We start from the raw sequence: 115,343 nt of genomic DNA on the forward strand, positions 1-115,343 counted from the left end.
AAGATGGTGCATTCGGGAGGATTACTCGCCGAAGGCTTGCCCTTAAGGGCCGCTGCTGAAGCAGCGTTATCCGCCCTGGTGCTGGCTGAGAAATTAACTTTCTCTGTCACACCGTCATTGCTAGTGACGCGGGGGAAATGGTGCATCCGGGAGGATTCGAACCTCCGACCGCTCGGTTCGTAGCCGAGTACTCTATCCAGCTGAGCTACGGATGCAAAATGGCGGTGAGGCGGGGATTCGAACCCCGGATGCAGCTTTTGACCGCATACTCCCTTAGCAGGGGAGCGCCTTCAGCCTCTCGGCCACCTCACCACACACGCCTCTTGCGAGTGCTTCAAGTTACTCGTTAGAGCTTCTCGCCGCTGCGTGGCGCACATATTACTTTCTGGGACTTATAAGTCAAACAATTTTTCCCGACTCGCTATCGATTGCACAAATCACATTCGATTCGCGTAATTTGGAGACAAAAAGAGTGTTTTATCAACAGGCAAACGGCAGCAAACACACAGAATCATCGTGCGGTTCGCGGCAATAAAGGGAGTCATTGGCGTTCGGAAGGAAAAGCGGGAGAAAAGCTGCGCCTCGCTGTGGTTAAGCGAGACGCGATGTCTTTAGAAATTCGTTTGTTGGGATTTTTCAGCCTGGATACGCTGGTAGATCTCTTCGCGGTGCACAGAGACTTCTTTAGGGGCGTTAACACCAATACGGACCTGGTTGCCTTTGACCCCAAGTACAGTCACGGTCACCTCATCCCCAATCATAAGGGTCTCACCAACTCGACGAGTCAGAATTAACATTCTTTGCTCCTTGAAAGATTAAAAGAGTCGGGTCTCTCTGTATCCCGGCATTATCCATCATATAACGCGAAAACGTAAGCGATGACAAATACATAAAATGTACGCCGTCACAGCATTACACTCTGTTATATCTAAGTTTAGCCGATCAACTCAACTTCAACCTGACTTTATCATTATTGATAGTGTGTAAATGTGAGTACGCCATAACCGATATCGGTTATGGCGCCATGACACTTTTAGTTATTTTCAGAGTTTTGCCGTCACCCAGGCTTCAACGCCGGCCAGCGCGCCCGGCAGAGCCGCCGCGTCTGTGCCACCGGCCTGAGCCATGTCGGGACGACCTCCCCCTTTGCCGCCAACCTGCTGCGCAACCATCCCCACAAGCTCCCCGGCCTTAACGCGGTCGGTAACATCTTTGGAGACACCAGCAATCAGAGACACTTTCCCTTCTGCCACAGTAGCCAGAACAATCACGGCTGAGCCGAGCTGGTTTTTCAGGTCATCGACCATGGTACGCAACATCTTAGGTTCAACGTTGCTCAGCTCGCTTACCAGTAATTTAACGCCTTTTACTTCAACCGCTTTGCTGGAGAGGTTTGCACTCTCCTGCGAAGCCTGCTGTTCTTTCAGCTGTTGCAGCTCTTTCTCCAGTTGGCGGGTGCGCTCCAGGACCGAACGCACTTTCTCGTTCAGGTTTTGGCTGTCGCCCTTCAACAGTTGAGCAATATCATGCAGCTGGTCGCTCTGCGCATGGAGATTAGCCAGTGCGCCTTCGCCGGTTACCGCTTCAATACGGCGAACGCCTGCCGCAGTGCCAGACTCAGCAACGATGCGGAACAGGCCGATATCACCGGTACGAGAAGCATGGGTGCCGCCGCACAGTTCGGTAGAGAAATCGCCCATGCTCAACACACGAACATGGTCGTCATATTTCTCGCCAAACAGCGCCATAGCGCCTTTTGCTTTCGCCGCTTCGAGATCCATTACGTTGGTTTCGATAGGCAGGTTACGGCGAATCTGTGCGTTGACGATATCTTCAACGGCGCGAATTTCAGCGGGCTTCATTCCCTCAAAGTGAGAGAAGTCGAAGCGCAGGCCTTTGTCGTTAACCAGTGAGCCTTTCTGAGCAACATGAGTGCCCAGAACTTCACGCAGCGCGGCGTGCAGCAGGTGCGTTGCGGAGTGATTCAGGCGGATACGGGCACGGCGGGCTTCGTCAACTTTAGCCTCTACGCTGTCGCCCACTTTCAGCACGCCGGAAACCAGCTTGCCGAGGTGACCAATCGCCTGGCCGTATTTTTGAGTATCCTCAACCGCGAAGTCGACGCCGGAACCTTTTACAGTGCCTTTATCGCCAACCTGGCCGCCGGACTCGCCGTAGAACGGCGTTTCGTTCAGTACGACAACGGCTTCCTGACCGGCGGTGATTTGCTCAACGGATTTACCGTCAACGAACAGCGCGGTGACTTTGGCGTTAAGATCGAGGCTATCGTAGCCTTTAAATTCAGAAGCAGAGTCTACGCGGATCATGCTGTTGTAGTCCGCGCCAAAGCCGCTGGACTCGCGCGCGCGGCGGCGCTGCTCTTCCATAGCGACTTCAAAACCAGCTTCGTCAACTTTGATATTGCGCTCGCGGCAAACGTCAGCGGTTAAGTCCACCGGGAAACCATAGGTGTCGTACAGGCGGAAGGCAGTTTCGCCGTCCAGCGTGTCGCCCTTCAGTTTTGCCAGTTCGTCATCCAGCAGCGCAAGACCACGCTCGAGGGTACGGGCGAACTGCTCTTCTTCGGTTTTCAGAACCTGCTCAACCAGCGCCTGCTGTTTTGCCAGCTCTTCACCCGCAGAACCCATGACCTGAATCAGAGGGCCAACCAGCTTATAGAAGAAGGTATCTTTCGCGCCCAGCATGTTGCCATGGCGAATTGCGCGACGAATGATACGGCGCAATACGTAGCCACGGTTTTCGTTAGACGGCGTAACGCCGTCGGCAATCAGAAACGCGCAGGAGCGGATGTGGTCGGCGATAACGCGCAGAGACTTGTTCGACAAATCGGTCGCACCGGTCACTTTTGCTACGGACTCGATAAGCGTTTTGAACAGGTCAATGTCGTAGTTGGAGTTAACGTGCTGCAACACGGCGGCAATACGCTCCAGCCCCATCCCGGTATCTACGGATGGTTTTGGCAGCGGCAGCATAGTGCCGTCAACCTGACGGTTGAACTGCATGAATACGATGTTCCAGATCTCAATATAGCGGTCGCCGTCTTCTTCAGGGCTTCCCGGAGGGCCGCCCCAGATGTGATCGCCATGGTCGAAGAAAATCTCGGTACACGGACCACAAGGGCCGGTGTCACCCATCTGCCAGAAGTTGTCTGATGCGTACGCTGCACCTTTATTATCGCCAATGCGAATAATGCGCTCGCGCGGGACGCCAACTTCTTTTTCCCAGATTTCATAGGCTTCGTCATCGGTTTCGTAGACGGTCACCCACAGGCGATCTTTCGGCAGATTAAACCAGTTTTCCCCGGTCAGTAATTCCCAGGCAAAATTAATCGCATCGTGTTTGAAGTAGTCGCCGAAGCTGAAGTTGCCCAGCATTTCGAAGAAAGTATGGTGACGCGCGGTGTAACCGACGTTTTCCAGATCGTTATGCTTACCACCGGCGCGAACACAACGCTGAGACGTAGTGGCGCGGGAATAATTACGCTTGTCGAGACCCAGGAAAACATCCTTGAACTGGTTCATCCCGGCGTTGGTAAACAGCAAAGTCGGATCGTTATTCGGAACCAGGGAGCTGCTCGCTACAACCTGGTGGCCTTTACTTTGGAAAAAATCGAGAAACGCCTGACGGATCTCAGCGGTGCTCTTGCTCATAATTATCCTGAAATCAAGCTAACGAAGAGTTGTAAAGCTGCCATGACAGCCGTAATGCAGGCCGTTCAGTGCAGCTTACCTGGAAAAAAGTGGGAATAAGATAAGTTTTCTGGCGAGGGAAGTAAAATCCAGTGTTGCCCTAATCAGCAAAATTTCGCCAGATCTCCTGAATGTCTTCCATAAAGAAGCCACGATAGAGCAGAAAACGCTGTACTTTAGCTCTGGCCTGCCACTCCGTTGGCAGCGGAGAGCCAAACTTACGTTCGGCTATATCGCGCGCCAGCGGCAGCCAGTCAATTTCACACGCCATCATCGCCGCTTCGCCCGTTGCTCTGTCGATCCCCTTTTGCTTCAGCTCCTGGCGGATACGCTGAGGTCCGTAACCTTTACGGCCACGGCTGGCAATAAACCGTGACGCAAACTGCGCATCGTCCAGCCAGCGGTGCTCATAGCACCAGGCAATGACCTTCTCGATATCTTCCTGCGAAACTTCAGGCTCGTCCTCACGGGCGAACTTTGCCGCAAAAGCCGAAGGCGTGGTGAGTTTGCGGCGCAGTTCATGCTCGCTATGATCGCGCATGGCAAGTATGCGGGTGGCCTTATCGAGAAGGCGGGCGAAAGGGCTGCGGCGAGGAGAGGAAGTATTATCAGGCATAGGGCAACATGGCAGAGATTAGCGTCAGAAAGCATAAAGGGCTGCGGTAGCAGCCCTTTGTGTTATTTAGAAGTCTTCGTTGGTTTCGACCGCGTTTGCGTCATGGTCATCCACCGTGAAGTCCGGCGTTCCGTCCTGATTATTCAGCAACGTTTCGCGCAGTTTCTTCTCAATTTCTTCCGCCATCGGCTTGTTCTCTTTCAGGAAGTTGCTGGCATTTGCCTTACCCTGACCGATTTTTTCGCCGTTATAGCTGTACCATGCACCTGCTTTTTCAATCAGCTTGTGCTTCACGCCAAGATCAACCAGCTCGCCGTAGAAGTTAATGCCTTCGCCGTAGAGGATCTGGAATTCAGCCTGTTTAAACGGTGCGGCGATTTTGTTTTTCACCACTTTAACGCGGGTTTCGCTGCCGATGACATTATCGCCATCTTTCACCGCGCCGATGCGACGGATATCAAGACGCACAGAGGCGTAGAATTTCAGCGCGTTACCGCCGGTCGTGGTTTCCGGGTTACCGAACATCACGCCAATTTTCATACGAATCTGGTTGATGAAGATAAGCAGCGTATTGGACTGCTTCAGGTTACCCGCCAGCTTACGCATTGCCTGGCTCATCATACGTGCCGCGAGGCCCATGTGAGAGTCACCAATTTCACCTTCGATTTCCGCTTTTGGCGTCAGCGCCGCAACGGAGTCAACGATAATAACGTCAACCGCACCGGAGCGGGCCAGCGCGTCACAGATTTCCAGAGCCTGTTCGCCGGTATCCGGCTGGGAGCAGAGCAGGTTGTCGATATCAACGCCCAGCTTTTTGGCATACACCGGGTCCAGAGCGTGCTCTGCGTCGATAAACGCACAGGTTTTCCCGCTGCGCTGTGCGGCGGCAATAACCTGCAGAGTCAGGGTCGTTTTACCTGAGGATTCCGGCCCGTAGATTTCTACGATACGGCCCATTGGCAGGCCGCCCGCGCCCAGAGCAATGTCCAGAGAAAGGGAGCCGGTAGAGATCGTTTCTACGTCCATAGAACGGTCTTCACCCAGACGCATGATGGAGCCTTTACCAAATTGTTTTTCAATTTGGCCAAGTGCTGCCGCTAACGCCTTCTGTTTGTTTTCGTCGATAGCCATTTCTACTCCTGTCATGCAGAGTGATGCGATAAGTCGCAACGCCGCGTTCTCAATTCTGTTTTGTTGAGGCAATTATACTGTATGGTCATACAGTATCAAGTTTATTTTTTAGAAAATCGTCCCACAGGATCTGCAAGGCGAATTCCGTTGCCTGCCGACGCACCGCTTCGCGGTCGCCGTCAAAGCGCTGCACCTTCGCTATGGTTGCTCCCTGCCTGCTGGCAAAGCCAAACCACACGGTGCCCACCGGTTTTTCTTCACTGCCGCCGTCCGGCCCGGCAATACCGCTGACGGAAACGGCATAATCAGCCTGCGCTGCCGCGAGCACGCCCTGCGCCATCTCGCGAACCACTCCTTCACTGACGGCTCCATAAGCTTCCAGCGTCTGGGGGCTTACGCCTATCAGCTGCTGTTTAGCTTCATTGCTATAGGTGACAAAACCGCGTTCAAACCAGGCCGAACTGCCCGGCACGTCGGTAATCACTTTAGCTATCCAACCGCCGGTGCAGGATTCTGCGGTGGTGAGCGTAGCGCCAAGCTGCCCGAGAGCTTTCCCTACCTGTTTACTTAGCTCAAACAATGCGCTGTCTGTCATGCTGGCTCCGATTGTAGACACATCATCAGACAACACGATAGCACTTTACGGGCTTTGCGGGGGATTACATCAGGATACGCGAGAGGGATTCCATAAATGAAACGGCCAGCAGGCGCTGGCCGAAAAACGCGGTTACTTCATGCTGTTGGCAAGCGTGTCAACGTTGTGCTTAAACGCCTTTTCGTAACTGCTTGCCGGGCCATTCGGGCCGGAAAGCGCTTCCGGGTAAAGCTCGCCGCCGGGTTTAGCCCCCGTGGCGCTGGCAATTTGTTTGACCAGGCGCGGGTCGGTCTGATTTTCAATGAAGTAGGTAGAAATATGTTCTTCTTTCAGTTGCTTAATCAAAGAAGCGACGTCGCTGGCGCTCGCCTGAGCCTCGGTTGAGAAGCCAACAGGCGCAAGGAAGCTGACGCCATAAGCCTGCCCGAAGTAACCAAATGCATCATGGCTGGTCAGCACTTTACGGTGAGATTGTGGAATACCGGCAAAGCGTTTTTTCGCCCAGCTATCCAGCTCTTTGAGACGCCCGGCATAACTGTCGCCGCTTTTGCGCAAAGCAGCAGCATCTTCCGGGTCAGCGGCAATCAATGCAGCCGCGATGTTTTCAGCGTAAACCGCGCCGTTTGCCGCGCTGTTCCAGGCGTGCGGATCGGTAATTGATTTACCGTCCTCTTCCATGCTGCGGGTATTGATTCCCTCAGAAGCAACGATAACTTTGCCTTTATAGCCGGATGCCGTCACCAGGCGGTCCATCCACCCTTCCATTCCCAGCCCGCTAACGATAACGACATCGGCGTTCCGCAGCGCCACGCTGTCTTTTGGTGAAGGCTCGAAGCTGTGCGGGTCGCCGTCCGGCCCTACCAGACTGGTGACTTTTACATGCTCACCGCCAACCTGTTTTGCCATATCCGCCAGCACGGTGAAACTTGCCACCACATTCAGCGTTTTTGCCGCAGCCATCTGGCTGGAAAGCGCCATAGCCAGCGCGATACCAATCCCTAAACGTTTCATTTAACCCCCTTTATGATTGCCAATTTCCTACGCAGCAGGCTCCCTGCAAGCACGCTGCGCGGTCCGAAAAGTATTGAGATAAAGAATGCGACGCTGGCGGTAAGCACGATCGCCGGGCCTGCCGGCAGCGAGGCATAAAATGACCACACCAGCCCCAGCCAGGCGCAGAGCAAACCGCACACCACAGCCAGACCAATCGATCCCGGCAGCGTCTTCGCCCAGCAGCGAGCCGCGATGGCGGGCAGCATCATCAGGCCGACGGACATTAAAGTGCCGAGGATTTGGAATCCCGCCACCAGATTGAGCACCAGTAGCGCAAGAAAAGTGCCGTGGATAAGCGAAGGCAGCCGCCTGTTATTGACCTGCAAAAAGCTGCGGTCGAACGACTCCAGCACCAGCCCACGATAAAGAAACGCGAGCGCGACCAGCGTAACGCTGGCTATCAGGCCGACAAACTTCGTCGCCTCTCCATCCACCGCCAGTATCGAGCCAAACAGCAGATGCAGCAGGTCGACGCTGGAGCCGCGTAGCGAGATAAGCGTGACGCCAAGCGCCAGCGAGCCAAGATAAAAGCCCGCGAAGCTGGCATCTTCTTTAAGCGGCGTACGCGAGCTGACCCAGCCGGAAAGCAAGGCAACCAGCACCCCGGCAACAAAGCCGCCGACGCCCATCGCCACTAAAGACATGCCCGCAACCAGGTAGCCAACCGCGACGCCGGGCAAAATGGCGTGTGAGAGCGCATCGCCCACCAGGCTCATACGGCGCAACAGCAAGAATATGCCCAGCGGAACGGTGCTAAGAGAGAGCGACAGGCAGGCAACCAGCGCGCGTCGCATAAAGCCATAGGCGACGAACGGTTCAATAAAAATGTGATAAATCATGCGGTCTGCACCAGGCGCGGGCGAATGGAAGCGTACTGAGCCAGCGCCTCAGCGGCGTTGCCCCATTGATAACCGTCTGCGGTAAGCAGCAGTACGTCAGGGAAATGGCGGCGCACCAGCTCATTGTCGTGCAGCACGCAGATAAGCGTTTGCCCGTCGTGATGCATCTGGCACATCAGCTCCATCAGGAATTCGCTGGTCTGGGCATCCACGCCGGTAAAGGGTTCATCCAGCAGGATCAGAGGGGCATCCTGCATCAACAGGCGAGCGAACAGCATGCGCTGAAACTGACCGCCGGAAAGCACTTCAATAGGGCGCTGATAAAGTTCGCTTAACCCAACGCGCTCAATAGCCTCCATCACGCGTTCTCGATGCCTGCGGTTCAGCCCGGAAAAGAGGCCACGGCCGGGCCAGCTGCCCATACACACCACATCGTAAACCGTGACGGGAAACTGCCTGTCCATTTCCCCCAGTTGAGGTAACCAGGCGATACGCGGCCGAAAGCCGTCCTGAAACTTAACGCTACCGGAGACGGGCGGCAGCAGTCCGGCCAGCGTTTTCAGCAGCGTGGACTTGCCGCAGCCGTTGGCGCCGATCACCGCGGTCATGCTGCCGCGCTGAAAAGTGCCGTTAACAGAGGAGACCACCACGTTGCCATGGTAGCCCAGCTCAAGGTCTTTCAATTCGATCATGGCAGGATAATCGCCCAGTGAATGGCGCCCCACAGGCCGAGGATCAGCAGCGCTACCAGCGCTAAGCGCAATACTCCGGAGAGACTCAATAATGAAGAGGGAGCAACAGCAGACATACCAACACCCAAAAATGATTTGTTATAACATAACATAAATCAGTGCAAGCAGGATGTAAATTGCCAATGCTGAACTCGGGGTAAACAAAGCTTCAACCGGGAGAAAGAAAACGCGAAGGGAAGAGATAAAAAGGCCCGCCTGGGAAGAGGCGAGCCGGAGTGATTATTTGACTCGAGCCAGCGCCACGGACTGCCCCAGTTGCCAAACCGCCATGGCGTAATGGGTGCTGTGGTTATAGCGGGTAATTGCGTAGAAATTTGGCAGGCCGTACCAATACTGGTAGCGATCGCCCATATCCAGACGCAGCAGGCTAACTTCCTGATGATTCCCCAGCGAGCCTTGCGGGCTTAAGCCGGACTGCGCAAGCGCAGAGACGGAATATTTAGTATTAAAGCCGTTTGCCAGCCCCGGCACCTGCCCGTTAGCCGGAACGGCGACCATATCGCCCTTTTCCCAACCGTGCGCTTTGAAGTAGTTGGCCACGCTACCGATGGCGTCTTCAGGATCCCACAGGTTAACGTGTCCGTCGCCGTTGAAGTCCACCGCATACTCTTTAAACGAGGAAGGCATAAACTGGCCGTAGCCCATTGCTCCGGCGAAGGAGCCTTTAAGCGCCAGCGGATCGTCGCCTTCGTTACGCGCCATCAGCAGGAAGGTTTCCAGCTCACCGGCAAAATACTGAGCGCGACGCGGGTAGGCAAAGGCCAACGTAGCAAGAGCATCAACAATGCGGGTTTTACCCATTACGCGGCCCCAGCGGGTCTCAACGCCGATAATGCCAACAATGATTTCAGGAGGCACGCCGTAAACTTGATAAGCGCGGTTCAGCGCTGACTCGTACTGGTTCCAGAACTTCACGCCGTTTTGCACGTTATCCGGGGTGATAAATTTAGCCCGATAGCGCAGCCAGGCACCATTTGGGCCAGCCGGAGGCGCGGTGGTCGGCGCCTGCTGATCCATCAGACGCAGCACATAGTCCAGCCGCTTAGCCTGGGACAGCACCTCGTGCAGCTGACGCCTGTCGAACCCGTGCTTATTCACCATTTTCTCGATGAATTTCTCCGCTTCCGGGTTGTTGGCAAAGTCGCCGGTTTGCATAAACACGTCATGCTGCGGCTGCAACAGGAAACCGCCTGACGGAGTGCCGCTAGTTTGCTGCTGCGTGCTCTCTTTTGGTTTGCTGCTACAGGCCGAAAGTAGAACCAGGATCGGAAGAAGTGCTGCGGCTGAATAACGCATCTGATGGGCTGTCCCTGTGAATGTTCGCGAAAGTTTCGCAATAATGGTAATCCATAATTGCCCATCTGAGTAAGTCTCTATTCACCCTTCCGCCGTTAAAACAGCACCGGGAGGCCAAGCGCGCGCTTCACTTCATCTGCCGTTTGCTGGGTAACCGCCCGCGCCTTTTCGCTCCCGGCTTTAAGGATTTCGCTAAGGTAGGCTTTATCTTCGATAAAACGGAGCCGTTTTTCACGGATGGGAGCCAGCAAAGCTTGCAGACAAATTTCTAGCTCATTTTTACACTGTCGGTCGCCCAGGCCGCCGCGCTGGTAGTGCTCCTTCATGGCCGCCACTTTATCTTTGTCTTCGTGGAAAGCATCCAGATAAGTGAATACCACGTTGCCGTCAATTTTGCCGGGATCGCTGACCCGAAGGTGTTCCGGGTCGGTGAACATCGCGCTTACGGCCTGGTGGATCTGCTCCTCGCTGGCGGAAAGCGTTAGCGTATTACCCAACGACTTCGACATTTTGGCATTGCCGTCAACGCCCGGCAGGCGGCTTACCTGGCCGAGCAGTGCTTTACAGCTGTGCAGAATAGGTTCGCCAGCGAGGCTATTCATCTTGTGCACAATTTCATTGGTCTGTTCAATCATCGGTAGCTGATCGTCACCAACCGGCACCAGGCCCGCTTTGAATGCGGTGATATCCGCTGCCTGGCTTATCGGGTATACCAGAAAACCGGCGGGCAAAGAGCGGGCGAATCCCTTTTGAGCAATTTCGCTTTTTACCGTCGGGTTGCGCTCCACGCGGGCCACGGTAACGATGTTCATATACAGCATGGTGAGTTCGGCAAGCGCGGGCAAAGAAGATTGCAGGCAGATAGTCGTTTTTGCAGGATCGATGCCTACAGCCAGATAATCCGCCATCACTTCAAAAATATTCCCGGCAACTTTTTCCGGCCTGCTGCCGTTATCGGTTAGCCCCTGAAGGTCAGCCACCAGGATGTATTGCTGGTGTTCATGCTGAAGCTGAACGCGCTGGCGCAGCGAGCCGACGTAATGCCCTAAGTGCAGCTGGCCTGTTGGGCGGTCGCCGGTAAGAATGGTTTGCTGTGCTGAGTTTGAAAAGGTCATGGATGCCTCCTGAGGCTGATAAATCTTGCCGGAGGGCGAACCTGTAAAACGAAATAGCCGCCTTCCGGCGGCTATTAGAAAGATGTAAACGAAATCTTGCCGCCTCTAAAGAGACAGCCACCAACGCTTAATGCTAATCATCAGGGGGGTGTATTTTTCGTTCATTGCTCTACCCTATCACATCTCACCGCGATTTCCGTAGCGGGATTTAAAAGTTTATAATTTACCCATCGTTCGCAAGATCCCCTCGCGACGTACAGATAAAAGGGAAATTTGGGAATTTATGGTTGTTATGAATGATCCTTCGCCGGGCGTACTGTCGGTCTTTGATTTTGACGGCACTTTGACCCATAGCGACAGCTTCGTCCCGTTCCTGCGGTTTGCCTTTGGCCGTAAAACCTTTGCGCGCAAGATGATGCGTATGGTGCTGCCGACGCTGAAGTGCCTGCGCCGGAAGCTCACCCGGGATGAATTAAAAGAGGTGCTAATCAGTACCTTTTTAACCGGCGTAAATGAGCAGTGGGTCAAAGATAAAGCCGAAGCTTTCTGCGCGAAAAACTTTGAAAGAATGATGCGCCCGCGCGGGCTAATGGCGGTAGCCTCCGAGCTGCGTTCCGGCGCGGAAGTGACGCTGTGCTCTGCTTCCCCGGCTATAGTTTTGCGCCCTTTCTCAGACCGGCTTGGCGTTAAGCTTATCGGTACTCAGCTTGAAGTAGTTGACGGCGTCTTAACTGGCCGAATTAACGGCCACAACTGCCGCTGCGACCAAAAAATTCAGCGCCTTGAACAGGTCTATGGCCCGCTGAATCAGCTTCATCTGCGGGCCTGGGGTGATTCACGCGGCGACTATGAATTACTTACCGCGGCAAGAGATTACCACTGGAGGCATTTCCACCGCTCCTGGTCCCGCCGCAGCTCGCCTATCGAGAGATTACGCCTGGACCGCCATAGCTAGGTGATAATCCGGGATGCCTTCGCCCGAAGGCATCCTTAGCGGGATTAATGTTTACTGCCGCTGGACTCCACTTTTGCGGGGAACATCACGCTCAGCACAATTCCAACCGCCAGCACGCCCAGCACTACATACAGGCTTGCGGCGGCAGAAATGCTGTAACCGTGGTGCCAGATATGGTCGCTGGCGTTAAGGCCTAGTTTGGCCGCAATAAAGAACAGCAGCACTATTACCGCCTTTTCCAGATGCACCAGATACTGTTTTAGCGCTTCGAGTACGAAGTAGAGAGTACGAAGGCCGAGGATGGCAAACATCATCGCACTATAGACAATCAGCGGCTCGCGGCTGACGGCAATAATCGCCGGCACGGAGTCAAAGGCAAACATAACGTCCGACAGCTCAACTACCGCCACGCACAGCATCAGCGGCGTTGCGTACAGAGCCGCTTTCTTCACCCGCCCAACGGTTATCGCGTGGTTTTCCGGCTTCTCAAGCTCCCGATCCACTTCCTTCTGGTTCAGCAGAAATGCGCGCCCGGCAAGCTTTGGCCAGATAGGGAAAAAGCGTTTTACCATGCGGTAGGCCAGATGCTGAGAATAGTCTTCAACTTCTTCATCGTCGCCATCCCCTTTCAGCATCATGACCGCCGTCCAGGCCACCACCAGGGCAAACACAATTTCGACATAAGGACCGAGCGCCAGCAGGCCGGTGCCAATCGCGACAAAAATGCCCCTGAAGACAATCGCACCAATCACGCCCCAGTAAAGCACGCGATGCCGGTAGCGGTCCGGAATGCCGAACCAGGCAAAAATCGCCATCATCACGAACAGGTTATCGACCGACAACACCTTCTCAAGCGCGTAGCCGGTAATAAACAGGCTGGCCACTTCTGCCCCGTGATGAACATAAAGAAATGCGGCAAATAGCATGGCTATCGCCACCCAGAATACCGACCACGATGCGGCGCTTTTCAGCGAAATCGGTTTATCTTTGCGATGCATGAAGAGGTCAATGAAAATGGCACCGACCGACAGCGCAAGAAATACCGCCACCGTTTCGGTCGGGAACCCAATATGTGTAGAAGCCATGTTTTATCCTTCAGGAATGACTGGAGCGGCCCCAGCACATCTGAGAACCGCTCCGCTCCATTCAGGATAAGTCCTTCGGGAAAAAATGGTATATTTTTTCTGGCATTGGCGAATAAAGCAGCGCCTGGCTCACCTGTTTATTTCTGATAATTAATCACCAGATGGCTGTTGTCGTCTTTATCGTTCAGCGCACAGCCGGTAGCCTTATCGGCCGCGTTAAACGAAATCACCGGGCCGGGACGCATATCTTTTGGGCCCTGCTCGCGGCTGTGGTGGAAGTGCCCGCCGCCGCCCCAGACCAGCGTTTTGCGGGCGCCAATCGCGCGTTCTTCTTTTTCCGCAGCGGCATTCCACGCAATATTCAGCGCCAGCCGCTTGTTCATATATTTGATGGCTTCCATCGGCGTTTTAGGTGCCGCACCGGGGATATGGCGATCGATACCGGCTACGGCAATCCCAGCCTTATGCGCCTCATAAAGCGCACCAGCGACTTTATCCACCCAGGCTTCTCCATGTTTCGACCAGGCATTCATAATGAAGTTTTTAATCGCCTCTTTGCCACCGGCGAGCGCCTCGCGGAACAGCGCATTTTCGCTGTATTTCACAAACTCAACGGCAAGTAAATCCACCCCGGCCTTTTTCAACTCGGGGATAGCCTGCCCGACAAAATCGGGAATGAAGTGCTGGCCGTGTACGTCACCAAGATAGGCAAGTTTATTATCACGAAACAGGTTTGCCAGCGCCTGAACGGGGTCGCTCTTCGGCGGCTTGATGACGATATCGGGATGGATTCTTGCGCTCCCGCTTACCGCTACGGGCTGAACGCGGTTTGCCTGACCCACTGCAGAAAACATACTCATCTCCACTATTACGATGTTTTCTGATTAGTGGAGAGCCAAAAATTCAGTTCCTGCGGGAGCGGCAAAAAATATGTTTCTAAACGCAACGCCGTTGGCTGCATGAACCGATGCTGTCGCCTGCTGTTTTCCTGCCCCGGATAGTCCGTTATCATGGGCTATCTGCGGAGCCATTACCCGCTGCGGTTACCCGGTATTAGTGAGAGATAATGAGAACCAGAACCGTCACTAACAACTTAAAATTCAACGAAATGGATATCATCACCCGATGAGCACAAGCGAAACCTTCGACGCCCACACTCCTATGATGCAGCAGTACCTGCGTCTCAAATCCGAGCATCGTGACATTCTGCTGTTCTACCGCATGGGTGACTTTTACGAGCTGTTTTATGACGACGCCAAACGTGCGTCGCAGCTGCTGGATATCTCCCTGACCAAGCGCGGCGCATCGGCCGGGGAACCTATCCCGATGGCGGGCGTTCCGCATCATGCCGTCGAAAACTATCTGGCAAAATTGGTGAACCTCGGCGAATCGGTAGCTATTTGCGAGCAAGTTGGCGACCCGGCGACCAGCAAAGGTCCGGTCGAACGTAAAGTGGTGCGTATTGTCACCCCCGGCACCATCAGCGATGAAGCCCTGCTTCAGGAGCGCCAGGATAACCTGCTGGCGGCCATCTGGCAGGACAGCAAAGGCTTCGGCTATGCCACGCTGGACATCAGCTCCGGCCGCTTCCGCCTGACCGAGCCGGAAGACCGCGAAACCATGGCCGCTGAATTACAGCGCACCAATCCTGCGGAACTGCTTTATGCGGAAGATTTTGCCGAGATGAGCCTGATTGAGGGCCGCCGCGGCCTGCGTCGTCGTCCGCTCTGGGAGTTCGAAATTGAAACCGCGCGCCAGCAGATGAACCTGCAATTCGGCACCCGCGACCTGACCGGTTTCGGCGTCGAAAACGCCCATCATGCGCTTTGCGCCGCCGGCTGCCTGCTGCAATATGTTAAAGATACTCAGCGCACTTCCCTGCCGCACATTCGCTCCGTCACCATGGACAGGCAGCAGGACAGCATCATTATGGATGCCGCCACGCGCCGCAATCTGGAGATAACCCAGAACCTGTCCGGAGGCATCGAAAACACGCTGGCGTCGGTGCTGGACTGTACCGTAACGCCGATGGGCAGCCGGATGCTAAAACGCTGGCTGCATATGCCGGTGCGCAACGTTGACGTACTGACCAAGCGCCAGCAAACCATTGCCGCCCTCCAGGAACGTACCGCCGAGGTTCAGCCGACGCTGCGCCAGGTGGGCGATCTGGAACGTATTCTGGCTCGTCTTGCCCTGCGCACCGCGCGCCCGCGTGACCTGGCTCGTATGCGCTACGCTTTCCAGCAGCTTCCGTCTCTGAGAGAAATGCTCGCCGACGTCGACACCGATTATGTGCAGACGCTGCGCGAGCAAATGGGTGAGTTCACCGAACTACGCGAGCTGCTTGAGCGAGCCGTTATCGAGGCTCCGCCTGTTCTGGTGCGTGACGGCGGCGTTATCGCCCCCGGCTACAATGAAGAGCTGGACGAGTGGCGAGCTTTAGCCGACGGCGCGACGGACTACCTCGACCGCCTGGAGATCCGCGAACGCGAGCGTCTGGGTCTCGATACTTTGAAAGTCGGGTTTAACGCCGTCCACGGCTACTACATTCAGGTCAGCCGCGGCCAAAGCCACCTGGTGCCGATCAACTACGTTCGCCGCCAGACGCTAAAAAACGCCGAGCGCTATATCATCCCCGAGCTGAAAGAGTATGAAGACAAAGTTCTGACCTCTAAAGGCAAGGCGCTGGCGCTGGAGAAGCAGCTTTACGACCAGCTGTTCGATTTGCTGCTGCCGCACCTGGAAGCCCTGCAAAAAAGCGCAACCGCGCTGGCGGAGCTGGACGTGCTGGTGAACCTTTCCGAGCGCGCTTACACCCTGAACTACACCTGCCCGACGCTGACCGACAAGCCGGGTATCAAACTGGTTGGCGGCCGCCATCCGGTGGTGGAACAGGTGCTTAGCGAACCCTTTATCGCCAACCCGCTGAGCCTTTCGCCGCAGCGCAGAATGCTGATTATCACCGGCCCGAATATGGGCGGTAAAAGTACCTATATGCGCCAGACAGCTCTGATAGCCCTGCTGGCATACATCGGTAGCTTTGTCCCGGCACAGCAGGCGGAAATCGGCCCGATTGACCGCATCTTCACCCGTGTGGGCGCGGCGGATGACCTGGCTTCCGGCCGCTCCACCTTTATGGTCGAAATGACCGAAACTGCCAATATTCTGCATAACGCCACCGAGCACAGCCTGGTGCTGATGGACGAGATTGGCCGCGGGACATCGACCTATGACGGCCTGTCGCTGGCCTGGGCCTGCGCCGAAAGCCTGGCGAACCGCATCAAAGCGCTGACGTTGTTTGCCACGCACTACTTCGAGCTGACCACTCTGCCGGAGAAAATGGAAGGCGTGGCGAACGTGCATCTTGATGCCGTTGAGCATGGCGATACTATTGCCTTTATGCACAGCGTTCAGGACGGTGCTGCAAGCAAAAGCTACGGCCTTGCCGTTGCCGCGCTGGCCGGTGTACCGAAGGATGTTATTAAGCGTGCGCGCCAGAAGCTGCGTGAACTGGAAAGTATTTCAGGTAATGCCGCAGCAAGCCAGGTAGACGGCACCCAAATGTCGCTGCTGACGGTACCGGAGGAGACATCGCCTGCGGTGGAGGCTCTTGAAAATCTGGACCCGGACTCGCTTTCTCCGCGCCAGGCGCTGGAGTGGATTTATCGGCTGAAAAATCTGGTGTAGATATTTTTCCCCTCAGTCCAAAAACGAGAGGGGAAAAGTGCAGACATAAAAAAAGCGGTGATTTTCATCACCGCTTTTTATTTGAACTGTCGATTATTCGCGGAACAGCGCTTCGAGGTTCAGCCCCTGAGTCTGCAGGATCTCACGCAGACGGCGCAGGCCTTCAACCTGAATCTGACGAACACGTTCACGAGTCAGGCCAATTTCACGACCCACATCTTCCAGTGTTGCAGCTTCATAACCCAGCAGACCGAAACGACGAGCCAGCACTTCACGCTGCTTAGCGTTCAGTTCAAACAGCCACTTCACGATGCTCTGTTTCATATCATCGTCTTGCGTGGTGTCTTCCGGACCGTTGTCTTTCTCATCCGCCAGAATTATCCAGCAGCGCTTTCCAGAGTCACCGCCCAGAGGGGTGTCTACCGAGGTAATACGCTCGTTGAGGCGCAGCATACGGCTAACGTCATCAACCGGTTTATCCAGCTGCTCGGCAATCTCTTCTGCACTTGGCTCATGATCGAGCTTGTGTGAGAGTTCGCGAGCGGTACGCAGATAAACGTTCAGTTCTTTCACAATGTGAATCGGCAGGCGGATCGTACGGGTTTGGTTCATGATTGCCCGTTCGATGGTCTGACGAATCCACCATGTCGCATAAGTTGAGAAACGGAATCCACGTTCCGGATCGAACTTCTCAACCGCACGGATAAGCCCCAGATTGCCCTCTTCAATCAGGTCCAGCAAGGCCAGACCACGATTGCTGTAACGACGAGCAATTTTCACCACCAGACGCAGGTTGCTTTCAATCATGCGGCGGCGGGAGGCAACATCACCGCGCAGTGCGCGGCGTGCAAAATAAACTTCTTCTTCGGCTGTTAATAATGGAGAGTAACCGATCTCTCCAAGATAAAGCTGAGTCGCATCAAGTACACGCTGGGTAGCGCCCTGTGACAACAGCTCCTCTTCGGCAATGTCGTTATCACTGGGTTCCTCTTCTACAAGGGCTTTTTCGTCAAAAGCCTCAACTCCGTTCTCATCATATTCCGCGTCTTCGTTTAACTCGTTAACTTTCAGCGTATTCTGACTCATAAGGTGGCTCCTACCCGTGATCCCTGGGCAATACACTCCGTAGAGTATGTTGCCGGTTTATCGCTGCGGTAAATAACGCAGCGGGTTTACGGATTTCCCCTTGTAACGAATTTCAAAATGCAAACGTGTAGAACTGGTTCCGGTGCTACCCATGGTAGCTATTTTTTGCCCCGCCTTAACTTCTTCTTGTTCCCGGACCAGCATTGTATCGTTATGGGCGTAGGCACTCAGGTAATCATCGTTATGTTTTATGATGATTAGATTACCGTAACCGCGCAGCGCGTTACCGGCATACACCACGCGCCCTGAAGCGGTCGCAATGATAGCCTGTCCTTTACTGCCCGCTATATCGATGCCCTTGTTGCCTCCTTCGGTGGCAGCAAAGTTTTCGATAATTTTGCCCTCTGTCGGCCAGCGCCAGGTAGAGATAGGCGAGCTGTTAGAGGTACTGCTAGCGGTGGGTTCGGTAGAGCTAACCACGGGTGCCGTTACCGGTGCTGTGACAACTGTCGCAGCTGGCTTATTGCCTGGTAACATTTTGGTATCACTCTGTTCACCTGAATCTTCAGAATACGTAATTGTTGGTTTAGAAGCAACCACCGTGGTTGAGTTTTGTGCAGATGGCGTCGTCACGCCCTGGGCGCGCGCATCGGCCGCGGTAACCGCATTACCGCCGGTGATTGGCGTGCCGGAAGCATTGCCAACTTGCAGGGTTTGCCCGACCTCCAGTCCGTACGGTGCCGCTACGTTGTTGCGCTGCGCCAGATCGCGGAAGTCGTTGCCCGTAATCCACGCAATATAGAACAGCGTATCGCCGCGCTTAACGGTATAGGTGCTGCCGCCGGCATAGCTGCCTTTCGGAATGTTCCCATACTGGCGATTGTACACAATGCGGCCATTTTCCGTGTGCACAGGCTCAGAAACGACGGCCTGGCGCTGGGGCTGATGAACGGGCTGTATTTGCGGAGCCTGCTGGATCTGAGGGGCCTGAACCGGAGCCGACATTGTTGGTGGCTTAGTCACCAGCAGGCTGCCGCTCGAAGAGCCGGATGCATTGCCGTTGCCGCCGACGGAACTGATCGGTGCCTGGGTGTTATTATTGCCTGAACAGCCAGCCAGCCAAAGACCGGCGAACGTTAGCATCGCCGCCCGGCGTAAAGTGAAAGTTGGGCTTCCCGCGCTCATTTATCCCCCAAATGATAACAACCAGATATTCATGAAAACACTATAGAAAGCAGCGCCTAACCGCGCCTGCTTTTGCCGAGTCCGGCTACGTTACGCCGAATTCCTGCCAAAAAAACCGGATATTTCCGGGTTATGCCAGCTCGCCGCGCACTAAGGGCACAAAACGAACGGCTTCTACAGTGTCGATAGAAAATTCATTCCCGTGGCGGCGAATCCGCTTCAACAGCTGATTCTCGTCGCCCACGGGTAAAACCAAAATCCCGCCGTCTTTTAGCTGAGACAGCAGGGCCGAAGGAACTTCCGGCGGTGCCGCCGTCACAATGATAGCGTCAAACGGAGCTTTCGCCTGCCAGCCCTGCCAGCCATCGCCGTGACGGGTAGAAATATTGTGCAAGTCGAGCTGCTTCAGGCGACGCCGGGCGTGCCATTGCAGCCCCTTTATACGCTCAACCGAACAGACATGCGCAACCAGATGCGCCAGAATCGCGGTCTGGTAGCCGGAGCCGGTGCCAATCTCCAGCACTTTCGAGTCCGGCTTTAGCGCCAGCAGCTCGGTCATCCTCGCCACCATATAAGGCTGCGAGATAGTCTGGCCAGAGCCAATCGGTAACGCGGTATTTTCCCAGGCTTTGTGTTCAAACGCTTCATCGACAAATTTCTCGCGCGGTACCTGCGCGATAGCCTCAAGAACATTTTCGTCCTTGATGCCCTGGACACGTAATTGATCGAGAAGGGTTTGTACGCGTCTGCTTACCATTGCGCCTCAACTCCGGCTTTCGCCAGCCAGTGGCCTACGACTTCCTGGGCGCTATGGGCGGTTAAATCAACGTGCAGCGGCGTGATCGAAACATAGCCTTCATCTACCGCGGCAAAATCGGTATCCGGCGCGGCATCGAGTTTTTCACCCGGCGGCCCAATCCAGTAGAGCGTATTACCGCGTGGATCTTCCTGAGGAATAACCTGGTCTGACGGATGGCGGCTGCCGCAGCGGGTAACGCGGATACCTTTGATTTCATCGAGCGGTAAATCAGGCACGTTGATATTGAGAATACGGCCGGTGCGCAAGGGTTCACGCGCCAGCGCCCGCAGAATAGTGCAGGTAACCGCCGCAGCCGTTTCATAATGTTCGTGGCCGTTAAGCGACACGGCAAGGGCGGGGAAGCCTAAATGCCGCCCTTCCATCGCCGCCGCAACGGTGCCGGAATAAATGACGTCATCCCCAAGATTGGGGCCCGCGTTAATGCCCGACACCACGATATCCGGGCGCGGGTGCATAAGCGCGTTAACGCCCAGATAGACACAGTCCGTCGGCGTGCCCATCTGAACCGAAATATCCCCGTTAGCGAGGGTAAAAGTCCTGAGCGATGACTCAAGCGTGAGCGAGTTTGATGCGCCGCTACGGTTTCTGTCCGGCGCGACAACCTGCACCTCGGCAAATTCTCGCAGCGCTTTAGCCAGCGTCTGGATCCCAGGCGCATAGACTCCGTCATCGTTACTCAGCAATATTCGCATAATCACCCGATGTGTTCATGAGTTCCCTGACAACGCTGGTGGCGAAGCTGCCGGCCGGGAGCCAGAAGTTCAGCTCAACGGTCACATCATCCCACCAGTTCCAGCTTAATTCTTTTGCCTGCACCAGCATGGCGCGGCGTGCAGCTTCAACGCGTTCGCGGTTCAACAAGCCGAGCAAAACGCCCTCTTCCGCCACGCATTGCTGCTCAAATTCCAGCGCGGCATTCTTCGTGCCCCACTCGCCGTCGCCCGGCAGCGGCGCGGTTATCAGCAGTTCGCCGTCGTCCACACGCTGTTGCAAGGTCGGGAGTTCTTCCGGGGTCGCAACAAACCAGCTGCCGCGTCCTGCCAATTGTAGCGCATCGCCATCAACAACTTGATTAAAGTCTGGTTTTTTCAGGCGCTGGCTAACAATCTGATTAAACAACGCGCTGCGGGCCGCCGACAACCAAAAACTGCGTTTATTTCTGTCGCGCAGCGGCGCATTGCTTTCCGCCCAGCGCCTCGCCTGATGCAGGTTATTACCGCCGATGCCAAAACGCTGGCTGCCGAAATAGTTCGGGACGCCCAGCTTAGCAATCGCCTGCAGGCGCTGTTCCATTTCATTACGATCGCTAACCTCACGCAGCACCAGGGTAAAGCGATTTCCCTGAAGCGCGCCTAAACGCAGCTTGCGGCGATGGCGGGCAAACTCCAGCACTTTGCAGCCTTCCAGCTCAAAGGCGCTCATGTCCGGCATCTCTTTGCCCGGCAGCCGCACGCAGAACCACTGTTCGGTCACGGCATGCTTATCTTTTTGCCCGGCAAAACTGACTTCACGGGCGTGAACCTTGAGGAACTTTGCCAGCGCATCGGCAACGGACCGGGTATTGCAGCCGGTTTTCAGGATGCGCAGCAGCAGGTGCTCGCCTTCGCCGTCCGGGCCGAAGCCGAGGTCTTCAATAACGACGAAATCTTCCGGACTGGCTTTAATCACGCCGGTGCCCTGCGGCTTACCGTGCAGCCACGTCAGGTTTTGCATATCCATTACTTGCCAGCCTTATGCAGCAGCGCTACCGCTTCACAGGCAATACCTTCCCCGCGCCCGGTAAAACCAAGTTTTTCGGTGGTGGTCGCTTTGACGTTAACATCGTCCATATGACAGCCGAGATCTTCGGCGATAAACACGCGCATCTGAGGGATGTGCGGTGCCATTTTCGGCGCCTGAGCAATAATAGTGACGTCAACGTTGCCCAAGGTGAAGCCCTTAGCCTGAATACGGCGCCACGCCTCACGCAGCAGCTCGCGGCTATCGGCACCTTTAAACGCCGGGTCGGTGTCCGGGAATAACTTGCCGATATCCCCCAGCGCGGCCGCGCCAAGAAGCGCATCGGTCAATGCGTGCAAAGCGACATCGCCGTCGGAGTGGGCCAGCAGCCCTTTTTCAAACGGGACACGAACGCCGCCAATAATAATCGGGCCAACGCCGCCAAAAGCATGAACATCAAAACCGTGTCCGATACGCATTATAAATTCTCCGTTTGGGTTAACCGCGTAAGATAGAAAGCCGCCAGCGCAAGATCCTCAGGGCGAGTCACCTTGATATTATCAGCACGGGCGCTAATCAATGCCGGATGGAAGCCACAATATTCCAGCGCCGAGGCTTCATCGGTTATGGTTGCGCCTTCATCCAGGGCGCGCAGCAGGCAGCTGCGCAGAAGTTCGAGCGGGAAAAGCTGCGGCGTCAGGGCGTGCCAGAGGTCTTCTCTGTCCACCGTGTGGGCGATTAACGCTTTGCCGGGCTCGCCACGTTTCATGGTATCCCGCACGGGGGCGGCAAGAATACCGCCGACTTTACTGGTGGCGGTGATAGACAGCAGATTTTCCAAATCGTCCTGATGCAGGCACGGGCGGGCGGCGTCATGCACCAGCACCCATTCAGCATTTCCAGCGGCCTGTAAACCGGCCAGCACGGAGTCCGCTCGCTGGCCGCCGCCGGTAACAACCCTGACGCGCGGATGTGCCGCAAGCGGCAGGGAAGAAAAGTGGGTGTCGTTGGGGCTAATGGCGACGATAACCTGGCCAACGCGCGGGTGGGCCATCAGGCTGGCTACCGCGTGTTCAAGAATCGTTTTATCGCCGATATGTAGATACTGCTTAGGACATTCCGTTTGCATGCGGCTGCCGATACCGGCCGCCGGTACCACGGCAATTACGTCCGGGGAGGAGTCTGCCATGTCTTTCACTTATTCTGAGTTATCGATTATTTTGCCCGGCGCCGCTGTTGTTGCCGCTGGCCGCGCGTTTGGAGGCATCAGGCACCAGGCGGTAGAAAGTCTCTCCCGGCTTGGTCATGCTGAGTTCATTACGAGCGCGCTCTTCAATCGCTTCCTGGCCGCCGTTGAGGTCGTCAATTTCGGCAAAAAGCTGATCGTTTCGAGATTTTAATTTGGCATTGGTTGCCTGCTGCGCAGCGACATCTTCGCTGACGCGCGTGTAATCGTGTACGCCGTTTTTTCCGAACCACAGCGAATACTGGAGCCAGACCAGCAAGGCCAGCAACAGCAGCGTTAGTTTACCCATCCAGCCCCCTGAAAAACGGCACAATCATCCCACAACTTTTTCTTTGACTCCACTGCGGCAAGCAACCCTGCCCGCCAAACCGCGGCAGAATTTACCACATAACGAGAACGCATGCGCGATTGCAGCAAGTTTAGCTTAACGTTGACCATAAATAGTCTGTTACGGTTTGACGCAGTTCTGCACGGCTATCCCATCAGCCACATGAACAGAACGCCGAACATCAGCGCCACGCAGAGCAGCGTGGCAAAGCAGCTGAACAACAGCTTGCCGCGCAGCAGGGAATGTACTGCTATCCCAACGACGACGGCTACCGGCATCAGCGCCAGGAAAAACGGCCAGGTGTAGAGGAAGAAGAAAAGCGTGTTGGGGCCATACACCAGAAAGGGAATACCTAGCGCCAGCAGCCACGACAAAAAGCCGATGAACGCCCCGGGGAGTGACCAGGTTGTTTCCTCGACCGTCGGGCTGGTTTCAGCCTGAGAAATAACGATATTCGTGCCGTTGCGCATAACTGATTTCATAACCCTGATGGCCGGAAGCGTTATGCCTCCGGGCGTCTTCAGCAATTGATGATATCGTCGCGACGCAGCAGGTCTAATATTTGGGCCACTAAATTTGTTACTAATTGTTCGCCATCTAAGTGAATTTCAGCCGCCACCGGCGCCTCATACGCCGAGTCAATGCCGGTAAAATTCTTCAGTTCACCGGCTCGAGCCTTCTTGTAGAGGCCCTTCGGATCGCGGGTTTCACAAATCTCCAGAGGCGTATCCACAAACACTTCGTAAAAGCGCCCTTCCCCTACCCGCTCCCTCACCATTTGGCGCTCAGCGCGGTGCGGAGAGATAAACGCACTCAGCACCAGCAGCCCAGCGTCAACCATCAGGCCGGCGACTTCGCCAACCCGGCGAATATTCTCTTTGCGGTCTTCATCGCTAAAACCCAGGTCGCTGCATAACCCGTGACGCACATTGTCGCCATCAAGTAGATAAGTGCTGACGCCAAGCTGATGCAGCGCCTGTTCCAGCGCGCCGGCCACGGTTGATTTCCCCGAGCCGGACAGGCCGGTAAACCACAGCACCGCCCCGCGGTGCTGATTCAGAGCTTCACGCTGCTCGCGGGTTACCGGGTGCGCATGCCAGACCACGTTTTCATCATGGTCGGCCATTATTTGCCTCCCAGCAGATCGCGCGCGCCCCAGTGCGGGAAGTGGCGGCGAACCAGAGCGTTAAGTTCAATTTCAAACGCGCTGTAAGCCGAAGGCTCCTGATAAACGTCTTCCTGTGGCTCACGCACCATACCGGCTCCCACGGTCACGTTGCTCAGGCGGTCAATGAAGATAAGCCCGCCGGTCACCGGGTTAGCCTGGTATTTGTCGAGCACCAGAGGCTCGTCGAAAGTCAGGTCAACAAGTCCGATGCCGTTTAGCGGCAGGCTTTCCACCACGCGCTGGGTAAGGGAGTTGATTTCAACCTGATAGTGAATATTGTCGACGCGAGCGCGGGTTTTCTTCCCGGCGATTTTAATGTCGAAGCTTTGGCCCGGCACCAGCGGCTGTTCCGCCATCCATACCACGTCAACTTTAGCGCTTTGCACCGCAACCAGCGGTTCGGCTACGTCGACTACCAGGTCGCCACGGCTGATATCGATTTCATCTTTCAGCACCAGGGTAATGGCTTCTCCGGCGCTGGCTTGTTGCAAATCTCCATCAAAAGTAACGATTCTCGCCACCGCAGATTCCACGCCTGACGGCAGGACTTTAACCCGCTGCCCCACGCTGACCGTGCCGGAGGCTAAAGTGCCCGCATAGCCACGGAAGTCCAGATTAGGGCGGTTAACATATTGCACCGGGAAGCGCATCGGCTGCTGCTCCACGCCGCGAATAATTTCTACCGTCTCCAGCACTTGCAGCAGCGTCGGGCCGGTATACCACGGCATCTGGCTGCTCGAGCTTGCAACGTTATCCCCTTCCAGGGCCGAAAGCGGCACAAAGCGGATATCAAGATCGGCAGGCAACTGCTGGGCGAAGGTGAGGTAATCCTGTTTGATCTGCTCGAAGGTCTGCTCGCTGAAAGCAACCAGATCCATTTTATTGATAGCCACCACCAGATGTTTGATCCCCAGCAGCGTCGAGATAAAACTGTGGCGACGGGTTTGATCCAATACGCCTTTACGGGCATCGATCAGCAGGATCGCCAACTCACAGGTGGACGCTCCGGTCGCCATATTACGGGTGTACTGCTCGTGCCCCGGCGTATCGGCGATGATGAATTTGCGCTTTTCAGTGGAGAAATAGCGGTAGGCGACATCGATGGTTATGCCCTGCTCGCGCTCGGCCTGAAGGCCGTCCACCAGCAAAGCCAGATCGAGCTTTTCGCCCTGCGTCCCGTGGCGCTTGCTGTCGGTATGCAAGGAAGAGAGCTGATCTTCATAAATCTGGCGCGTGTCGTGCAGCAGGCGGCCAATCAGGGTGCTTTTGCCGTCATCAACGCTGCCGCAGGTCAGAAAACGCAGCAGGCTTTTGTGCTGCTGGGCGTGCAGGTATGCTTCCACGCCGCCTTCGTCAGCGATTTGTTGTGCAATAGTGGTATTCATCTGGCGGCTCCTTAGAAATAACCCTGGCGTTTTTTCAGCTCCATGGAGCCGGCCTGGTCGCGGTCAATCATGCGTCCCTGGCGTTCACTGGTCGTCGAAACCAGCATCTCTTCGATTATCTCCGGCAGCGTCTGCGCGGTAGACTCAACCGCGCCGGTCAGCGGCCAGCAGCCCAGAGTACGGAAGCGCACCATACGTTGCTCAATCACTTCTCCCGGCTGCAGATCGATGCGATCGTCGTCAATCATCATCAACATGCCGTCACGCTCCAGTACCGGGCGCGGCGCGGCGAGATAGAGCGGAACGATATCGATATTTTCCAGGTAGATGTACTGCCAGATATCCAGCTCGGTCCAGTTAGAGAGCGGGAATACACGAATACTTTCGCCCTTATTAACCTGGCCGTTGTAGTTGTGCCATAGCTCCGGACGCTGATTTTTCGGGTCCCAGCGATGGAAGCGGTCGCGGAAGGAGTAAATACGCTCTTTCGCCCGGGACTTCTCTTCGTCACGACGAGCGCCGCCAAATGCGGCATCAAAACCATATTTATTGAGCGCCTGCTTCAGCCCTTCGGTTTTCATGATGTCGGTATGTTTGGCGCTGCCGTGCACAAACGGGTTAATCCCCATCGCCACGCCTTCCGGGTTGCGGTGAACGATAAGCTCACAGCCGTAGGCTTTAGCGGTGCGGTCGCGGAATTCGTACATTTCGCGGAACTTCCAGCCGGTGTCTACGTGCAGCAGCGGGAACGGCAGCGTACCTGGATAGAACGCTTTACGGGCCAAATGCAGCATCACCGAAGAGTCTTTACCGATGGAGTACATCATTACCGGATTGGAAAATTCGGCGGCGACCTCGCGGATAATATGGATGCTTTCAGCCTCCAGTTGCCGCAAGTGAGTAAGTCTTTTTTGGTCCATAACCTTCCCTTAAGCCAGATACGCCGCGGCCGGTCGTGGCAGCCGCCTGAGTTTTAATCTAAGGGGACTATAAGTCTTGCGCTTATTTGTTATGAAATTACGAATTGGAATGACTAGTTCCGCAAAGGAATAACGCCATGGCAAAGCTCACAACAAATTGTGCTTAACAGGCCGTTTTTTCGGGGGTTTAAGAGCAAATGAAATTGTTTAACCTCGCTCACAGTTTCATACTAATAGCGCGAAAAAACTCGCCTCCAAGAATGATTAATAAGGACGTAATATGCTTTCCGCATTGCGCTGCTCGGTGATTTCCCTGGCGCTGGGCGCGTGCTTTACCTTTTCTGCCGTGGCAAAGACCGCGCAGCTCGGCGACATCGCCGACCAGCAAATCAGACACATCGCCACCTATTTTCCCGGCCGAATGACCGGCAGCCCCGCAGAAATGCTGGCGGCAGACTACATTCAGCAACAGTTTAAATCCTGGGGCTACCAGAGCGACATTCGCCAGTTCAATACCCGCTATCTCTACACCACCAAAGCAGGGCATCAAAACTGGCACAACGTCAGTACCAGCAGCGTAATTGCGGCGCGCGAAGGCAAGCTTCCGCAGCAGATAATTATTATGGCGCACCTGGACACCTATACGCCGCTCAACGACAAAGATGTCGATAACAATCTTGGCGGCCTGACTTTGCAGGGCGTTGACGATAACGCATCCGGACTGGGCGTCATGCTCGAGCTCGCCGAACGCATGAAGGATATGCCACTCCGCTACGGCATTCGCTTTATTGCAACCAGCGGCGAAGAAATTGGCTCGCTGGGGGCGAAGAATATCCTTGAGCGCATGAGTAAAGAAGAGAAGGCTAACACTCTGCTGGTGATCAATCTCGATAGCCTGATTGTCGGCGATAAACTCTACTTCAATAGCGGGCAGTCAACGCCCGCCGCCGTGCGTAAGCTGAGCCGCGACAGAGCCTTAACGATTGCTCACCGGGCCGGTATTCAGGCCGCCACCAATCCGGGGATGAATGTTAAATACCCGAAAGGCACCGGCTGCTGCGGCGACGCAGAGGTTTTTGATAAAGCAGGGATCCCGGTACTGACCGTTGAGGCGACTAACTGGCTGCTGGGGGCCAAAGATGGTTATCAGCAGCGCAGCAAAAACAAAGCTTTCCCGCACGGCACCAGCTGGCATAACGCGACCATTGATAACCTGGAATATCTGGATAAGGCGCTGCCGGGGAGAATTAAGCGGCGCAGCCACGATGCCGTTCGTATCCTGCTGCCGCTGGTGAGTGAGTTATCCGGGGCCGGGAAGTAATTTCTTAGCAGCCCCTTCTGGTGTAAAGGGCTGCTTTACTCGTGCAGCCCGCACTCGCGCTTCAGGCCAAAGAAGCGAGTCTCTTCTTCCGCCATGCCCGGCTCCCATTTGCGGGTAGTATGCGTATCACCAACCGACAGATAGCCCTGGTCCCAGAGCGGGTGGTACTTCAGCCCGTGCTCGGTTAGATACTGGTAAACCGTACGGTTATCCCAGTCGATAATCGGCAGGATTTTAAACACTTCACGCTGCACCGCCAGCACCGGCAGGTGTGCGCGGCTCCCTGACTGTTCACGACGCAGGCCGGCAAACCAGGTTTGCGCCCCGAGGGTTGCCATTGCGCGGTTCATCGGCTCGACTTTGTTGATGTCGTTATAGCGTTCAATACCTTCCACGCCCTGCTCCCACAGTTTGCCGTAACGCGCTTCCTGCCACGCAGGGCTTTCTGCCGCCCGGAACACCTGTAGATTCAGCTTCAACTTCTCGGTCAGCTCATCGATAAACTGATAAGTTTCCGGGAACAGGTAGCCGGTATCGGTAAGAATGACGGGAATATCCGGGCGCTGCCGGGTAACAAGATGAAGACAAACCGCAGCCTGGATACCAAAGCTCGAGGAGAGAACGAACTCGCCGGGCAGATTGTCCAGCGCCCAGCTAACGCGCTCCTGAGCGCTGAGTTTTTCCAGTTGAGCGTTCACCTCGGCGAGCGCCATTACGCGCTCAACCTTTGGCAGTTCGTTCAGCGCTTTTAAATCGAGTCCGGACATACGTGCCTCGCTTAGTGATAGATGACCCTCACCCCGGCCCTCTCCCTGGAAGGGAGAGGGGGAAATCGAATTATTCCCTCGCCCCTTTGGGCTGAGGGGAAAGCCGAATTATCCCCTCGCCCCTTTGGGGAGAGGGTTAGGGTGAGGGGAAAAACTAGTCCCACAAATCTCTGGCGGGATCGAGCACGGGTCGAACAATCCCGGCGCGCACGGTGAAATCACCAAAGCCTTCATCGGCCTCACGCTCTTTCGCCCAGCGGCCTACCAGCTCATCAATTGAACTGAGGATCTCCGGCTCGGTAATGTTTTCACGGTACATACGCGGAATTCTCGTCCCGATGCGGTTGCCGCCAACGTGCAGGTTATAGCGCCCAGGCGCTTTACCCACCAGGCCAATTTCCGCCAGCAGCGCGCGGCCACAGCCGTTCGGGCAGCCGGTAACTCGCGTCACAATGTGCTCATCCGGTACGTTGTGTTTGTCCAGCACCTGCTCGACTTTGGTAACGAACTCCGGCAGGAAGCGTTCGGCCTCAGCCATCGCCAGCGGGCAGGTTGGAAACGCCACGCAGGCCATTGAGTTTTCACGCTGAGGCGTGACCGCATTCATCAGGCCGTGCCCGGTTGCCAGCTTCTCAATTTTAGCTTTTTCGCTTTCCGGCACGCCCGCGACGATCAGGTTCTGATTCGCGGTCAGGCGGAAGTCGCCTTTGTGGATCTGAGCTATTTTCAGCAGGCCGGTTTTCAGCGGGCGATCCGGGTAATCGAGAATACGGCCATTTTCGATAAACAGCGTCAGGTGCCATTTATCATCAATGCCTTTTACCCAGCCGATACGGTCGCCGCGGCCGGTAAATTCGTAGGCTCGGGTCGGTTCAAACTTGATGCCGGCCCGGCGCTCCACCTCGGCCTTAAACACATCCACGCCAACGCGCTCAAGGGTGTATTTGGTCTTGGCATTTTTACGGTCGGTACGGTTTCCCCAGTCTCGCTGGGTTGTTACCACGGCTTCTGCTACCGCCAGCGTGTGCTCCAGCGGAATATAGCCAAACTCGCTCGCGGTGCGGGCGTAGGTATTTTTGTTGCCGTGCTCAATCGACAGACCGCCGCCGACCAGCAGGTTAAACCCTACCAGTTTGCCGTTTTCAGCAATGGCGATAAAGTTCATGTCGTTGGCGTGCAGATCCACGTCATTTTGCGGCGGGATAACCACCGTCGTTTTGAACTTACGCGGCAGATAAGTTGCCCCCAGGATCGGCTCTTCGTCGGTGGTGGCGACTTTTTCTTTATCCCACCAGATTTCCGCATAGGCGCGAGTGCGCGGCAGAAGGTGCTCGGAGAGCTTTTTCGCCCATTCGTAAGCTTCCTGATGCAGTTCGGACTCCACCGGATTAGAAGTACAAAGCACGTTACGGTTCACGTCGTTGGCGGTTGCCAGGGCGTCCAGCCCGACTTCATGCAGCATTTCATGCGCCGGTTTCACGTTCTTTTTCAGAATGCCGTGGAACTGGAAAGTCTGGCGGTTGGTCAGGCGAATGCTGCCGTAGATAGTTTTATCTTCGGCAAACTTATCAATAGCCTGCCACTGCTGAGTGGTGATAATCCCCCCCGGCAGACGGCAGCGCAGCATCATCGCGTGGCGCGGCTCCAGCTTTTGTTCAGCACGCTCGGCGCGAATGTCGCGGTCATCCTGCTGGTACATGCCGTGAAAGCGGATCAGCAGGAAGTTATCGCCGTTAAAACCGCCGGTCAGGCCGTCCTGCAGGTCTTCTTTAATTGTGCCGCGCAGGAAATCGCTATCGCGTTTCAGCCGTTCGGCGTCAACCAGTTTTCCTTCGACCACCAGAGGGCCAGGGTGTTTTTCGCTCATTAGTAGACATCTCGCTGATAACGGCGCTCAACGCGCAGCTCACTTAAAAACTCATCCGCCGCTTCGGTGTCCATGCCACCGTGGACGGAAACCACTTCCAGTAAAGCCTGCTCAACGTCCTTCGCCATGCGATTGGCGTCGCCGCAGACATAAATGTGGGCGCCTTCCTGAATCCAGCTCCACAGTTCCGCGCCTTTCTCGCGCAGTTTGTCTTGTACGTATATTTTATGCTGCTGGTCGCGGGACCAGGCCAGGTCTATGTTGGTCAGCAGGCCGTCTTTAACGTAGCGCTGCCACTCCACCTGGTAGAGAAAATCTTCGGTAAAGTGCGGGTTGCCGAAGAACAGCCAGTTCTTGCCGCTGGCGCCTTCGCTGTCGCGCTGCTGAATAAAAGCGCGGAACGGCGCGATGCCGGTACCGGGCCCAATCATGATGACCGGCGTTTCCGGGCTTGCGGGCAGGCGGAAATTGTCGTTGTGCTCGATGAACACACGCACTTCGCCGTCTTCTTCCAGACGATCGGCCAGGAAGCCAGAAGCCCCGCCGCTGCGGGCGCGCCCTTCAATTTCATAACGTACCGCGCCGACGGTAATGTGTACTTCGCTCTCCGCTTCCGCCTGAGAAGAAGCGATAGAATAGAGGCGTGGAGTCAGCGGGCGCAGCAGGCCGATAAGCTGCTCAGCCGTCAGTTCGGCTGGCGCATAACGCGCCATATCCACAATCGGCGTAGTTTGAGCATAGTGCTGTAATTTCGCTTTATCACCCACCAGCTCCAGCAGCGCGGGGTTGCGGGTCAACTGAGCGTAGTTCTCCACAATATTGGCGGTGTTTACCGTCAGCTCGAAGTGCCATTGCAGGGCTTCGCTCAGCGGCAGCGTTTTACCGCCAACGGTGACGCTTTCATCGCCCTTCAGCCACAGCAATTCGGTCAACTCTTTGACTAACGCAGGATCGTTTTGATACCAGACGCCAAGAGCATCGCCGGGTTGGTAGCGCAAGCCGGAATCGCCAAGATCGATTTCGACGTGGCGCACGTCTTTATCGGAATCGCGGCTGGTAATTTTCTGGTTAACTGCAAGCGTGGCGGTTAGCGGCGATTCTTTGCTGTAGGGGCTGGTGAAAATTTCATTGCTTGCTCCGCTCGCCGTGGCCGCAGCCTGCGCGGGGGTTTCGGCAGGAACGCGAGACTTCAGTAGCTCAACGATTTTGCCACGCCATTCCTGCGCGGCAGGCTGATATTCCACGTCGGTATCAACTCTCTCCAGCAGGCGTTCCCCGCCCAGCTCGGCCAGCTTACTGTCGAAGTCTTTACCTGACTGGCAGAAGAATTCGTAAGAGCTGTCGCCGAGGCCAAAGACCGCAAACGCGGTGCCGTCGAGTTTTGGCGCTTTTTTCGAGAACAGGAATTTATGCAGGGCAACGGCTTCTTCCGGCGGCTCCCCTTCACCCTGAGTTGAGCTCACGACAATCAGCAGTTTTTCCTGGGCAATTTGTTTGAATTTATAGTCGCCAGCATTAACCAGATTGACGTTCAGTTTAGCCGCCAGTAAATCATCACGCAGCTGCTCGCTCACGCGGCGCGCATTGCCCGTCTGCGAGGCGGAAATCAGCGTAATGGCCGGAGCCTCAGCCGCCGGAGCCGCTACGCCCGCAACCGCACCCGGCTGCTGGTTAATCATTCCCCAGAAATAGCCGGACAACCAGGCCAGTTGGGTGGTTGAAAAATCAGTGGTCGCCGCCTGAAGGCGCGCCAGCTGGTCCGGAGTGAGCGGCAGTAAAGCGCTCGGTGGGGCCTGAGTTGTCATGCGTATTTAGCTTCCAGTAGCAAAGGCAAAAAAAGGGCTTACAGACTGTAATGAGTCAAGGTTAACCAGCAGGTTATCAACAATTAAAGAAGGGATGGAAATAATAAATAACTAAAACGACTAATCGTTTTTTCAGGTAAATCATAGTGTTAAAAGCGATTAATTAACTAACTGATGACAAAGGGGTTTTCATCAGTTAACCGTTGGTTACACAGCGTAGCCGCCCGGAGTCGGGTTTAGTTAATGCGAAAAATAACCTATTCCGCTATCATGCTGCGGTTTTTCGAATTCCAGAGAGTTGAATGATGTCCACCACCCTGTTTAAAGATTTTACCTTCGAAGCCGCTCACCACCTGCCCAATGTACCGGAAGGCCACAAATGCGGTCGCCTGCACGGCCACTCCTTTATGGTGCGCCTGGAAATTACCGGCGAGGTGGATCCGCATACCGGCTGGATAATCGACTTCTCCGAGTTGAAAGCGGCATTTAAGCCAACTTACGATCGCCTCGATCACTATTATCTGAACGATATTCCGGGGCTGGAAAATCCAACCAGCGAAGTGTTGGCAAAATGGATTTGGGATCAGATGAAGCCCGTTATGCCGCTGCTCAGCGCGGTGATGATTAAAGAAACCTGCACCGCTGGCTGCGTCTACCGTGGGTAAAAAGAAAGGCACCAGACGGTGCCTTTTTACTATGCGATATTCAGGTATTTATGCGTCTGCATCGACAGCCGCCAGTTGCGGGCAATACAGGTTTCGATGCACAGGCGCGTAGCATCTTCTTTCTGGCTTATCGGCTGAAGCGCGATAATCCGGCTCTTTTCATCCGTCAGCGTCGCCAGCAGGTCATCCAGCGCTTCAATATCACGCATGCGGCCCACCGGATGTTTGATTTCATCCGCGCGTTCCAGCGCCTGAGACAGGATGTCGTAGCCGCCGCGCATGTTCACCTTCGGGGAAACCGTCACCCAGGTATTGGCGCTACAGCGGACTTCATGCGTACCGCTGGTTTCTATCTGGCAGCTAAAACCGTTTTTCTCCAGCAGTTCCGTTAGCGGGGTCAGGTCGTGAATGCAAGGCTCGCCGCCGGTTATCACGACGTGGCGTGCGGTGTAGCCCTGGCGGCCAATAACGGCCAGCAGATCTTCGGCGCTGCCCGCGCCCCATTTATCGCTTTCTTTGGTTTTTGCCAGGATGCTGAACAGCGAAACTTCACGATCCGCGAGCTTATCCCAGGTGTGTTTGGTGTCGCACCAGGCGCAGCCTACCGGGCAACCTTGCAGGCGAATAAAAATGGCCGGCACGCCGGTAAAATAGCCTTCCCCTTGCAGGGTCTGGAACATCTCGTTAATCGGGTACTGCATAATTATCTCAGTCATAGTCACAAAAAGTAATTATCGCAGAACTGGCGATTGAGATCATGCCTAATGCGGCTGCGGGACGCAGCAGGTACAGAAGGGAATCAAATATCTAACAGAAGGCCGGGGTTAGCCCGGCCTTCTGCGCTATTTTTTACGTTTAAAATCAATCACCATACGGCCTTTGATTTTTCCGCTTTCCATCTCATGGAAGATGGTATTGATGTCTTCCAACGGGCGCAGCGTTACCTTCGGCGTCACTTTCCCTTCAGCCGCAAACTGGAAGGCTTCGGTAAGGTCCTGACGAGTGCCGACCAGAGAACCCACTACTTCAATGCCGTCCAGCACCAGGCGAGGGATGTTCAGGCTCATGGACTCAGGCGGCAGGCCAACGGCAACAATACGTGCACCCGCGCGAACCGCATCCACGGCAGAGTTGAACGCCGCTTTAGCAACCGCAGTAACCACGGCAGCGTGCGCACCGCCGGTTTTCTCCTGAATAATTTTCGCCGCGTCTTCATTACGCGAGTTAATCACCAGATCCGCCCCGCTCTCTTTGGCGAATTCAAGCTGAGCGTCGTTGACGTCAATAGCAATGACTTTGGCGTTAAACACATTTTTGGCATATTGCAGCGCGAGGTTACCCAAACCGCCAAGGCCGTAAATCGCAATCCACTGGCCAGGTTTGATATGGGAAACTTTCACCGCTTTATAAGTGGTCACTCCGGCGCAGGTGATGCTGCTGGCTTCCGCTGAAGCTAAGCCGTCCGGTACTTTTACCGCATAGTCGGCAACCACAATGCACTCTTCCGCCATGCCGCCATCGACGGTGTAACCGGCGTTGGTTACGCTGCGGCACAGGGTTTCATTACCAGAGTTACAATATTCGCAGTGCCCGCAACCCCGGAAGAACCAGGCCACGCTTGCGCGGTCGCCGACCTTCAGCGAAGCAACGCCAGGCCCGATGGCCTTAACGATACCAATCCCTTCATGTCCCAGGGTTGTCCCGGTTACATCGCCAAAATCACCATTCTTAACATGTAAATCGGTGTGGCAAACGCCACAGCATTCCATCGTTAGCAACGCTTCACCGTGCGCCAGGGCGCGCATTGGCTTGTCGATAATCTCTACGGAATGATCCTTGCTTACAACGGCAGCTTTCATGGGCGGTCTCCTGACCTGTAGTTAATGACCCACTTAGCCTGGCCTGGTCTGCCAGCGGGCGCAACCGATAAGAATTAATTAAGCATTTGATGTGAAAGGTTTTAACATTCAGGCGAAAAAAAACCCACCGAAGCGGGTTTTTATCAGAACCTAAAGAGGCAGTAAGAAATTACTGACCTTTAACTTCTTTCAGACCGTTGAACGGTGCTGGAGTACCTTGTGCTGCCAGAGCTTCTTCGATACGAATCAGCTGGTTGTATTTAGCAACACGGTCAGAACGGCTCATAGAACCGGTTTTGATCTGGCCTGCAGCGGTACCAACAGCCAGGTCGGCAATGGTAGCGTCTTCGGTTTCGCCTGAACGGTGAGAGATAACTGCGGTGTAGCCAGCATCTTTCGCCATTTTAATTGCAGCCAGAGTTTCGGTCAGGGAACCGATCTGGTTGAATTTGATCAGGATGGAGTTAACGATACCTTTTTCGATACCTTCTTTCAGGATCTTGGTGTTGGTTACGAACAGATCGTCACCAACCAGCTGGATTTTGTCGCCCAGTACTTTGGTCTGGTATGCGAAACCAGCCCAGTCAGATTCGTCCAGACCGTCTTCGATAGAAACGATTGGGTAATCTTTGGTCAGGTTTTCCAGGAAGTGAGTGAACTCTTCAGAGGTAAACGCTTTGTTGCCTTCGCCAGCCAGAACGTATTTACCGTCTTTGTAGAATTCAGAAGCCGCACAGTCCATAGCCAGAGTAACATCTTTACCCAGCTCGTAGCCTGCTGCTTTAACCGCTTCAGCGATTACAGCCAGCGCTTCTGCGTTAGAACCCAGGTTAGGCGCGTAGCCGCCTTCGTCACCAACAGCAGTGTTCATGCCTTTGGATTTCAGAACTTTAGCCAGGTTATGGAAAACTTCAGAACCGATGCGTACCGCTTCTTTCAGGGTTTTCGCGCCAACAGGCTGGATCATGAACTCCTGGATATCAACGTTGTTGTCAGCGTGTTCGCCGCCGTTGATGATGTTCATCATAGGCAGAGGCATAGAGTATTTGCCCGGAGTGCCGTTCAGTTCAGCGATGTGTGCATACAGCGGCAGGCCTTTAGAGGCAGCAGCAGCTTTAGCAGCAGCCAGAGAAACAGCCAGGATGGCGTTAGCGCCAAACTTGGATTTGTTCTCGGTACCATCGAGGTCGATCATGATCTTATCGATGTTAGCCTGGTCTTTAGCATCTTTGCCAAGCACGGCTTCAGCGATCGGGCCGTTAACAGCAGCAACAGCTTTCAGTACGCCTTTACCCATGAAACGAGATTTGTCGCCATCGCGCAGTTCCAGAGCTTCGCGGGAACCGGTAGAAGCACCTGATGGAGCAGCAGCCAGACCTACGAAACCGCCTTCCAGGTGAACTTCGGCTTCAACAGTCGGGTTACCGCGGGAGTCGATGATTTCACGACCGATCACTTTCACAATTTTGGACATATAGGTTTTCCTCAAGTCACAACGTTAAACTAAAACTCCAGACAAACAACGCGCGATGATATCGCGCGTTGCCGTTCTAACTCTGCTTACTTCGCCTGGCGTTTCTGGTACTCACCGGCGGCTTTCACGAAGCCTGCAAACAGTGGGTGCCCGTCACGCGGAGTCGAAGTGAATTCCGGGTGGAACTGGCAGGCAACAAACCACGGATGATTTGGCACCTCAATGATTTCCACCAGTTGGTCATCACCGGAACGACCTGCAACACGTAAACCAGCTGCTTCAATCGGTTTCAACAGCATGTTGTTGACTTCATAGCGATGGCGATGGCGTTCAACGATAGTCGACTCACCGTACATCTGACGAACCAGGCTGTCGTCGCTCAGCTGGCAAGGCTGGCCACCCAGGCGCATGGTGCCGCCCAAATCGCTCTTCTCGCTGCGAACTTCTACGTTGCCTTCTTCATCGCGCCACTCGGTTATCAGCGCAACCACAGGGTACTTACAGTCTGGCACAAATTCGGTGGAGTTGGCGTTAGCCATACCCGCCACGTTACGAGCGAACTCGATAAGCGCGACCTGCATACCCAGGCAAATGCCCAGATAAGGGATGTTGTTTTCACGGGCATAGCGCGCGGTGGCGATTTTGCCCTCAACGCCGCGATAGCCGAAACCGCCAGGAATAAGGATAGCATCCAGGCCTTTCAGCAGCTCTACGCCGCGGGTTTCAACATCCTGCGAATCAATCAGCTTGATGTTCACGGTCAGACGATTTTTCAGCCCGCCGTGCTTCAGCGCTTCAATCACCGACTTATAGGCATCCGGCAGTTCAATATACTTGCCGACCATACCGATGGTGATTTCGCCCGTTGGGTTAGCTTCTTCGTAGATAACCTGTTCCCATTCAGCCAGATTGGCTTCAGGCGCGTTCAAGCTGAATCGTTTACAAATATAATCGTCCAGCCCCTGTGATTTCAACAGGCCTGGAATTTTATAGATAGAATCGACGTCTTTCAGAGAGATTACCGCTTTCTCCGGGACGTTACAGAACAATGCAATCTTGGCGCGTTCGTTAGCCGGTACGACACGGTCTGAACGGCAGATAAGCACGTCTGGCTGGATACCAATGGAGAGCAGTTCTTTAACGGAGTGCTGGGTCGGCTTAGTTTTCACTTCACCGGCTGCGGCCATGTAAGGCACCAGCGTCAGATGCATGTAGAGGGTGTGCTCGCGGCCCACTTCTACCGCCATCTGGCGAATCGCTTCAAGGAACGGCAGGGATTCGATGTCGCCGACGGTGCCGCCGATTTCTACCAGCACCACGTCGTGACCTTCGCCACCTTCCAGAATACGTTCTTTAATGGCGTTGGTGATGTGCGGGATAACCTGCACGGTCGCGCCAAGATAGTCACCACGGCGCTCTTTACGCAGTACGTCAGAGTAGATACGGCCGGTGGTGAAATTGTTACGGCGGCTCATCTTGTTACGGATAAAACGCTCGTAGTGACCCAAATCGAGGTCGGTTTCAGCGCCGTCTTCTGTAACGAACACTTCCCCATGCTGGATAGGGCTCATGGTACCCGGATCGACGTTGATGTACGGATCGAGTTTCATGATGGATACGTTGAGGCCACGGGCTTCAAGAATAGCTGCGAGGGAGGCTGCGGCAATGCCTTTACCCAGAGAGGATACGACCCCGCCGGTCACAAAAATATAGTTCGTTGTCATGCTGAACCTGAGAAGTTAGGTTTAAAGACGATGGAATAACCAGGACGGGAAAGTAGTATACCCGAACAGCATGGGCGCCACAAACATTCATTCTGTTCCGCGGATTTCAATCCGGCACCACAGTCAGGCTAAGAAAATAGCCTGACTGCAATAAATGTTTTTGACGTAAATCAAGCGCTTGTTAAATAGAATGCGCCAGAAAGTGCGTTTGGTAGCAAAAACGCTTTAGATATCAGTTTCCTGGCGTTTCACTTCTTGCCACGCATTTTCCATAACTTCCAGTCCCGCCTGCTCCATTGTCAGGCCCTGGGCGGCAACAATCGCCTCCACTTTCCGAAAACGTGCTTCAAATTTCCGGTTAGCTTTTTGCAATGCGACTTCCGCTTTGGTGCCTAAATGGCGGGCCAGATTGACGGTAGCGAACAGTAAATCGCCAACTTCTTCTTCCAGTTTGGCTTCATCCACGACGGCCTGTTTTGCTTCAAACATGACTTCGTCGATCTCTTCGTGAACTTTATCCAGCACCGGGCCCAGCGTGGTCCAGTCAAAACCGACATTGGAGCAGCGTTTCTGGATTTTTTGCGCACGCATCAGCGCCGGAAGTGCTTCGGGAATATCGTCCAGCGCCGAGTGCTGAGCCTTCTGCGCACGCTCTTCAATTTTGATCTGTTCCCACTTCGCCAGGACTTCGCTGCTGGTCGCGGCGTCGCCGTCGGCGAAGATATGCGGATGGCGGCGCTCAAGCTTATCGCTGATTGCCCGGCAGATATCTTCGAAGTTAAAACGATCTTCTTCCTCGGCCATCCGGGCGTAAAACACCACCTGGAACAGCAGATCGCCAAGCTCGCCGCGCAGATCGTCAAAATCTTCGCGGTTGATAGCGTCGAGCACTTCATAGGTTTCTTCGAGGGTGTGGGGGGCAATGGTGGAGAATGTCTGCTCGCGATCCCACGGGCAGCCGTTTTCAGGATCGCGCAGGCGCTGCATGATGCCGAGCAGGCGGTCGATTTGAGTCATTATCATTCCTTGTTTTTTTACCCTCACCCAGGCTCTCTCCCTAAAAGCGAGAGGAGCGGAGTAAGGGGCAATAAGTTAGCCGTGCAGCCTGCGGGCATCGATAATATCCGGCACCTGATTCAGCTTGCCGAGTACGCGACCCAGCACCTGTAGATTGTAGATTTCGATAGTCATATCGATAGTTGCCAGCTGCTGTTTGGTATCGCTGCGGCTGGCGACGCCCAGTACGTTAACCTTCTCGTTCGCCAGAATAGTCGTAATGTCTCGCAGCAGGCCGCTGCGGTCATTGGCCGTGACGCGCACCACCAGCGAGTAACCGCTGGAATAGCTTTCGCCCCAGACGGCATCAACAATGCGCTCCGGCGCGTGAGATTGCAGCTCTGCGAGCTGATCACAGTCGGCGCGGTGAATCGAAATGCCCCGGCCCTGGGTAATAAAGCCGACAATCTCATCACCCGGGATCGGCTGGCAGCAGCGCGCAATGTGGTGCATCAGATTCCCAACGCCCTCAACCACGACGCGGCCATTATCTTTACTGCTGTGCGACTGTGGAGCGTAGGTTTTTTGCTTCAACTGGCGCAGCGCGGCGGCATCCTGCTCTTCGGCGCTTGGCTTATTAAACTGCGCCTGAAGGTAGTTGCTCATCTGGTTGAGGCGAATGTCGCCCCCGCCGATGGCCGCCAGTAACTCTTCAATTTCGTTGAAGTTGTAGCGCGGCAGCAGGGTTTTTTCCGCCTCTTTCAGGCTGATTCCCAGGTGTTCAATTTCGTCATCGAGGATCTGACGCCCGGCGAGAATATTTTTATCCCTGTCCTGCTTGCGGAACCAGTTGTGGATTTTCGCCCGCCCGCGGCTGGTGGTGATATAGCCGAGGTTAGGGTTCAGCCAGTCGCGGCTCGGGTTTGGCTGTTTCTGGGTAATGACCTCAATCTGGTCGCCCATTTGCAGCTGGTAGGTGAACGGCACGATACGCCCGCCAATCTTCGCCCCAATACAGCGGTGACCAACATCACTGTGGATGTGATAGGCAAAGTCGAGCGGCGTGGAACCAGCGGGCAGGTCCACAACGTCACCTTTCGGGGTAAACACGTAAACCCGATCGTCGAACACCTGGCTGCGAACTTCGTCGAGCATCTCGCCGGAGTCGGACATCTCTTCCTGCCAGGCAATCAGCTTACGCAGCCAGGCAATGCGATCTTCATAACCGGAGCTGCCGCTGCGCGCGTTTCCTTCTTTGTACTTCCAGTGCGCGGCAACGCCCAGCTCCGACTCTTCGTGCATCTGCCGGGTACGGATCTGGATTTCAATCGTCTTACCGTTCGGGCCAAGCACCACGGTATGAATCGACTGGTAGCCGTTGGGTTTGGGGTTCGCAACGTAGTCGTCGAACTCGTCCGGCAGGTGGCGGAAATGCGTATGCACAATACCCAGCGCCGCGTAGCAGTCTTGCAGGCGCTCGGCGACGATACGCACCGCGCGCACGTCAAACAGTTCATCAAACGCCAGATGCTTTTTCTGCATTTTGCGCCAGATGCTGTAGATATGTTTTGGGCGGCCATAAACTTCGGCTTTCACGCCCTCTTCTTTCATCGAACTACGCAGCCCAGCCACAAAATCATCGATGTAGTGTTCACGATCGATACGGCGTTCGTGCAGCAACTGGGCAATGCGCTTATATTCATCCGGGTGCAGGTAGCGGAAGCAGTAATCTTCCAGCTCCCACTTGAGCTGGCCGATGCCCAGTCGGTTAGCGAGCGGCGCATAGATATTGGTACACTCTTTGGCCGCCAGCACGCGTTCGTCTTCCGGCGCGTCCTTCACTTCTCGCAGATGGGCAATACGTTCGGCAAGTTTGATGACCACGCAGCGGAAATCATCCACCATCGCCAGCAGCATGCGGCGGACGTTATCCACCTGGTCTGAGGAAACGGAGTCCGTGTGGGTCGCTTTAAGATGGCGAATCGCGTCCATATCGCGCACGCCGTGGATAAGCGTCACCACCTGCTTGCCGATATTTTCCAGCATCACCTCTTCGCTAACGACGCCCGCGTCCGCCAGCGGGAACAACAGCGCCGCGCGTAGGGTGTCGTTATCCATACTCAGCATCGAGAGGATTTCGACCATTTCAACACCGCGCCACAGCAGCAGCTCGGCATCAGGATGACCTTTGGTCTGGCGCTCACAATACGCCCAGGTTTCGGCTAAGCGTTCACACGACTGCTGGTTGGAAATCCCGAGGCTTGCAATCCATTTTTCGGGCGCAAATTCGCCAGCTTTGTTGAGATGTGCACTTCTTACCGCAACCATTATCCTCTCCTGTCGGGCCAAAATTCAGGCAAACCAGCCTGATTAACCGCTTTAATTACGCTCAAAGAGCGCCATAGACTCCAGATGCCCGGTGTGGGGGAACATGTCGAGCATCGCCAGCTGCCTGATTTGGTAACCGGCTGCCAGTAACGCAGCGCTATCACGCGCGAGCGTGGTGGGGTTGCAGGAAACGTACACCACCCGGCTCGGCGCCAGCTTAATAATATGCTGCATTACGCCCGGCGCACCGGCACGGGCCGGGTCGAGCAATATTTTAGTAAAACCCTGCGCGGCCCACGGCTGACGCGTAACGTCATCCTCCAGGTTTTCATGGAAGAATGTGACATTTTTCAGCGAATTACGCTGAGCATTATATTCACCTTTCTCCACCAGCGCAGCAACGCCTTCAACGCCCACGACCGAGGCGGCTCGTTTTGCCAACGGCAGGGTAAAATTCCCCATTCCGCAGAACAAATCCAGCACCCTGTCGCCGGGCTGAACATCCAGCCATTCAATCGCCCGGGCCACCATCAGCTGGTTAACTTCATCGTTAACCTGAATAAAATCGCGCGGGCTAAAGCATAAGCGTAGCCCGTCTGAGTCATACCAGGGCTGCTCATCCGTCAGCGGCTCCAGCGTGTCGCTGTCCGGGGCGAGGTAGAGCGCAACGCCAAGGGAATGCGAGAACTGTTCCAGTTTTTGTCGGTCACCGGCGCTGAGCGGCGCTAAATGACGCAGCACCATCAGTGGCCCGTTATCCGCCAGTACCAGCTCGACATGGCCTAACCGCTTCACAATACTTAATTCAGACAAGCAAAGACGTAAAGGTTCAAGTAATGCTTCAAGTGGGGGCGCCAGAACGGGGCAATGGTGAACGTCAACCAGCTCTTTGTCGCTCGCCTTACGAAAACCCATCTGTAAGGTCTGTGTGCGAAGATGATAATTCAACCCCAGCCGGGCACGACGGCGATATCCCCACGGGCTGGCGGAAATCACTTCGTCCACCGGGCGAGGCAGGTCACGTTCGCCCATCATGCGGCCAAGCGCTTTGGATTTTGCTTCCTGCTGTAGGGCGATACTCGCGTGCTGCTGCTGGCAGCCACCGCATACGCCAAAATGCGGGCAGCGCGGCTTAACGCGATCGGGGCTATCGCTCAGGCGGCGCTTTACCTCGGCCTGAGCGTAGCTACGCTTGTCTTCAGTTATCCGGACTTCAACCTGCTCGCCGGGTAAGGCCGCGCGGATAAACAGCGTCTTGCCTTTATGGCGAGCGACGCCCTGCCCAAACGGGTCGAGGTCGTTAACGGTCACGGTTAATAATTCACGATTCGTATCGCGTCGCTTTGCAGAGTAGAATTGCGCCATGATGTAAGTAGATGTGTTCTCAAATGTCACTGTTGCTTTTATTGTCCCATATCGGAACCCCATGACCAACTACAGCCTGCGCGCACGCATGATGATCCTGATTCTGGCCCCGACGCTTCTGGTCGGCCTGCTGCTCAGCATCTTTTTCGTTGTCCACCGTTACAATGACTTGCAGCGTCAGCTGGAGGATGCGGGCGCCAGTATTATCGAGCCGCTGGCGGTTTCCAGCGAGTACGGCATGAACTTTCACAGCCGGGAATCCATTCGCCAGCTGGTCAGCGTGCTGCATCGCCGCCATTCGGATATCGTGCGCGGTATATCGATTTACGATGACAGCAACAAGCTATTCGTCACCTCAAACTTTCAGCTTAATGCTTCCCGGCTGAAACTGCCCGATGGCGAGAAGCCGCCAACCGATCTCACCGTCAGCAGGATAGGCGACTTGATGATCCTGCGTATGCCGATTGTTTCCGAGCGCTATTCGCCCGACGAGTCCGCAGAAGCGAACAGCAAGCTGACCGGCAGCACGCTCGGCTACGTTGCAATGGAGCTCGATCTCAAATCGGTCAGGTTGCAGCAGTACAGGGAAATATTTATTTCGACGCTGATGATGCTGTTCTGCATCGGCATCGCCATGCTGTTTGCCTATCGCCTGATGCGCGACGTAACGGGCCCTATCCGCAACATGGTAAACACCGTCGACCGCATTCGCCGCGGGCAGTTGGATAGCCGCGTTGAAGGCTTTATGCTGGGCGAGCTGGATATGCTGAAAAACGGCATCAACTCGATGGCGATGTCGCTAACCGCTTATCACGAAGAGATGCAGCACAACGTTGACCAGGCAACATCCGACCTGCGCGAAACGCTGGAGCAAATGGAGATTCAGAACGTGGAGCTGGATCTGGCCAAAAAGCGGGCCCAGGAAGCGGCGCGTATTAAATCAGAGTTCCTGGCGAATATGTCCCACGAGCTGCGCACTCCGCTTAACGGCGTCATTGGCTTTACCCGCCTGACGCTGAAAACCGACCTTAACCCAACACAGCGCGACCATCTGTACACTATTGAACGCTCCGCCAACAATCTGCTGACCATCATCAACGACGTGCTGGACTTCTCCAAACTCGAAGCGGGCAAGCTGATTCTGGAGTCGATTCCATTCCCGCTGCGCAATACGCTGGACGAAGTGGTCACGCTGCTGGCCCATTCCGCCCACGACAAAGGGCTGGAGCTAACGCTAAATATCAAGAACGACGTGCCGGATAACGTTATTGGCGACCCGCTGCGTCTCCAGCAGGTGGTCACCAACCTGGTGGGCAACGCGATTAAATTTACCGAAACCGGCAATATCGATCTGCTGGTGGAAAAACGCGCCGAAGGGAACAATAAAGTTCAGATTGAGATGCAAATCCACGATACCGGCATCGGCATTCCTGAGCAGGAGCAGTCGCGGCTGTTCCAGGCTTTCCGCCAGGCGGATGCCAGCATTTCGCGGCGCCACGGCGGCACCGGCCTGGGGCTGGTCATCACCCAGAAGCTGGTTAATGAGATGGGCGGGGACATTTCCTTCCACAGCAAACCCAACCGCGGCTCAACCTTCTGGTTCCATATCAGCCTCGACCTGAATCCTAACGCGGTTAACGACAGGCAGGCGCTGGGCAAACTGGCCGGCAAGCGGCTTGGCTACGTTGAGCCGAACGTCACCGCCGCCCAGAGCACCATGAGCCTGCTGCAAAACACGCCGCTGAGCGTGATCCACAGCCCTTCCCTGTCCGGGCTGCCGGACGAGCACTTCGATATTCTTCTGTGCGGTATACCGGTTACCTTTACCGAAACCCTGACCCTTGAAAACCCAAAACTGGCAAAAGCGGTGACCATGGCCGACTGCCTGATACTGGCGCTGCCTTGCCATACTCAGGTCGGTGCGGAAGAGCTAAAACGCCAGGGCGTAGCGGGCTGCCTGCTGAAGCCAATCACCTCTACCCGCCTGTTCCCGATGCTGCTTGAGAATTGCCACAACGCAAACCTTGAGCTGCCGTTCGCAGAACAAAGCGACAAACTGCCGATGGCCGTGATGGCGGTGGACGATAACCCGGCCAACCTGAAACTTATCGGCGCTTTGCTCGAAGACCACGTTCAGCAGGTGGTGCTGTGCGAAAGCGGCTCGCAGGCGCTGGAGCGTGCCAGGCAGATGAACATCGATATTATTTTGATGGATATTCAAATGCCTGAAATCGACGGCATCCGCGCCTGCGAGCTGATTCGCCAGTTGCCTCACCACCAGCAAACGCCGGTGATTGCGGTTACCGCCCACGCGATGGCCGGGCAGAAAGAGAAGCTGCTGAGCGCCGGAATGAACGATTATCTTGCCAAGCCGATTGAAGAGGAAAAACTGCATAACCTGCTGATGCGCTACCATCCCGGTAATATCGGCCATCCGCCATTACCGTCAGAAGAAAACGCGCCGCCGGCTATCAACATCAACCAAACGCTTGACTGGAACCTGGCGCTGCATCAGGCCGCCGGTAAGGCCGACCTGGCTCGCGAGATGCTGGAAATGCTGCTGGAGTTCCTGCCCGAAGTGCGAAACATCGTTGAAGAGCAGTTGGTTGGCGATAAGCCGGAAGGCCTGGTTGAGATAGTCCATAAGCTGCACGGAAGCTGTAGCTATAGCGGCGTTCCACGCATGAAAAAACTGTGCCAGACATTAGAGCACGGCCTGCGTAGCGGTATGGCTCCGGGAGACCTGGAGCCTGAGATGCTTGAATTGCTCGACGAAATGGATAACGTGGTGCGCGAAGCAAAAAAATACCTCAGCGCGGCGGCGCTTTAGCTTTTGGTCATGCCGCGCCACATCACGTCAAACCCGGCAGACTTATACTCTTCTCTGCGCGCGGGTTCGCGACCGGCAAATTCCATCGTGGTTTCGGCCAGCGCAAAGAAAATGGCATCGGCAAAGGCGGTTTCGATACCGGTGAGCGCCTCGTTGGTTACGCACTCTTTGGAGAGCTGGCGCAAATCGGGATAAGCCTGGTAAACCTGCTCCAGCGTTTCGGGAGTAATTTTTCCTGAAACCGCCAGCTGCCGCATCGCCTTACGGGCCGCTACGTTGACCAGCCCCCAGTCGATATAGTTGCTCCACACGGTTCTGGAGCGTTCCTTATTCGGCGCATTCCGGTCGTAAGTCTTCATCAGCTCGCCGCCCAAATCCTGCTTATGGTGGAGATAAACCGCATTCAGCAACTCGTCTTTAGTAGGGAAATAGCGAAACAGGGTCCCCTCGGCAACGCCCGCCTTTCTGGCAATCAATGACGTTGCGGCTCCCAGCCCCAGCTCTGCTATCGCATCGGTAGCAGCATCGAGTAATGCTAAACGTTTATCTTCACTTTTTGGACGAGCCACAATTCCTCACAGGTAAGTTAACTAAATGAATGGGTCCGGCCGCTACAAAAACCGGGGTCGATACTGTTTATCATACCGTAAATTTTATTGACGGTTGATCTTACCTGCCTATAATGAGTGTTTACTCACTCAATAGCAATATTATCCCTACGCTTCCTGAGAGAATCCCTATGGCTGCCGCGCATTCTGGCAAGCGTTCGTTAACCCTGAAATTCATGGTCGTGATTATGTTATTAGGCCTTACCGCCACCAGTGCCGCGCTGTTCCCGATGACTGAATTTGGCAAATTGCCTCAGGGCAGCCGTCTCGAACGCATCCAGCAATCGCCGCAGTACCGCGACGGCAAATTCCACAACCAGAGCGAAACGCCAATGATGACCGACAAACGCGGTCGTGTGGCGGCGCTGTGGGATTTCTTCTTCGCCCGCCCGGATACGGTAAAGCCTGACAGCCCGCTTCCGCTGGTAAAAACCGACCTTGCGGCGCTGGATAAGCAGCAGGATGTTGTGGTCTGGCTGGGCCATTCTTCCTGGTTTATTCAGCTTGGCGGGAAACGCATTCTTATCGACCCGGTGTTCAGCCATTACGCTGCCCCTTTCGCCTTTTTGAACAAAGCCTTCGTCGGCGATTACCCGTGGCGGGCGGAAGACATGCCGGAGATCGATGTCGTTATCATCTCTCACGATCACTGGGATCATCTTGATTACCCGACCCTGCGGGCGTTGAAGTCGAAAATAAAACAGATAGTGACCCCGCTCGGCGTCGGTGCTCATCTCGAAGCCTGGGGTTTTTCTCCTGCGCTTATCCACGAGCTGGACTGGCAGGAAAAGATGGCCATCGACGGTGAGCTGACGGTTCACGCCCTGCCCGCTCGCCACTTCTCGGGGCGGGGTTTAACCGGCAATAAAACCCTGTGGGCAAGCTTTATGCTGGTCTCGCCGCAGCGAAAAGTTTACTACAGCGGCGATACCGGGTACGGCCCGCACTTCAGGCAGATAGGCGAGCAGTTCAGCGATATCGATCTCGCCATCATGGAAAACGGCCAGTACGACGAAGGCTGGAAATATATTCACATGATGCCCGAAGAGGCCGCTCAGGCAACCGAAGAGCTGGGAGCGAAAACCATGGTGCCGGGGCATGCGGGGCGTTTTGCCCTGGCCAACCACAGCTGGGATGAGCCTTTCCGCCGTATCGCTGCCGCCAGCGTCGGGCGCGGTTACGCCCTGCTGACCCCGGAAATGGGTCAGATAGTTGAAGTCAGCAAACAGAGCCAGGTCTTCGACTCCTGGTGGGAATAGAGCAACTCAATAATCGAAAAAGATGTAGAAGGAGGTGATATGTCCATGCCTAAAGATTTTATGGAATCTCTGCTTGAATGGGTCGACGGCAATATGCAGCGCCCGCTGCGTATTGAAGAAGTCGCAAGGCAGTCCGGATACTCAAAGTGGTACTTACAGCGGATGTTCTCTGACTGGGCGGGAAAAAGCCTCGGGGCCTACATTCGCGAACGCAAATTGCAGTTAGCGGCCGACGATCTGAAAAATACCTCGGATAAGATCCTCGATATTTCTGTGCGTTACGGGTTCGATTCGCAGCAGTCTTTTACCCGCACCTTCGGAAAACGTTTCAACACCTCGCCTGGTGCCTACCGCCGCGATAACGAGCAACCGCTAAACTGAGCCCCTTCCGGGGCGGGTAAGCCTGATGTTACCCGCCCGGCCAGGCCTCAGCTCAGTAGCGTCGCCCAGTGCTCGACCCACGGGCCGGAAACCACTTCAGGCTCCGGGTGATCGTTAGCATCAATCGTCAGTACGCTGTCGATTCGGGTTGCCCCCTGCTCCTGCAGCAAAGCATCAAACTGCTTACCGCCGCCGCAGAAATGGTCATAATTGCTGTCGCCGAGCGCTATCAGCCCGTAACGCAACTCGGGCTGGTAACCGACCTTAACTTTAATCGCCTGAAACAGCGGCACGATACTGTCCGGCAAATCTCCCTGCCCGGTCGTTGACGTCACAACCAGCGCATAATGGTTGCGATAGTATTGCCAGTCCGCCAGTTCCGGGTCTTCAAACACTTTTGCCTGATGGCCGTGCTTTTTAAGAATGGTTTCGGCCTCTTCCGCCACTAACAGCGCGTTGCCATACATAGTGCCTACAAAAATACCTACTTCGGCCATCGGTAACTCCTTAAGAATTAGAGACAAGGCTTATCCTGGCAACTCGCCGGATCAAACTCAATATTTTCAACATCCGGTAGCTGGCCGCGCCAGCCGAACTCCGTCAGCATATGCATCCATGTATCATCCAGACCCGCTTTCAACGTCAGCGGCTCCCCGGTCACCGGATGATTGAGCGAAAGCTGGCTGGCGTGCAGCATTAATCGCTGGCAGCCAAAATGTTCCGCTGCGCCCCGGTTCTGACGCAAATCACCGTGTTTGGAATCGCCAATTATCGGATGACGAAGATGGGAAAGATGGCGACGTAGCTGGTGCTTGCGGCCCGTTTCCGGCTCAAGCTCCACCAGACTGTAGCGCGCCGTCGGGTAGCGCCCCACAGCAACCGGCATTTCTACCGTCGCCATCCCGCGATAATGGGTTACCGCAGGCTGCGGCCCTTTATCCTGGTCGCTAAATTTATCGGCAATTTTATCCAGCTCTTCGACCAGCGGATAATCAAGTACCGCTTCATCCTGAAGCCAGCCGCGAACCACGGCATGGTAGCGTTTCTGGATCTGATGCTGCTCAAATTGCTGTGAAAGTAGGCGGCCTACTTCGCTGGAAAGCCCCATCAGCAGCACGCCGGAAGTTGGCCTGTCGAGACGGTGAACGGTAAAGACATGCTGACCAATCTGGTCACGCACGGTTTGCATCACCACAACTTTTTCATGCCTGTCCAGCCAGCTGCGATGTACCAGCCAGCCGGAGGGTTTATTCACCGCAACCAGCCATTCATCCTGGTAAATAATCTCCAGCATCAGGCCTCGCCCGTCTCAAATAACGCGTCCAGCTCAAGCAGCGCTGCAAGCAGCGGTTCGCGCACGGCATGCGTCGCATCCAGCGCCATTTCATAGTAGGGCGCGACGGCAAAGGCATCCGGCAGCGGATGGTTGCTCTCCAGCAGGGCATGCATACGCGGGATAAGCACCCATTGCAGCCACTCATGAGGTTGCAGCGTGTCCATGCAGAAAGGCTGCGTGCTTTCAAATGCCGCCGCGTCGGGCGGCAGGCCCTGCCAGAGGGAGTGATCGCGCAGGATCTGCTCAATGGTGAGTAAATGATGGCGAACCAAAGTCTGGCGCTCCATGAAAACCTCATGCTTGTGTGAAAAAGGGCGGAACAGAATAACACTTCTTGCCGGTGCGGGAAAAAGGCATAAAAAAAGGGAGCACTGTTTACACAGTGCTCCCGGTTCGTTTCGCAGCCAATCCAGCTACTTTTAGTGCTCCCTGCTCGTCCGTGACAACTTTGTCCTACGGTCTCCTGACCCACAATCCGTCGCCAACGCATCCTGCTACCGTCATCCTGATGGTGTCCTGCATCACCCTGACGCTAAATCCTTAAGTCTTCCTGACCCACCGAACTCCTGTTGCGGCTCTCATTCTCCATCCTGGAGGTGTCCTTTAACTCTTCCTGAGTTATCCTCGCTTCATCTGTGAAGCCTTTCCTGAACGCCTTCCCGGCGGGTTCCTCTTCATCATGAAGTGACATCATCCTGATATCTCCTTCAATCCGTCGACGTCCTGTCGATGACAATAGAATCCTCTATTTGGCCGCCTGTGACAAGGTATGTAGCGAACCGGCGGGCAAAAACTTTCATTCGGAACCTTCCGAATAAAATAATAACTAATTGTTTAATAAAGATATAAAACCATAACCGTTGATTTAGTCTGCCGCTAAATGTAGCGATCTCTCACAGGTCTTGTAAGAGATCTCTCACAAAGGTGCGAGTAAAATGGCTAAATAACCTGAGGTGTTAAGGCGTCAAGAAATGCGGGAAGGGAAGCAGAAAGCACGCTGCGTTGAGAGGTGCCGATTCTTTCAAGCACCACCTCACCTGTCAAGTTACACAGCGAAACCACTTCCATTTCGTCTTCGGTGGTCGCCAGGAACAACGTAGGCGAGAGTTTCAGGCGTTTTTGGGTCACCAGATGACCTATCAGATTCTCCTGCACGCGAAGAAAATCATCCTCGCTCCAGGCCTGCAACAGCGTCAATGCCGTAGTCCCACAAACCGCGGGCATATCTCCGGCAAACTGCGTGGTGTAAAACTCATGAATACCAGGCTGCAGGGCAATATCCAGCGCTCGCTCAACGGCACTCAAATCCGCCACTGGAGTCAAAGGCTGCGGCTGCCAGCGCACATCACCGCCCGTGGTGGTGACAATACAGGGCGACGGAATACCGTACAGCGCTTCGCTGGCGGGCCAGCTCCCCGTTTCTTGCTGCCACAGCTCGCAAAAACGACGGGTAAATTCTTCCAGGGCAAGGCTGACTTCGTTCATTAATTTCTCACTCGCGTAGGCTGGGGTACAATAAAAGCTGATTGTACCTTTATCTCGGTGAAACATGTCCTACGAAAATCACCAGGCCCTGAGTGGCCTGACGCTGGGTAAGCCGACCGCTTACCAGGATCAATACCAGCCTTCCCTGCTGCAGGCCGTACCGCGCAGCCTCAACCGCGACCCTGTCGGCCTGCATGCCGACAGCCTGCCGTTCACCGGCGGAGACATCTGGACGCTGTATGAGCTTTCCTGGCTGAACAACAACGGTCTGCCGCAGGTTGCCGTCGGCCACGTACAGCTGGACGCCAACAGCGTTAACCTGGTGGAGTCCAAAAGCTTTAAGCTTTACCTCAACAGCTTTAACCAAACCCGTTTTGCCGACTGGGAAACCGTGCAGGAAACCCTGAAGCGCGATTTAAGCGCCTGCGCAGGCGGCGATGTCAGCGTAGTGCTGTTCCGCCTTCATGAACTTGAAGGACAGGAAATTTCAGCCTTTAGTGGAGAATGCATCGACCAGCAGAACATCACCATCGACAGCTATGAATTCGATGCAGATTATCTCGAAGGCGCGGCCAAAGAAGAGGTCGTGGAAGAGACGCTGGTCAGCCACCTGCTGAAATCCAACTGCCTGATAACGCACCAGCCGGACTGGGGTTCGGTACAAATTCGCTATCGCGGCCCGAAAATCGACCGTGAAAAACTGCTGCGCTATCTGGTCTCTTTCCGCCACCATAACGAATTCCACGAGCAATGCGTGGAGCGCATCTTTAACGACCTGCAGCGCTACTGCCAGCCGCAGGCGCTGAGCGTTTACGCCCGCTACACCCGGCGCGGTGGCCTGGACATTAACCCGTGGCGCACCAATACCGATTTCCATCCCGCTTTTGGCCGCCTGGTTCGCCAATAAGTGCGAAATAGCTCCCAGCGACAAAACCGATTACGGTTTACGGGTTGTTAAAGTGAACAAGCCAGGGCTATTGTAATCTGTGAGAACGGCACTTTTCGTTCCGTAAGGAGTTCACTTGATTACACATATTAGCCCGCTTGGCTCAATGGATATGTTGTCGCAGCTGGAAGTCGATATGCTTAAACGCACGGCCAGCAGCGACCTTTATCAACTGTTTCGTAACTGCTCGCTGGCGGTGCTTAATTCCGGCAGCCAGACCGACAGCAGCAAAGAGCTGCTGTCCCGCTTTCAGAACTTCGATATCAACGTGTTACGCCGTGAACGCGGCGTAAAACTCGAACTTATCAACCCACCGGAAGACGCCTTTGTAGACGGCAGGATCATTCGTGCGCTGCAGGCCAACCTGTTTGCGGTACTGCGAGACATTCTGTTCGTTAACGGTCAAATCACCAATGCTGGCCGTTTCCAGCATCTGAATAAAGAAAACTCCATTCATATCACCAACATGGTGTTTTCCATTTTACGAAATGCCCGTGCGCTACACGTCGGCGAGGCTCCGAACCTGGTTGTTTGCTGGGGCGGCCACTCGATTAACGAAAACGAATACCTCTACGCCCGCCGCGTCGGCACCCAGCTCGGCCTGCGCGAGTTGAATATCTGTACCGGCTGCGGGCCTGGCGTGATGGAAGCGCCGATGAAAGGTGCCGCCGTGGGCCACGCTCAGCAGCGCTATAAAGAAGGCCGCTTTATCGGCCTTACGGAGCCATCAATCATCGCCGCCGAGCCGCCTAACCCGTTGGTTAACGAACTGATTATCATGCCGGACATTGAAAAACGGCTTGAGGCATTCGTGCGTATCGCCCACGGCATCATCATCTTCCCGGGCGGCGTGGGTACGGCAGAAGAGCTGCTTTACCTGCTGGGCATCCTGATGAACCCGCATAACCATGACCAGGTACTGCCGTTAATTCTGACCGGGCCAAAAGAGAGCGCCGATTACTTCCGCGTGCTGGACGAATTTATCGTCAACACGCTGGGCGAAACCGCACGCCGCCATTACAAAATCATCATCGATGACGCTGTAGAAGTGGCGCGGCTGATGAAAAAAGCCATGCCGCAGGTTAAAGAGAACCGCCGCGAAACCGGAGATGCCTACGGGTTTAACTGGTCAATTCGCATTGCGCCGGACCTGCAAATGCCGTTTGAACCAACCCACGAGAATATGGCTAACCTGCAACTCTACCCCGATCAGCCGGCAGAAAAACTGGCGGCTTCGCTGCGCCGCGCCTTCTCCGGGATTGTGGCGGGTAACGTCAAAGAGGCCGGGATCCACGCGATAGAAAAATTCGGCCCGTATAAAATTCACGGTGACCCGGAAATGATGCAGCGCATGGACGCTCTGCTACAGGGCTTTGTCGCTCAGCACCGCATGAAGCTTCCGGGCAGCGCCTACATTCCCTGCTACGAAATCGTGCGTTAATCACAAACGGGCGGCCGCTGGTCGCCCTTCTTTTTTACCCTCGTCCGCTCCAGTTAATCGATTGCGTTCACATCTAAACCGCCAAACATCACGCCTACAGATAAATCCTCGTAGAAAAAACCTGTTTTACCCACTTTCTCCAGTGAAAACCGAGTTATTTGGTCGGGTATAATTTATTGCATCATCCGCAAGTGATAGGCTTCACGCCCATAAATTTCACGATGATATACATGAACAGATTGTTATGCGGAATTGTTACGCTAATGACGTAGATTATCGCATTTGGGATCGCGATCACTGATACATAGGCGACATAAATGTATCTTTCCGCCCGCTGATTATTACGGGCCACAACTACTATAAAAACGCCCGTCGCCAGAATTTAGTTTCAGCAGTTATGACCATAACGTCGTTTTAACTGCGAATTTTTCAACATTGCACGAAACATTCCTTTGGAGAAGTTGATGGAAACCACTCAAACCAGCAGTATTGTCTCTGCTGAGAAAAAAGGCGCATGGCGCAAGACCGACACCATGTGGATGCTGGGCCTGTACGGCACAGCGATTGGGGCAGGTGTTCTGTTCCTGCCAATTAACGCCGGTGTAGGTGGTCTGATCCCACTGTTCATCATGGCGATCCTTGCATTCCCGATGACCTTCTTCGCACACCGCGGTATGACCCGCTTCGTGCTGTCCGGTAAAAATCCGGGCGAAGACATCACCGAAGTTGTAGAAGAACACTTCGGCGTCGGCGCGGGTAAACTGATTACCCTGCTGTACTTCTTCGCTATCTACCCAATCCTGCTGGTTTACAGCGTGGCAATCACCAATACCGTAGACAGCTTCATTACCCACCAGCTGGGTATGACGTCTCCACCGCGTGCCATTCTCTCCCTGATTCTGATTGTCGGCATGATGACCATCGTACGTTTCGGCGAGCAGATGATCGTGAAGGCGATGAGCATCCTGGTATTCCCGTTTGTTGCGGCCCTGATGGTTCTGGCGCTGTACCTGATTCCTAACTGGAGCGGCGCGGCATTTGAAACGCTTTCCTTCAGCGCAACCCCGGCAACCGGCAGCGGCCTGTGGATGACCCTGTGGCTGGCAATTCCAGTAATGGTGTTCTCCTTCAACCACTCCCCGATCATCTCCTCCTTCGCGGTAGCGAAGCGTGAAGAGTACGGCGAAGGCGCAGAGAAAAAATGCTCCAGCATTCTGGCTCGTGCACACATCATGATGGTGCTGACCGTAATGTTCTTCGTATTCAGCTGCGTGCTGAGCCTGTCCCCGGCTGACCTGGCGGCGGCAAAAGCGCAGAACATTTCTATCCTGTCCTACCTGGCTAACCACTTTAACGCACCGGTTATCGCCTGGATGGCGCCAATCATTGCGATGATTGCGATTACTAAATCCTTCCTCGGCCACTATCTGGGCGCTCGTGAAGGCTTCAACGGTATGGTTATCAAGTCTCTGCGCGGCAAAGGCAAGAGCATTGAAATCAACAAACTGAACAAAATCACCGCGCTGTTCATGCTGGTGACCACCTGGGCAGTCGCTACGCTGAACCCAAGCATCCTGGGTATGATTGAAACTCTGGGTGGCCCGGTTATCGCGATGATCCTGTTCCTGATGCCGATGTATGCGATTCAGAAAGTACCGGCTATGCGTAAATACAGCGGCCATATCAGCAACGTATTCGTTGTGATTATGGGCCTGATTGCCATCTCCGCTATCTTCTACTCGCTGTTCAGCTAAGCCTTCTAAAAGCCGCCCTTCGCGGGCGGCTCTCTTCTTTAAGTCTCTTACGCAGGGAAGTCTCATGATTAGCGTATTCGACATTTTCAAAATCGGTATCGGCCCATCCAGCTCTCATACCGTCGGCCCAATGAAGGCCGGTAAACAGTTCTCTGATGACCTGATTGAGCGCGGCATTCTGCACGATATCACCCGCGTGGTGGTTGACGTCTACGGCTCGCTTTCCCTGACGGGGAAAGGGCACCACACCGATATCGCCATCATTATGGGGCTGGCCGGTAATCTGCCGGACACCGTTGATATCGACTCAATCCCACATGTGATTCAGGACGTTAATACCCACGGGCGCCTGATGCTGGCCAACGGTCAGCACGAAGTAGAGTTCCCGGTGGACAGCTGCATGAATTTCCATGCCGATAACCTGGCATTGCATGAAAACGGCATGCGCATTAGCGCTCTGGCCGGTGACAAAGTGCTGTACACCCAAACCTACTACTCCATCGGCGGCGGTTTTATCGTTGATGAAGCGCACTTTGGGCAGCAAAGCGAAAACAGCGTAAGCGTGCCTTATCCGTATAAAAACGCTGCGGATTTACAGCGCCATTGCCGCGAAACCGGCCTGTCGCTCTCCGGCCTGATGATGCTGAACGAACGGGCGCTGCATACTCAGGAAGAGATTGACGCCCACTTTGCCGCCGTTTGGGAAGTCATGCGTAGCGGAATTGAGCGCGGTATTACTACCGAAGGCGTGTTGCCGGGCAAAATGCGCGTACCGCGCCGCGCCGCCGCCCTGCGCCGTATGCTGGTAACCAGCGACAAAAACAGCTCTGACCCGATGGCCGTAGTGGACTGGATCAACATGTTTGCGCTGGCGGTCAACGAAGAGAACGCAGCCGGTGGCCGCGTCGTCACCGCGCCCACCAACGGAGCCTGCGGTATTGTTCCTGCGGTTCTGGCCTACTACGACAAATTTATTCGTCAAGTGAATGCCAACTCCTGCGCCCGCTACTTCCTGGCGGCCGGGGCAATTGGCACGCTGTACAAAATGAACGCCTCAATCTCCGGCGCGGAAGTGGGCTGCCAGGGTGAAGTCGGCGTGGCTTGTTCCATGGCTGCGGCCGGTCTGGCGGAACTGCTGGGCGGAAGCCCTACTCAGGTTTGCATCGCCGCAGAAATCGGCATGGAGCACAACCTGGGGCTGACCTGTGACCCGGTTGCCGGGCAGGTTCAGGTGCCGTGCATCGAACGTAACGCCATTGCTGCGGTAAAAGCGGTGAACGCCGCTCGCATGGCAATGCGCCGTACCAGCGAACCTCGTGTCTGCCTGGATAAAGTTATCGAAACGATGTATGAAACCGGCAAGGACATGAACGCCAAGTATCGCGAAACCTCTCGCGGTGGCCTGGCGCTGAAAATTGTCGCCTGTGACTAAGCAGAAAGGCTCCCATCGGGAGCCTTTCTTTTAGAGTGATGCTTTCAGCCGCTTCACCGCTTCAACCAGCTGTTCATCGGTCGCCGTCGCATAGGAGAAGCGCAGCGTGCGCTTATCGGCACGATCGCTAAAGAAGAATTCCCCGGGAACATAAACCACGCCGTTCTCCAGCGTTTTTTGCAGCCAGGCGGTGGTATCAAACTCGTAGCGGAACGAGGCCCAGAGGAACATCCCGCCCTGAGGCTGATTGAACGTAATATGCTCGCTCAGCTCTTCTTCCAGCAGACGCGAAAGCGTCAGACATTTCTGCCTGTAGGCTTCACGAATCAGCTCAATCTGCGGATTTAACCTGCCCAGAGTCAGGTAGGCAGCCGTCAGAGACTGGGTAAAAGAATTGGCGTGAAGGTCGGTAGCCTGCTTGATAATAGCGACCTTTTGCTTCATCCACTCCGGCAGAATAATCCAGCCAACGCGCAGCCCCGGCGCCAGAATTTTAGAGAACGTTGAAGTATAAACTACGTGGTCGGCATAGCCCTGCTCCGTCGCTATCTGAAGCAGCGTTTTTTCGCGGCGGTCGGTAAAGCTGATGGCGCCGTATGGATCGTCCTCGATTATCACGAAATCATATTCGGCGGCGAGTTTTACCAGCTTCTCGCGGCGCTCTGCGCTCATCGTTGTTCCGCTCGGGTTACCAAAAGTCGGCACCAGATAGACGCCTTTAATGCGCGTAGTTTTCAGCAGCGCTTCCAGCTCATCAACGATCATTCCGTGCTCATCACCGCCGACCGACGCAACTTTAGCGCCCGTCAGGCTAAGGATTTGCAGCGTTGCCAGGTACGTTGGGCGTTCAACCACAAATACGTCGCCCTCATCCACCAGGCCGCGCATCAGCAAGTCCAGCGCCTGCTGCGATCCGGAGGTAATCAGTAATTGGTCGCTACGGGTCGTTATCCCGCGCTCCCGGCAAAGCTCAACCAGCTGCTCACGCAGCTCGCTATTGCCCTCGGTCAGCCCATACTGGAAGGCCTCATTGAAGTTCTCTTCCAGCGCTTTGCGGGTCGCCAGTTCCAGCCCTTCTCTGTCGAAAAGGTCGCTGGAAGGAATACCGCCGGCCAGCGAAATCACGCCCGGCATTTTGCTGTGTTTAAGGAGTTCACGAATGGCCGAAGGTTGCAGGTTTTGAATACGTTGCGCGAGGTGTTTAGTGTTACTCATATGATGTTCTCTATTTTTTTATTCGCCAGAAATATACATAGCCCCCTAACGACTACGCAATGTCTTTCCATCTTTAGTTAATAAGGTTTCTGCGAGAAAGATTCCTGATTTCTGCGATGAGAATAGCTCATGATGGCGGGAAGTGTTAGGCTAAGACAATCCTTGTTAAAGGTAAATTTCTTATGTCTATTCATTTACTTATCGTCGATGCGTTAAACCTGATCCGCCGCATACATGCGGTACAAGGCTCTCCCTGCGTTGAAACCTGCCTGCACGCCCTCGAACAATTAATTAACCACAGCCAGCCAACGCACGCGGTAGCGGTGTTCGACGACGAAGAACGTCGGGACGGCTGGCGTCATCAGGTATTGCCGGACTACAAAGCCGGGCGCTCTCCTATGCCGGAAAACCTGCATGCAGAAATGCCCAACCTGCGCGAAGCCTTTACCCGGCGCGGCGTACAGTGCTGGCACTCAAAAGGAAACGAAGCTGACGACCTGGCCGCAACTCTGGCGGTCAAAGTCGCTTCCGGCGGCCACCGGGCAACCATCGTCTCCACGGATAAAGGCTACTGTCAGCTACTGGCTCCGACTTTGCAAATCCGCGACTACTTCCAGAAACGCTGGCTTGACGCCCCTTTTATTGAGCATGAATACGGCGTGCAGCCCGGCCAGCTCGGTGATTTCTGGGGCCTGGCGGGCATCAGCAGCAGTAAAATTCCAGGCGTGCCCGGCATCGGTCCTAAAAGCGCGACGCAGCTCATCAATACGTTCTCCACTCTGGAAGAGATTTATCAGCGGCTTGATGAAGTCCCGGAAAAATGGCGTAAAAAGCTTGAGCAGCACAAACAGAGCGCGTTCGTCAGCCGCCAGGTTGCAAGGCTACAAACGGATTTACAGCTGGATGGTAATTTACAGCAGCTAAGGCTGGCGGGGAGTTGACCCTCACCCGGCAAGGGTGAGGGAAAGTGTCTATCAGCGCTCGTCGCGACGGCCGCCAGTGGCAGCCCACCAGCGGCGGATATGCACGGTAACTTCTTCGCGGTCGTGATAAAGCTGGCGAGCCTTAATCTCGGCGTTAATTCCGTTTTCTTCCAGCTTCTCGCGGATCTGCGCCAGGTTCTGGGAGACTTCCTCATAGCGCTTTTTCATCGGCAGCTTGAGGTTAAAAATAGTCTCACGGCACCAGCCGTTCACCAGCCAGGTCGCCATCAGGCTGGCGACTTTTGCTGGTTTTTCAACCATATCGCAAACCATCCACGAAATATTGGCACGCGTCGGGCGGTATTTAAAACCATCCTCGCGCAGCCAGGTTACCTGCCCGGTATCCATCAGGCTTTGTGCCATCGGGCCGTTATCAACGGAAGAAACCCACATGTTGCGCTTCACCAGCTGATAGGTCCAGCCGCCGGGGCAAGCGCCCAAATCAACCGCATACATGCCGTTTGCCAGACGTTCATCCCACTCGTCCGCGGGGATAAAGACGTGAAACGCCTCTTCCAGCTTCAGCGTTGAGCGGCTCGGCGCGTCGGACGGGAACTTAAGGCGCGGAATGCCCATATAGAACGGTGAATTGTTGGTGGTGTACGAATACCCGGTATAGCAGCAGCCTGGGGCGATAAAGAATACGTGTACCACCGGGCGTTTTGGCGTCTCGTAGTTAGTCAGCACCCCGGCTTCACGCAGGCTGGAACGCAGCGGCACGGTGAACTTGCGGCAGAACTTCATCAGCTCTTTGCTTTCGTTAGTGTCCGCCACCTCAACGCGCAGGTCACCGCCTTTCTCAACCACGCCCTGTAACATGCCGACAACCGGCGTAATACGGTCTTCCGGCGGCAGATCTTTTAACAGCTCACCGGCAACGATCATCTGGCGGGCAAAAATCAGGTCGCTAAACGGCAGCTCGCGCGCCAGCTTATCCGCCTCTTCCGGCTGGTAGCATTCAAATACCACGTAGCCGCTCTGTTCTTTAACACGGGCAAACCCGTAAACGCCGCGCTGCCCGGCTTTGTCGGTGATTTCTGCCGCACACTCTTTCTCAAAACCCTGGCGACAGTACAAAATAACTTTATTCATGGCTTACGCCCTTACGTTTCAGGCGCACAGCACCAATTAACATCAATATCCAACCGGCAAGGAAGCTTACGCCGCCCACCGGGGTAACAAACGCCCACAGCCGCAGATGCGACAGGGCAAGACAGTAGAGACTGCCGCTAAATAATACGGTCCCGAGCGCCATAAAGACGCTGCTCCAGTAGAACCAGATGCTGATGCGTCTCTGCATCGCCACCGCAAGGCCAAAAATAGCCAGGGTGTGAAATGCCTGATATTCAAGCCCGGTCTGGATCCAGCCCATCTCCACAACGCCCAGAGATTTGCTTAATACATGCGCCCCGAAGGCGCCCAGGGCAACAAAAACAAAGCCGCTGATGGCGGCAAAAATCAGCATGAATCGGCTGGTCATGGTGTAACCCTAAAAGTGAGGCGTGGCCTGGCCACGCGAAGATTGCTTATTGTTCGTAGCGAAAACGGAATTTTTCTTGCTCGCTGGCCGCCTTTGCCAGGATCCACTGTCGAAACGCGGCTATTTTACCCAGTTCTGCCTGACTGTCATGACAAACCAGATAAAAGGCGTTTTTACTCACCAGCACATCGTTAAACGGGCAGACCAGGCGGCCGGCCTCTATTTCGGTTTGCGCCATCACGTTGTTAGCCAGCGCAATACCCTGACCGTGAATGGCGGCCTGGAGCACCATCGCGCTGTGGCTGAAAATAGGCCCCTGCTGGACATTAATATGGCTCACCCCAAGCTGGCGGGTATAAGTCTGCCAGTCGCGGCGCGAAGCGTCATGCAATAAAGTGTGCTTAGCTAAATCTTCCGGCGTTTTAATCGGCTTATCGCCGGTGAGCAGCATAGGCGAGCATACCGGTAGCAAATATTCAGCATAAAGCTTTTCAACCCTGAGCCCCGGCCAGTTACCCCGACCATAGAATATCGCCACGTCCACATCGTCCGACAGCTTATCTTCCTGGCGGTCAACCGCCTGGATTCGCACGTCGATTCCCGGATAAGCTGAGTTAAAGCTTGTCAGGCGCGGCACCAGCCAGTGAATCGCAAAGCTTGGCAATAAACTGACCGTCAGTGCGCCTTTTGCGCTTCGCGCCTGCAGCTTGCGCGTGGCTTCGGTAAGCTGGGAAAAAATCTCTTTAATATCCTGATAATAGCTTTGCCCCTCTTCCGTCAGCAACAGCGAACGGTTGCGGCGACGGAACAGTTTCAGGCCGAGAAAATCCTCCAGAGACTTGATCTGGTGGCTTACAGCGGCCTGAGTGACAAACAGCTCCTCGGCCGCTTTAGTAAAACTCAAGTGACGGGCCGCCGCGTCAAAAACGCGCAGCGCATTCAGAGGTGGTAAACGCTTGGACATGGGTTATTTGGCTTAAGTGTTAATAATGATTAACAAACAGATGCTGTTTGTTTACCTATTAGTTTTTTTTATCTGAGCCATTATAAATTGTCCGTTGAGGATGCACCAGCAAATACCTATAGTGGCGGCACTTCCTGAGTCGGAACGAAAAGTTGTCTGGAATGCGTGTTCTGGAGGGCTTTTGGCTTACGGTTGTGATGTTGTGTTGTTGTGTTTGCAATTGGTCTGACATTTCGGACCACGGTAGCTAAGCTACCCCTTTTCACTTCCTGTACATTTACCCTGTCTGTCCATAGTGATTAATGTAGCACCGCCGAATGCGGTGCTTTTTTTTGCCTGCCGTTTACTTCTTCAGCTCAACCATCTCTTTCACGTCCGAGCGGTTAATCTGCTGCATGTTTCCGTTGGCGTCTTTGTACTTAATCATACCGGTTTCGTCATCGGTCTTCGGCTTACCTTCAGAGACGATGGCACGCCCGTCGTTGGTATGCATGATGTAGTTAGGGCTGGAACAAGCTGCAAGTGCAAAAGTCATCATACAGGCAGAAACAATAGCGGCTGCTTTATTCATAATTCTTCTCCTTGTGCATAGAGTTTAATGCTACTTAAATCTCTTCTACTGACAGTCGTAAACATCAGTCCAACAATAAATAGCATAACCTGCTTTTCCGATCTTGCCAGCAGAAGCGGACTATTCCGATGGTGACTGAAACCTTGTGCCGCGCCCTGATTTGCGCGACGATCTGTTCATTGACTTGAGGATCATCATGACAGCATTTAACCCCGCCCACTTTCGCGCCCAGTTTTCGGCGCTGGCAGACTCAGGCGTCTATCTCGATAGCGCGGCAACTTCGCTTAAACCTCAGGCCGTAATCAACGCCACCCGGCAGTTTTACAGCCTGAGCGCGGGTAACGTTCACCGCAGCCAGTTCCCGGAGGCACAGCGCCTTACCGCTCACTACGAAGCCGCGCGCGACCAGGTTGCGCGGCTGATTAATGCACAAAGCGGTAAGTCCGTGGTCTGGACACGAGGAACCACTGAAGCCATCAATCTGGTGGCGCAGTGCTACGCTCGCCCTCGTCTTACCGCCGGGGACGAAATCATTATCAGCGAAGCCGAGCATCACGCCAATTTCGTGCCGTGGCTGATGGTTGCCGAACAAACGGGCGCTCGGGTGATAAAACTCCCGCTGGGAAATGACCTGCTGCCCGATCTCAACCAGCTTCCAACGCTTATCAATGAGCGCACCCGTATTCTGGCTCTGGGGCACATGTCCAACGTCACCGGCGGCTGCCCGGACCTGGAAAAAGCCATTACGCTTGCCCACGCTGCCGGAGCCATTGTGATGGTCGACGGCGCGCAGGGCATCGTTCACTGCCCGCCGGATGTTCAGGCGCTGGACATCGACTTTTACGCATTTTCCGCCCATAAACTCTATGGCCCAACCGGCATCGGCGCGCTGTACGGCAAACCCGAGCTGCTCGAGCAGATGTCACCCTGGCTCGGGGGCGGCAAAATGATTACTGAAGTTTCGTTCGAGGGCTTCAAAACCCAGCCGGTGCCTTATCGCTTTGAAGCAGGGACGCCGAACGTAGCGGGCGTTATCGGGCTCAGCGCGGCGCTGGAATGGCTTGAAGAGATTAATCTGCACGAGGCTGAAAGCTGGAGCCGCAGCCTGGCAACGCTTGCCGAAGCTGAACTGGCTAAACGCCCCGGCTTTCGCAGCTTCCGCTGCCAGGATTCAAGCCTGCTGGCATTCGATTTTGCGGGCGTACACCATAGCGATTTAGTTACGCTGCTGGCGGAGTCCGGCATTGCCCTGCGCGCCGGCCAGCACTGCGCCCAGCCGCTGATGGCTGCTCTCGGCGTTAGCGGCACGCTTCGCGCCTCTTTCGCCCCCTACAACACTCAGCAGGACGTGGAACACCTGGTACAAGCCATCGACCGCGCCCTCGACATTCTGGTGGACTAAATGAGCAATATTTTATTAGCCGGGCATCCTTTTGGCTCCGCCGTGAACGAAGAAACTTTGCTCTCCACGTTTGCCGCTTTGCAGCAGTGGGAAGACAAATATCGCCAGTTGATCCTGCTCGGCAAGCAGCTTCCGGCGCTGCCTGACGAGTTAAAAAACGAGAGCATTGAAATCAGCGGCTGCGAAAACCGCGTATGGTTGGGCTATACCCGCCAGCCTGACGGCACGCTGCACTTCTACGGCGACAGTGAAGGAAGAATTGTACGAGGATTGCTGGCGGTGTTGCTGACCGCAGTAGAAGGGAAAACCGCCCGGCAGCTGTTGGAGAAAGATCCGCTGGAATTATTCGACCAGTTGGGGCTGCGCAACCAGCTCAGCGCCTCACGCAGCAGCGGTCTTGCCGCGCTGGCAGCGGCCGTTCAGCAGGCCGCGCGCCAGGCGTAATCAGGCGGCGGTTCGCGCCGCTTTCGCCATCATCTTCTTCAGCACATGGGACACCGCCACGAAGCCAAAGCTGGCGGTAACCATAGTTGCCGCGCCAAAGCCGGAGGCGCAGTCCATACGCTTTGGCCCTTCAGCGGTGCTTTTCATCGCACAGACCGAGCCATCGGCCTGAGGGTAAACCAGCGCTTCGGTTGAAAATACGCAGTCCACGCCCAGCTTTCCTTTGCTGTTCTTCGCCACGCCAAAATCACTTTTCAGCCGCTCGCGCAGCTTGGCGGCAAGCGGATCCTGAATCGTTTTTGCCAGATCGGTCACCTGGATCTGCGTAGGATCGATCTGCCCGCCCGCTCCACCGGTAGTCACAAGCGGGATCTTATAGCGCCGACAATAAGCTATCAGTGCGGCTTTAGGCCGAACGCTATCAATTGCGTCAATAACATAGCTGAATCCCTGACTAAGCAGCTCCGCTACGTTTTCCGCGGTGATGAAATCATCAACCACCGTAACCCGGCACTCGGGATTAATCTCTTTAATGCGCGCGGCCATGACTTCGGTTTTTGCCTGACCAACGTTATCCCGCAGAGCATGGATTTGGCGGTTGGTGTTAGTCACACACACGTCGTCCATATCAATCAGGGTAATTGCGCCGATGCCGGTACGCGCCAGCGCTTCGGCCGCCCACGATCCCACGCCGCCGATGCCAATCACACAAACGTGAGCCTCAGCAAACAGCTGTAACGCCGCCTGGCCATACAGGCGAGCGGTTCCGCCAAAGCGTTGCAGCCAGGCATCGGAAAGAACGACAGACATCGGGGTATCCTCAGAAATAAAAAACGGGCTGATTATACAGCCCGTCTATAGAAGGTGGGAACTTTGCAGCATCAACCGCTAAAAACATTCCCGCCGTTGCCCGCTCCAGGTGCCGGTTTCAGCACCCAAACGCGACCATAATGGTTATACCATCCCGCGCGGTGTCCGGCATCCGGGCCGATTCCCTGGTAGATATCGAAGTGCTGGCCTTTGATTGCCCCACCCACGTCCAGCGCCACCATCACACGCAGCTCGTACTGGCCGGTAAACTTGCCGTTATTATCCAGCAGCGGCACTTCGGTAAGCAGCGTTGTGCCCGCAGGAATAATAGAGCGGTCAGACGCAACGGATGCGCGGCCAATCAGCGGCACGGCGCTGGCACCTTTCACCGGCGCATAGCTTGCGGGCTTGAAGAACACAAAGGAAGGGTTCTGCTCCAGCAGCTCGCGGACTTCAGCCTCGCTGTGGGTTTCGCCCCAGTGGCGGATGGCCTGCATCGACATATCTTCTTTCTTTACTTCGCCACGGTCGATTAACACTTTACCGATACTGCGATAGGCGTGGCCGTTTTTCCCGGCATAGCCAAAGAAAGTCAGAGGCTGGCCGTCGCCAAAATCAATATAGCCGCTGCCCTGCACATCCATGATGAAGTTATCCATCAAAGAATTGCTGTAGGCCAGCACATAGCTCTCGCTCAACGCGCCGCTGTAGATTTCCGCACGGGAAGGCAGGCGGCCACGTTTTGGCGGCATACGGTAGATTGGGTACTGGAATTCGCCCTGACGGGTATGGCGAGCCTGAATAACCGGGGTGTAATAGCCGGTGAACTGGACGTTACCGTAGTTATCCGCGCCTTCCATCTGCCACGCATCCAGACCAAACTGCTTCAGCTGGCGAGTATCGCCCCCGGCGCGCAGCCACTGCTGCACCGCGTTATAAATGTCGCTGCCATTATTATAGAGGCGAGGAGAAGCGGAGCGGATCTGATTAACCTGCTCGGCATAGTCACCGCCGTTGATTGGCGCCCCTACCGCATCAGGCTGATTCACCAGTGAGAAAGGCTGGGAGAACTTCCCGTCTTTATATTGTTGACCGCGATCGGTCGGTTTTGATGAGCAGGCGGCCAGCATTGCTACCATCGCCCCCGCTACTATGTACTTAATCCAACGTCCTTTCATTACTCTCTAGCCCTGCTGGTTGCCTCTATATGCCTCGCCGAAGATAGCAAACGCGCCGCGAGAATTAAACGAGTTGAGGGGGTGACATAGTAAAAACGCCTGTTTTATGGGCATTATGCGGGTAAATTCAACAACCAATGGGAAATTCAGGAATTTCTTCCAAAAAAGGGTTGCAACAAAAAGCGAGCAGAGTATAGTGCGCATCCACGGACGCGGGGTGGAGCAGCCTGGTAGCTCGTCGGGCTCATAACCCGAAGGTCGTCGGTTCAAATCCGGCCCCCGCAACCAATTAAAAGTCGCTGTTTTAACAGCGCAATGATGAATAATCATTAAAAAAATAGCAGTATGACGGACGCGGGGTGGAGCAGCCTGGTAGCTCGTCGGGCTCATAACCCGAAGGTCGTCGGTTCAAATCCGGCCCCCGCAACCAACATTGAGAACACCCTTACGGGTGTTTTTTTGTATCTGCAATCCGGGAAATTTTCTCCCGGCCCCTTCTGGCGAATTACTCTTCTGCAATCACAACCTTACGCACAATTGCATCTTCAGGCTGTAAAGCACTACCGTCCTGTAAAACCGGCATCATGAAAGCAACAGGCTGGCCGCTGCGCTTATCGATAAGCTCAGAGTGCGGCTCATTCTCCGCGAATAAATAACGCTCTCCCCACTGGCGCAGCGCCACCACAACCGGGAACAGGCTTAGCCCCATCTGCGTTAACACATACTCCTGATAAGCCGTCCCGTCGGACGCGGCCTGCAATTCCAGCACTCCGGCATCAACAAGCTTGCGCAATCTGTCAGAAAGAATATTTCTGGCTACGCCCAGACTCCGCTGGAAATCCCCAAAGCGGCGTACGCCGTCAAACGCATCGCGCACAATAAGCAACGACCAGCGGTCTCCTACCGCCTCAATGCAGCGAGCGACCGGGCAAAACTGGTTGGCATTATTTCCCTGCGGCATTTTTCTCCCCTTATCGCCAGGCAAACAAGTTGCATTTTAAAACCAGACTCTCTACCCTTCAATCAGTTTTGTTTTGCAACTAGATTGGCTGGGAGGAAAGAAGATGAGAAAAACGCTGCTTGTTGATGTTACAGCCTGCTCCGAACGGCATCGGCCTTTACCAGAAGCCGCCAGTATGCCCGCGAGCCTGGTCGCCCTTTTTTCCATTGCCAGCGGGCTGAGCGTGGCGAACGTTTACTATGCCCAGCCTCTGCTGGATAAGCTGGCGCAGGACTTTGGCATTAGCCACGCCGCCATCGGCGGGCTTATAACCGCAACCCAGGCAGGCTGCACGCTGGCCTTGCTTTTTTTAGTCCCCCTGGGTGACCTGCTGAACCGCCGTAAACTGATGGCAGCCCAGATTGCGGGCCTGGTCATCGCACTTATTTCTGTGGCAGTCGCCCACTCCGCGCCGGTGCTGCTGGTAAGCCTGCTGGCCGTGGGGCTGCTGGGCACGGCAATGACGCAGGGGTTAATTGCTTATGCGGCCAGCGCGGCCGCGCCCGATCAACGCGGACATGTTGTCGGTTCCGCACAAAGCGGCGTGTTCATTGGGCTGCTGTTAGCGCGAGTCTTTGCAGGAGGAATAAGCGATATTGCGGGCTGGCGAGCGGTCTATTGCTGCTCCGCTGTATTAATGCTGGCGATTGCTTTGCCGCTGTGGCGCAAACTACCGGAACTCGCGCTATCGTCAGCCGCCCGTAGCTATCCGCAACTTATCGGCTCTATGTTTACCCTGCTCCGCCAGGAGAAAGTGTTGCAGGTGCGCGGAGTGCTGGCGCTGCTGATGTTCGCCGCCTTTAACGTTTTCTGGAGCGCACTGGTGCTGCCGCTAAGCGCCGCCCCTTACGGCTTCTCTCATACGCTGATTGGGGCTTTTGGCCTGGTCGGTGCGGTGGGAGCACTGGCCGCAACGCGTGCCGGAAAATGGGCGGATCGGGGGCTTGCACAGCATACCAGCCTCGCCGCACTTCTCTTGCTGCTGCTGGCCTGGTGGCCGCTCTCGCTGATGAGCTGGTCCTTAGGGGCGCTGGTGGCAGGGATTATCTTGCTTGATTCAGGTGGCCAGGCCCTGCACGTCACCAACCAGAGCATGATTTTCCGCACCCGGCCGGAGGCTCATAGCCGCCTGGTGGGGCTGTATATGCTTTTTTATGCCGCCGGAAGTGGCGCAGGCGCGATGAGTACAACGCTGGTTTATGCCCATGCGGGCTGGCAAGGCGTGTGCCTGCTGGGTTCGGGAATTAGTTTCCTGGCACTGCTGTTCTGGTTGTTCACCAGGAAAGTCACGGGCGAATAACAGAGGGTAAGCGCCAGCTATATTAAAGGCGCGCCTTTTACTTCTACCCTCTTCGCGCCAGGCGCGAGCTGTCCGAGAAGTAGGCTTTAATCCCCGCCAGGATGGACTCGGCCACCTCCTGCTGGAACTTCGCCGTGCGCAGCTTACGCTCTTCCTCCGGGTTACTGAGGAACGCAGTTTCCACCAGAATCGACGGAATATCCGGCGCTTTAAGTACTGCAAACCCGGCCTGATCGACGCTGTTTTTATGCAGCTTATTTACCCGTCCGAGACGGTTCAGTACCTCTTTGCCAAACTTCAGGCTGTCGTTGATGGTCAGCGACTGCACCATATCGAACATCGTGTGGTCGAGATAACGGTCCCCGCTCTTGCCTACCCCGCCGATTAAGTCCGCGGCGTTCTGGGTTTGAGCAAGATATTTAGCCGCGGTGCTGGTGGCACCTTTGGTCGACAGCGCAAACACCGATGAACCGCGAGCGGCCGCGGTAGTGAAAGCATCCGCATGAATAGAAACAAACAGATCGGCCCGCTGCTTCTGGGCTTTAGCCACGCGCACTTTCAGCGGGATGAAAACATCCTCGTTTCGCGTCATATAGGCCTTCATGTTGCCTTCTTTGTCCAGCAGCGCCTTCAGCCTGCGGGCAATGCTCAGCACAATATCCTTTTCACGGGTCTTATTCGGGCCAATTGCGCCGGGATCTTCCCCGCCGTGCCCGGGATCGAGCATGATGACAATCGGGCGGTCACGCCCCGCTTTACCCGGCTGCGGCCCTTTATCAGCCGGCATTTTCTTATCCAGCTGGCCGTTGTTGTAATCTTCCAGCAGCGCCAGCAGCGGATCCTGCTCGCTATTCATATTGGCCGGGTAAAGATCCATTACCAGGCGTTCTTTAAATTCGGCCACCGGTGCCAGCGCAAACAGATGTGGGGTAACGTTTTGTTTCAATTCAAAAACCATACGCACGGTCTTTGGGTCGAACTGCCCTACGCGAGCCGACTTAATAAAAGGATCGTCGCCGCGAACCTGGCTGCCTATGCCTTTTAACACCGAATTTAAATGCGCGCCTTCAATGTCCACCACTACGCGTTCCGGGTTGCTAAGCGCAAACTGGCGGTATTTAAGCTGATGGTTCGACTCCAGCGTTACGCGGGTATAAGACGAGGCCGGCCAGACGCGCACGGCTATCACCTGGCTTGAGGCAGCAAAACCAACCTTGCTGACGCTCAACAGCCACATAGCTCCTGCACCCTGAAGTAAACGGCGGCGACTCATTAACGAACTGGAATCTGGCATGGCTCCCCTGAGCGATAGTTTTTGGCATAAATTTTTTTTGAGCCGAAAACTTTAGCGAAACACGCGGTTACTGTCATCTATAAAAGGGTAAACGTTCAGAAAAGGCTCACTCAAACCGCCGCTGAAAAATTTTATCCTGGATGAAAATTGGCGCTTGCACCCGAAGCCATAAAAGAATAAAAATACAGAAATTACGAATAAAAATTCAATGAGGGTGTGCCGTGGTGAAGGAACGTAGAACCGAACTGGTGCAGGGATTCCGCCATTCTGTTCCCTATATAAATGCCCACCGGGGAAAAACGTTTGTCATTATGCTCGGCGGCGAGGCCATCGAGCATGAAAACTTCTCCAGCATTATCAATGATATTGGCCTGCTGCACAGCCTTGGCATTCGCCTTGTGGTGGTGTATGGCGCTCGCCCGCAGATTGATGAAAACCTGGCTGAACATCACCACGAGCCGGTCTACCACAAGCACACCCGAGTCACCGATGCAAAAACGCTTGAACTGGTTAAGCAGGCGGCCGGACTGTTGCAGTTGGATATTACCGCCCGGCTTTCCATGAGCCTCGGCAATACGCCGCTGCAGGGCGCGCATATCAACGTGGTCAGCGGCAACTTTATTATTGCCCAGCCGCTGGGCGTGGACGACGGCGTGGACTACTGCCACAGCGGCCGCGTTCGCCGCATCGACGAAGAGGCGATTCACCGCCAGCTGGATAACGGCGCAATTGTGCTGATGGGGCCGGTCGCGGTATCGGTTACCGGAGAGAGTTTTAACCTCACATCCGAAGAAGTCGCTACCCAACTGGCGGTAAAACTGAAGGCGGAAAAAATGATCGGGTTCTGCTCTTCTCAGGGCGTAACCGACGATCTCGGCAATGTTATTTCCGAACTGTTTCCCAACGAAGCGCAGCAGCGTATTGAAGCACTTGAAAGCGCGGGCGACTATCATTCCGGCACCGTGCGTTTCCTGCGCGGCGCGGTAAAAGCCTGCCGCAGCGGCGTGCGCCGCAGCCACCTGCTCAGCTATCAGGAAGACGGAGCTTTGCTGCAGGAACTGTTCTCCCGGGACGGCATCGGCACGCAGATTGTCATGGAGAGCGCCGAGCAGATTCGCCGCGCCACCATCAACGATATCGGCGGCATTCTGGAGCTGATTCGCCCGCTGGAGCAGCAGGGCATCCTGGTTCGCCGCTCACGCGAGCAGCTCGAAATGGAAATTGATAAATTTACGATTATCCAGCGCGACAATCTGACTATTGCCTGCGCCGCCCTCTATCCGTTCCCGGAAGAGAGCATCGGTGAAATGGCCTGCGTGGCGGTTCACCCGGACTACCGCAGCTCGTCTCGGGGCGAAGAGTTGCTCAACCGCGTAGCCAACCAGGCGCGGCAGATGGGGCTGAGTAAACTGTTTGTGTTAACCACCCGCAGCATTCACTGGTTCCAGGAACGCGGGTTCCTGCCTGTGGACGTAGAGCTGCTGCCGGCCAGTAAGAAAGAGATGTACAACTATCAGCGTAAATCAAAAGTGCTGATGGCGGATCTGACCTGAAAAAAGAGGAAGGCTTCTGGCCTTCCTCTTTCGTTTATTCCCCGGCAAAAATCTCCATCAGGCCGCTGCGCCGCTCGGTACGGGTCGCGACGGCCTTGCCCAATACGCGTTCGTCGGCATACAGAGATAGCCGCTTACGCGCTCGCGTTATCGCGGTATAAACCAGCTCGCGCGTGACCACCGGAACAAACTGGTTCGGCAAGACCAGCGCCGCGTGGTCGAACTCAGACCCCTGAGATTTATGCACCGTCATAGCAAAAGCCGTGTCATGCGCCGGAAGGCGGCTCGGCTGCACCGACTTAAGCGTGCCATCAGGCATCGGGAACCAGACCCGCAGCCCTTCTTCGCGATGCAGAGCAATACCGATATCACCGTTAAACAGCCCCAGCGAGCTGTCGTTGCGGGCAATCATCACCGGCCGCCCCTCATACCAGCGCGATTGCGCCTGAGACGGGCGTTGGATCAGCCGGGCCTGAACCAGCGCCTGCTCAATACGTTCGTTCAGACCGCTTACGCCGAACGGCCCTTCGCGCAGGGCACACAACAGCTGATAGCGGCCAAAAGCACTGAGGATAGCCGCCGGTTCCGCACGCTGCCTTACCAGTTGTAAATAGTCGCCATAGCCCGCGACAACGTCAGCGATCATCGCCGTGTAATCTTCCGGCTCAAGAAGTGGCCGCTGGGAAATATCGCCAAAACCCTGCCCGAACGCCGCTCTTACCTGCTTACTGTCGCTGGCATTAACCGCAAATGCCAGTTGGCCAATGCCGGACTGGCTGTCAAAACGGTAACTCTTGCGCAGCAGGCATAGCCCGTCGCGCAGCGAGCTGGCCTGAGTATTTTGCCCCACGGGAACTTCACAGCCGGTTAGCCGCCGTAATTGCTCCGCTCGTGCTGAGGAATAGCCATCGTTGACGTAGTGGCAGATGTCGCCGAGAACGGCCCCCGCTTCAACCGAGGCCAGCTGGTCGCGGTCACCGAGGAAAATAACCCGCGCCCGCTCCGGTAGGGCATCAATTAGCCGCGACATCATCGGCAAATCCACCATCGAGGCTTCATCCACCACCAGCACGTCGAGGTGCAGCGGGTTGCCCGCGTGGTGACGCAGGCGCTGGCTGTTTGGCTGAGCGCCCAGCAGGCGATGCAGGGTTGAAGCTTCTTCAGGCAGTAATTTTTTCTGCTCGTCACTCAGCGGCAGCTGGCGTAATGCGCTGCCTAAAGATTCAGTTAAGCGCGCGGCAGCCTTCCCGGTTGGCGCGGCAAGCTGAATTCGCAGCGCCTCGCCATCCGAAAGCTGAACCAGCGCGGCCAGCAGCTTTGCTACGGTCGTCGTTTTACCGGTGCCAGGCCCGCCGGAGATAACCGAAATACGGCGCGTCAGCGCTACCGCCGCGGCAACCTTTTGCCAGTCCGTCTGCTCGCTCACCCCGAACAGCTCATCGAGGCTCTGCCGCAGCTTTGCTTCGTCCAGTTCAATCGGCTTGTTATGCTCGCCAAAGAACGCTGCCACCCGCCGCTCATTGCTCCACATGCGGTTGAGATACAGGCGGTTGCCGATAAGCTTCAGCGGCGTAGCCTCTTCGCCCGCGCTTACCACCTTAGAGGCCAGCAGCGCCTCCTTCCAGCCTGCTGGAGAGCCCAGCCCGGCAAAAATCTGCGCCACAAGTTCCGGATGCCGCCCGGAAAATACGAATTCGGGCTTCAGGCGCTCCAGCGGGAGGCACACATGCCCTTCGCCCGCATCGTGGCTAAGCAGTGCGGCGGCCAGCATCACGACCGGTTGCTTATCGCTCGCGAGCATCATGGCGAATTGTGAGTCCAGCGGCCTGAGGGCTTTTAAAGCCACCGCCCGGTTTAGTAATTCCGACATGCTCACAGGCTCACCTCCTCAGTCTTCCCGGCAAATAACGCGTCCATCGCCTCAATTAGCTCGACGCCCGGCCTGGTAGCAAAAATGCCCTGCTCCGGTTTCCCCTGCTCCACCCCACGCAGGAACAGGTAAATCACCCCGCCAAAATGCTGCTGATAGTCATAACCAGCCATGCGGTGGCGCAGGTAGCGGTGTAGCGCCAGGGTATAAAGCTGATATTGCAGGTCATAGCGATGAGACTGCATCGCTCCGGCCATTGCCTCGCGTGTATAAGCGCTGCTGTCTTCGCCCAGCCAGTTGGATTTGTAGTCCAGCAGGTAGTAGCGCCCCTGCCAGCGGAACACCAGGTCGATAAAACCTTTCAACATGCCCTTTACCTGCCGGAAGTCCAGCGGCGGGCAGCCGGCCGAAAGCGGGTCGTAATGCCGGATCAGTGCGTCCAGGCGCTCCGCCTGCAATTCATGCTCGATGGGTAAATAGAACTCCAGCTCGACCTGCTTCTCTTTCGGCGAAAGCAAATTCAGGGCCACGCCGGTTTCATTCAGCGGCGCGGCAAGAACTTGTTCGAGCCAGCCGCTCACAACCGGCCGCCACTCTTCGCCAAAACCCTGGGCGGTTAACTGCTCCGCCACCCATTCGCCATTCACCGGCTGGGTAAAGTCGATGCCTTCAAACAGGCTATGCAGGAAAGTACCCGGCGCAGCCCCACGCGGGAAGGTATGCGGCGTAAGTAACGGCTCACTTTGCTCAGGCACTTCGCCAACGGCATCGACATCGAGGCGCGGCACAAGATCCAAGACCCTGCTACTGCCGTGCTGTTGCAGGCCAGAATAGCTGGTCACGCGCCAGTTATCGGCGATTCTCCGGTGAAGCCGACGAGCAGTAAGCTCTGGCAGGACGCTCGCTTCCGGCTGCCACGGCGTATCCTCGCCCGGCGGCAAAGTTTCAACCTCAATAGCTTCGCTGTTAAGCGCATCAAGAGCCTGTTTCAGCCCTTCGGCATCAAGCGCTTCACCTTTTTGCAGCAGGTAGCCCAGCGCGCTGAGATGCAGATCGCTTGCGCCTTTTTTAGCTCGCGTACCGCGAAATAGCGGCGCAACGCCCATGCTGCAATGCCAGACCGAACGGGTCAGCGCAACATAAAGCAGGCGCAGGTCTTCCGCCAGCCGCTCTTCTTCCGCCAGCCCGAGACTTTCCGCATCGTTACTTAAGTCCAGCAGCGAGGTGAACGTGGTGCGGTCGTGGTACAGGCCGCTGCTCTGCGGGCGGTAGTTGGCCACAAACGGCAGCCAGACCAGCGGGTATTCAAGCCCTTTGGATTTATGGATGGTGACGACTTTCACCAGATGCTTATCGCTTTCCAACCGCAGCTGCTGGCTGGAGCTATTGCTGTCCGGCTCGGCAATCCGCTGTGCCAGCCAGCGCACCAGAGCATGCTCGCTTTCCATCTCACCCGCGGCTTCCTGCAGCAGCTCGCTGATATGTAAAATATCCGTCAGCCTGCGCTCCCCGCCCGGCGTTGCCAGCAGGTTCTCGGCAATATGCCTTGCCGTAATCAGCGCTCTTAGCATCGGCATTACGCCGCGTTTAAGCCACAGTTCGCGATAGTTGAAAAACTCTTCAACCAGTCTGTCCCAGGCTAATTCATCTTTGTTCAGCGATTCTATGTCCAGCGCATCCAGCCCCAGCATGCTGGTAGCAATGGCGCTGCGCATCGCCGTTTCTATTTCCGGGGCTAATACCGCCTGCAAGATCCACAGCAGTTCTCGCGCCTCTGGGGTGGCAAACACGGAATCACGGTTAGAAAGATAAACCGAAGGGATATTAAGGGCGCCCAGGGCGTCACGTACGATGGCCGCTTCGCCCCGGCTGCGAACCAGAATGGTCATGTCCGACGCCTGGAGATTGCGCGACTTTTCCCCCGTCCAGAGCAATGCTTCACCTCGCTGCCCGGCAGTCAGCCAATCGCGAATTTGACGCGCACACTGGGTTGCCATTGCATGTTGGTAATCACTTACTCCCGTTCCCTCCCCGGGCTGAAGCCAGAGCTTCATTGCCGCCTGGCTCTCGCCGCGAACGGTAAAGCGCAGGCCGCTATTACGCGGGGCCGATTTAACCGGCAGGAAGGGAATTTGACGGAACAGGAAAGGGTTATCCACCTGCTGAAAAAGCGTATTAACACCGTCAATCATCGCCGGAGCCGAGCGCCAGTTAGTGTCCAGCGTATAGTGGGCGCTCACCTCGTGACGCGCTTTCATATAGGTAAAAATATCCGCACCGCGGAAGGCATAAATGGCCTGCTTCGGGTCACCGATAAGCAGCAGCGCGGTCTGCAGCTGCTTAATATAAAGGCGACGGAAAATACGGTATTGCTGGGGGTCGGTATCCTGAAACTCATCTATCATCGCGACCGGGAAGCGCCCGCGAATAGCCTCCGCCAGAGCGTCACCGCCCGGCTGATGCAGCGCTTCATCAAGGCGGCTTAGCATATCGTCAAAGCCCAGCTCGCCGCGGCGCTTTTTCTCCTGCTGTACGATATAGCGGATTTCCGCCATCGCTCTCGCTATCACCAGGTCACGCAGCGTCAGCGGTTCGGCCAGCAGAGCATCAATGGCGCTGAACAGGCTATGGCGAGGAACCTCACCCTTTTTGGTTTTCTCTTCCAGCGTGCTCTGGGCGAACTTAGCCAGCGCATCCGGCAGCTGGTAGCTGGTAGTTTCGAGCTGCGCCCACTGGCCCACAATCTCCAGCCAGTTCGGCAGATGTTTGCTGCTGTAGCTGCGTTTATCCACGCCGGAATCGCCGATAAGGCTTGCCAGCTCCCCTGCGGCGGCCCGCCATTGCGTTTTTACCCCATCGATAGCGGCAATAATTTTTTCATGCCGCGCCAGCAGCGTCTCGTTATCTGCCGGAGGCTGCTTCAGCTGCGGCTGCTCGCCCTGCAGCCAGCTATTAATATCCCGCAGCAGGGCTTCCGGCCCCGACCATTCTTCGCTCATCGCCTGGGCGACCGGCTTCGGAAGCGGATAACAGTGGCGACGCCAGAAGTCCGCGCAGGCGTGGCGGCGCAGCAAGGACTCATCCTCCAGCAGCTGTTGTTCAAACAGCATGCCGGACTCAAAGGCGTTAAGGCTCAGCATACGCTGGCAGAAACCGTGAATGGTGAAAATAGCCGCCTCGTCCATTTGCTGCTCGGCAAGCAGCAAAGTACGGGCTGCCAGCTGTTTATCTTCTATTTCAGAAAGCAGGCTTTGTAGCAGAGGATTTTTGCTGAGGTTACGAATACACGCGATGCGCAATTCGTGAATATTTGCCCGAATACGGCCACGTAACTCTTCCGTGGCCGCTTCGGTAAAGGTCACAACCAGTAGCTCTTCTACGCCCAGCGGGCGGGGAAAAGCATTCTCTCCGCCCAGGCCCAGCAGCAGCCGCAGGTAAAGAGCGGCGATGGTAAATGTCTTACCTGTCCCCGCGGAGGCTTCTATCAACCGTTCGCCGCACAGCGGCAAACTTAAAGGATCAAGGGGCTGCGCGGTTACATCGGTCATTATTTCTCGCTTACTAGTGGTAACGTCTGTTGCAGACTGCTCGCGCCCTCCCAGGTCTTCCACCCGTCAGGTGCTGCGTACTCTGCTTTGCCGTTATGGCTACCGGAAATCTGTGACAGCACCGCCATCCCCTGGGGAGCTATCACCGCCTGGTGGAAGAAATCTGCCAGCTTTTGCGGCGTCAGTTTCTTAATTTCGGCCACCACTTTATCACGGGAATCAAAAGCTATGTTTCGGCGATCGAAATCTTTGCTCAGTTGCGAAGCCTCTTCCGCAAGTGTTTGCGGAGCCTGCTGCATTTGGGCAATCATCCCCTGCTGGATCTGGGCGAATTCTTCGGCGCTCATGCCGCGCAGCTTCTTCTCGATGGTCGGGTAAAACGCTTTAAAACGCTCATAGAGGTAAGCGGGCTGTTTATCGCTGCTTTGCAGCAAGAAGCCTACACCCCACTGACGGCCAATCGACATCGGGAAGGCAAATACCGCATAGCCGAGCTGCTCCTGGGTTCTCAGCTGGTTGTAGAACCACGGCTGAATAATTTGCCCCAGCATAGAGCCGTAGGCGGTGCTGGTTGCTTCGTCATAGCCTTTAGGGACATATACCGCCGCCAGCGCCGAATCCGTGCTGCTTCCGGCTTTCTCAAACATAGCCAAATTCTGTTTATCGACCAGCACATCGTCGTTACGGCACCATTCATTACCTTTGGTACCCAGTTGCGTTTTGACGTTTTCCGCAAGCGCCTTAGCCTGCTCCGGCGACATATTGCCGATGACCATAAATTCTGGCCGGGCGTTGGTTTTCAGCTGTTCACGGTAGTCGAGTACGTCTTTTAAACTCAGGTCCGGCAGCAGCGCCCGCCGAGTGCTGCGCTCAAAGTACGGCACCTGGGAGACCATCTGCACCGGCGAAATCGCCTGCTCGAAGGCTTTACCCTTTTCTGCCGAATCCATCATCTGAGCATACCAGGACTTGGCCTGATCCAGCTGTTCCTGAGTCGGCGTGTAGCTGAAATAGCCTTTGAGCAACGCTTCAAATAGCTGCGGTAAACGCTGGGTGTAGCCGTTAGCGTTGATCATTAATCCGCTGTTGGCATTGGATGAAAAGCCAATGCCGCCGACGGAGGCCTGATTGCTCAGTTCGTCCAGCGCAATACCCGCCAGATAATCATTGATGGCGAACAGCACCTGGTTTTTGGCGCTATTCATCACCTGCGGATTACGCAGCACCAGGGTGACATCCGCTTTTGGCTCATTGCCAAAATAGCGGCTTGGCATATACATCACGCGCAGGTCAGGCTCATGAACCAGCAGCTCAGGGTGCGAATATTCCTTCTCTGGCTTATAGAGCGTGAAATCATCCGGAATATAGGGGTTCAACTGAGGCAGCGCGAGCTTGATAGCGCCTGCTTTTTGCTGCCAGTCGGTAAAGGTTTCCTGAGGAATTTTATCTACTTCATAAGGCGCATCAACAAAGTAGGCCGTTTTGTTATGCGGCTCCTGCGGGCTAATGTACCAAATGCGCGCGTTTTGCGGCGTCATCATATCCAGACGCGCTTTAATCGCTTCGGGATCGTATTGATCGGCGATATTCGAGGCGTCCAGGGTATGGGAAACCGGCACGCGCAGCATGGTGTCCGCCAGCCACTCGATATAGTCCATATCACGGGTTATCGACGGGTAGCGGAAATCGAGATCCAGAACATGGGCCAGTTCGTCGAAATAACGCTTGTCGACGCCCTGAGTACGCATTTGGTTAAGGTAGCTGAAGATGGCTGCCACCACCTGGTCACGGTTGGCAAGGCCTTTATCCGTCAGGGAAACGGAGATGGCAAATACGCCGCTGTTGCCGGTAACCATTGGGTCAGAGTCGGCGCGCACGCTCTCCGCAAGCCCTTGTTTTTGCAGCCAGTCAGAAAGCGTGTCATGGCTACGGTTGCCAATCAGGTAGCCTATCAGCTCGTCGGTTTTGCTGCGGAATTTGTCGCTATTATTGTCGATGCGGAACTCAACGCGTACCACCTTGCGCGGCATCGCCGGGACATAGTGAATAAAAATGCCCTTTTGCGCGTCGGTCACTACCGGCACGTCAATCACCGGCTTTTCGATATTTTTATTGGGGACGCGGCCATAGGTTTCTGCGGCAATTTTTGCCAGTTCCGGCAAAGGCTTATTGCTGTAAATAACCGCCTTCATCAGGTTGGCCGAATAGTATTTATTTCTGAACGCCACCAGCGAATCCAGCAGTTTACTGCCGGGATTGTCGCGCAGAGTTTCAAGGTTGCCGCCGGAAAAACGCGAGCCGGGGTGCGCCGGATTGATTGTTTCCGCGCTGACCTGGGCCATACGCATACCGTCGCGCGCACGCGCCATCGTCAATTCTGCATTTACCGCATTACGCTCGCGTTCGGCGTATTGTGCTGCCAGATTAGGCTCAGCAATGGCGTCAGCAAGGCGGTCTACCGCCCCGTTCAGGGCATCGTTTTCCACTTCAAGATAAAAGGCGGTGCGGTAGGTGGCGGTACTGGCATTGTGGCTGCCACCGTGCTTTTTCAGAAACTCAGACAGGCTGTCCGGGTCCGGGTATTTTTTGGAACCCATCAGCGTCATATGTTCGAGGAAATGTGCGAGGCCGAGGTGCGCGTCCGGATCTTCCAGCGATCCTACTGGAACCACCAGCGCAGACAGCGACTTCACCGCCTGAGGGTCAGAAACCAGCAGTACGGTCATACCGTTATCGAGACGAATAGCCTGATACTGACGAGGATCTTTTTCACTTTTACGGATGGAGTCCTGGATGGGCTGCCATCCGCTCTCTGCCTGACTGAAGGGTGCCCAAAGAGCAACGAACAAGAAAAGCGCGGTAAACCAGGTGCTGCATTTAGGCATTAACAAACCTCGTCTTCACTAACTTACTCATCATTAACAACTTTTTGAAGCAATCCGTAGAACGCCGTTGTTGTATTTCGCCAGCCCTGAGCAAGAATCGCATCATAAATGAACTCACCGGGCTGTGCAATTTTTATACAATCCTTATTCAGGATTGGTTGAAACGAAATAGCGGTAACAGGTAGCGCTCGGCTTCTCTGACAATCGCGTCGTAATACCCGGCGTCCAGCGTACGGTACAAACGTTGCAGCCAGATATCAGAACCTTCCCCCTCAACCATATGGTTCCCTTCCCACGCAGCCAGCAGTTTATTGCGCGCTTTTTGCTGCGTTTCCTCATCCCATAAAATGGCACTATTTTGCGGGTCATAACAGGCTTTTATCCACGCACCGCCGCTGTTGTGCAGCAGGAGCAGCGGCTGGTTAAGGCCTTCTGTATATCCCTCAATCAGTTGCGCCAGATATTCACTGGCCTCACCCACTTCCAGATGTGGGAAGCGCCATGCTGAATCTTTACGGCCACACATTCGGCTTTCCCCGCCGCCGCCGCTGGCGCACCAGATAAGGTGCTCAATCCACAGCTGCATTCCGTGGGCAACGCTTAATACCGAAGGGCGCCAGCGTAATAAACCATCGCCCTGTACGTCCGACAGCCACCCCGTCACTCTGGTTCCGTTGATGAGCAAATCCACTTCACGGCTTTCCCCTTTTTGCCGCTCATCCATCACTTTTTGCGCCAGTAAGCCCATCTCCTCCAGCTGTTTCTCCCAGAGAATTTCGCCGAATGCGCCGTAGGGTAAAACCCCGGCCGCACGATAGCGCACGAACAATTGCTTAGGATCTTCCTGCTGGACGAGGGTATTAAGCAGCTGCTGGTTAAGCTGGAAACGGTCCAGAACATCGAGCGTGAACGGCTCCTCATCCGGCAGTTCGGTCTCTTCCAGGCGGAAGTTGACGGCCAGACGCATCTGGAAGAAAGCTCGTACCGGATGACGCCAGAAGCGCTGAAGCTGCTCAAGGGTAATCTCTTCACGGGCCTCCGGGATTAAAGGCCGGATAAAGTCGGTATGAGCTTCCCCATGCCCGCTGGCCGCGGGAAGCCACTCTCCGGCAAAGCTTTGCTGCTCGTCTTCGGCAAGGTAGTTTGCGCTATCAAAAGGCGTGCGGGTATGGAGCTTAATCAGGTGCTGCTTCACCCGCTCGCTACTGTCGTCGGCGTTGCGGTCGGCATCTCCCGGCAGGTAATGACTGGCGGCCACGTAATCCAGCAGTTCTTCTACCAGCACAGAGGGGTAGCGCCTGCTGTTATCCTGAATTGAGCGCCCAATGTAGCTGATGTAAAGCCGCTGCTGGGCCGAAATCAACGCCTCAAGGAACAGGTAGCGGTCATCATCCCGGCGGCTGCGATCGCCGCGCTCAGGGTGCTGGCTCATCAGGTCAAACCCTAATGGCGCAAGCGTGCGGGGATAAACACCATCGTTCATCCCCAGCAGGCACACAACCTTGAAGGGAATGGCTCGCATCGGCATCAGGGTACAGAAGTTTACCGGCCCGGCCAGGAAACGCTGGCTGATACGTTCACTGTCAAGACGCTGGGCCAGATCGTCACGCAGCAGGGTCAGCGGCACAGGCTGCTGATAGACAGCCTCTGTCCCATGTTTAATCATCTCCTGCCACTGCTGTTCTATCAAAGCCATAGCGGCTTCGGTTTCGCTATCCGGCAGGAAAAAGCTGTTCAGCATCTCTCTGCACAGCGGCAGCCATTCCTCCAGAGGGCGATCCTCACCCAGCAGCTGCCGCCAGCGATTAAGCTGCATCAGCAACTCCGCCAGCTGCCCTACCAGTTCGGCTATCAGCCCGCTGGACTCATCATAAGGCAGCACGGAATCCCAAACGCCGGCCTGGCTTTCCATTGCATAGCCAAGCAGCATGCGCGTTAGCCCGAAGCGCCAGGTATGTTGCCCGGTAGCGGGAAGATCAAGCTCACGGACGTTATCATCGTCAATGCCCCAGCGGACGCCGGACTCATTTACCCACTTGCGCAGGTAGCGCAGCCCCTCTTCATCAATGGCAAACCGCGCGGCCAGAGCCGGGACTTCAAGCAGCGCCAGCACATCCTCTGCCCCAAAGCGGCTTTCCGGCAGGCCCAGCAGCAAAATAAACGCCTGCAGAGCGGGGTGAGCCTGGCGGGCGCGGCGGTCAGAGATGGCAAAGGGCAGCCAGCGCTCGTCCCGGGCGTTGCCAAACACGGCCTGAATAAACGGGCTATAGCTGTCGATGTCAGCCACCATCACGATGATATCGCGCGGCGTTAGCTCAGGATCGGCCTCCAGCATCGCAAGCAGCTGGTCGTGCAGCACCTCTACTTCCCGCTGCGGGCTGTGGCACTCATGCAGCGTCAGCGAGCGATCTTGCGGATCAAGCAGCCGTTTACGGTCGCTGCGCTCAAATTCTTCGGCAGTCAGCCCCAGCACCGCAGAATCTTTAAGCTCCAGCAAGTCATACTGCAGGCCGTGCAGCAGGTTATCCGGCTGCTGATCGACAAAGACGTCTATCTCTTCGAAGCGCTCCAGCTCGGAGAGCAGGAATGAATAATCTCGCCCCAGCTTGCCCCAGGATGCCAGCAGGGGATTACCCACCTCCTGCTCGCCAAGGTCGTTAAACAGTGAAGAGGCGCTGTCGTTGTCTTTAAACAGCGGCTGCTGCTCTTCGGCCTGATGCAGCCTACGCCGACGGCTCACCAGCCGGGCAAGAAACGCAGGATCTTTTATGTCGCCCCAGTAGTAACGGCAGGGATTGGTGAACAGCACATGCACATCAATATGCTTGCCCAGCGCCTGCAGCGCCTGAAGATAAACCGGCGGTAGCGCAGAGATGCCGCAGATAAATACGCGAGACGGCAGCCCCGGCGGGCATACGTCGCTGTTTTCAAGCGTGCGGATAAAGCGCTGATAAAGGTTGGCTCGGTGCCACGCAGGCTGCCCAAGCTGCTCGGTATAGCGCACCAGCTCAGCCCAGAGCGGAGCCTGCCACTGCTGTGACTCTCCGGCCCCGTCAACCAGCTCGCCCTTTTCCCAGCGGCTCAGCCAGCCAGGACGATAAACAAGATACTGGTCATAAAGGTCGGCAATACGTGACGCCAGCTGAAACAGCTTTCGGCTACTGTCGTCTTCCTGAAGATAATGGTTAAGCAGGGTAAATTCCGGTTTGCCCAGCATGGCGGGGATAAGCGTCATCAGCTTCCAGCTCATGCTCTGCTTGTTAAAGGCGCTTTCTTCAGGGATGCCCGGCAGCACGCGCACAAACATATCCCAGATGAAGCTGGCGGGGAGCGGAAACTTAATATTTGCCGCAATGCCAAACTTTTGTGCCAGCGTCATTTGCAGCCACTGCGCCATCCCGGTGCTTTGCACCAGCACAACTTCCGGCTCAAAAGGGTCCGGCAGCGGCTGGCGCTCAACAATAAACTCCATGATAGCTTCCAGCACATCAAGGCGGTTGGAATGATAGACACGCAACATGAAATCGCTACTCCTGACGTTGTTCTGGCCGCGGGCAATCCAGTCTGGAAAGCTCTGCGGTTCTGCCCTGTGGGCCTGTTACTGTAACGCCGATGCTGACACATCCCAACGAAGATGTCTGCTGCTGCCTCACTTTCCAGGGCATCTGCAGCGGTGGTGCCTCCGGCTCGGTTTGCTCGCGGGCCAGCCTCCACATCTGCCTGACCTGCCACTGGCTGATAAACCCCTGCTGCAATACCCGGTGATAGCCCAGCAGCGCCGTCACTACAATGGCAAAAAGCGCCAGCGCGCACAAAACTTCCGGCAGGCTGAACCCCCTTTCACGATGCGCTAGCGCGGCAGGTCGCATAAGTCTTTATCCATCAGCGGGCAAAAATCCAGCCAGCCGTGTGCCGAAGCCACCAGCTTACCTTCCTGCAACATGCCCCACCGCCATAGCGTGAGGGGTAAAGCCTGGCTGTTTCCGGCACCTGCCGCTGCAAGCAGGGCCTCACCCTTTTCCGTTTGATAGAGGCACGCACGCCAGGCATGACTTTGCTCGCTCAGGCACTGCCAGGTGCTCTGCTGCGGCCAGTTTTGCCTTTCTCCCCATGCCAGCGCTGACCTTGCGGCAGTATCATTTTTAATAAACTGAACCTCACCGGCAATCTCAAAACGCTGCGCCCTGAGCTGGCGCGATAAGCCATCAAGCATCAGGGCTCCCAAAGCAAACAGCATCAGTACCATTAACAGAGAGCTGCTCCCCTGCTCTTGCCGATAATTCATAAATTCTCTCCGCTAACGATATAGTTTATTTCACTGATTCGGCTACGGTTACCCAGGCTGGCGGCCAGCCTGAGGCTTAGCAAAGGCTTCGCCTCTTTACGGTTCTGCCGGGTTACGGAAAAATGCTGCAAACTCATCAGTTCCGGGTCAGACATTTTCTCCCACCCATTTCCCTCGCAGCTCTTCGCCCCCTTCTGGGTTTCCAGGCTCTCGTTACGCAGCCGGTACCCGGTTAGTTCGCTCTGGCCTTCCGGGGAAACATCCCATTTCCCATTACCGTTGGCGTCCCATTGCACCAGCACACAGCTCCCGCCGTTGAGTATTCTCAAACCTTCCCCCTGGCAAACGCCCCGGCAATAGCCCGCACGCCGCAGGTTTTTGCCAACGCTAAATGCCAGTTGCCACATTGCCTCCTGCTTCGCGACATATTGATACTCACGCATGATTTCCATCTGTAAAACGGGAAACAATCGGGATGCACCAAGTAACACCACGCTACTCAGTGCCATAGCAATCAGCGTTTCCAGCAACGTAAAACCCCGCTGAGCGCTTAACATAGCTTGCCCTCTGCAACCTCACACAGGCGGGTTCGCCCCCAAACCGATAAGGTCACTTTCCATTTTCCCGCCGGGCTCTTCAGCACAATATGGCCCGGCCATGCGGTATTACGCACCCCATAAAAGCCCAGGCCACCGCTGATATCTTCAACAGAGATACCTTTAAATTCAGGCGAAAATTGCAGCCGTGCGTCCCCCTCAGCCCGGCCCGCCAAATGCTGACTGCTCGTCAGGATCCAGTTTTCGCCATTCTGCTCCAGCTTTAAAAGATGAGTTCGGTTATGCCAATTTGCGTCATTACGTAAGTGGGCAAGAAAATGCCGCAGCTGCTGCGCGGTTTGCCACAGGCGCTGGCGCTGTTGCCACTGCTGCCAGCCGTGAAAGCCTCCGGCGCTCAGTACGGCAATGATTGCCATCACCACCATCATTTCAACCAGGCTAAAACCACTTTGAGTTCTGTTCATGGGAGTGAGTTTGGTGGCGGGGGATAAATCTACCAGTGGAAAAACACGAGGCTACGACAGGCCTCGGAAAATATTTGCGCGGTTGCACAAACGTTCACAGCAGCTGGAGTGCTCCTCGAAGAATAGAAACCAGGATAAAAAAAACCGGCGCACAAGGGCACCGGTTCTGTCACGCTTTCAGCCTGTTATATGGCCACTGGGGCTTTAATTGCAGGATGCGGATCGTAGCCTTCGATTTCGAAGTCTTCAAACCGATAGTCAAACAGAGACTCTGGTTTGCGCTTGATGATGAGCTTAGGCAGAGCGCGCGGCTCGCGCGTCAGCTGTAGGCGGGTCTGCTCAAGGTGGTTGCTGTACAGGTGAGTGTCCCCCCCGGTCCAGACAAAATCACCCACTTCCAGATTGCACTGCTGGGCCATCATATGCACCAGCAGCGCATAGCTGGCGATGTTAAACGGCAGCCCAAGGAAGATATCGCAGGAGCGTTGATAAAGCTGGCAGGAGAGCTTGCCGTCGGCAACGTAGAACTGGAAGAAAGCATGGCAAGGCGCCAGAGCCATCTTATCCAGCTCGCCCACGTTCCAGGCCGAAACAATAATACGACGTGAATCAGGGTCGTTTTTCAGCTGGTTCAGCACCGTAGTCAGCTGATCGATATAGCGGCCATCAGGCGCGGCCCATGAACGCCACTGCTTGCCATACACCGGACCAAGATCGCCGTTTTCATCAGCCCACTCGTCCCAGATGGTGACTTTGTTCTCTTTCAGATAAGCGATATTGGTATCGCCGTTCAGGAACCACAGAAGCTCATGAATGATAGAACGCAGGTGACATTTTTTAGTGGTAACCAGCGGGAAGCCTTCCTGCAGGTTAAAGCGCATTTGATGCCCAAAAATCGACAGCGTGCCGGTTCCGGTACGGTCATCTTTTGGCGTGCCCTCTTCGAGCACTTTTTTCATCAAATCAAGATACTGTTTCATGTCACCTCACGAAAGTTGCTGCTGCGGACGGCGGTAAGCCCAAACCATCATAATAACACCGGCAACAATCATCGGAATCGACAGGATCTGCCCCATGCTGATGTACTGCACCCAGGTACCGGTAAACTGAGCATCCGGCTGGCGGAAGAACTCAACGATGATGCGAAACGCGCCATACCCAATCAGGAACAGGCCCGATACCGACCCCATAGGGCGCGGCTTGCGAATATAGAGATTCAGAATGATGAACAGCACAATACCTTCCAGCGCCAGCTCATACAGCTGTGACGGATGGCGCGGCAGCACGCCGTAAGTGTTGAACAGAGACTGCCATTCCGGGTGGGTTGCCAGCAGGCCGACATCCTCGCTGCGGGAACCTGGGAACAGCATTGCGAAGCGGAAGTTTGGATCGACACGCCCCCACAGTTCGCCGTTGATAAAGTTACCGAGACGACCGGCACCGAGTCCGAACGGAATCAGCGGAGCAATAAAGTCTGAGACCTGGAAGAAGGTGCGCTTAGTGCGGCGTGCAAACCAAATCATTACGCAGATAACGCCGATCAGGCCGCCGTGGAAGGACATTCCTCCGTCCCAGACCTTGAAAAGATACAGCGGATCGGCAAGGAACACCGGTAGGTTGTAGAAAAATACATAGCCAAGACGGCCGCCAAGGAACACGCCGAGGAAACCAGCATACAGCAGGTTTTCTACTTCATTTTTAGTCCAGCCGCTGCCAGGACGGCTGGCGCGACGCCCGGCCAGCCACATGGCGAACACGAACCCGACCAGGTACATAAGTCCGTACCAGTGCAGGGAAACCGGCCCGATGGAGAAAAGCACCGGGTCAAATTCAGGGAAATGCAGATAGCCACTATTCATCTGTCACCACAAGCCATTGTTACCCCACCAAAAAAGAGAGGTGGGTTGCAAATACGCACCGCTATCGATGCGCTCCGAAAGCAGCGGATCATAGCACAAACGACCGGACTGATTGATTATGGAAGTTGTAAAAGATGTGTAATGTCCCGGTTGCGGCGGGACATTGATATGACTTAGCGGCCACCGCGGATCAAGCCGCCCATCCCGCGTCGCTCCATAAACGCCGCCACCTGGTGGCGCACCTCGGTAGCCATTTGCGCCTCCAGGCTGCGCTGTGCCAGGTGCTGCGCTTCTTCCAGTTGGATGTGGCGTAGCAGATACTTAATGCGGGCAACGGAGCGGCCGTTCATCGACAGGTGGCGATAGCCCATGCCAACCAGAAGCGCGACGCACATCGGGTCTCCGGCCATTTCACCGCACAGACAGAGGTCGATACTGTAGCGTTCCGCCTCGCTGGCAATCAGGCTCAGGGTTCTCAGCATGGCCGGGTGCAGGCTGTCATAAAGGCTCGCCACGCGGGTATTGTTTCGGTCAACCGCCAGCAGATACTGGGTAAGGTCATTGGTCCCAACGGAGATAAAATCGATGCGCCCGGCCAGATGCCCCAGCATAAACACCATCGAAGGAACCTCAACCATTACGCCAAGCCGAAGTTTTGGAAGCGGGTAACCCAGCTCTTCTTCGACTTCACGTCCGGCGCGATCGATCAATCTACGTGCATCGTCTATTTCATCGATGCTGGTGATCATCGGCAGCAGGATGCTGAGATTGCCGGTAGCGGCGTTAGCGCGCAGCATCGCACGGACCTGGATCAGGAAGATCTCCGGCTGATCGAGCGTAATGCGGATCCCACGCCAGCCGAGGCAGGGGTTTTCTTCACTTATCGGCATATACGGCAGCTGCTTATCGGCACCAACATCCAGCGTACGCAGGGTGACGGGCTTGTCGTTAAACATTTGCAGCATGCCCTGATACTGCGCAACCTGCTCCTCTTCAGACGGGAAGCCGCTTTGCAGCATAAACGGAATTTCTGTGCGGTAGAGGCCAATGCCGTCGACACGGCTGCCAAGCTGCTCTTCATGCTCCGGGCTGAGGCCCGCGTTAAGCATAACCTGAACGCGCTCTCCGCTTTTCAGCGCTGCGGGCCGGTCAACATCGTCTTCCGCCAGGCGGCTAAGCTCGTTTTCTTCGCTGACCAGGCGCTGGTATTCCTGCAACAGCACCTGCTCAGGGTCAACCAGCAGCTCGCCGCGGTAACCGTCGACCACCAGCATGCGGCGATGCAGCACCGAAGGCTGAATGTCCGCCCCCATAACCGTTGGGATGCCGAGCGCACGAACCATAATAGCGGCGTGGGAGTTTGCCGCACCATCACGCACCACCACGCCCGCAAGGCGGTTCTGCGGCAGTTCCGCAAGCGTGGTAGCGGAAAGCTCATCGGCAACCAGCACGAAGCGCTCGGGCCAGGTATTCGGGCTTTGAATTGTGTCATCGAGGTGGAACAGCAGGCGCTGCCCGAGGGCTTTCAGGTCGCCTGCCCGCTCTTTCAGATAACTATCAGAGAGGCTGGCAAATTGTTCGGCAAATTTTTCAACAACCGTTTTAACCGCCCATTCCGCCACCGAGCCTTTATCAACTTCGGCAAACAGTTCGCGACGCAGCCGGGCATCGGTCAGCAGGTGTGAGTAGAGATCAAAGATTGCCGCCGTCTCTTTCTGAGCACCGGCGGCAAAGCGCTTGCTGTAGCGCCGGAATTCACCGGAGGCTTCTTCCAGCGCGGCGGTAAGACGCTCACGCTCCAGCGCGGTATCCAGCGTTGAAGCCTCAAAGACCTGCTCCATCAGCGGCAGCGTCGTATCCATCCAGCCTTCGGCAATGGCTACGCCCGGCGAAGCAGGCAGCGCGCGAATGCGGGTCTGGCGATATTGGCCGAACAGAGCAGTTAACTGAGATTGAGATAAAATAGCGGCCATTTGCGTGGCCAGCGTAACAAGGAAAGACTCTTCGCTTTCATCATACTGCCGGTGCTCACGCTGCTGCACTACCAGCACGCCAAGCAGCTGACGCCGCTGGATGATAGGCACCCCAAGGAAGGCCCGGAAGCGCTCCTCTTTTACCGCAGGAACATATTTAAAGCTGGGGTGTTTTTGCGCATCGGCAAGGTTAATAGGTTCCGCAAGCCGCCCGACAAGGCCGACGATGCCTTCATCGAAGGCAAGCGTAACCGTGCGGCCGCGTGGTTTTTTTAACCCACGCGTTGCCATTAAATAAAAGCAGCGGCGCTCATGATCGGCGAGATAAACCGAGCAAACCTCGGTATCCATCGCAAGGCAGATGTCGGTAACCAGAATATCCAGCGCCTCATTGAGGCGCGGGGCACTGGCAACCTTTTCGACTATTTCTCGCAGACGGGTGAGCATTTTTCGCGTGACTTAACCTCTTTTACGTCGCCAGGCCGGCGAGTTATTACGTGGTGGCGTAACTTCCTGCAGCGGCATAACCACGCTGGCAAACTCTTTCATTACGCGGCGATAAACATCACGCTTAAATGAAACAACCTGGCGAACCGGGTACCAGTAGCTTACCCAGCGCCAGCCGTCGAACTCCGGCGTGCTGCTGGTTTGCATATTGATCTCGGTGTCGCTGCCCAGCAACTGCAAAAGAAACCATTTTTGTTTCTGGCCGATACAAACCGGCTTTGTGTCCCAACGCACCAAACGTTTAGGTAATTTGTAACGCAACCAGTTTCGGGTCGAGGCAAGAATGCGAACATCTTTTCTCTGTAAACCGACTTCTTCGAAAAGCTCCCGGTACATTGCCTGTTCAGCTGACTCGCCAGGATTGATGCCCCCCTGAGGAAATTGCCAGGAATGTTGACCGAAACGCCGGGCCCACATTACCTGTCCCTGCCGATTACATATTACGATCCCAACGTTGGGGCGGTAGCCATCATCATCGATCACCGGACTACCTCAAAACAAACTTAGATTACAGCGATTGTTTCATACAAGTGTCAGGCGGTAAACCACTCTATTGGCGGCGTTTGCGTGGAATAACATTTGAATAACTCACAAAAGAGTGCCGGGTTATAAACAGGGACGGTGAAAACCCTCGGCTTTATTCACTTTTTCTGTGGATATAACTGTGAAGAACTACCGAATTACATCGGGACAACTTGGGACAAGTAAAAACAGGAGCAATCTGATAATTTTAAAAACACATTATATATCATAACGATAACAGAGAAAAAATGACATAAAAGCTTCATAATGTGACGATCATCACATACAAGGATCGTCGACTGATGAAAGATCGAGCAATGTCGTTTTTATCCACAGATTATGCAAACAAGTTAGTCACAAATCGCCGATAAATTGTATTTTCCCGCCTCGTCAAGGCTGTAAATGGAACCAGTAGTGACGCTTATTCCCAGTTATCCCATTTTTCTGTGGATAACATGGTGTAAGATCCTGTTCATTGTCAGTGACCAGAATTGGAAAAGCTTTTTTCCCCGCTTCACTGTGCAGCCAAAGTCTAAAAAAAACCATTATAAATCATTAGATTGTTATTCTTATCCTCAGACGGTTAAACTAACCGTTCGCTGTGAGTAAATAGCGTTCATTTTTTAACCACAAAACATCAACGAGTTATGCAACCAATACGACCTTTAACCTCGCCCCCAAAAAGTGAAACAGACCTGCTGCGGCAGGCGAGTCTGGTCGCGGGTTATACTCTGGGTGAACTGGCCGCGCTGGCCGGTCTGAAGGCCCCTGAAAACCTGAAGCGCGATAAAGGCTGGATTGGTATTTTGCTGGAACAATGGCTGGGTGCCAGCGCCGGAAGCAAGCCTGAACAAGACTTTGCAGCACTCGGTATTGAGCTAAAAACCATTCCTGTAGATAGTGAAGGTCGCCCGCTGGAAACCACCTTTGTCTGCGTAGCTCCGCTAACCGGCAATAGCGGTGTAGTGTGGGAAACCAGCCATGTTCGCCACAAGCTGAAACGTGTGCTGTGGATCCCGGTCGAAGGCGAAAGACAGATCCCGCTTGCCGAGCGCCACGTTGGCTCACCGCTACTCTGGAGTCCTTCAGAGGAAGAAGAACGGCAGCTCCAGCTTGACTGGGAAGAGCTGATGGATTTGATAGTGCTGGGGCAGGTTGAGCGCATTACCGCTCGCCACGGAGAGGTACTTCAACTCCGCCCTAAAGCGGCTAACAGCAAGGCTTTGACGGAGGCAATAGGCGCCGACGGCTCGCCGATACTCACCTTACCCCGCGGTTTTTATCTAAAGAAAAACTTCACCGCAGCGCTTCTGGCGCGCCACTTTTCGCTCTAATGCCAGCGGCATAACGAATCCATGTTTCTGTCAGCGCAGGCAGGGGAATGTTACATTAACTTTCCCCCATTAAGAATTTGCCTCTTTTATTCCCCCATTCATCAGGTTATTACTAAGCTTATTAACTGGATCCTTCCTGACGAGGAAAATAATGATGACTAAATGGGCAGTAGCAATTTCCGCCATTGGCCTTGCCTTCGCCGTTTCAGGCTGCAGCAGTGACTACGTAATGGCAACCAAAGATGGACGAATGATTTTGACCGAAGGCAAACCTAAGGTCGATGAAGATACCGGGCTGGTAAGCTATCGCGATCAGCAGGGCAACGAAATGCAGATTAACCGTAACGACGTTTCCCAAATTATCGAACGCTAATTTATCAGGGTCAGCCCGCCGGCTGGCCTGACGACTTTTCTTTTCTCCCCTCTTTCGCTTTCCCTCCGCCTCTGCCATGTTTATAGACCTTTTTGTCGGGTAGCTAAGCCTGACGTAGTCAAAAGAACACCAGGAATCCAGCTATGCATTATCACCGTATTCCCCACAGTTCACTTGAAATCAGCACGCTGGGCTTGGGAACCATGACCTTTGGTGAGCAAAACAGCGAAGCCGACGCCCACCAGCAGCTCGACTACGCCGTAAGCCAGGGCGTAAACCTGATTGACGTCGCAGAAATGTATCCGGTACCGCCGCGCCCGGAAACTCAGGGGTTAACAGAAAGCTACGTGGGTAGCTGGCTGAAGGCTCGCGGTAACCGTGAGAAGCTGGTTATTGCCTCTAAAGTAACCGGCCCAACGCGTAATAATGATGCAGGTATCCGTCCAAATCAGATCCTCGACCGTAAAAACATTCGTGAAGCGCTGGATGCCAGCCTGAAGCGCCTGCAAACCGACTACCTCGATTTGTATCAGGTACACTGGCCGCAGCGCCCAACCAATACCTTCGGCAAGCTAGGCTACACCTGGAGCGACACGACTTCGCTGCCGGTAACGCTGCTGGAAACCCTTGAAGCGCTGACGGAGTGCCAGCGTGCCGGGAAAATTCGCTATATTGGCGTCTCGAATGAAACGGCCTGGGGGGTAATGCGCTATTTGCAGCTTGCCGAAAAACACGACCTGCCGCGTATCGTTACCATTCAGAATCCGTATAGCCTGCTGAACCGCAGCTTCGAGGTTGGTTTATCTGAAGTGAGCCAGCACGAAGGTGTCGAGCTGCTTGCCTACTCCTGCCTTGCGTTTGGCGTGCTCTCGGGCAAATACCTTAACGGCGCACAACCGGCCGGAGCGCGTAATACTTTATTCAGCCGTTTTACCCGCTACAGCGGCGAACAGTCACAAAAAGCCGTTGCCGCCTACGTCGAAATCGCCAAACGTCATAATCTGGACCCGTCGCAAATGGCACTGGCCTTTGTCCGCCGCCAGCCGTTCGTTGCCAGCACCTTGCTGGGCGCTACGACGATGGACCAGCTAAAAACCAACCTTGAAAGCCTGAACCTGACCTTAAGCGAAGAGGTTATTGAGGAAATTGAGGCGGTGCACCGCGTTTATACCTACCCGGCACCGTAAAGGAATGGTGGCCCCCTGGGTAACCCAGGAGGCCATTTTTTTAACTTTTCTGCTTAATCTGCCACAGCCACAGGGCGCTAATCGCCAGCGCAAACACCACGCCGAAGCCGATACCTACGCCGACGATTGGTGCCCCGGTTTTCACCGCCAGCGAGAACAAGCCAAGCATCAGCAGCATTGCCGTGTTCTCTCCAAGATTCTGAACCGCGATGGCATTTCCCGCGCCGACGGTGTGCTTGCCGCGATCCTGCAGCAGCGCATTAAGAGGCACGACAAAGAACCCGCCAAGAATACCGATCAGCATAAGCAGAGCATAAGACGGCAGCAGAGCGTGCTGGAAAGCAAAAATAGCGACTCCGACGCCAATCAATATCCCGGCAGGCATACAGCGGGCGACCGTTTCAAGAGTAACCAGTTTAGCCGCTGCACCTGCGCCGATAACGATCCCAACCGCAACCATCGCATTAAGATAAGTTGGCGTGGCGTTATCAGCGATCCCCAGCGCGACGGGCACCCACAGCACCAGCAGGAAGCGTAGCGTAACGCCAGCCCCCCAGAACAGGCTGGTACCAACCAGCGAGAATCGAGTTTCACCGCTGCGCCACAGAACACGGCAGGCGGCAAAGAAGCTTTGCGTCATTGGCCTGAAACGCCATGACTGTCCGGGCCGTGCCGGAGCCAGTTTGGGAATAAACAGGTTTGCGATAACCGCCGCAGCGTAAACCAGAGCACAGACAATAAGCGCCGCAAGCAGGCTCCAGTCCGCCAGCACGCCGCCGGCAACCGAGCCCAGTAAGATGGCAGCAATAGTCGATGATTCCATCAGCCCATTCGCTTTGACCAGACGGTCACCGGTTGTCAGCTCGCCAAGAATACCGTACTTAGCCGGTGAATATGCCGCGGCGCCAACGCCCACCAGCATATAACCAACAAACGGATTAAGCCCAAAAGCAATCACCAACGCGCCAATCAGCTTCAGGCTGTTAGCCATCATCATGACGCGCCCTTTGGCAAAGCTGTCGGCAACCTGGCCCACAAACGGGGCAAAGAGAATATAGGCACCAACGAAGACCATTTGCAGCACCGGCTGGCTCCAGTCGGGATAAAATTGCTGCTTGAGCACCGCGAGGGTGGCAAACAGCAGGGCATTATCACCAAACGCAGATAAAAACTGCGCCGCGGTCACCGCCAGCATGCCGCGTGACCATAGCGAACCGCTGCCGTTAGCCTGTTCAGACATGGGCTTTCTCCGCTTCGTCTATTTGTGCCTTGAGGGTAACAAAATCTGGTTTACCGCTGCCGAGCACCGGCAGCTGTTTGAGATAGCGAATATCGCGCGGTACAGCCAGCTCCGGCACGCCGTGCTCGCGTGCATAACGTAACAGTTTTTCGCGGTTCAGTTCGCTGTCGGTGGTGAACAAGACCAGCGCCTCGCCTTTCGCCGCATCATGTTTAATTACCGTGGCATGTAGCTTGTCCGGGGAGATAGAGATGGCCACCTGCTCAACCATTTCCAGCGACACCATTTCTCCGGCAATCTTGGCAAAGCGTTTTGCTCGCCCCTGGATCACGCAGAAACCCTGCTCATCAAAAGTCACTATATCGCCGGTGTCATACCAGCCTTTTTCCATCTCGCCCGCGGCGTTTTCTGCCTCCGGTAGCTCAAGAACGCCGGGATTTTCAACTCGCAGGTAGCCGTTCATGATGTTCGGGCCTTTGAGTTGCAGCCTGCCGCCCTGTTCAATGCCCGGCACCGCCAGCAGACGGGCGTCCATTGCAGGTAAAATCCGCCCGACGGTTCCCGGTTTTGCCGCCATTGGGACGTTTATGGAAACCACAGGAGCGCACTCGGTCACGCCATAACCTTCGAGGATGCGCAGGCCGAATTTGTCCTGCCACAGCTGCCTGGTGCTTTCCTGGAGTTTTTCAGCCCCGGCCACCACGTAGCGCAGGCGGAAGAAATCATAAGGATTGGCAAAGCGGCCATAATTCCCAAGGAAAGTGGAAGTGCCGAATACTACGGTGCAGTTGCGGTCGTAAATAAGTTCCGGCACGACCCGGTAGTGCAGCGGGCTTGGATAGAGGAAGACTTCCGCGCCGGTCAGCAGCGGCGTCAGCAGGCCAACCGTCAGGCCGAAAGAGTGGAACAGCGGCAGCGCGGACATAAAGCGGTCGTCCGCGGTAAAGTCGGCGATAGTGCGAATTTGCTCGACGTTGGCCAGCAGGCTTTTATGGCTGTGAACAACACCCTTCGGGTTACCTTCAGAGCCGGAGGTAAACAGCACCATAGCGGCATCTTCCGGCTGCTGTTTCACCTGGGCGAGCTGCGGAGCAAGTAAGTGGGCAAAAATCCACAGTTTGTCCCTGGCCGTGACCGTAGATTTTAAATCCTCAAGATAGACCCAGCGCACCTGAGTAAGCTGCTCAGGCAGATGCAGCAGTTTGCCCTTCTCCAGGAACTGGCGCGAGGTAAACACGGTTTTGATTTGAGCGGCGGTAATCGCGCTGGTCAGCCCTTTGACGCCAGCCGTGTAGTTCATCATCGCCGGGACTCGCCCGCGGGACGACGCACCAAAAATAACCGCCGCGCTGATGGCTGCGTTCGGCAGCATCAGGCCGATGGTTTCACCCTGCTCGCTGTATTTATCAAGAATACGGCCAACAAACAGCGTTTTGGTCAGCAGAGAGCGATAGGTATCAGGCTTGAAATTAATATCTTCGATGCAGTTTTTACGTGAACCGTAGCGATCTTTCGCCGCCAGCAGCGCCTCAAACAACGTCTCACGCGGGCGCACCGCCATACGCGCCTCCATCATAATCTGATGCAGCATTTCCCCGGCCATTTTACGCCGGTCACGAGCGCGGGGCGCTTCCGGCATCGGAATCGAGGTCGGCGGTAACAGATGCAGGCTAATACGCGGGAACAGTCGCTGTTTTACCAGACCTTTCAGGCGGCCGAAGAATGTCAGCTCGGCGCCATCAATGCGCAGAGGCACTATAGTGGCATTGGCCTTCGCCGCCACAAACCCAGCCCCGTCGTAGATTTTCATCAGCGAGCCGGTAACGCTAATGCGCCCTTCCGGGAAGATGACCACCGGCCGCCCCTGCTCTACCAGCCGTACCAGATGTTTAATCGACATCGGCTTGGTCGGGTCCAGCGGAACAAAATCAATCAGCGGTTTGAGCCAGCGCATATACCATTGCTGGCTTATTGACGAATAGACCGCAAATACCGGTCGAACCGGCAAGAATAGTGCCACCAGAATCCCATCGAGAAACGACACATGGTTCGGAACAATAAGCACGCGTTGCAGGGCCAGGGCTTTAGTATCCCCGGACAGGGTGACACGGAACAGAATTCGGAATAGCGCACGGAAAAAAGCAAAAAGCATAGCAATTCTCTTTGTCGTGGGTCGGCAAGAGTTAAGTGTAGAGACGCAGAGTACACCAGTTGCGGGAAGTGCGGGAAGTGGCTCAAAAAAAAGCAAAAAAAAACCTGCGCATCTGCGCAGGTTGGTGCAAAAGAATTGTACTCAGCAGAGTACCAGGAATTCTCACCAATCAATACCTCTGGGATCTGAATTGTCTCGCGCCACCGGTGAGGAAACCAGCGGCAAAAAGCAAGGGAATGAACCCAAGTGCAACCAGGTGTTTAAATTCTCAGTTCTTGTTACAGGCGGCGGGATTCAGGCAAAAAAAAACCTGCGCATCCGCGCAGGTTGGTGTAATTCATAGGATCAGCATTAGTCGCTGACTTCACCTATCAATACCTCTGGGATGACAAATGTAGCAGCGGCACATTCACTTCCGCCATGTGGAAATCGCAACAGCAGACTGCAAAATGTAAGCAAAGATTTGGTCAGAAACGTTTAAAAATCCGTGACATGCCAGGCCAGGCTACGGAAACAGCAAGGCCGTGTAACGGTTACACCGCTTCGCGTTGATTTTGCTTAACTTTGCGAAGTATGCAGCAGATGCCGCCTTGCAGTGGCAAGGGTTTTCCGCAACACTAAACGTTGTGTAAACGATTACCCCTTACAGGAAGGTTATTGATGGCGACAATTAAGGATGTGGCTCGGCTTGCTGGTGTGTCTGTCGCCACGGTATCCCGCGTGATTAACAACTCCCCTAAAGCCAGCGAGGCATCCAGGCTGGCGGTTAACAGCGCGATGGAATCGTTAAACTACCATCCCAACGCAAACGCCCGGGCGCTTGCCCAGCAAACCACGGAAACCATGGGCCTGGTCGTGGGTGACGTCTCTGACCCGTTCTTCGGCGCGATGGTTAAGGCCGTCGAGCAGGTTGCCTACCGCACCGGGAATTTCCTGCTTATCGGCAACGGCTACCACAGCGAGCAAAAAGAACGCCAGGCGATTGAACAGCTGATTCGCCACCGCTGTGCGGCTCTGGTGGTACATGCAAAAAAACTGCCTGATGACGAACTGGCCGGCTTAATGAAGCAGATCCCGGGCATGGTATTAATCAACCGAACCTTACCGGGTTTCGAACAGCGCTGTGTAGCGCTTGATGACCGCTACGGTGCCTGGCTTGCCACCCGCCATCTGATTCAACAGGGCCATACTAAAATCGGCTATCTCTGTTCAAACCACCAGATTTCTGACGCAGATGACAGGTTACAGGGCTATTACGATGCGCTTCGTGAGCACGATATCCCACTCAACGAGCGTCTGGTGACCTTCGGCGAGCCGGACGAAAGCGGCGGCGAACAGGCGCTGACCGAGCTTCTGGGCCGAGGCAAAAACTTTACCGCCGTGGCCTGCTACAACGACTCAATGGCCGCGGGGGCAATGGGCGTGCTGAGCGACAACGGAATTGACGTTCCCGGCGAAATTTCCCTGATTGGCTTCGATGATATTCTGATTTCGCGCTACGTTCGTCCGCGTTTGACCACCGTTCGCTACCCGATAGTCACCATGGCAACTCAGGCAGCAGAGCTGGCGCTGGCGCTGGCGGATAACCTGGCCGCGCCGGAAATTACCAACATGTTTAGCCCTACCCTGGTACGTCGCCATTCGGTCGTCTCACCGGGAGAGAGATAACGGTAGCTTAAGCTGATAAAGATGAACCGGCCGGGCAGGGTAATCCAGCCCGTCGCCAATATACTGCCAGCCAAAGCGCTCATAATAGGCCTTACAGGCAGAATAGAGATACAAAGACTCAAAACCAAGGCTGCAGGCATACTCTACAACATGGCGCTGGAGCCGCTCACCCAGTCCCCGCCCACGCTGCTCTTCATCTACATATAACGCAGCCAGCCACGGCCAGAGATCCTGACGGCTAATCAGATCGCAACGCCACAGGCCAACGGTACCTAAAAGCTTCTCCCCCTCCAGCGCGACAAAGGTCAGAGGCATTTCACCTTCACGCTGGCTGCTGGCGACAATAGAAGAAAAAAAGTCGTGGCTGTCCTCGCTACCGAACGCCTGCCACAGCCAGTCGGTAACCTGTTCAGCGTGCTGAGGGGCCTGGTATAACGGAACGATTTTCACAACGACATCCTCTTAAAAATTCTCATCAAATTTAGAAAGCGTGATCTGGTACGACAATTTGCACGGCGAAACGGCAACGCCGATTGCGCATCAGGCACCTGTGATAAACTGCTGCCCAATCGCGACAGCGTCCAGATCGGGAAGGAAACAATGGTAACAATGTTAGATGTCTCGTTACGCGCAGGGGTTTCCAAAGCGACGGTATCTCGCGTGTTAAACGGCACCGGACAGGTTAAAGCAAGTACCCGCGAACAGGTATTTAAGGCTATGGAAGAGCTGGGCTATAAGCCTAACTTTCTGGCACGCTCGCTGGCAAACCGCAGCAGTAACAGCATCGGGCTGGTAGTCTCCACTTTTGACGGTTTTTACTTCGGCCGCCTGCTCCAGCAGGCCTCGCGCCGCACCGAATTTTACGGTAAACAGCTAATAGTCACCGACGGCCACGACACGCCTGAGAAAGAGCTGGACGCCGTGCAAATGCTGGCGGACCGGCACTGCGACGCCATCGTGCTGTATACCCGCTTTATGAGCGAGCGGGCGCTTATGTCGCTGATGAACGCCATTCAGGTTCCGCTGGTAGTCATCAACCGGGACGTGACCCTGGCGCGGGAGCGCTGCGTCTTCTTCGAGCAGCAGGATGCCGCGTTTCAGGCGACCGAATACCTCATCCAGCAGGGGCATCGGGAAATAGCCTGCATTACCGTACCTATTTCCACGCCGACCGGCAAAGCACGGCTTATGGGCTACCGTAAAGCGCTGCAAAAACATGGCATTGCGTGGGATGAAGGGCGGGTGAAATACGGCGACTCCAGCATGACTGAGGGGCACCACCTTTGCCAGGAGCTGCTGGCAAGCGGCGTCACCTTTAGCGCTCTGTTTTCCTGCAACGACGATATGGCGCTGGGCGCATCCAAGGCCCTGCACCAGGCGGGGATCCGCATTCCGCAGGATATTTCGCTATTTGGTTTCGACGATGCGCCAAGCGCGCAGTGGCTGGAACCGGCGCTCTCCTCGGTCTATTTGCCTATTGATAACATGATAATTACCGCTATCGATCAGGCCATTAAGCTGGCGAGCGGAGAGCCGCTGGAGCCGATCCCGCCGTTTGTCGGGACCCTGGTATTACGGGATTCCGTGGCTCCCGGCCCCTGGTTTGAGGCCGGAAGAAAGGTGTCAAAGTAGTTCGAGGGCCAGCAGTTCCTGAATAGTCTGGCGGCGGCGAATCAGGCGTGCGCTGCCGTTATCAAACAGCACTTCCGGCAGCAGCGGGCGACTATTGTAGTTTGACGACATAGAAGCCCCGTAAGCGCCGGTGTCGTGCAGCACCAGATAGTCCCCGGTTTTCACCGGCGGCAGCAGGCGAGTTTCAACCTTGCCGCCTTCCTGCTGGGTAAATACATCACCGGACTCGCACAGCGGCCCGGCCACCACGGTCTCCAGCGGCGGCAGCGAAGCCAGCTCGCGGCCATCCCCCGCAATGGCAGAAATATGGTGATAGCTGCCGTACATTGAAGGGCGCATCAGATCGTTAAAACCGGCATCGATCAGCACGAAGTGGCGAGAACCCATATCCTTCACCGCCCTTACCTGAGCGACCAGCACGCCGGCCTCTGCCACCAGGAAACGCCCTGGCTCAATTTCCAGTTTCACCGGGTGACCCAGGTGAGCGGCAATTTTCTCGCGCGCAGCGTTCCACAGCCCGTAATAGTGGTCGGTATTAATAGTCTCTTCCCCCTCACGGTAAGGAATAGACAGGCCGCCACCGGCGGAAATCGCCTCCAGATCCTGACCGAAGTCGATAACCTGCTGTACCATCGCACCGCACACCTGCTCCAGGTGTGCGTAATCCACGCCCGAGCCAATATGCATATGAATGCCAACCAGATGGATGCCATAGCGCTGCATAGCTTCCAGCGCCTGCGGCATATCACTCAGCCAGATACCGTGCTTGCTGTTCTCGCCGCCGGTATTGGTTTTTTGACTATGCCCGTGACCAAAGCCCGGGTTAATACGCAGCCAGACGCGGTGCCCCGGAGAGACTTCACCCAACTGGTGAAGCATATCCACCGAGCCAATGTTAACCGGAATTTTCTGCTCAGCCACCAGCGCCAGCGTGGCGTTATCAATAACGTCTGCCGTGAATACGATATCGTCCGGATTTTCCAGCGGCTTGTACCCCGCCGCCAGAGCACGCTCAATCTCACCCTGCGACACAGAATCCACCTTCACGCCCTGCTCGCGCATCAGCTTCAGAATATGAATATTCGAGCACGCCTTCTGGGCGAAACGAATCACATCGAACTGGCGCAGCTGGGCAATCTGCTGGCGGATGATGTCGGCATCATAAACCCAAACCGGGCAGCCGAATTCGGCTGGTAAAGTCAGCAGATTTTGCGCGTTTAGCGCGGTGGTGGTGTCGGTAAGCGAGCGTGGCATGGCGAACTCCGGGTAAAAATCATTTTGATTATTACGCCATACTCCAGAAAGGATAAAAAATATCGTTTTCTCTCGAGTCTATTCAAATATGATATGGATGAAGACAAACATTCAACGTAACGGTCAACAGACATGCCAGCCATCAACCTGCGCCAGATAGAGATTTTTCACGCCGTGATGACCACCGGCAACCTCACCGAGGCCGCCGGGTTGCTGCATACCTCGCAGCCAACCGTCAGCCGGGAGCTGGCGCGCTTTGAAAAGTTGATTGGGCTACAGCTGTTTGAACGCAGCCGGGGCCGCCTCTACCCTACGGTTCAGGGGCTGCGGCTATTTGAGGAGGTTCAGCGTTCATGGTACGGGCTGGACAGGATAGTCAGCGCGGCGGAAAGCCTGCGCGAGTTTCGCCAGGGCGAGCTGTCCATCGCCTGCCTGCCGGTCTTCTCGCAATCCTTCCTGCCGCGACTTTTGCAGCCGTTTCTTGCCCGCTACCCGGATCTTAGCCTGAACATTGTTCCGCAGGAGTCGCCGCTGCTCGAAGAGTGGCTCTCCGCCCAGCGTCACGATCTCGGGCTGACGGAAAACATCTCCACGCCCGCAGGCACCGAACGCCAGACGCTGCTGACGCTAAATGAAGTCTGCGTCCTGCCTGCCGGACACGGGCTCGCGGGAAAGCCAGAGCTTACGCCTCAGGATTTTGCGGGGGAAAATTACATCAGCCTGTCGCGCACCGACAGCTACCGGCAGCTGCTGGACTCGCTATTTCAGGAACATGACGTTAAACGAAGAATGGTCGTTGAAACCCACAGCGCGGCTTCCGTATGCGCAATGGTTCAGGCGGGGGCAGGCGTTTCTATCGTCAACCCGCTTACCGCGCTGGATTATCACGGGCGAGGAGTGGTTGTGCGTCGGTTTAGCGTAGCGGTGCCTTTTACCGTCAGCCTGATTCGGCCGCTGCACCGCCCTGCTTCTGCGCTGGTGAGCGCGTTCAGCGAGCATCTACAGAGCAGTATGCATCTGTACAGTGACCCGCTGAACGCCCTGCTAAACACGTAATAGACTATTCGGTAACCGGCTGCGGATGCCCGGTGCCGCCGCTAAAATTAATCAGGCAGATAACCAGCCCGATAACCGCCAGCGCAGCCGCGGCAACCGGCACCGCCGTCAGGCCGTAACCACGCTCAATTACCGTGCCGCCAACCCATGCCCCCAGCGCATTACCGACGTTAAAGGCCGCGATATTTAGCGTCGAGACAAGGTTTGGCGCCTCTTTCCCGTGCAGCACAACGTTAATTTGCAGCGCGGGAACCAGAGAGAAAGCCGCCATCGCCCACAGGAACAGCGTAATCTCAGCCAGCCAGGCACCGTGGCTGGTCCAGCGGAACAGCAGAGAGAACACGGCAATCAGGCTAAAGCTCAGGATAAGGCTAACCGACACGCGCCAGTCCGCCAGCCTTCCGCCAAGAATGTTGCCCACCGTCAGGCCAGCGCCAATCAGGAACAGCGTCCAGCTAACGCCCTCAGGCGTAATGCCGGTGATTTGCAGCAGCAGAGGCGCAACGTAGCTAAACAGGGCGAACATCGCGGCGGCAAAAAATACCGTCATGGACAGAGAGAGCCACAGCTTGCCGTTGCCCAGCGCTTTGATTTCACTTTTCAAATCGGCCGGAGCTTCGTCTTTCTGCGACGGCAGGCTGACGATAAGCGCGATAAACGCAATCACGCCGATAACCGCCACGCCCCAGAAAGTGGCTCGCCAACCGTAAAGCTGGCCGAACCATGTGCCAATCGGCACGCCCAGCACGTTTGCCAGCGTCAGGCCGGTGAACATCAGTGCAACCGCAGAAGCCTTGCGCCCGGCGGGAACCAGGCTTGCCGCCACAACGGCACCAATACCGAAGAAGGCGCCGTGACACAAAGCGGTAATGACCCGCGCCAGCATCAGGAACTGATAATTAAGCGCGATAGCGCACAGCAAATTCCCGATGATAAAAATCACCATCAGCAAAACCAGCGACATCTTGCGCGGCAGGCGAGCGGTAAGCAGCGCCATAATCGGCGCCCCGATGGCGACGCCCAGAGCGTAGCCGCTGATTAACCATCCGGCAGAAGGAATCGATATATGAAGATCTCCCGCCACTTCGGGCAACAGCCCCATAATCACGAACTCCGTCGTGCCGATGGCGAACGCACTCATCGCCAGCGCCAGCAAGGAAACAGGCATTGTATTACTCCCGGTAGCAAAATGATGGACGGCTGGCCGCGCCCGGCGGCCGCCTGAAAATGAGGATTTCAGAGGTGCAGCTTTTTAAAATAGTGTGCGCTGCATAACAAATTTATAACACAGAAGTCGCCGGGCATGACCCGGCGTGGCGTGAGGGTAAAGTCGTTGCCTTGCTTAATACATTGATAGATAAAATAAAGCCATCAAACTTAGGCGCACATAAAGCGAACTGCATCGGCAGCGTGAATGGCGGCGGTATCAAACACCGGCAGCGGGCAGTCCTGCTGGCCCAGCAGCAGCCCAATCTCGGTGCAGCCAAAAATAACGCCCTCTGCCCCCTGCGCCTGAAGCTCGCCAATCACCTGCTGGTAGTAGCTTTTTGACTCCGGGTTGATAACGCCGAGACACAGTTCGTCAAAGATAATCTGGTTGATGCGCTGGCGCTGAGCCTCATTCGGGATAATCGAACGAATGGCGAACTGCTCTTCCAGGCGACCGCGATAAAAATCCTGCTCCATGGTGTAGCGCGTACCCAGCAGCGCAACCCGGCTCGCGCCCTGAGCGGCAATCGCACGCCCGGTCGCATCGGCTATATGCAGGAAAGGCAGCGAGCAGCGGGCTTCAATCTGATGAGCCACTTTATGCATCGTGTTGGTACAAAGAACGATGCCCTCGGCTCCCGCTTTTTGCAGTCCCAGCGCGGCATCCGCCAACATATCGCCGGCTTTATCCCACTCGCCTGCGGACTGGCAGGCCTCTATTTCATGAAAATCCACGCTGTGCAGCACGATTTTGGCCGAATGCAGGCCGCCGAGCCGCTGTTTGATCCCTTCATTAATTAAGCGGTAATAAGGGATCGTCGATTCCCAGCTCATTCCGCCCAGTAATCCAATGGTTTTCATCGTCGCCCCTTTTTTCGTTTAACCTCCGGTTATACCCCGGTTCCGGGCAATAAAAAAGCCTCCGGATGGAGGCTTCTTCACTCAGGCGGCTTAAACAATTTCGATATTTTTCTTTCTGCCAGAAACGGCATTTTTCAACAGTACCGCACCGCAGGCGCCAATAAGACCCATCAATGCTGCCAGAGTCACAATGAGAGATTTCCCCAGACCGTCTTTTTTCATCGGCAGAGACGGGTTCATCTGATAGCGGAAGGGCTGGAAGTCGACGTCGTTTACTTTTACCTGTTGTAGCTTAGAAAGATAGTACTGGCGGTTCTGTACGCTGGCATTTAACTCTGCGACATCTTTTAGGGAGGATTCAATTTTCAACTTTTCTGCCAGGCCATCTGCACCCAGCGCAACGGAATAATCAGGATCGTCTTTTACTGCCTGCCCATTGCTGTACACCGGCTTTTTAATACCGGCGGCATTCGCAACATCCAGCGAGTAGCCCAGACGTTGAATATTCACCTTATGCTGATTTTCAAGATTGATTCGATCTAGCTGCAGTTTGTCTTTCTCAACGGCGAATTTTAACTCAACGGCATAGCGTAAATTTTGTAATACATCCTGAGTCGCTCGCTGCCCAATGAACTGAATATAACCGTTCAGGACATCCTGAGCCTCTTCAGGATTTGGGCCGGTAAAGCTTAACATCCATGCTGTATAAGGCGTCGAATCGCTACCTTTGGTATCAGCCTTATTCACCGCCATAAATTTACCCGAGATCAGCTGAATGGCTCTGCGTAATTTGACCTGATCGACACTATCAGTAGCACCGATGAGTTGCTTTACATAATCTGACTTTGCCAGATACTCTTCCCGAAGCGCCTGAGAATCAAAATCCTTCAGGAAATTTTGGTAAACGTGCTCTGCATCTATTTTAGGAGCCGCATCCAGAGCCGTTAGTTCAACCATTGCGCGGCGAAGTTCAATCAACTGAGCGGCCTCTGGCGGGGTAACAATAGCCTGACTGGTCCACTTCTGAGGCAGAATAAAGCTAATCACCAGCCCTGCGAATGCAGCGGCAAGCGTCGCGACAATAATGGTTTTTTTTGCCGAATAAAGGGTACTCATCAAGTCGATTAAATCGATTTCCCGGTGGAGCTCAGGAACCACAGGAAAGGCATGAATATCGTCTCTTTGTGCAGATTTTATTTCTATTGCGGACATATTAGCTAACTCGTGATGGTTGCCAGGGTATAGACACGGGCATGAAACAAATGAATGAGCGCGATTAAACAAAACGATTTCATTACAGAAATTCAACATTGCGCACTCATTTCCTCGCGCAAAATTAAGATAATTCCTGATAATCCAGGCATTATCCCAAGAATATTCCTAAAAACAACCACTCAATGTTGTAGTTTATTTTTTTAGAAACACGTTTTTTCATCATTACTGGAGAAACAAAGAGGGGCGGTCAATAGTGGGAAATTATTGGAGTCATCACCACTATAATTACCAAAAGACACCAAAAAAACAGATAGCAAATACCAATCATTAAGTGGCTATAATCCAGAGAATGATGTTCTCAGGGTTGAACAGCAATTATTTTATCCTCAAAAGACAAAACATCACTTTGCCGCGAAACCAGATTCTCCTCACCCCAGAAGCGCTCAATCTCGGCCTGTAGCCAGTCACGAAAATAACCCACCCTCGGCAAGTCTCTTTCGCCCTGCGGGATCTCCAGCCAGTAGCCGTTGCCGCTTTGCAGTTCCAGTTCAGCCAGCGGCACCAGCAGCCCGTCGCGCATTTCATTGAGGATAATCATTCGATCCAGTACGGAGAGGGTTTGTTATTTCCGCAGATAGCCACGCCCGATAAGGCAGATCCCCCCAGCGCTGAGCACCAGCGTGACGCCCAGTTGTTGATAGCAGCCCGAAACCAGCAACCCAATGCCAATCAGCAAATAATAGGCGAAGCCAAACAGCGCCCCGGCGGTTCCACGGCAGTCTCCGTACTCGCTCAGCGCGGTGCCGAGCACCACCGGAATAGCCATTGAAAACGCCACCATCACCATAAACATCGGCGCAAGAAACCAGATACTGTGCTCCATGAAATAAACGCCCGCACTTCCCGCAAGACCGCAGATACTGGCCGTCAGCAGCAGCATTCTGGCCGCGACCCCACGCTTTATCAGCCGATGATTTAGCCGCGCTCCAGCAAGAGAACCCAACGCCAGCACTACCCCCGTCAGCCCGAATGTAGCCGGCTTCAGGCCAAACTGCTGGAACAAAAACGGCGCCTGGCTGTAGTAGCTGAACAGCCCAATATTAAAGAACGCCACCAGCCCGGTTGCCCTCCAGATTTTGGTATCCCGCAGCATGCGGCCTGAAACCTGCCCCAAAGCCGGACATTGATGCTGTTCAGGCCGGGTTTCGTCCAGCCGCCATGCGCACCAGAGCAGCAAAGCAGCGGCCAGCCCGGCGAGCGAGTAAAAAACGGCCTGATATCCGCCAAAAGAGACAATCAGCCCGCCAAACCACAGGCCAAGTGCCGGGCTTACCGCCAGCGCGATGCCCATAAACGAGAAGATCCGCGCCAGATCCGGGCCGCTGTAGCGGTCGCGCAGCACGGTTTGGGTCACCACGGAGCCGGTTGCCGCCCCAAAAGCGGCCAGCATTCGGGCCGCAAGTAGCAGTGAAAAATGCGAGGTCAATAATGCGGCCACCGCACCAGCCGCGTAGCAAAGCAGCCCCAGTAGCAGCGCCGGTTTACGTCCGAGTAAATCACTGACTCGCCCCCAGAACAGCACGCCTGCGGCAAAGCCAACAAAATAGAGCGAGAGCGTCCAGGCTGCGTCCTGAGCGGTTACGGAAAAGTGCCGGGCGATATCGGTTAAAGCCGGGCTATAAAGGGTTTCCACAATTTGTGGAAACATCAGCAGCGCGGTCAACAGCGCCATTCCGGGATGTGTTTTCACCCTCAGTCCTCCTGAAAAAGAGGCGCTATTGTAGGCAAACCCGAAATGGAACATTATAAACATCCGGACATTTTATAGCGGAAATCGGACATTATGAGCTGGCTGAACGCCGACGCCGAATTTAACCCTGACGAGCTGAATCAAAGCGTCATTGGCGTACAAGCCGAGCTGGGTAACCATGACTCCGGCCTGCACCGGCACCGTATGGGCCAGTTGCTGTTCACCCGTGAAGGCTGCGTAAAGCTGACGATACATGAAGGCCAGGTGCTGTCTTTGCTGCCGCCCGGTAAAGTTGCCTGGCTTCCCGGCGGCGTGAGCCACCGCGCTGAAATGAAAAATAGCGTGGCTTACCGCTCCATCTGGTTTGACCCGGAGCGCTACCCCACGCTTCCCGCCGCAGCAATCGTGCTCAACGCTACGCCGCTGCTTCACGAACTGCTGGAGAGAATGTCAGCCAGCCCGTGGGAAACAAACTGGGAGCAGGGAGCCGCTCAGCACATGGCAGCACTTTGTGTCGCCGAGCTCGAGGCCGCCCGAGAAGAGCCGATGACCCTTCGCTTCGTGCAGGATAAACGGCTGCGCCATCTCAGCGGCGATGAGCTGCCACCGCAGTTGCACGAACTTGCCGCCGTGACTGGCGCAAGCGAGCGAACCATCGGCCGTATTTTTCGCCGCGAAACCGGCCTGTCTTATCAACAATGGCGTCAGCAGTGGCGGCTGATGAAAGCGGTTGAAATGTTGGCAAGCGGGGAACGGATATCCGCCGTAGCCGGAGCGCTGGGCTTCTCAAGCGACAGCGCCTTTATCTACTTCTACCGCAGCCTGACCGGGCAAACGCCGGGCATGCTGTGATACAAAGCCACTGCCAACAACTTAGCCATACGCAGTGCCGCTCATTGCCGCCAGCACGCCCGCAGAGCCTCTATCAATCAGGTTTAAAAACACGTTCGCCGCAGCGGCATTATCCTGGGTTTGACTGAAGTGCCGATGGGCCTGAATAAGCGCTGCGCTCCACGTAGCCAGCAGCAGAGAGGCTGCAAGTTGGATCTCAGGGTTCCGGAAATCGCCTCCAGCCAGCTCGCACGCAAGCGCCTGAGTGAATTCATCGCGGATTGCTCTGGCACGCGCCTTCAGCGCTTCGCTATTTTCGATGGTGGAAACAAACCCCTGGCCCGCCACCGAGAAAGCAACCAGCGGGCTGCCCTGCTCCACCAGTTGATGGGCAAAACGGCGCAATGCTTCAACCGGGCCAATACCCGTATCCCGCAGGCTAAGCGCGCTACGCAGCATCTCCAGCCCCTCTTCTTCACGGTCAAAGAACATGTCTTCTTTACGCGGGAAATGGTTAAACACCGTCATACGCCCCACGCCAGCCTCAGCGGCAATTTCATCAATCGTCACCTGCTCAAAACCCTTTTCCAGAAACAGCCGGGTGGCAACGTTAGAGATTCTTTGCCGGGTGGCCAGGCGATTAAGCGTTCGACGATCGGATGACATTGACAGAATCCTTGCTGATGGATAATTATGTACTGAGTATATATTGGTACTTAGTACAGGTAAACCATGAACAAAGCCCTTGTGGTTATTTTCTCCGCCATCTGCCTTGATGCCGTTGGTATCGGTCTGGTGTTTCCTATCCTTCCCAGGCTGCTGGAACAGGTCACGCAGAGTCAGGACATTGCCCACTGGATAGGCATCATGACCGCGCTTTATGCGCTGATGCAGTTTGTCTTTGCCCCTTTGCTGGGTGCATTAAGCGACAATTATGGTCGCCGCCCGGTGCTGCTGATTTCGCTGGCAGGTGCGGCCATTAACTATCTGATTATGGCCTTTGCCCCTCAGCTGTGGATGCTGCTGCTCGGCCGCGCCATAGCCGGGTTAACCAGCGCCAACGTTTCGGTCGCGATGGCGTATATCACCGATGTTAGCCCGGAGGATAAACGCGCTCGCCGTTTCGGGTTGTTTAACGCTATGTTTGGCGCGGGCTTTATTATCGGCCCGGTGTTGGGTGGGTTGCTTGGTGATTACTGGGTACGCCTGCCGTTTATCGCCGCCGCCGTCCTCAACGGCTGCAATCTGCTGATGGCGCTATTTATGCTGCCGGAATCACGCCAGCCGGAACGCCAGCCTTTCAGGCTGGCCACGCTCAACCCGCTGCTGCCGCTGCGTAAAATTTTCGCCATGAAGGGGCTTATCCCGATTGCGCTGGTATTTTTCATTTTAAGCGCCACCGGCGAGGTCTACGGCACCTGCTGGGCGCTGTGGGGATTTGATACTTTCGGCTGGAACGGCCTGTGGATTGGGCTTTCGCTGGGGGCTTACGGCATTTGCCAGACGCTGACCCAGGCGCTACTTCCCGGCCCGGTAACCCGGGTGCTGGGCGAGCGGGGTGCGGTGCTGTTCGGGATTGCCAGCTCCTGCGCGGCGCTGGCGATGCTGGCTTTTACTCAGCAAGGCTGGCTGGTGTTTGTGATTATGCCGCTGTTTGCCCTCGGCGGAGTAGGCACCCCGGCGCTACAGGCTTTAGCTACCCGCAAGGTAGATTCCGGCAGCCAGGGGCAATTACAGGGCATTCTCGCGTCGTCGGTTAGCCTGGCGTCGATAATTGCTCCGCTGGGCTTTTCCAGCTTCTACTTTGTGGTGCAAAAGCAGTGGCCCGGCGCTATCTGGTTATCAGTGATTGCGGTGTACGCCGTCGCGGTGCCGCTGGTGCTGCTCGGCACCAGAAGCAGGCAGGCGGAGCAGCCGCAGCGCCTGTAGTCAGGTCGCGCTGTGTTTGTCGGCGCAGGTCACGATGTCCGGCTTGCTCATAATGACTTTATCGGTCCCGTAGCGCGTAATGTTCAGCATCGCGTTGCCGATGTCGATAATGGATAAAAAGCGCTTGCCGGTAACCGCGCTGATAAGCCGCATTATCGGTGCGATGACGATGTATAACAGCCGATAAGCCGGAGTGCGGGACTGGACATCCGGCGTCGGCAGAATGAACGCCGGGCGGAAAATGGCGACATTGCCGGTAAACAACGCCTGTAGCTTGTTTTCCACTTCGCCGCGCACCCGAGCCCACATCTGTGAACTCTTGCCGCTGGCGTCAGCCCCCGCGCCGGATACATAAATAAACTTCATCTGCGGGCTGCTGGCCTTGAGCTGTTCCGCAACGCGCAGCGTCATATCGTAAGTGACCCGGCGATAAACCTCTTCGCTGACGCCGGATGAGCTGATCCCGGCGCAGAAGAAGCAGCCGTCAACGTCGCTGAACAGAGGGTCTGATGCATCAAAGGTCAGCAGATCTTTATTTACGATATGGCGCACACGCGGGTCAGCAACGCCTTCAGGCTCGTTCCTGACCAGCAAAATAATCTCGCTAACGTCTTTCGCCGCCAGGCTTGCCCGCAGCACGCCCTGCCCGACCATGCCGCCAGAACCAACAATCACAATTTTCATCAGCAGTACCTGTTAAAAAGTAGAGTCAGGCAGAAATAGCACGCCACATCATTCCAAAGCCCAGTTCCAGCAGCGCTTCTTTATCCGCTGGGTGTTTTGCAATTTGCTCGCTGGTAGCATCGGAAATATTCTGGATAACGGCGTAGATAAACGCTTTGCTGTCGGTGACGAACAGCGACTGCTTAATGGCGTTATCAAACATTTTATCCGCCTGGTTTAGCGCCTCCGGCGTGCTGGCGATGGTTTCCGGCGTTAGCAGCTCTGACACCGTCAACAACCTTAATACCCGCTTCCCTTCAGGATTTCTCAGCGACCATTCGGTGTAGCCCCGCCAGATATGCAATATCTGAGTGCGAAATTCGGCATCCTTCGGGTAACCGGCGACCAGCAGGTCGGACATATCCTGCTTCAGCATCAAATACACTTCATTAAGCAGCTGCTCTTTGGTCGGAAAGTAGGTAAACAGCGTTCCTACCGCCACACCGGCACGTTTAGCAATGCTGGCCGTAGTGGCCGATAAACCACTTTCGGCAACCGTCTGCACCGCCGCTTCAAGAAGTGCCGCATGTTTTTGCGGGCTTAGTGGTCTTGCCATTATTACGCCTCCGGGGCCGGTAAATTCAGTGAGCACAGTGTAATAGATTTAGCCGCCTGGATTTTAGCTTTGCTTTCCTCCCGCCGTTTGCGGGAGGAACGGTGTTACTCGGGAATAAACCCGGTTTTGCCTTCAATAGCGACGGAGACGGAAATCTCCTGCTGCGACTCCAGAGATTGCAGGCTTTTTTGGTAGCTGCCTTTAAGGATCTGGAAGGCGTCCGCGCCCAGAACGGTACGCAATTCCGGTTCCGGCTGCTGGCTCAGGGTATAGATGGCGTTCGCCATTTTAACCGGGTCACCTGAGTTACTTTCCTCACCGTGCTCGGCAATCCAGCGGCGTAGTTGCCCCACGGTGCCGTCTTTGTAGGCCGCGGTTTCTTCGGTCCAGCGCACGTTGGCCTGGAAGTTGGTTTTAATCGAGCCAGGTTCGATGATTTGCACCTTGATATTGAATTCAGCAACTTCCTGGGCCACTGTCTCAGCAAAACCTTCAAGACCATATTTAGCCGCGTGATAAAACGCACCGCCGGGGAAAGCAACGCGCCCGCCCATGCTGGAAACGTAAATCAGGCGTCCCTGTTTCTTAGCCCGCAGAGCCGGAAGGAAAGCACGCGTAATGTGTACCGGGGAGAGCAGGTTTAAAGCAAATTGATGCTCGATTTCCTGCTCGCTAAACTCTTCCATTGCGCCAATAATCGCGCCGCCCGCGTTGTTCACAATAATGTCGCTGTCGGCGTGCTTTTTAGCGATTTCCGGCAAGCTGGCAAAATCCGTTACGTCCAGCTTCTCAACAACAAGCTGCGAGGAAAATTGCTGGCTCAGCTCTGCCAGAGCTGCCGGATTACGTACGGCGGCAACTACGGTGTGCCCGGCTTCCAGTACGCGACGGGTCAGCGCCAGGCCAAGGCCGCCGGAAGCACCGGTGATAAACCACTTTTCAGTTTTAGACGTCATCTTTTTCCCCTTAGTTATCAGGCGCTGCACGCTGCCGGTAAGGCTTATGTGCGGTGTATTACGGCCAACCAATAAATGACTGACCACTCACTCAATTATAAGATTGACGATTTTATTTGCAATACATGACGGTGAAATTTATTCGCCCGGCAGTCGGAGGGGCGATTTAAAATGAGTTTTATCAGTCCGATACAGACAGAATTTTTTCTGATGGGCAAGGGAAAAACCAGGGGGGAGCGTTCGATAAAGCAGCATATTGCGCCAGGAAGCGTTTGTCGCGCGATCTGGCCACACTCAAGCAGCAGATAAAACAATAAAGCCCGAAGCGTTGAGACTCAGGGCTTTATTGTATCCGACACGGCATTTTAGAATGTTTGCCAGTGCCCCTCTTCTTCTCTTTTTGGCACCCTGCGCGGCACGGGCCGCGCCGATTGTACAACTTTAGCTTCATCATTATCGCCGAGGCGTAATGTGCTGGTTCTTTTTTCCAGCTCAAATACCTGTTTATTCAGCACTTCGGAAGAACCGGCCAGTTCTTCAACCACCGCAACATTTGTCTGGGTGGCTTTTTCCAGTTCGGACAGCGCGCTGGTAATTTGCTGAATCCCTTTTTCCTGCTCGTTTGTTGAGATAAATATATGCCCCATTAGCGCATCAATATTTTCCGACCCGGAAACAATATCCTTCATATTTTTTTCCGCTTCGGACACCAGACTTGCGCCCTGTAATACGTTTTGATTAGTAATATCAATCAGTGATTTAATATTCTTGGCGGACTCAGAGCTTTTATGCGCCAGGTTTCTTACTTCGCCCGCTACCACCGCAAAACCTTTTCCATGCTCGCCGGCACGCGCCGCTTCAACTGCGGCATTCAGCGCCAGAATATTGGTCTGGAAGGCAATGCTGTCGATGATGGTAATGATTTCCGTCATCTTATTGGCACAGTCGGTAATCGAGGTCATATTGCTGGTCAGCTTCTGCATCAGGTCGCTGCCGTGGTTAGCCGAACGGTGCGCTCCGCTGGTGATACCGCTGAGCTGGCGGGTGCTTTCAGCATTATTTTTGGTACCCGCCGAAATCTGCTCCATGCTGGCAGCGGTCTGGATAAGCATCGCCGACTGCTGCTCGGTTTTCACCGACAGCGTCGCGCTTTGGTGCGCCAGATTTTCAGATAACGTATTGGCAGACTGGGAAGATTTACGAATATCCATTACCAGGGTAGTAATTTCGGCCGAAAGCGTATTTATGCCGGGAATTAAGCGCCCGGCGCAATTATTACCAAACTCAGGAATATGCACCGACAAGTTTCCGGAGTTTATCTCATCTATGCTTCTTTTAACGTTATTAATCGGCCGTACAAGATATATCGTCATATACGTCCAGAGAGAGGTCAACAATATTGCCCAGGCAATATTTAACATTATCAGAACATAAAGATTCGCAGATAAACTGAACGCCAATAAATCGATAACTAAAAACGATATCGCTAAAAAGAAGAAAATAACGCTGCGAACGCTGGCATTCTTAAGCATAAGTAGTCCTGTGACTTGCACGGGGGGGTATATTATTTATTACCTGGATTGATAGAAAAGCCATCGCCCAAAAAAGATTGAAGTTATATGCTTCCGTAAGTCAACTTAAAGGATTTTTAATCCGCACTTTTGGATTAAGAACGCCGCCTTTATCAATATATCCAAAGCCTCTCCACCAGCGCAAGAGCACGTACACAAGCCGACTGATTAGTGACTTGCATTTTGATAGTTACCATGTCAATTTGAGCGCAAATGACATTCGCCCTCAGGCCAGACCATGAAAAATGAACCGCTGTGCAACGCTCCCTGCCCCATCGCCCGCAGCCTCGGCCGCATCGGTGATAGCTGGAGCATCATGATCCTGCGTGATGCCTTCGCCGGATTTACCCGCTTCGATGAGTTCCAGAAGAGCAGCAACGTCGCGCCAAACATTCTGTCGCGCCGCCTGAAGGAGTTAGTAGACGACGGGCTGCTGGAAAAAGTCTGCTACAGCAGCACGCCGCCTCGCTATGAATACCACCTGACTCAAAGCGGCCGCGACTTCCACATAGTCCTGCTGGCGCTGGCCGAATGGGGTAGCCGCCACTTCTCACCGGAAGGCCGCCAGATGCAACTGGTAGAAAATGAAACCCAGCGTCCGGTAGAGCCGGTAATGGTCGATAAGCAAACCGGGGAGGCTATCGTTCCGGGCAAGTACACCATGGTTCCCGGCCCTGCCGCTTCGCCGATGATGAAATACCGCCACGAATACCTGCTGCGCAAGCGCGCGGGCGAAGTCGGGCAAAAATTCCAACCTGAACCTTACAGAGACGCCAACAATGAATCCGGCCAGTAAGAAAAAAATGCTCACGCTGGCCGTACTCGGGGCGGCGATTCTGGCGGCGGCAGGTTATGGTGCCCACTGGTGGCACGCCGGGCGCTATATGCAGTCTACCGACGATGCCTACGTTGGCGGCGATATCAGCGCCATATCCACCAAGGTTTCTGGGTACATTCAGCAGCTAGCCGTGCAGGACAATATGGCGGTGAAAAAAGGCGACCTGCTGATTCGTATTGACGATCGTGATTATCAGGCCGCGCTGGCAAAAGCCCGCGGCGAGGTTGCGGCCCAACAGGCAGCGCTGGCGGATATCGCGGCAACAAGGCAGCTACAGCAGGCCACAATTATGGGTTCTTCTGCTTCGCTTGCAGCAGCAACAGCGGCAACGGAGAAATCGGCAAATGATAACCGCCGCTACGGCGCGCTGGAGGCGACGAGCGCTATTTCAGCCCAGACACGCGACAATGCCTCCGCCGATTACCGCCGCGCCAGAGCCGAACAAAGCAAAGCCCTGGCGGATAAAACTGTAGCCGAACGCCAGCTGGCGGTGCTCGACGCTCGCGAAAAACAAACCCAGGCCGCGCTGGAGCAGGCACAGGCTAATCTGGCGCTGGCAAAACTTAATCTCAGCTACACCGAGATCCGCGCCCCGTTTGATGGCGTAATCGGAAATCGCCGCGCCTGGTCAGGATCGTTTGTCAGCAGCGGCACGCAATTACTTTCGCTGGTCCCCTCCGGGGGGCTGTGGATTGACGCTAACTTTAAGGAAAACCAGCTGGCGCACATGCGCGCCGGGCAGCCGGTAACCGTGGTTGCGGACGTGCTGCCAGACCACACTTTTAAAGGCCATATTGCAAGCCTTGCACCGGCTACCGGCTCGCGCTTCAGCATTCTTCCGGCTGAAAACGCCACCGGCAACTTCACCAAAATCGTTCAGCGCGTGCCGGTTCGCATCGCTCTGGAAGGCGATGGGGCGAAACTTGACGTGCTGCGCCCGGGGCTGTCGGTCATTGTCACCGTCGATCAAAAGAGCACCCGATGAGTAGCACCAAGGCCGTTCCGCTGCCTCAGGGCATATCTATGCCGATGGGGAAAAAGATCTTCGCCTTCGCCAGTATGTGCGTGGGGATGTTTATTGCGCTTATCGACATCCAGATTGTCTCCGCTTCGCTACGTGACATCGGAGGCGGCCTGTCAGCAGGCGACGATGAAACCGTCTGGGTGCAAACCAGCTACCTGATCGCCGAGATCATTATTATTCCACTTTCAGGCTGGCTGGCGCGGGTGATGTCGACTCGCTGGCTGTTTGCCGCTTCGGCCGCGGGCTTTACCCTGATGAGCCTGCTGTGCGGCTGGGCGTGGAATATCCAAAGCATGATCGCCTTCCGCGCATTACAAGGGCTGGCTGGCGGCTCAATGATCCCGCTAGTTTTTACCACCGCCTTCGCTTTTTTCCAGGGAAAGCAGCGGGTGATCGCAGCCGCAACCATTGGCGGCCTTGCTTCGCTGGCTCCAACGCTGGGGCCGACGGTCGGCGGCTGGATCACTGAAAATTTTAACTGGCACTGGTTGTTCTTTATTAACGTCGTGCCCGGCATTTATATCGCCATCGCCGTGCCGCTACTGGTCAAGGTGGACTCGCCAAATCCCTCCCTTCTGCGGGGGGCGGATTATTTCAGTATTCTGCTGCTCGCCGCCTCGCTGGGCTGCCTGGAATATACCCTTGAAGAAGGCCCGCGCTGGGGCTGGTTTGACGATACAACGCTGACCACCACCGGCTGGATAGCGCTGCTGTGCGGCATCGTCTTTATTGTTCGCACCCTGCGCCACCCGCAGCCGGTTATGGATCTGCGCGCCCTGCAGGACAGAACTTTCAGCCTCGGCTGTTACTTCTCGTTTATGGCCGGAGTCGGCATTTTTGCCACCATTTACTTAACCCCTCTGTATCTCGGCACGGTGCGCGGTTTTAGCGCCCTTGAGATTGGCCTGGCGGTCTTCTCCACCGGTTTGTTCCAGGTGATGTCTATCCCCTTCTACTCGTGGCTGGCTAACCGGGTCGATCTCCGC

Annotated in this window: 102 protein-coding genes and 4 tRNA genes (1 of these 106 only partly in view); 29 read left to right on the forward strand and 77 right to left on the reverse strand. The window is 55.2% G+C overall.

Annotated elements, in window-relative coordinates:
* Positions 1-138: 138 nt before the first annotated feature.
* From HMPREF0201_RS16830 to trpS, 12 genes are all read right to left on the reverse strand, one after another.
* Positions 139-215, reverse strand: a tRNA-Arg gene (locus tag HMPREF0201_RS16830).
* Between the two features lie 4 nt (positions 216-219).
* Positions 220-312 (reverse strand) — tRNA-Ser (locus HMPREF0201_RS16835).
* Between the two features lie 299 nt (positions 313-611).
* Positions 612-797, reverse strand: a complete 186-nt coding sequence (csrA, locus tag HMPREF0201_RS16840; protein WP_008458257.1) for a carbon storage regulator CsrA — start codon at positions 795-797, stop codon at positions 612-614.
* Positions 798-1,043: 246 nt separating this feature from the next.
* Positions 1,044-3,671 (reverse strand): alanine--tRNA ligase, encoded by a 2,628-nt coding sequence (gene alaS / locus HMPREF0201_RS16845; protein WP_039898728.1) that lies wholly within the window; start codon positions 3,669-3,671, stop codon positions 1,044-1,046.
* A 139-nt stretch (positions 3,672-3,810) separates the two neighbouring features.
* On the reverse strand, positions 3,811-4,326 hold the full coding sequence (locus HMPREF0201_RS16850) for a regulatory protein RecX (protein ID WP_016537973.1): 516 nt from the start codon (positions 4,324-4,326) through the stop codon (positions 3,811-3,813).
* Positions 4,327-4,392: 66 nt separating this feature from the next.
* Positions 4,393-5,457: a recombinase RecA gene (gene recA / locus HMPREF0201_RS16855; protein WP_039898731.1), complete on the reverse strand. Its 1,065-nt coding sequence runs from the start codon at positions 5,455-5,457 to the stop codon at positions 4,393-4,395.
* A gap of 85 nt (positions 5,458-5,542) precedes the next feature.
* A complete protein-coding gene (gene pncC / locus HMPREF0201_RS16860; RefSeq protein ID WP_016537975.1) occupies positions 5,543-6,052 on the reverse strand; it encodes a nicotinamide-nucleotide amidase in 510 nt (169 codons plus the stop codon).
* Between the two features lie 132 nt (positions 6,053-6,184).
* Positions 6,185-7,063: a metal ABC transporter substrate-binding protein gene (locus HMPREF0201_RS16865; RefSeq protein ID WP_016537976.1), complete on the reverse strand. Its 879-nt coding sequence runs from the start codon at positions 7,061-7,063 to the stop codon at positions 6,185-6,187.
* Positions 7,060-7,944 carry a metal ABC transporter permease gene (locus HMPREF0201_RS16870; protein ID WP_016537977.1) on the reverse strand — a complete coding sequence of 295 codons (885 nt, stop codon included), beginning with the start codon at positions 7,942-7,944 and terminating at the stop codon, positions 7,060-7,062. The genes HMPREF0201_RS16865 and HMPREF0201_RS16870 overlap by 4 nt, the downstream gene beginning before the upstream one ends.
* Positions 7,941-8,636, reverse strand: coding sequence for a metal ABC transporter ATP-binding protein (locus HMPREF0201_RS16875; RefSeq protein WP_016537978.1), 696 nt, complete (start codon positions 8,634-8,636; stop codon positions 7,941-7,943). The genes HMPREF0201_RS16870 and HMPREF0201_RS16875 overlap by 4 nt, the downstream gene beginning before the upstream one ends.
* A 279-nt stretch (positions 8,637-8,915) precedes the next feature.
* Positions 8,916-9,992 (reverse strand): lytic murein transglycosylase B, encoded by a 1,077-nt coding sequence (mltB, locus tag HMPREF0201_RS16880; RefSeq protein ID WP_016537980.1) that lies wholly within the window; start codon positions 9,990-9,992, stop codon positions 8,916-8,918.
* A gap of 95 nt (positions 9,993-10,087) precedes the next feature.
* Positions 10,088-11,107, reverse strand: coding sequence for a tryptophan--tRNA ligase (trpS, locus tag HMPREF0201_RS16885; protein WP_016537981.1), 1,020 nt, complete (start codon positions 11,105-11,107; stop codon positions 10,088-10,090).
* A 283-nt stretch (positions 11,108-11,390) separates the two neighbouring features.
* Here trpS and HMPREF0201_RS16890 point away from each other — a divergent pair, with 283 nt between their 5' ends.
* Positions 11,391-12,062: an HAD family hydrolase gene (locus HMPREF0201_RS16890; RefSeq protein WP_016537982.1), complete on the forward strand. Its 672-nt coding sequence runs from the start codon at positions 11,391-11,393 to the stop codon at positions 12,060-12,062.
* A gap of 44 nt (positions 12,063-12,106) precedes the next feature.
* Here HMPREF0201_RS16890 and HMPREF0201_RS16895 read toward each other — a convergent pair whose 3' ends face one another.
* Both HMPREF0201_RS16895 and HMPREF0201_RS16900 read right to left on the reverse strand, forming a co-directional pair.
* Positions 12,107-13,147, reverse strand: coding sequence for a TerC/Alx family metal homeostasis membrane protein (locus HMPREF0201_RS16895; protein ID WP_016537983.1), 1,041 nt, complete (start codon positions 13,145-13,147; stop codon positions 12,107-12,109).
* Between the two features lie 137 nt (positions 13,148-13,284).
* On the reverse strand, positions 13,285-14,001 hold the full coding sequence (locus tag HMPREF0201_RS16900) for a Type III secretion system effector HopBA1 (RefSeq protein ID WP_115586335.1): 717 nt from the start codon (positions 13,999-14,001) through the stop codon (positions 13,285-13,287).
* A gap of 271 nt (positions 14,002-14,272) precedes the next feature.
* Here HMPREF0201_RS16900 and mutS point away from each other — a divergent pair, with 271 nt between their 5' ends.
* Positions 14,273-16,834: a DNA mismatch repair protein MutS gene (gene mutS / locus HMPREF0201_RS16905; RefSeq protein WP_016537986.1), complete on the forward strand. Its 2,562-nt coding sequence runs from the start codon at positions 14,273-14,275 to the stop codon at positions 16,832-16,834.
* A 93-nt stretch (positions 16,835-16,927) separates the two neighbouring features.
* Here mutS and rpoS read toward each other — a convergent pair whose 3' ends face one another.
* The 12 genes from rpoS to cysD all read right to left on the reverse strand — a co-directional run bounded on the left by rpoS (position 16,928) and on the right by cysD (position 26,691).
* A complete protein-coding gene (gene rpoS, locus HMPREF0201_RS16910; RefSeq protein WP_016537987.1) occupies positions 16,928-17,920 on the reverse strand; it encodes an RNA polymerase sigma factor RpoS in 993 nt (330 codons plus the stop codon).
* A 57-nt stretch (positions 17,921-17,977) separates the two neighbouring features.
* Entirely contained in the window at positions 17,978-19,105 is a 1,128-nt protein-coding gene (nlpD, locus tag HMPREF0201_RS16915; RefSeq protein ID WP_039898735.1) for a murein hydrolase activator NlpD, read from the reverse strand.
* A 130-nt stretch (positions 19,106-19,235) separates the two neighbouring features.
* Complete coding sequence (locus HMPREF0201_RS16920) at positions 19,236-19,862, reverse strand: protein-L-isoaspartate(D-aspartate) O-methyltransferase (RefSeq protein ID WP_016537989.1); 627 nt, start codon at positions 19,860-19,862, stop codon at positions 19,236-19,238.
* Entirely contained in the window at positions 19,856-20,617 is a 762-nt protein-coding gene (gene surE, locus HMPREF0201_RS16925) for a 5'/3'-nucleotidase SurE (protein WP_016537990.1), read from the reverse strand. Before surE ends, HMPREF0201_RS16920 begins: the two co-directional genes overlap by 7 nt.
* The gene (gene truD, locus HMPREF0201_RS16930; RefSeq protein ID WP_016537991.1) at positions 20,598-21,644 is read right to left on the reverse strand and encodes a tRNA pseudouridine(13) synthase TruD; all 1,047 of its coding nucleotides are present in this window, start codon (positions 21,642-21,644) and stop codon (positions 20,598-20,600) included. Before truD ends, surE begins: the two co-directional genes overlap by 20 nt.
* Entirely contained in the window at positions 21,644-22,123 is a 480-nt protein-coding gene (gene ispF, locus HMPREF0201_RS16935) for a 2-C-methyl-D-erythritol 2,4-cyclodiphosphate synthase (RefSeq protein WP_016537992.1), read from the reverse strand. The genes truD and ispF overlap by 1 nt, the downstream gene beginning before the upstream one ends.
* Positions 22,123-22,833 (reverse strand): 2-C-methyl-D-erythritol 4-phosphate cytidylyltransferase, encoded by a 711-nt coding sequence (ispD, locus tag HMPREF0201_RS16940; RefSeq protein WP_016537993.1) that lies wholly within the window; start codon positions 22,831-22,833, stop codon positions 22,123-22,125. The genes ispF and ispD overlap by 1 nt, the downstream gene beginning before the upstream one ends.
* Before the next feature lie 19 nt (positions 22,834-22,852).
* Complete coding sequence (gene ftsB / locus HMPREF0201_RS16945) at positions 22,853-23,179, reverse strand: cell division protein FtsB (protein WP_016537994.1); 327 nt, start codon at positions 23,177-23,179, stop codon at positions 22,853-22,855.
* A gap of 185 nt (positions 23,180-23,364) precedes the next feature.
* A complete protein-coding gene (locus HMPREF0201_RS16950) occupies positions 23,365-23,688 on the reverse strand; it encodes a DUF3561 family protein (protein ID WP_039899424.1) in 324 nt (107 codons plus the stop codon).
* A 50-nt stretch (positions 23,689-23,738) separates the two neighbouring features.
* Positions 23,739-24,344 (reverse strand): adenylyl-sulfate kinase, encoded by a 606-nt coding sequence (gene cysC / locus HMPREF0201_RS16955; RefSeq protein ID WP_016537997.1) that lies wholly within the window; start codon positions 24,342-24,344, stop codon positions 23,739-23,741.
* Positions 24,344-25,771: a sulfate adenylyltransferase subunit CysN gene (gene cysN, locus HMPREF0201_RS16960; protein ID WP_016537998.1), complete on the reverse strand. Its 1,428-nt coding sequence runs from the start codon at positions 25,769-25,771 to the stop codon at positions 24,344-24,346. Before cysN ends, cysC begins: the two co-directional genes overlap by 1 nt.
* A gap of 11 nt (positions 25,772-25,782) precedes the next feature.
* Positions 25,783-26,691: a sulfate adenylyltransferase subunit CysD gene (gene cysD / locus HMPREF0201_RS16965; RefSeq protein ID WP_016537999.1), complete on the reverse strand. Its 909-nt coding sequence runs from the start codon at positions 26,689-26,691 to the stop codon at positions 25,783-25,785.
* Positions 26,692-26,971: 280 nt separating this feature from the next.
* Between cysD and HMPREF0201_RS16970 the strand changes: the two genes are divergently transcribed.
* Complete coding sequence (locus HMPREF0201_RS16970) at positions 26,972-28,012, forward strand: aminopeptidase (RefSeq protein WP_016538000.1); 1,041 nt, start codon at positions 26,972-26,974, stop codon at positions 28,010-28,012.
* Between the two features lie 35 nt (positions 28,013-28,047).
* On the opposite strand, the gene cysH is transcribed toward HMPREF0201_RS16970, so the two are convergent.
* The 3 genes from cysH to cysJ all read right to left on the reverse strand — a co-directional run bounded on the left by cysH (position 28,048) and on the right by cysJ (position 32,451).
* Complete coding sequence (gene cysH, locus HMPREF0201_RS16975; RefSeq protein ID WP_016538001.1) at positions 28,048-28,779, reverse strand: phosphoadenosine phosphosulfate reductase; 732 nt, start codon at positions 28,777-28,779, stop codon at positions 28,048-28,050.
* Positions 28,780-28,933: 154 nt separating this feature from the next.
* Entirely contained in the window at positions 28,934-30,646 is a 1,713-nt protein-coding gene (gene cysI / locus HMPREF0201_RS16980) for an assimilatory sulfite reductase (NADPH) hemoprotein subunit (protein WP_016538002.1), read from the reverse strand.
* Entirely contained in the window at positions 30,646-32,451 is a 1,806-nt protein-coding gene (gene cysJ / locus HMPREF0201_RS16985; protein WP_016538003.1) for an NADPH-dependent assimilatory sulfite reductase flavoprotein subunit, read from the reverse strand. The genes cysI and cysJ overlap by 1 nt, the downstream gene beginning before the upstream one ends.
* A gap of 302 nt (positions 32,452-32,753) precedes the next feature.
* Here cysJ and queD point away from each other — a divergent pair, with 302 nt between their 5' ends.
* Positions 32,754-33,116, forward strand: coding sequence for a 6-carboxytetrahydropterin synthase QueD (gene queD / locus HMPREF0201_RS16990; protein ID WP_016538004.1), 363 nt, complete (start codon positions 32,754-32,756; stop codon positions 33,114-33,116).
* A gap of 29 nt (positions 33,117-33,145) precedes the next feature.
* Here queD and queE read toward each other — a convergent pair whose 3' ends face one another.
* The 7 genes from queE to rlmD all read right to left on the reverse strand — a co-directional run bounded on the left by queE (position 33,146) and on the right by rlmD (position 42,862).
* The gene (gene queE, locus HMPREF0201_RS16995; RefSeq protein ID WP_039898739.1) at positions 33,146-33,817 is read right to left on the reverse strand and encodes a 7-carboxy-7-deazaguanine synthase QueE; all 672 of its coding nucleotides are present in this window, start codon (positions 33,815-33,817) and stop codon (positions 33,146-33,148) included.
* Between the two features lie 141 nt (positions 33,818-33,958).
* The gene (gene adhP / locus HMPREF0201_RS17000; protein ID WP_016538006.1) at positions 33,959-34,975 is read right to left on the reverse strand and encodes an alcohol dehydrogenase AdhP; all 1,017 of its coding nucleotides are present in this window, start codon (positions 34,973-34,975) and stop codon (positions 33,959-33,961) included.
* A 169-nt stretch (positions 34,976-35,144) separates the two neighbouring features.
* Entirely contained in the window at positions 35,145-36,449 is a 1,305-nt protein-coding gene (gene eno / locus HMPREF0201_RS17005) for a phosphopyruvate hydratase (RefSeq protein WP_016538007.1), read from the reverse strand.
* An 86-nt stretch (positions 36,450-36,535) separates the two neighbouring features.
* Positions 36,536-38,173, reverse strand: a complete 1,638-nt coding sequence (gene pyrG / locus HMPREF0201_RS17010) for a glutamine hydrolyzing CTP synthase (RefSeq protein ID WP_016538008.1) — start codon at positions 38,171-38,173, stop codon at positions 36,536-36,538.
* A 225-nt stretch (positions 38,174-38,398) separates the two neighbouring features.
* Positions 38,399-39,190 carry a nucleoside triphosphate pyrophosphohydrolase gene (mazG, locus tag HMPREF0201_RS17015; RefSeq protein ID WP_039898742.1) on the reverse strand — a complete coding sequence of 264 codons (792 nt, stop codon included), beginning with the start codon at positions 39,188-39,190 and terminating at the stop codon, positions 38,399-38,401.
* Between the two features lie 75 nt (positions 39,191-39,265).
* Positions 39,266-41,497, reverse strand: a complete 2,232-nt coding sequence (relA, locus tag HMPREF0201_RS17020) for a GTP diphosphokinase (RefSeq protein ID WP_016538010.1) — start codon at positions 41,495-41,497, stop codon at positions 39,266-39,268.
* Between the two features lie 51 nt (positions 41,498-41,548).
* Complete coding sequence (rlmD, locus tag HMPREF0201_RS17025; protein ID WP_039898744.1) at positions 41,549-42,862, reverse strand: 23S rRNA (uracil(1939)-C(5))-methyltransferase RlmD; 1,314 nt, start codon at positions 42,860-42,862, stop codon at positions 41,549-41,551.
* Between the two features lie 61 nt (positions 42,863-42,923).
* On the opposite strand from rlmD, the gene barA reads away from it, so the two are divergent.
* The gene (barA, locus tag HMPREF0201_RS17030; RefSeq protein WP_016538012.1) at positions 42,924-45,692 is read left to right on the forward strand and encodes a two-component sensor histidine kinase BarA; all 2,769 of its coding nucleotides are present in this window, start codon (positions 42,924-42,926) and stop codon (positions 45,690-45,692) included.
* Here the strand turns inward: barA and HMPREF0201_RS17035 are convergent.
* Entirely contained in the window at positions 45,689-46,261 is a 573-nt protein-coding gene (locus tag HMPREF0201_RS17035; RefSeq protein WP_016538013.1) for a TetR/AcrR family transcriptional regulator, read from the reverse strand. The genes barA and HMPREF0201_RS17035 overlap by 4 nt on opposite strands.
* Before the next feature lie 170 nt (positions 46,262-46,431).
* On the opposite strand from HMPREF0201_RS17035, the gene HMPREF0201_RS17040 reads away from it, so the two are divergent.
* Entirely contained in the window at positions 46,432-47,559 is a 1,128-nt protein-coding gene (locus HMPREF0201_RS17040; protein ID WP_016538014.1) for an MBL fold metallo-hydrolase, read from the forward strand.
* Positions 47,560-47,598: 39 nt separating this feature from the next.
* Positions 47,599-47,940, forward strand: coding sequence for a helix-turn-helix domain-containing protein (locus HMPREF0201_RS17045; protein ID WP_016538015.1), 342 nt, complete (start codon positions 47,599-47,601; stop codon positions 47,938-47,940).
* 47 nt (positions 47,941-47,987) lie between these two features.
* Here the strand turns inward: HMPREF0201_RS17045 and HMPREF0201_RS17050 are convergent, their stop codons facing one another.
* The 5 genes from HMPREF0201_RS17050 to syd form a co-directional block, all read right to left on the reverse strand.
* Complete coding sequence (locus HMPREF0201_RS17050; protein WP_016538016.1) at positions 47,988-48,437, reverse strand: flavodoxin; 450 nt, start codon at positions 48,435-48,437, stop codon at positions 47,988-47,990.
* A gap of 17 nt (positions 48,438-48,454) precedes the next feature.
* Positions 48,455-49,234 carry a tRNA pseudouridine(65) synthase TruC gene (truC, locus tag HMPREF0201_RS17055; protein ID WP_016538017.1) on the reverse strand — a complete coding sequence of 260 codons (780 nt, stop codon included), beginning with the start codon at positions 49,232-49,234 and terminating at the stop codon, positions 48,455-48,457.
* Complete coding sequence (locus HMPREF0201_RS17060) at positions 49,234-49,563, reverse strand: YqcC family protein (protein ID WP_016538018.1); 330 nt, start codon at positions 49,561-49,563, stop codon at positions 49,234-49,236. The genes truC and HMPREF0201_RS17060 overlap by 1 nt, the downstream gene beginning before the upstream one ends.
* A 245-nt stretch (positions 49,564-49,808) precedes the next feature.
* Positions 49,809-49,970, reverse strand: coding sequence for a hypothetical protein (locus HMPREF0201_RS23215; RefSeq protein ID WP_167344791.1), 162 nt, complete (start codon positions 49,968-49,970; stop codon positions 49,809-49,811).
* A gap of 245 nt (positions 49,971-50,215) precedes the next feature.
* Positions 50,216-50,761: a SecY-interacting protein gene (syd, locus tag HMPREF0201_RS17065; RefSeq protein WP_039898747.1), complete on the reverse strand. Its 546-nt coding sequence runs from the start codon at positions 50,759-50,761 to the stop codon at positions 50,216-50,218.
* Between the two features lie 64 nt (positions 50,762-50,825).
* On the opposite strand from syd, the gene queF reads away from it, so the two are divergent.
* The 4 genes from queF to HMPREF0201_RS17085 all read left to right on the forward strand — a co-directional run bounded on the left by queF (position 50,826) and on the right by HMPREF0201_RS17085 (position 56,334).
* Positions 50,826-51,668 (forward strand): NADPH-dependent 7-cyano-7-deazaguanine reductase QueF, encoded by an 843-nt coding sequence (gene queF / locus HMPREF0201_RS17070; RefSeq protein WP_016538020.1) that lies wholly within the window; start codon positions 50,826-50,828, stop codon positions 51,666-51,668.
* Between the two features lie 115 nt (positions 51,669-51,783).
* The gene (gene ppnN, locus HMPREF0201_RS17075) at positions 51,784-53,148 is read left to right on the forward strand and encodes a nucleotide 5'-monophosphate nucleosidase PpnN (RefSeq protein ID WP_039898749.1); all 1,365 of its coding nucleotides are present in this window, start codon (positions 51,784-51,786) and stop codon (positions 53,146-53,148) included.
* A gap of 464 nt (positions 53,149-53,612) precedes the next feature.
* Positions 53,613-54,902, forward strand: coding sequence for an HAAAP family serine/threonine permease (locus HMPREF0201_RS17080; RefSeq protein WP_016538022.1), 1,290 nt, complete (start codon positions 53,613-53,615; stop codon positions 54,900-54,902).
* Positions 54,903-54,966: 64 nt separating this feature from the next.
* Entirely contained in the window at positions 54,967-56,334 is a 1,368-nt protein-coding gene (locus tag HMPREF0201_RS17085) for an L-serine ammonia-lyase (protein ID WP_016538023.1), read from the forward strand.
* Positions 56,335-56,364: 30 nt separating this feature from the next.
* Here HMPREF0201_RS17085 and HMPREF0201_RS17090 read toward each other — a convergent pair whose 3' ends face one another.
* Positions 56,365-57,549, reverse strand: a complete 1,185-nt coding sequence (locus tag HMPREF0201_RS17090; protein ID WP_016538024.1) for an aminotransferase-like domain-containing protein — start codon at positions 57,547-57,549, stop codon at positions 56,365-56,367.
* 182 nt (positions 57,550-57,731) lie between these two features.
* On the opposite strand from HMPREF0201_RS17090, the gene xni reads away from it, so the two are divergent.
* Complete coding sequence (xni, locus tag HMPREF0201_RS17095) at positions 57,732-58,490, forward strand: flap endonuclease Xni (protein ID WP_016538025.1); 759 nt, start codon at positions 57,732-57,734, stop codon at positions 58,488-58,490.
* A 33-nt stretch (positions 58,491-58,523) separates the two neighbouring features.
* Here xni and rlmM read toward each other — a convergent pair whose 3' ends face one another.
* From rlmM to HMPREF0201_RS17115, 4 genes are all read right to left on the reverse strand, one after another.
* Entirely contained in the window at positions 58,524-59,624 is a 1,101-nt protein-coding gene (rlmM, locus tag HMPREF0201_RS17100) for a 23S rRNA (cytidine(2498)-2'-O)-methyltransferase RlmM (RefSeq protein WP_016538026.1), read from the reverse strand.
* The gene (locus HMPREF0201_RS17105) at positions 59,617-60,012 is read right to left on the reverse strand and encodes a DUF423 domain-containing protein (protein WP_016538027.1); all 396 of its coding nucleotides are present in this window, start codon (positions 60,010-60,012) and stop codon (positions 59,617-59,619) included. The genes rlmM and HMPREF0201_RS17105 overlap by 8 nt, the downstream gene beginning before the upstream one ends.
* A 46-nt stretch (positions 60,013-60,058) precedes the next feature.
* On the reverse strand, positions 60,059-60,976 hold the full coding sequence (gene gcvA / locus HMPREF0201_RS17110; protein ID WP_016538028.1) for a glycine cleavage system transcriptional regulator GcvA: 918 nt from the start codon (positions 60,974-60,976) through the stop codon (positions 60,059-60,061).
* Positions 60,977-61,319: 343 nt separating this feature from the next.
* Positions 61,320-61,547, reverse strand: coding sequence for a YgdI/YgdR family lipoprotein (locus HMPREF0201_RS17115; RefSeq protein ID WP_016538029.1), 228 nt, complete (start codon positions 61,545-61,547; stop codon positions 61,320-61,322).
* Positions 61,548-61,743: 196 nt separating this feature from the next.
* Here HMPREF0201_RS17115 and csdA point away from each other — a divergent pair, with 196 nt between their 5' ends.
* A complete protein-coding gene (csdA, locus tag HMPREF0201_RS17120) occupies positions 61,744-62,949 on the forward strand; it encodes a cysteine desulfurase CsdA (protein WP_039898752.1) in 1,206 nt (401 codons plus the stop codon).
* On the forward strand, positions 62,950-63,393 hold the full coding sequence (gene csdE, locus HMPREF0201_RS17125) for a cysteine desulfurase sulfur acceptor subunit CsdE (RefSeq protein ID WP_016538031.1): 444 nt from the start codon (positions 62,950-62,952) through the stop codon (positions 63,391-63,393).
* On the opposite strand, the gene tcdA is transcribed toward csdE, so the two are convergent.
* Together tcdA and mltA are read right to left on the reverse strand one after the other, a co-directional pair.
* A complete protein-coding gene (gene tcdA / locus HMPREF0201_RS17130) occupies positions 63,394-64,203 on the reverse strand; it encodes a tRNA cyclic N6-threonylcarbamoyladenosine(37) synthase TcdA (protein WP_016538032.1) in 810 nt (269 codons plus the stop codon).
* 71 nt (positions 64,204-64,274) lie between these two features.
* Complete coding sequence (gene mltA, locus HMPREF0201_RS17135; protein ID WP_016538033.1) at positions 64,275-65,381, reverse strand: murein transglycosylase A; 1,107 nt, start codon at positions 65,379-65,381, stop codon at positions 64,275-64,277.
* 211 nt (positions 65,382-65,592) lie between these two features.
* On the opposite strand from mltA, the gene HMPREF0201_RS17140 reads away from it, so the two are divergent.
* Together HMPREF0201_RS17140 and HMPREF0201_RS17145 are read left to right on the forward strand one after the other, a co-directional pair.
* Positions 65,593-65,669 (forward strand) — tRNA-Met (locus tag HMPREF0201_RS17140).
* 65 nt (positions 65,670-65,734) lie between these two features.
* Positions 65,735-65,811, forward strand: a tRNA-Met gene (locus tag HMPREF0201_RS17145).
* Positions 65,812-65,886: 75 nt separating this feature from the next.
* Here the strand turns inward: HMPREF0201_RS17145 and HMPREF0201_RS17150 are convergent.
* Positions 65,887-66,342 carry a winged helix-turn-helix transcriptional regulator gene (locus HMPREF0201_RS17150; protein WP_016538035.1) on the reverse strand — a complete coding sequence of 152 codons (456 nt, stop codon included), beginning with the start codon at positions 66,340-66,342 and terminating at the stop codon, positions 65,887-65,889.
* 175 nt (positions 66,343-66,517) lie between these two features.
* Here HMPREF0201_RS17150 and HMPREF0201_RS17155 point away from each other — a divergent pair, with 175 nt between their 5' ends.
* Positions 66,518-67,681 carry an MFS transporter gene (locus tag HMPREF0201_RS17155; protein ID WP_016538036.1) on the forward strand — a complete coding sequence of 388 codons (1,164 nt, stop codon included), beginning with the start codon at positions 66,518-66,520 and terminating at the stop codon, positions 67,679-67,681.
* A 43-nt stretch (positions 67,682-67,724) separates the two neighbouring features.
* Here the strand turns inward: HMPREF0201_RS17155 and amiC are convergent, their stop codons facing one another.
* Positions 67,725-68,975 carry an N-acetylmuramoyl-L-alanine amidase AmiC gene (amiC, locus tag HMPREF0201_RS17160; RefSeq protein WP_039898757.1) on the reverse strand — a complete coding sequence of 417 codons (1,251 nt, stop codon included), beginning with the start codon at positions 68,973-68,975 and terminating at the stop codon, positions 67,725-67,727.
* 221 nt (positions 68,976-69,196) lie between these two features.
* On the opposite strand from amiC, the gene argA reads away from it, so the two are divergent.
* Entirely contained in the window at positions 69,197-70,528 is a 1,332-nt protein-coding gene (argA, locus tag HMPREF0201_RS17165) for an amino-acid N-acetyltransferase (protein ID WP_039898759.1), read from the forward strand.
* A gap of 34 nt (positions 70,529-70,562) precedes the next feature.
* Here argA and recD read toward each other — a convergent pair whose 3' ends face one another.
* The 12 genes from recD to rppH form a co-directional block, all read right to left on the reverse strand.
* A complete protein-coding gene (gene recD / locus HMPREF0201_RS17170) occupies positions 70,563-72,404 on the reverse strand; it encodes an exodeoxyribonuclease V subunit alpha (protein WP_039898761.1) in 1,842 nt (613 codons plus the stop codon).
* Positions 72,401-75,946: an exodeoxyribonuclease V subunit beta gene (recB, locus tag HMPREF0201_RS17175; protein WP_016538041.1), complete on the reverse strand. Its 3,546-nt coding sequence runs from the start codon at positions 75,944-75,946 to the stop codon at positions 72,401-72,403. The genes recD and recB overlap by 4 nt, the downstream gene beginning before the upstream one ends.
* A complete protein-coding gene (ptrA, locus tag HMPREF0201_RS17180) occupies positions 75,946-78,831 on the reverse strand; it encodes a pitrilysin (protein ID WP_016538042.1) in 2,886 nt (961 codons plus the stop codon). Before ptrA ends, recB begins: the two co-directional genes overlap by 1 nt.
* A gap of 148 nt (positions 78,832-78,979) precedes the next feature.
* Positions 78,980-82,351, reverse strand: coding sequence for an exodeoxyribonuclease V subunit gamma (recC, locus tag HMPREF0201_RS17185; protein ID WP_016538043.1), 3,372 nt, complete (start codon positions 82,349-82,351; stop codon positions 78,980-78,982).
* Between the two features lie 7 nt (positions 82,352-82,358).
* Positions 82,359-82,700, reverse strand: coding sequence for a prepilin-type N-terminal cleavage/methylation domain-containing protein (locus tag HMPREF0201_RS17190; protein ID WP_016538044.1), 342 nt, complete (start codon positions 82,698-82,700; stop codon positions 82,359-82,361).
* The gene (locus HMPREF0201_RS17195; RefSeq protein ID WP_016538045.1) at positions 82,682-83,116 is read right to left on the reverse strand and encodes a DUF2509 family protein; all 435 of its coding nucleotides are present in this window, start codon (positions 83,114-83,116) and stop codon (positions 82,682-82,684) included. The genes HMPREF0201_RS17190 and HMPREF0201_RS17195 overlap by 19 nt, the downstream gene beginning before the upstream one ends.
* Positions 83,113-83,673: a prepilin peptidase-dependent protein gene (locus tag HMPREF0201_RS17200; protein ID WP_016538046.1), complete on the reverse strand. Its 561-nt coding sequence runs from the start codon at positions 83,671-83,673 to the stop codon at positions 83,113-83,115. Before HMPREF0201_RS17200 ends, HMPREF0201_RS17195 begins: the two co-directional genes overlap by 4 nt.
* A complete protein-coding gene (locus HMPREF0201_RS17205; protein WP_016538047.1) occupies positions 83,667-84,137 on the reverse strand; it encodes a prepilin peptidase-dependent protein in 471 nt (156 codons plus the stop codon). Before HMPREF0201_RS17205 ends, HMPREF0201_RS17200 begins: the two co-directional genes overlap by 7 nt.
* Positions 84,138-84,322: 185 nt before the next feature.
* The gene (gene thyA, locus HMPREF0201_RS17210; protein ID WP_016538048.1) at positions 84,323-85,117 is read right to left on the reverse strand and encodes a thymidylate synthase; all 795 of its coding nucleotides are present in this window, start codon (positions 85,115-85,117) and stop codon (positions 84,323-84,325) included.
* A 6-nt stretch (positions 85,118-85,123) separates the two neighbouring features.
* Positions 85,124-85,996, reverse strand: a complete 873-nt coding sequence (gene lgt / locus HMPREF0201_RS17215; RefSeq protein ID WP_016538049.1) for a prolipoprotein diacylglyceryl transferase — start codon at positions 85,994-85,996, stop codon at positions 85,124-85,126.
* Between the two features lie 173 nt (positions 85,997-86,169).
* Positions 86,170-88,416: a phosphoenolpyruvate--protein phosphotransferase gene (gene ptsP / locus HMPREF0201_RS17220; RefSeq protein ID WP_016538050.1), complete on the reverse strand. Its 2,247-nt coding sequence runs from the start codon at positions 88,414-88,416 to the stop codon at positions 86,170-86,172.
* A gap of 12 nt (positions 88,417-88,428) precedes the next feature.
* The gene (gene rppH / locus HMPREF0201_RS17225) at positions 88,429-88,959 is read right to left on the reverse strand and encodes an RNA pyrophosphohydrolase (RefSeq protein ID WP_016538051.1); all 531 of its coding nucleotides are present in this window, start codon (positions 88,957-88,959) and stop codon (positions 88,429-88,431) included.
* A gap of 686 nt (positions 88,960-89,645) precedes the next feature.
* Between rppH and mutH the strand changes: the two genes are divergently transcribed.
* The 3 genes from mutH (at position 89,646) to HMPREF0201_RS17240 (ending at position 91,892) form a co-directional block, all read left to right on the forward strand.
* Complete coding sequence (gene mutH / locus HMPREF0201_RS17230) at positions 89,646-90,332, forward strand: DNA mismatch repair endonuclease MutH (protein ID WP_016538052.1); 687 nt, start codon at positions 89,646-89,648, stop codon at positions 90,330-90,332.
* Between the two features lie 154 nt (positions 90,333-90,486).
* The gene (locus tag HMPREF0201_RS17235; RefSeq protein WP_008458470.1) at positions 90,487-90,705 is read left to right on the forward strand and encodes a YgdI/YgdR family lipoprotein; all 219 of its coding nucleotides are present in this window, start codon (positions 90,487-90,489) and stop codon (positions 90,703-90,705) included.
* Between the two features lie 143 nt (positions 90,706-90,848).
* Positions 90,849-91,892, forward strand: coding sequence for an NADP(H)-dependent aldo-keto reductase (locus tag HMPREF0201_RS17240; protein ID WP_039898766.1), 1,044 nt, complete (start codon positions 90,849-90,851; stop codon positions 91,890-91,892).
* A gap of 40 nt (positions 91,893-91,932) precedes the next feature.
* On the opposite strand, the gene lplT is transcribed toward HMPREF0201_RS17240, so the two are convergent.
* Complete coding sequence (gene lplT, locus HMPREF0201_RS17245; protein ID WP_016538055.1) at positions 91,933-93,132, reverse strand: lysophospholipid transporter LplT; 1,200 nt, start codon at positions 93,130-93,132, stop codon at positions 91,933-91,935.
* On the reverse strand, positions 93,125-95,284 hold the full coding sequence (gene aas / locus HMPREF0201_RS17250; RefSeq protein WP_016538056.1) for a bifunctional acyl-ACP--phospholipid O-acyltransferase/long-chain-fatty-acid--ACP ligase: 2,160 nt from the start codon (positions 95,282-95,284) through the stop codon (positions 93,125-93,127). The genes lplT and aas overlap by 8 nt, the downstream gene beginning before the upstream one ends.
* 660 nt (positions 95,285-95,944) lie before the next feature.
* Between aas and galR the strand changes: the two genes are divergently transcribed.
* Entirely contained in the window at positions 95,945-96,952 is a 1,008-nt protein-coding gene (gene galR / locus HMPREF0201_RS17255; RefSeq protein ID WP_016538057.1) for an HTH-type transcriptional regulator GalR, read from the forward strand.
* Here the strand turns inward: galR and HMPREF0201_RS17260 are convergent.
* Positions 96,935-97,402, reverse strand: coding sequence for a GNAT family N-acetyltransferase (locus HMPREF0201_RS17260; RefSeq protein ID WP_016538058.1), 468 nt, complete (start codon positions 97,400-97,402; stop codon positions 96,935-96,937). The two genes, galR and HMPREF0201_RS17260, sit on opposite strands and share 18 nt — an antisense overlap.
* A 150-nt stretch (positions 97,403-97,552) precedes the next feature.
* Between HMPREF0201_RS17260 and HMPREF0201_RS17265 the strand changes: the two genes are divergently transcribed.
* Positions 97,553-98,584, forward strand: coding sequence for a LacI family DNA-binding transcriptional regulator (locus tag HMPREF0201_RS17265; protein WP_016538059.1), 1,032 nt, complete (start codon positions 97,553-97,555; stop codon positions 98,582-98,584).
* On the opposite strand, the gene lysA is transcribed toward HMPREF0201_RS17265, so the two are convergent.
* On the reverse strand, positions 98,576-99,838 hold the full coding sequence (lysA, locus tag HMPREF0201_RS17270; RefSeq protein ID WP_016538060.1) for a diaminopimelate decarboxylase: 1,263 nt from the start codon (positions 99,836-99,838) through the stop codon (positions 98,576-98,578). The two genes, HMPREF0201_RS17265 and lysA, sit on opposite strands and share 9 nt — an antisense overlap.
* Positions 99,839-99,970: 132 nt before the next feature.
* Between lysA and HMPREF0201_RS17275 the strand changes: the two genes are divergently transcribed.
* Entirely contained in the window at positions 99,971-100,894 is a 924-nt protein-coding gene (locus HMPREF0201_RS17275) for a LysR family transcriptional regulator (protein WP_016538061.1), read from the forward strand.
* 4 nt (positions 100,895-100,898) lie between these two features.
* On the opposite strand, the gene HMPREF0201_RS17280 is transcribed toward HMPREF0201_RS17275, so the two are convergent.
* The 5 genes from HMPREF0201_RS17280 to HMPREF0201_RS17300 all read right to left on the reverse strand — a co-directional run bounded on the left by HMPREF0201_RS17280 (position 100,899) and on the right by HMPREF0201_RS17300 (position 105,929).
* The gene (locus tag HMPREF0201_RS17280) at positions 100,899-102,062 is read right to left on the reverse strand and encodes an MFS transporter (RefSeq protein WP_016538062.1); all 1,164 of its coding nucleotides are present in this window, start codon (positions 102,060-102,062) and stop codon (positions 100,899-100,901) included.
* A 209-nt stretch (positions 102,063-102,271) separates the two neighbouring features.
* Positions 102,272-102,964: an aspartate/glutamate racemase gene (locus HMPREF0201_RS17285; RefSeq protein WP_016538063.1), complete on the reverse strand. Its 693-nt coding sequence runs from the start codon at positions 102,962-102,964 to the stop codon at positions 102,272-102,274.
* A gap of 90 nt (positions 102,965-103,054) precedes the next feature.
* A complete protein-coding gene (gene wzz(fepE), locus HMPREF0201_RS17290) occupies positions 103,055-104,176 on the reverse strand; it encodes an LPS O-antigen length regulator Wzz(fepE) (RefSeq protein ID WP_016538064.1) in 1,122 nt (373 codons plus the stop codon).
* A 361-nt stretch (positions 104,177-104,537) separates the two neighbouring features.
* Positions 104,538-104,777, reverse strand: coding sequence for a hypothetical protein (locus HMPREF0201_RS17295; protein WP_016538066.1), 240 nt, complete (start codon positions 104,775-104,777; stop codon positions 104,538-104,540).
* Positions 104,778-104,801: 24 nt separating this feature from the next.
* Entirely contained in the window at positions 104,802-105,929 is a 1,128-nt protein-coding gene (locus HMPREF0201_RS17300) for a multidrug effflux MFS transporter (protein ID WP_438358723.1), read from the reverse strand.
* Between the two features lie 93 nt (positions 105,930-106,022).
* Between HMPREF0201_RS17300 and HMPREF0201_RS17305 the strand changes: the two genes are divergently transcribed.
* Entirely contained in the window at positions 106,023-106,781 is a 759-nt protein-coding gene (locus tag HMPREF0201_RS17305; RefSeq protein WP_016538068.1) for an AraC family transcriptional regulator, read from the forward strand.
* A 21-nt stretch (positions 106,782-106,802) separates the two neighbouring features.
* Here the strand turns inward: HMPREF0201_RS17305 and HMPREF0201_RS17310 are convergent, their stop codons facing one another.
* Entirely contained in the window at positions 106,803-107,426 is a 624-nt protein-coding gene (locus tag HMPREF0201_RS17310; RefSeq protein WP_016538069.1) for a TetR/AcrR family transcriptional regulator, read from the reverse strand.
* Between the two features lie 66 nt (positions 107,427-107,492).
* Here HMPREF0201_RS17310 and HMPREF0201_RS17315 point away from each other — a divergent pair, with 66 nt between their 5' ends.
* Positions 107,493-108,689, forward strand: coding sequence for a TCR/Tet family MFS transporter (locus tag HMPREF0201_RS17315; RefSeq protein ID WP_016538070.1), 1,197 nt, complete (start codon positions 107,493-107,495; stop codon positions 108,687-108,689).
* Here HMPREF0201_RS17315 and HMPREF0201_RS17320 read toward each other — a convergent pair whose 3' ends face one another.
* The 4 genes from HMPREF0201_RS17320 to HMPREF0201_RS17335 form a co-directional block, all read right to left on the reverse strand.
* Complete coding sequence (locus HMPREF0201_RS17320; RefSeq protein WP_016538071.1) at positions 108,690-109,373, reverse strand: NAD-dependent epimerase/dehydratase family protein; 684 nt, start codon at positions 109,371-109,373, stop codon at positions 108,690-108,692. It abuts the gene before it with no gap.
* 25 nt (positions 109,374-109,398) lie between these two features.
* A complete protein-coding gene (locus tag HMPREF0201_RS17325) occupies positions 109,399-109,968 on the reverse strand; it encodes a TetR/AcrR family transcriptional regulator (protein ID WP_016538072.1) in 570 nt (189 codons plus the stop codon).
* A 104-nt stretch (positions 109,969-110,072) separates the two neighbouring features.
* A complete protein-coding gene (locus tag HMPREF0201_RS17330) occupies positions 110,073-110,924 on the reverse strand; it encodes an SDR family NAD(P)-dependent oxidoreductase (RefSeq protein WP_039898771.1) in 852 nt (283 codons plus the stop codon).
* 365 nt (positions 110,925-111,289) lie between these two features.
* On the reverse strand, positions 111,290-112,456 hold the full coding sequence (locus tag HMPREF0201_RS17335; RefSeq protein WP_016538074.1) for a methyl-accepting chemotaxis protein: 1,167 nt from the start codon (positions 112,454-112,456) through the stop codon (positions 111,290-111,292).
* 277 nt (positions 112,457-112,733) lie between these two features.
* Here HMPREF0201_RS17335 and HMPREF0201_RS17340 point away from each other — a divergent pair, with 277 nt between their 5' ends.
* The 3 genes in view from HMPREF0201_RS17340 to HMPREF0201_RS17350 are tightly spaced (each overlapping or abutting the next) and all read left to right on the forward strand, a layout consistent with a single transcriptional unit that may run on beyond the window.
* Positions 112,734-113,291 carry a winged helix-turn-helix transcriptional regulator gene (locus tag HMPREF0201_RS17340; protein ID WP_016538075.1) on the forward strand — a complete coding sequence of 186 codons (558 nt, stop codon included), beginning with the start codon at positions 112,734-112,736 and terminating at the stop codon, positions 113,289-113,291.
* Positions 113,275-114,318 carry an HlyD family secretion protein gene (locus tag HMPREF0201_RS17345; RefSeq protein WP_016538076.1) on the forward strand — a complete coding sequence of 348 codons (1,044 nt, stop codon included), beginning with the start codon at positions 113,275-113,277 and terminating at the stop codon, positions 114,316-114,318. The genes HMPREF0201_RS17340 and HMPREF0201_RS17345 overlap by 17 nt, the downstream gene beginning before the upstream one ends.
* Positions 114,315-115,343 carry the 5' portion of a DHA2 family efflux MFS transporter permease subunit gene (locus HMPREF0201_RS17350; RefSeq protein WP_016538077.1) on the forward strand. 534 nt of this gene lie beyond the right edge of the window, so the window shows 1,029 of its 1,563 coding nt (coding positions 1-1,029); the start codon lies at positions 114,315-114,317; its stop codon lies off the right edge, out of view. The genes HMPREF0201_RS17345 and HMPREF0201_RS17350 overlap by 4 nt, the downstream gene beginning before the upstream one ends.

Source organism: Cedecea davisae DSM 4568, assembly GCF_000412335.2.
Taxonomy (GTDB): Bacteria; Pseudomonadota; Gammaproteobacteria; order Enterobacterales; family Enterobacteriaceae; genus Cedecea; species Cedecea davisae.

Coding starts and splice junctions, on each gene's coding strand:
- csrA (WP_008458257.1), bottom strand. CDS start 797: ATGTTAATTCTGACTCGTCGAGTTGGTGAGACCCTTATGATTGGGGAT.
- cysD (WP_016537999.1), bottom strand. CDS start 26,691: ATGGACCAAAAAAGACTTACTCACTTGCGGCAACTGGAGGCTGAAAGC.
- tcdA (WP_016538032.1), bottom strand. CDS start 64,203: ATGTCTGTCGTTCTTTCCGATGCCTGGCTGCAACGCTTTGGCGGAACC.
- HMPREF0201_RS17280 (WP_016538062.1), bottom strand. CDS start 102,062: ATGCCTGTTTCCTTGCTGGCGCTGGCGATGAGTGCGTTCGCCATCGGC.
- amiC (WP_039898757.1), bottom strand. CDS start 68,975: ATGCCAGATTCCAGTTCGTTAATGAGTCGCCGCCGTTTACTTCAGGGT.
- thyA (WP_016538048.1), bottom strand. CDS start 85,117: ATGAAACAGTATCTTGATTTGATGAAAAAAGTGCTCGAAGAGGGCACG.
- mutS (WP_016537986.1), top strand. CDS start 14,273: ATGAGCACAAGCGAAACCTTCGACGCCCACACTCCTATGATGCAGCAG.
- barA (WP_016538012.1), top strand. CDS start 42,924: ATGACCAACTACAGCCTGCGCGCACGCATGATGATCCTGATTCTGGCC.
- HMPREF0201_RS16920 (WP_016537989.1), bottom strand. CDS start 19,862: ATGGTAAGCAGACGCGTACAAACCCTTCTCGATCAATTACGTGTCCAG.
- HMPREF0201_RS16895 (WP_016537983.1), bottom strand. CDS start 13,147: ATGGCTTCTACACATATTGGGTTCCCGACCGAAACGGTGGCGGTATTT.
- cysJ (WP_016538003.1), bottom strand. CDS start 32,451: ATGACAACTCAGGCCCCACCGAGCGCTTTACTGCCGCTCACTCCGGAC.
- nlpD (WP_039898735.1), bottom strand. CDS start 19,105: ATGAGCGCGGGAAGCCCAACTTTCACTTTACGCCGGGCGGCGATGCTA.
- alaS (WP_039898728.1), bottom strand. CDS start 3,671: ATGAGCAAGAGCACCGCTGAGATCCGTCAGGCGTTTCTCGATTTTTTC.
- mltB (WP_016537980.1), bottom strand. CDS start 9,992: ATGCGTTATTCAGCCGCAGCACTTCTTCCGATCCTGGTTCTACTTTCG.
- HMPREF0201_RS17060 (WP_016538018.1), bottom strand. CDS start 49,563: ATGGAGCGCCAGACTTTGGTTCGCCATCATTTACTCACCATTGAGCAG.
- HMPREF0201_RS17240 (WP_039898766.1), top strand. CDS start 90,849: ATGCATTATCACCGTATTCCCCACAGTTCACTTGAAATCAGCACGCTG.
- HMPREF0201_RS17205 (WP_016538047.1), bottom strand. CDS start 84,137: ATGAACAGAACTCAAAGTGGTTTTAGCCTGGTTGAAATGATGGTGGTG.
- ftsB (WP_016537994.1), bottom strand. CDS start 23,179: ATGGGTAAACTAACGCTGCTGTTGCTGGCCTTGCTGGTCTGGCTCCAG.
- HMPREF0201_RS17315 (WP_016538070.1), top strand. CDS start 107,493: ATGAACAAAGCCCTTGTGGTTATTTTCTCCGCCATCTGCCTTGATGCC.
- mutH (WP_016538052.1), top strand. CDS start 89,646: ATGCAACCAATACGACCTTTAACCTCGCCCCCAAAAAGTGAAACAGAC.
- lgt (WP_016538049.1), bottom strand. CDS start 85,996: ATGAATAGTGGCTATCTGCATTTCCCTGAATTTGACCCGGTGCTTTTC.
- pyrG (WP_016538008.1), bottom strand. CDS start 38,173: ATGACAACGAACTATATTTTTGTGACCGGCGGGGTCGTATCCTCTCTG.
- HMPREF0201_RS16900 (WP_115586335.1), bottom strand. CDS start 14,001: ATGTTTTCTGCAGTGGGTCAGGCAAACCGCGTTCAGCCCGTAGCGGTA.
- HMPREF0201_RS17045 (WP_016538015.1), top strand. CDS start 47,599: ATGTCCATGCCTAAAGATTTTATGGAATCTCTGCTTGAATGGGTCGAC.
- lplT (WP_016538055.1), bottom strand. CDS start 93,132: ATGTCTGAACAGGCTAACGGCAGCGGTTCGCTATGGTCACGCGGCATG.
- HMPREF0201_RS17190 (WP_016538044.1), bottom strand. CDS start 82,700: ATGCGACCTGCCGCGCTAGCGCATCGTGAAAGGGGGTTCAGCCTGCCG.
- cysC (WP_016537997.1), bottom strand. CDS start 24,344: ATGGCCGACCATGATGAAAACGTGGTCTGGCATGCGCACCCGGTAACC.
- trpS (WP_016537981.1), bottom strand. CDS start 11,107: ATGACCTTTTCAAACTCAGCACAGCAAACCATTCTTACCGGCGACCGC.
- cysN (WP_016537998.1), bottom strand. CDS start 25,771: ATGAATACCACTATTGCACAACAAATCGCTGACGAAGGCGGCGTGGAA.
- mazG (WP_039898742.1), bottom strand. CDS start 39,190: ATGACTCAAATCGACCGCCTGCTCGGCATCATGCAGCGCCTGCGCGAT.
- lysA (WP_016538060.1), bottom strand. CDS start 99,838: ATGCCACGCTCGCTTACCGACACCACCACCGCGCTAAACGCGCAAAAT.
- csdE (WP_016538031.1), top strand. CDS start 62,950: ATGAGCAATATTTTATTAGCCGGGCATCCTTTTGGCTCCGCCGTGAAC.
- queE (WP_039898739.1), bottom strand. CDS start 33,817: ATGCAGTACCCGATTAACGAGATGTTCCAGACCCTGCAAGGGGAAGGC.
- HMPREF0201_RS17305 (WP_016538068.1), top strand. CDS start 106,023: ATGAGCTGGCTGAACGCCGACGCCGAATTTAACCCTGACGAGCTGAAT.
- HMPREF0201_RS17080 (WP_016538022.1), top strand. CDS start 53,613: ATGGAAACCACTCAAACCAGCAGTATTGTCTCTGCTGAGAAAAAAGGC.
- HMPREF0201_RS16865 (WP_016537976.1), bottom strand. CDS start 7,063: ATGAAACGTTTAGGGATTGGTATCGCGCTGGCTATGGCGCTTTCCAGC.
- HMPREF0201_RS16870 (WP_016537977.1), bottom strand. CDS start 7,944: ATGATTTATCACATTTTTATTGAACCGTTCGTCGCCTATGGCTTTATG.
- HMPREF0201_RS17090 (WP_016538024.1), bottom strand. CDS start 57,549: ATGAGTAACACTAAACACCTCGCGCAACGTATTCAAAACCTGCAACCT.
- aas (WP_016538056.1), bottom strand. CDS start 95,284: ATGCTTTTTGCTTTTTTCCGTGCGCTATTCCGAATTCTGTTCCGTGTC.
- HMPREF0201_RS16850 (WP_016537973.1), bottom strand. CDS start 4,326: ATGCCTGATAATACTTCCTCTCCTCGCCGCAGCCCTTTCGCCCGCCTT.
- csdA (WP_039898752.1), top strand. CDS start 61,744: ATGACAGCATTTAACCCCGCCCACTTTCGCGCCCAGTTTTCGGCGCTG.
- HMPREF0201_RS17295 (WP_016538066.1), bottom strand. CDS start 104,777: ATGATTATCCTCAATGAAATGCGCGACGGGCTGCTGGTGCCGCTGGCT.
- HMPREF0201_RS17310 (WP_016538069.1), bottom strand. CDS start 107,426: ATGTCATCCGATCGTCGAACGCTTAATCGCCTGGCCACCCGGCAAAGA.
- queF (WP_016538020.1), top strand. CDS start 50,826: ATGTCCTACGAAAATCACCAGGCCCTGAGTGGCCTGACGCTGGGTAAG.
- HMPREF0201_RS17195 (WP_016538045.1), bottom strand. CDS start 83,116: ATGAATTATCGGCAAGAGCAGGGGAGCAGCTCTCTGTTAATGGTACTG.
- cysH (WP_016538001.1), bottom strand. CDS start 28,779: ATGTCCGGACTCGATTTAAAAGCGCTGAACGAACTGCCAAAGGTTGAG.
- HMPREF0201_RS16970 (WP_016538000.1), top strand. CDS start 26,972: ATGCTTTCCGCATTGCGCTGCTCGGTGATTTCCCTGGCGCTGGGCGCG.
- syd (WP_039898747.1), bottom strand. CDS start 50,761: ATGAACGAAGTCAGCCTTGCCCTGGAAGAATTTACCCGTCGTTTTTGC.
- surE (WP_016537990.1), bottom strand. CDS start 20,617: ATGCGAATATTGCTGAGTAACGATGACGGAGTCTATGCGCCTGGGATC.
- HMPREF0201_RS23215 (WP_167344791.1), bottom strand. CDS start 49,970: ATGATGTCACTTCATGATGAAGAGGAACCCGCCGGGAAGGCGTTCAGG.
- HMPREF0201_RS17335 (WP_016538074.1), bottom strand. CDS start 112,456: ATGCTTAAGAATGCCAGCGTTCGCAGCGTTATTTTCTTCTTTTTAGCG.
- HMPREF0201_RS17265 (WP_016538059.1), top strand. CDS start 97,553: ATGGTAACAATGTTAGATGTCTCGTTACGCGCAGGGGTTTCCAAAGCG.
- HMPREF0201_RS17285 (WP_016538063.1), bottom strand. CDS start 102,964: ATGAAAACCATTGGATTACTGGGCGGAATGAGCTGGGAATCGACGATC.
- recA (WP_039898731.1), bottom strand. CDS start 5,457: ATGGCTATCGACGAAAACAAACAGAAGGCGTTAGCGGCAGCACTTGGC.
- queD (WP_016538004.1), top strand. CDS start 32,754: ATGATGTCCACCACCCTGTTTAAAGATTTTACCTTCGAAGCCGCTCAC.
- rlmD (WP_039898744.1), bottom strand. CDS start 42,862: ATGGCGCAATTCTACTCTGCAAAGCGACGCGATACGAATCGTGAATTA.
- truC (WP_016538017.1), bottom strand. CDS start 49,234: ATGCTGGAGATTATTTACCAGGATGAATGGCTGGTTGCGGTGAATAAA.
- HMPREF0201_RS17155 (WP_016538036.1), top strand. CDS start 66,518: ATGCCCGCGAGCCTGGTCGCCCTTTTTTCCATTGCCAGCGGGCTGAGC.
- rlmM (WP_016538026.1), bottom strand. CDS start 59,624: ATGAATAAAGTTATTTTGTACTGTCGCCAGGGTTTTGAGAAAGAGTGT.
- HMPREF0201_RS17200 (WP_016538046.1), bottom strand. CDS start 83,673: ATGTTAAGCGCTCAGCGGGGTTTTACGTTGCTGGAAACGCTGATTGCT.
- gcvA (WP_016538028.1), bottom strand. CDS start 60,976: ATGTCCAAGCGTTTACCACCTCTGAATGCGCTGCGCGTTTTTGACGCG.
- eno (WP_016538007.1), bottom strand. CDS start 36,449: ATGTCCAAAATTGTGAAAGTGATCGGTCGTGAAATCATCGACTCCCGC.
- truD (WP_016537991.1), bottom strand. CDS start 21,644: ATGGATATGCAAAACCTGACGTGGCTGCACGGTAAGCCGCAGGGCACC.
- pncC (WP_016537975.1), bottom strand. CDS start 6,052: ATGACAGACAGCGCATTGTTTGAGCTAAGTAAACAGGTAGGGAAAGCT.
- HMPREF0201_RS17040 (WP_016538014.1), top strand. CDS start 46,432: ATGGCTGCCGCGCATTCTGGCAAGCGTTCGTTAACCCTGAAATTCATG.
- ispF (WP_016537992.1), bottom strand. CDS start 22,123: ATGCGTATCGGACACGGTTTTGATGTTCATGCTTTTGGCGGCGTTGGC.
- HMPREF0201_RS17330 (WP_039898771.1), bottom strand. CDS start 110,924: ATGACGTCTAAAACTGAAAAGTGGTTTATCACCGGTGCTTCCGGCGGC.
- HMPREF0201_RS16950 (WP_039899424.1), bottom strand. CDS start 23,688: ATGCGCAACGGCACGAATATCGTTATTTCTCAGGCTGAAACCAGCCCG.
- recC (WP_016538043.1), bottom strand. CDS start 82,351: ATGTTGCGTGTCTATCATTCCAACCGCCTTGATGTGCTGGAAGCTATC.
- cysI (WP_016538002.1), bottom strand. CDS start 30,646: ATGAGCGAAAAACACCCTGGCCCTCTGGTGGTCGAAGGAAAACTGGTT.
- HMPREF0201_RS17105 (WP_016538027.1), bottom strand. CDS start 60,012: ATGACCAGCCGATTCATGCTGATTTTTGCCGCCATCAGCGGCTTTGTT.
- HMPREF0201_RS17085 (WP_016538023.1), top strand. CDS start 54,967: ATGATTAGCGTATTCGACATTTTCAAAATCGGTATCGGCCCATCCAGC.
- mltA (WP_016538033.1), bottom strand. CDS start 65,381: ATGAAAGGACGTTGGATTAAGTACATAGTAGCGGGGGCGATGGTAGCA.
- HMPREF0201_RS16890 (WP_016537982.1), top strand. CDS start 11,391: ATGGTTGTTATGAATGATCCTTCGCCGGGCGTACTGTCGGTCTTTGAT.
- ptrA (WP_016538042.1), bottom strand. CDS start 78,831: ATGCCTAAATGCAGCACCTGGTTTACCGCGCTTTTCTTGTTCGTTGCT.
- HMPREF0201_RS17235 (WP_008458470.1), top strand. CDS start 90,487: ATGACTAAATGGGCAGTAGCAATTTCCGCCATTGGCCTTGCCTTCGCC.
- HMPREF0201_RS17320 (WP_016538071.1), bottom strand. CDS start 109,373: ATGAAAATTGTGATTGTTGGTTCTGGCGGCATGGTCGGGCAGGGCGTG.
- adhP (WP_016538006.1), bottom strand. CDS start 34,975: ATGAAAGCTGCCGTTGTAAGCAAGGATCATTCCGTAGAGATTATCGAC.
- rpoS (WP_016537987.1), bottom strand. CDS start 17,920: ATGAGTCAGAATACGCTGAAAGTTAACGAGTTAAACGAAGACGCGGAA.
- HMPREF0201_RS17150 (WP_016538035.1), bottom strand. CDS start 66,342: ATGCCGCAGGGAAATAATGCCAACCAGTTTTGCCCGGTCGCTCGCTGC.
- HMPREF0201_RS17115 (WP_016538029.1), bottom strand. CDS start 61,547: ATGAATAAAGCAGCCGCTATTGTTTCTGCCTGTATGATGACTTTTGCA.
- galR (WP_016538057.1), top strand. CDS start 95,945: ATGGCGACAATTAAGGATGTGGCTCGGCTTGCTGGTGTGTCTGTCGCC.
- HMPREF0201_RS17340 (WP_016538075.1), top strand. CDS start 112,734: ATGAAAAATGAACCGCTGTGCAACGCTCCCTGCCCCATCGCCCGCAGC.
- HMPREF0201_RS17345 (WP_016538076.1), top strand. CDS start 113,275: ATGAATCCGGCCAGTAAGAAAAAAATGCTCACGCTGGCCGTACTCGGG.
- HMPREF0201_RS17275 (WP_016538061.1), top strand. CDS start 99,971: ATGCCAGCCATCAACCTGCGCCAGATAGAGATTTTTCACGCCGTGATG.
- xni (WP_016538025.1), top strand. CDS start 57,732: ATGTCTATTCATTTACTTATCGTCGATGCGTTAAACCTGATCCGCCGC.
- HMPREF0201_RS16875 (WP_016537978.1), bottom strand. CDS start 8,636: ATGATCGAATTGAAAGACCTTGAGCTGGGCTACCATGGCAACGTGGTG.
- ptsP (WP_016538050.1), bottom strand. CDS start 88,416: ATGCTCACCCGTCTGCGAGAAATAGTCGAAAAGGTTGCCAGTGCCCCG.
- ispD (WP_016537993.1), bottom strand. CDS start 22,833: ATGGCAGACTCCTCCCCGGACGTAATTGCCGTGGTACCGGCGGCCGGT.
- recB (WP_016538041.1), bottom strand. CDS start 75,946: ATGACCGATGTAACCGCGCAGCCCCTTGATCCTTTAAGTTTGCCGCTG.
- relA (WP_016538010.1), bottom strand. CDS start 41,497: ATGGTTGCGGTAAGAAGTGCACATCTCAACAAAGCTGGCGAATTTGCG.
- HMPREF0201_RS17050 (WP_016538016.1), bottom strand. CDS start 48,437: ATGGCCGAAGTAGGTATTTTTGTAGGCACTATGTATGGCAACGCGCTG.
- HMPREF0201_RS17325 (WP_016538072.1), bottom strand. CDS start 109,968: ATGGCAAGACCACTAAGCCCGCAAAAACATGCGGCACTTCTTGAAGCG.